Source organism: Caballeronia sp. GAWG1-1 (assembly GCF_023631465.1).
GTDB lineage: Bacteria > Pseudomonadota > Gammaproteobacteria > Burkholderiales > Burkholderiaceae > Caballeronia.
Genome location: NZ_JALQDB010000020.1, coordinates 1 through 102,473 on the forward strand (window position 1 = coordinate 1; position 102,473 = coordinate 102,473).

The 102,473-nt window shown below is 60.7% G+C and carries 112 protein-coding genes, 2 tRNA genes, 1 pseudogene and 1 riboswitch; of the genes and pseudogenes, 10 read left to right on the top strand and 105 right to left on the bottom strand.

The features are described 5' to 3' along the window. Window positions 1-216 (top strand): hypothetical protein (locus NCT03_RS12430; protein ID WP_250465796.1); only part of this gene is annotated, 216 nt, incomplete at its 5' end. Here the strand turns inward: NCT03_RS12430 and NCT03_RS12435 are convergent. The 7 genes from NCT03_RS12435 to NCT03_RS12465 form a co-directional block, all read right to left on the bottom strand. Further along, window positions 182-257: transfer RNA gene (locus NCT03_RS12435), tRNA-Thr, on the bottom strand. The two genes, NCT03_RS12430 and NCT03_RS12435, sit on opposite strands and share 35 nt — an antisense overlap. Window positions 258-275: 18 nt before the next feature. Next, entirely contained in the window at window positions 276-785 is a 510-nt protein-coding gene (locus tag NCT03_RS12440) for a ClpXP protease specificity-enhancing factor (RefSeq protein WP_250465797.1), read from the bottom strand. A 63-nt stretch (window positions 786-848) separates the two neighbouring features. After that, a complete protein-coding gene (locus NCT03_RS12445) occupies window positions 849-1,460 on the bottom strand; it encodes a glutathione S-transferase N-terminal domain-containing protein (RefSeq protein ID WP_008344155.1) in 612 nt (203 codons plus the stop codon). Between the two features lie 91 nt (window positions 1,461-1,551). Continuing rightward, entirely contained in the window at window positions 1,552-2,310 is a 759-nt protein-coding gene (locus tag NCT03_RS12450) for a cytochrome c1 (protein WP_250465800.1), read from the bottom strand. 23 nt (window positions 2,311-2,333) lie between these two features. Next, on the bottom strand, window positions 2,334-3,716 hold the full coding sequence (locus tag NCT03_RS12455) for a cytochrome b (RefSeq protein ID WP_250465802.1): 1,383 nt from the start codon (window positions 3,714-3,716) through the stop codon (window positions 2,334-2,336). Further along, window positions 3,716-4,345, bottom strand: a complete 630-nt coding sequence (petA, locus tag NCT03_RS12460; RefSeq protein WP_244828130.1) for a ubiquinol-cytochrome c reductase iron-sulfur subunit — start codon at window positions 4,343-4,345, stop codon at window positions 3,716-3,718. The genes NCT03_RS12455 and petA overlap by 1 nt, the downstream gene beginning before the upstream one ends. 215 nt (window positions 4,346-4,560) lie before the next feature. Then, entirely contained in the window at window positions 4,561-5,307 is a 747-nt protein-coding gene (locus tag NCT03_RS12465) for a Nif3-like dinuclear metal center hexameric protein (RefSeq protein ID WP_250465803.1), read from the bottom strand. Window positions 5,308-5,327: 20 nt separating this feature from the next. Here NCT03_RS12465 and NCT03_RS12470 point away from each other — a divergent pair, with 20 nt between their 5' ends. After that, window positions 5,328-6,551 carry a S1C family serine protease gene (locus NCT03_RS12470; protein WP_244826361.1) on the top strand — a complete coding sequence of 408 codons (1,224 nt, stop codon included), beginning with the start codon at window positions 5,328-5,330 and terminating at the stop codon, window positions 6,549-6,551. A gap of 96 nt (window positions 6,552-6,647) precedes the next feature. Here NCT03_RS12470 and tatC read toward each other — a convergent pair whose 3' ends face one another. The 29 genes from tatC to NCT03_RS12615 all read right to left on the bottom strand — a co-directional run bounded on the left by tatC (window position 6,648) and on the right by NCT03_RS12615 (window position 28,041). Next, window positions 6,648-7,424: a twin-arginine translocase subunit TatC gene (tatC, locus tag NCT03_RS12475; RefSeq protein ID WP_244826362.1), complete on the bottom strand. Its 777-nt coding sequence runs from the start codon at window positions 7,422-7,424 to the stop codon at window positions 6,648-6,650. 44 nt (window positions 7,425-7,468) lie between these two features. Further along, window positions 7,469-8,002 (bottom strand): Sec-independent protein translocase protein TatB, encoded by a 534-nt coding sequence (tatB, locus tag NCT03_RS12480; protein WP_244826363.1) that lies wholly within the window; start codon window positions 8,000-8,002, stop codon window positions 7,469-7,471. Window positions 8,003-8,038: 36 nt separating this feature from the next. Then, the gene (gene tatA / locus NCT03_RS12485; protein WP_250465805.1) at window positions 8,039-8,275 is read right to left on the bottom strand and encodes a Sec-independent protein translocase subunit TatA; all 237 of its coding nucleotides are present in this window, start codon (window positions 8,273-8,275) and stop codon (window positions 8,039-8,041) included. Between the two features lie 155 nt (window positions 8,276-8,430). Continuing rightward, complete coding sequence (locus tag NCT03_RS12490) at window positions 8,431-8,793, bottom strand: histidine triad nucleotide-binding protein (protein WP_250465807.1); 363 nt, start codon at window positions 8,791-8,793, stop codon at window positions 8,431-8,433. Between the two features lie 36 nt (window positions 8,794-8,829). Then, window positions 8,830-9,222 carry a DUF4870 family protein gene (locus tag NCT03_RS12495; protein WP_244826366.1) on the bottom strand — a complete coding sequence of 131 codons (393 nt, stop codon included), beginning with the start codon at window positions 9,220-9,222 and terminating at the stop codon, window positions 8,830-8,832. A gap of 28 nt (window positions 9,223-9,250) precedes the next feature. Next, window positions 9,251-9,619, bottom strand: a complete 369-nt coding sequence (locus NCT03_RS12500) for a phosphoribosyl-ATP diphosphatase (protein ID WP_250465809.1) — start codon at window positions 9,617-9,619, stop codon at window positions 9,251-9,253. Beyond that, window positions 9,616-10,020 carry a phosphoribosyl-AMP cyclohydrolase gene (hisI, locus tag NCT03_RS12505; RefSeq protein WP_244826368.1) on the bottom strand — a complete coding sequence of 135 codons (405 nt, stop codon included), beginning with the start codon at window positions 10,018-10,020 and terminating at the stop codon, window positions 9,616-9,618. The genes NCT03_RS12500 and hisI overlap by 4 nt, the downstream gene beginning before the upstream one ends. Before the next feature lie 2 nt (window positions 10,021-10,022). Further along, window positions 10,023-10,796 carry an imidazole glycerol phosphate synthase subunit HisF gene (hisF, locus tag NCT03_RS12510; RefSeq protein WP_244826369.1) on the bottom strand — a complete coding sequence of 258 codons (774 nt, stop codon included), beginning with the start codon at window positions 10,794-10,796 and terminating at the stop codon, window positions 10,023-10,025. An 86-nt stretch (window positions 10,797-10,882) separates the two neighbouring features. Continuing rightward, complete coding sequence (hisA, locus tag NCT03_RS12515) at window positions 10,883-11,635, bottom strand: 1-(5-phosphoribosyl)-5-[(5-phosphoribosylamino)methylideneamino]imidazole-4-carboxamide isomerase (RefSeq protein ID WP_244826370.1); 753 nt, start codon at window positions 11,633-11,635, stop codon at window positions 10,883-10,885. Between the two features lie 118 nt (window positions 11,636-11,753). Further along, window positions 11,754-12,395, bottom strand: a complete 642-nt coding sequence (gene hisH, locus NCT03_RS12520) for an imidazole glycerol phosphate synthase subunit HisH (protein WP_250492752.1) — start codon at window positions 12,393-12,395, stop codon at window positions 11,754-11,756. Beyond that, entirely contained in the window at window positions 12,392-13,012 is a 621-nt protein-coding gene (locus NCT03_RS12525; RefSeq protein WP_244826372.1) for a MarC family protein, read from the bottom strand. The genes hisH and NCT03_RS12525 overlap by 4 nt, the downstream gene beginning before the upstream one ends. Before the next feature lie 54 nt (window positions 13,013-13,066). Next, the gene (gene hisB / locus NCT03_RS12530) at window positions 13,067-13,654 is read right to left on the bottom strand and encodes an imidazoleglycerol-phosphate dehydratase HisB (RefSeq protein WP_244826373.1); all 588 of its coding nucleotides are present in this window, start codon (window positions 13,652-13,654) and stop codon (window positions 13,067-13,069) included. A gap of 33 nt (window positions 13,655-13,687) precedes the next feature. Next, entirely contained in the window at window positions 13,688-14,761 is a 1,074-nt protein-coding gene (gene hisC, locus NCT03_RS12535; protein WP_250465811.1) for a histidinol-phosphate transaminase, read from the bottom strand. 72 nt (window positions 14,762-14,833) lie between these two features. Next, window positions 14,834-16,156 (bottom strand): histidinol dehydrogenase, encoded by a 1,323-nt coding sequence (hisD, locus tag NCT03_RS12540; RefSeq protein WP_244826375.1) that lies wholly within the window; start codon window positions 16,154-16,156, stop codon window positions 14,834-14,836. A gap of 47 nt (window positions 16,157-16,203) precedes the next feature. Continuing rightward, window positions 16,204-16,896: an ATP phosphoribosyltransferase gene (hisG, locus tag NCT03_RS12545; RefSeq protein WP_244826376.1), complete on the bottom strand. Its 693-nt coding sequence runs from the start codon at window positions 16,894-16,896 to the stop codon at window positions 16,204-16,206. Beyond that, entirely contained in the window at window positions 16,893-18,164 is a 1,272-nt protein-coding gene (gene murA, locus NCT03_RS12550) for a UDP-N-acetylglucosamine 1-carboxyvinyltransferase (RefSeq protein WP_250465813.1), read from the bottom strand. The genes hisG and murA overlap by 4 nt, the downstream gene beginning before the upstream one ends. Before the next feature lie 144 nt (window positions 18,165-18,308). Beyond that, the gene (locus NCT03_RS12555; protein ID WP_244826378.1) at window positions 18,309-18,548 is read right to left on the bottom strand and encodes a BolA family protein; all 240 of its coding nucleotides are present in this window, start codon (window positions 18,546-18,548) and stop codon (window positions 18,309-18,311) included. 17 nt (window positions 18,549-18,565) lie between these two features. Further along, window positions 18,566-19,321, bottom strand: coding sequence for an ABC transporter permease (locus NCT03_RS12560; RefSeq protein WP_244826379.1), 756 nt, complete (start codon window positions 19,319-19,321; stop codon window positions 18,566-18,568). Next, the gene (locus tag NCT03_RS12565) at window positions 19,318-20,244 is read right to left on the bottom strand and encodes an ABC transporter ATP-binding protein (RefSeq protein ID WP_250465817.1); all 927 of its coding nucleotides are present in this window, start codon (window positions 20,242-20,244) and stop codon (window positions 19,318-19,320) included. The genes NCT03_RS12560 and NCT03_RS12565 overlap by 4 nt, the downstream gene beginning before the upstream one ends. 202 nt (window positions 20,245-20,446) lie before the next feature. Further along, a complete protein-coding gene (locus NCT03_RS12570; protein WP_250465819.1) occupies window positions 20,447-20,746 on the bottom strand; it encodes an STAS domain-containing protein in 300 nt (99 codons plus the stop codon). Beyond that, entirely contained in the window at window positions 20,743-21,372 is a 630-nt protein-coding gene (locus NCT03_RS12575) for an MlaC/ttg2D family ABC transporter substrate-binding protein (protein WP_244826382.1), read from the bottom strand. The genes NCT03_RS12570 and NCT03_RS12575 overlap by 4 nt, the downstream gene beginning before the upstream one ends. A gap of 124 nt (window positions 21,373-21,496) precedes the next feature. Continuing rightward, entirely contained in the window at window positions 21,497-22,426 is a 930-nt protein-coding gene (locus NCT03_RS12580) for an MlaA family lipoprotein (RefSeq protein ID WP_244826383.1), read from the bottom strand. Window positions 22,427-22,437: 11 nt separating this feature from the next. Beyond that, the gene (gene mlaD, locus NCT03_RS12585) at window positions 22,438-23,004 is read right to left on the bottom strand and encodes an outer membrane lipid asymmetry maintenance protein MlaD (protein WP_244826384.1); all 567 of its coding nucleotides are present in this window, start codon (window positions 23,002-23,004) and stop codon (window positions 22,438-22,440) included. A 104-nt stretch (window positions 23,005-23,108) separates the two neighbouring features. After that, the gene (gene mlaE / locus NCT03_RS12590; protein WP_244826385.1) at window positions 23,109-23,876 is read right to left on the bottom strand and encodes a lipid asymmetry maintenance ABC transporter permease subunit MlaE; all 768 of its coding nucleotides are present in this window, start codon (window positions 23,874-23,876) and stop codon (window positions 23,109-23,111) included. Further along, entirely contained in the window at window positions 23,873-24,688 is an 816-nt protein-coding gene (locus NCT03_RS12595; protein WP_244826386.1) for an ABC transporter ATP-binding protein, read from the bottom strand. The genes mlaE and NCT03_RS12595 overlap by 4 nt, the downstream gene beginning before the upstream one ends. A 97-nt stretch (window positions 24,689-24,785) precedes the next feature. Then, complete coding sequence (gene thiE, locus NCT03_RS12600) at window positions 24,786-25,850, bottom strand: thiamine phosphate synthase (protein ID WP_250465823.1); 1,065 nt, start codon at window positions 25,848-25,850, stop codon at window positions 24,786-24,788. Next, a complete protein-coding gene (locus NCT03_RS12605) occupies window positions 25,847-26,656 on the bottom strand; it encodes a thiazole synthase (RefSeq protein ID WP_250465826.1) in 810 nt (269 codons plus the stop codon). Before NCT03_RS12605 ends, thiE begins: the two co-directional genes overlap by 4 nt. A gap of 26 nt (window positions 26,657-26,682) precedes the next feature. Further along, the gene (gene thiS, locus NCT03_RS12610) at window positions 26,683-26,880 is read right to left on the bottom strand and encodes a sulfur carrier protein ThiS (RefSeq protein ID WP_244826389.1); all 198 of its coding nucleotides are present in this window, start codon (window positions 26,878-26,880) and stop codon (window positions 26,683-26,685) included. Between the two features lie 18 nt (window positions 26,881-26,898). Beyond that, window positions 26,899-28,041 (bottom strand): FAD-dependent oxidoreductase, encoded by a 1,143-nt coding sequence (locus tag NCT03_RS12615; RefSeq protein WP_250465828.1) that lies wholly within the window; start codon window positions 28,039-28,041, stop codon window positions 26,899-26,901. 202 nt (window positions 28,042-28,243) lie between these two features. After that, window positions 28,244-28,371, bottom strand: a riboswitch (TPP riboswitch). Between the two features lie 248 nt (window positions 28,372-28,619). Between NCT03_RS12615 and NCT03_RS12620 the strand changes: the two genes are divergently transcribed. Next, complete coding sequence (locus NCT03_RS12620) at window positions 28,620-30,362, top strand: ABC transporter ATP-binding protein/permease (protein WP_250465831.1); 1,743 nt, start codon at window positions 28,620-28,622, stop codon at window positions 30,360-30,362. 136 nt (window positions 30,363-30,498) lie between these two features. On the opposite strand, the gene NCT03_RS12625 is transcribed toward NCT03_RS12620, so the two are convergent. The 3 genes from NCT03_RS12625 to NCT03_RS12635 form a co-directional block, all read right to left on the bottom strand. Then, window positions 30,499-31,965, bottom strand: a complete 1,467-nt coding sequence (locus NCT03_RS12625) for a glutamate synthase subunit beta (protein WP_250465834.1) — start codon at window positions 31,963-31,965, stop codon at window positions 30,499-30,501. 78 nt (window positions 31,966-32,043) lie between these two features. After that, window positions 32,044-36,747, bottom strand: coding sequence for a glutamate synthase-related protein (locus NCT03_RS12630; RefSeq protein WP_244826395.1), 4,704 nt, complete (start codon window positions 36,745-36,747; stop codon window positions 32,044-32,046). A 322-nt stretch (window positions 36,748-37,069) separates the two neighbouring features. Then, window positions 37,070-37,777: a transposase gene (locus NCT03_RS12635; protein WP_244826396.1), complete on the bottom strand. Its 708-nt coding sequence runs from the start codon at window positions 37,775-37,777 to the stop codon at window positions 37,070-37,072. Between the two features lie 223 nt (window positions 37,778-38,000). Here NCT03_RS12635 and NCT03_RS12640 point away from each other — a divergent pair, with 223 nt between their 5' ends. Next, window positions 38,001-38,708, top strand: coding sequence for an OmpW/AlkL family protein (locus tag NCT03_RS12640; RefSeq protein WP_370652139.1), 708 nt, complete (start codon window positions 38,001-38,003; stop codon window positions 38,706-38,708). Between the two features lie 33 nt (window positions 38,709-38,741). Here NCT03_RS12640 and NCT03_RS12645 read toward each other — a convergent pair whose 3' ends face one another. After that, window positions 38,742-38,972 carry a hypothetical protein gene (locus NCT03_RS12645; protein WP_250465837.1) on the bottom strand — a complete coding sequence of 77 codons (231 nt, stop codon included), beginning with the start codon at window positions 38,970-38,972 and terminating at the stop codon, window positions 38,742-38,744. Between the two features lie 29 nt (window positions 38,973-39,001). Here NCT03_RS12645 and NCT03_RS12650 point away from each other — a divergent pair, with 29 nt between their 5' ends. Continuing rightward, the gene (locus NCT03_RS12650; protein WP_244826399.1) at window positions 39,002-39,379 is read left to right on the top strand and encodes an ElaB/YgaM/YqjD family protein; all 378 of its coding nucleotides are present in this window, start codon (window positions 39,002-39,004) and stop codon (window positions 39,377-39,379) included. Window positions 39,380-39,421: 42 nt separating this feature from the next. Here NCT03_RS12650 and ugpQ read toward each other — a convergent pair whose 3' ends face one another. The 13 genes and pseudogenes from ugpQ to pilM all read right to left on the bottom strand — a co-directional run bounded on the left by ugpQ (window position 39,422) and on the right by pilM (window position 51,891). Further along, on the bottom strand, window positions 39,422-40,171 hold the full coding sequence (ugpQ, locus tag NCT03_RS12655) for a glycerophosphodiester phosphodiesterase (RefSeq protein ID WP_250465838.1): 750 nt from the start codon (window positions 40,169-40,171) through the stop codon (window positions 39,422-39,424). Window positions 40,172-40,185: 14 nt separating this feature from the next. Further along, complete coding sequence (locus NCT03_RS12660; RefSeq protein ID WP_250465841.1) at window positions 40,186-41,271, bottom strand: sn-glycerol-3-phosphate import ATP-binding protein UgpC; 1,086 nt, start codon at window positions 41,269-41,271, stop codon at window positions 40,186-40,188. 3 nt (window positions 41,272-41,274) lie between these two features. Continuing rightward, window positions 41,275-41,586: an antibiotic biosynthesis monooxygenase family protein gene (locus NCT03_RS12665; protein ID WP_250492753.1), complete on the bottom strand. Its 312-nt coding sequence runs from the start codon at window positions 41,584-41,586 to the stop codon at window positions 41,275-41,277. A gap of 69 nt (window positions 41,587-41,655) precedes the next feature. Further along, entirely contained in the window at window positions 41,656-42,501 is an 846-nt protein-coding gene (ugpE, locus tag NCT03_RS12670) for a sn-glycerol-3-phosphate ABC transporter permease UgpE (RefSeq protein ID WP_244826403.1), read from the bottom strand. Beyond that, window positions 42,498-43,382 carry a sn-glycerol-3-phosphate ABC transporter permease UgpA gene (gene ugpA / locus NCT03_RS12675; RefSeq protein WP_244826404.1) on the bottom strand — a complete coding sequence of 295 codons (885 nt, stop codon included), beginning with the start codon at window positions 43,380-43,382 and terminating at the stop codon, window positions 42,498-42,500. The genes ugpE and ugpA overlap by 4 nt, the downstream gene beginning before the upstream one ends. Before the next feature lie 58 nt (window positions 43,383-43,440). Next, entirely contained in the window at window positions 43,441-44,766 is a 1,326-nt protein-coding gene (gene ugpB, locus NCT03_RS12680; protein ID WP_250465843.1) for a sn-glycerol-3-phosphate ABC transporter substrate-binding protein UgpB, read from the bottom strand. A gap of 47 nt (window positions 44,767-44,813) precedes the next feature. After that, window positions 44,814-45,980 (bottom strand): annotated as a pseudogene (locus NCT03_RS12685) (deoxyguanosinetriphosphate triphosphohydrolase); the annotation flags it as partial. A 124-nt stretch (window positions 45,981-46,104) separates the two neighbouring features. Then, window positions 46,105-47,193: a 3-dehydroquinate synthase gene (gene aroB / locus NCT03_RS12690; RefSeq protein WP_250465845.1), complete on the bottom strand. Its 1,089-nt coding sequence runs from the start codon at window positions 47,191-47,193 to the stop codon at window positions 46,105-46,107. Window positions 47,194-47,201: 8 nt separating this feature from the next. Beyond that, window positions 47,202-47,708, bottom strand: a complete 507-nt coding sequence (locus NCT03_RS12695; RefSeq protein ID WP_244828131.1) for a shikimate kinase — start codon at window positions 47,706-47,708, stop codon at window positions 47,202-47,204. A gap of 160 nt (window positions 47,709-47,868) precedes the next feature. Next, entirely contained in the window at window positions 47,869-49,404 is a 1,536-nt protein-coding gene (locus tag NCT03_RS12700; RefSeq protein ID WP_250465847.1) for a type IV pilus secretin PilQ, read from the bottom strand. Beyond that, window positions 49,401-50,243 carry a type 4a pilus biogenesis protein PilO gene (gene pilO / locus NCT03_RS12705; protein WP_250492754.1) on the bottom strand — a complete coding sequence of 281 codons (843 nt, stop codon included), beginning with the start codon at window positions 50,241-50,243 and terminating at the stop codon, window positions 49,401-49,403. Before pilO ends, NCT03_RS12700 begins: the two co-directional genes overlap by 4 nt. Next, window positions 50,240-50,911, bottom strand: coding sequence for a PilN domain-containing protein (locus NCT03_RS12710; protein WP_250465850.1), 672 nt, complete (start codon window positions 50,909-50,911; stop codon window positions 50,240-50,242). The genes pilO and NCT03_RS12710 overlap by 4 nt, the downstream gene beginning before the upstream one ends. Next, window positions 50,908-51,891, bottom strand: a complete 984-nt coding sequence (pilM, locus tag NCT03_RS12715; RefSeq protein WP_250465852.1) for a pilus assembly protein PilM — start codon at window positions 51,889-51,891, stop codon at window positions 50,908-50,910. The genes NCT03_RS12710 and pilM overlap by 4 nt, the downstream gene beginning before the upstream one ends. Window positions 51,892-52,168: 277 nt before the next feature. Between pilM and NCT03_RS12720 the strand changes: the two genes are divergently transcribed. Further along, on the top strand, window positions 52,169-54,574 hold the full coding sequence (locus NCT03_RS12720; protein WP_250465854.1) for a penicillin-binding protein 1A: 2,406 nt from the start codon (window positions 52,169-52,171) through the stop codon (window positions 54,572-54,574). Window positions 54,575-54,594: 20 nt separating this feature from the next. Here NCT03_RS12720 and cyaY read toward each other — a convergent pair whose 3' ends face one another. Then, entirely contained in the window at window positions 54,595-54,915 is a 321-nt protein-coding gene (gene cyaY / locus NCT03_RS12725) for an iron donor protein CyaY (protein WP_244826413.1), read from the bottom strand. 36 nt (window positions 54,916-54,951) lie between these two features. On the opposite strand from cyaY, the gene lptM reads away from it, so the two are divergent. Together lptM and lysA are read left to right on the top strand one after the other, a co-directional pair. After that, window positions 54,952-55,239 carry an LPS translocon maturation chaperone LptM gene (gene lptM / locus NCT03_RS12730; protein ID WP_244826414.1) on the top strand — a complete coding sequence of 96 codons (288 nt, stop codon included), beginning with the start codon at window positions 54,952-54,954 and terminating at the stop codon, window positions 55,237-55,239. Window positions 55,240-55,283: 44 nt separating this feature from the next. Then, window positions 55,284-56,546, top strand: a complete 1,263-nt coding sequence (lysA, locus tag NCT03_RS12735) for a diaminopimelate decarboxylase (protein ID WP_250465856.1) — start codon at window positions 55,284-55,286, stop codon at window positions 56,544-56,546. A 47-nt stretch (window positions 56,547-56,593) separates the two neighbouring features. On the opposite strand, the gene msrQ is transcribed toward lysA, so the two are convergent. From msrQ to NCT03_RS12760, 5 genes are all read right to left on the bottom strand, one after another. Beyond that, window positions 56,594-57,262, bottom strand: a complete 669-nt coding sequence (msrQ, locus tag NCT03_RS12740; RefSeq protein WP_250465859.1) for a protein-methionine-sulfoxide reductase heme-binding subunit MsrQ — start codon at window positions 57,260-57,262, stop codon at window positions 56,594-56,596. A 3-nt stretch (window positions 57,263-57,265) separates the two neighbouring features. After that, a complete protein-coding gene (msrP, locus tag NCT03_RS12745) occupies window positions 57,266-58,255 on the bottom strand; it encodes a protein-methionine-sulfoxide reductase catalytic subunit MsrP (protein WP_250465860.1) in 990 nt (329 codons plus the stop codon). Between the two features lie 155 nt (window positions 58,256-58,410). Then, window positions 58,411-59,622 (bottom strand): c-type cytochrome biogenesis protein CcsB, encoded by a 1,212-nt coding sequence (ccsB, locus tag NCT03_RS12750; protein ID WP_244826418.1) that lies wholly within the window; start codon window positions 59,620-59,622, stop codon window positions 58,411-58,413. A 4-nt stretch (window positions 59,623-59,626) separates the two neighbouring features. Beyond that, window positions 59,627-61,864 (bottom strand): cytochrome c biogenesis protein ResB, encoded by a 2,238-nt coding sequence (locus tag NCT03_RS12755; RefSeq protein ID WP_250492755.1) that lies wholly within the window; start codon window positions 61,862-61,864, stop codon window positions 59,627-59,629. A 202-nt stretch (window positions 61,865-62,066) separates the two neighbouring features. Further along, window positions 62,067-62,726, bottom strand: a complete 660-nt coding sequence (locus tag NCT03_RS12760) for a c-type cytochrome (RefSeq protein ID WP_250465866.1) — start codon at window positions 62,724-62,726, stop codon at window positions 62,067-62,069. Window positions 62,727-63,024: 298 nt separating this feature from the next. Here NCT03_RS12760 and yihA point away from each other — a divergent pair, with 298 nt between their 5' ends. Together yihA and hemB are read left to right on the top strand one after the other, a co-directional pair. Further along, complete coding sequence (gene yihA, locus NCT03_RS12765; RefSeq protein WP_250465869.1) at window positions 63,025-63,678, top strand: ribosome biogenesis GTP-binding protein YihA/YsxC; 654 nt, start codon at window positions 63,025-63,027, stop codon at window positions 63,676-63,678. 251 nt (window positions 63,679-63,929) lie between these two features. Then, a complete protein-coding gene (hemB, locus tag NCT03_RS12770; RefSeq protein ID WP_250465872.1) occupies window positions 63,930-64,928 on the top strand; it encodes a porphobilinogen synthase in 999 nt (332 codons plus the stop codon). A 36-nt stretch (window positions 64,929-64,964) separates the two neighbouring features. Here the strand turns inward: hemB and dsbD are convergent, their stop codons facing one another. The 46 genes from dsbD to tuf (NCT03_RS13000) form a co-directional block, all read right to left on the bottom strand. Further along, complete coding sequence (gene dsbD / locus NCT03_RS12775) at window positions 64,965-66,803, bottom strand: protein-disulfide reductase DsbD (protein ID WP_250492756.1); 1,839 nt, start codon at window positions 66,801-66,803, stop codon at window positions 64,965-64,967. After that, window positions 66,796-67,128, bottom strand: coding sequence for a divalent-cation tolerance protein CutA (gene cutA, locus NCT03_RS12780; RefSeq protein ID WP_250465876.1), 333 nt, complete (start codon window positions 67,126-67,128; stop codon window positions 66,796-66,798). Before cutA ends, dsbD begins: the two co-directional genes overlap by 8 nt. A gap of 149 nt (window positions 67,129-67,277) precedes the next feature. Continuing rightward, the gene (gene rplQ / locus NCT03_RS12785) at window positions 67,278-67,673 is read right to left on the bottom strand and encodes a 50S ribosomal protein L17 (RefSeq protein WP_016346459.1); all 396 of its coding nucleotides are present in this window, start codon (window positions 67,671-67,673) and stop codon (window positions 67,278-67,280) included. 138 nt (window positions 67,674-67,811) lie between these two features. Continuing rightward, window positions 67,812-68,789: a DNA-directed RNA polymerase subunit alpha gene (locus NCT03_RS12790; protein ID WP_244826424.1), complete on the bottom strand. Its 978-nt coding sequence runs from the start codon at window positions 68,787-68,789 to the stop codon at window positions 67,812-67,814. A gap of 146 nt (window positions 68,790-68,935) precedes the next feature. Further along, window positions 68,936-69,559 carry a 30S ribosomal protein S4 gene (gene rpsD, locus NCT03_RS12795; protein WP_244826425.1) on the bottom strand — a complete coding sequence of 208 codons (624 nt, stop codon included), beginning with the start codon at window positions 69,557-69,559 and terminating at the stop codon, window positions 68,936-68,938. Between the two features lie 171 nt (window positions 69,560-69,730). Then, window positions 69,731-70,135, bottom strand: coding sequence for a 30S ribosomal protein S11 (gene rpsK, locus NCT03_RS12800; RefSeq protein WP_006052224.1), 405 nt, complete (start codon window positions 70,133-70,135; stop codon window positions 69,731-69,733). A gap of 28 nt (window positions 70,136-70,163) precedes the next feature. Further along, window positions 70,164-70,529 (bottom strand): 30S ribosomal protein S13, encoded by a 366-nt coding sequence (gene rpsM / locus NCT03_RS12805; protein WP_061179113.1) that lies wholly within the window; start codon window positions 70,527-70,529, stop codon window positions 70,164-70,166. A gap of 42 nt (window positions 70,530-70,571) precedes the next feature. Next, a complete protein-coding gene (gene rpmJ, locus NCT03_RS12810) occupies window positions 70,572-70,688 on the bottom strand; it encodes a 50S ribosomal protein L36 (protein WP_004199844.1) in 117 nt (38 codons plus the stop codon). 20 nt (window positions 70,689-70,708) lie between these two features. Then, window positions 70,709-70,927, bottom strand: a complete 219-nt coding sequence (infA, locus tag NCT03_RS12815) for a translation initiation factor IF-1 (protein ID WP_004521905.1) — start codon at window positions 70,925-70,927, stop codon at window positions 70,709-70,711. 8 nt (window positions 70,928-70,935) lie between these two features. Then, the gene (gene secY / locus NCT03_RS12820) at window positions 70,936-72,282 is read right to left on the bottom strand and encodes a preprotein translocase subunit SecY (protein WP_250465878.1); all 1,347 of its coding nucleotides are present in this window, start codon (window positions 72,280-72,282) and stop codon (window positions 70,936-70,938) included. 41 nt (window positions 72,283-72,323) lie between these two features. Beyond that, on the bottom strand, window positions 72,324-72,758 hold the full coding sequence (gene rplO, locus NCT03_RS12825) for a 50S ribosomal protein L15 (RefSeq protein ID WP_244826427.1): 435 nt from the start codon (window positions 72,756-72,758) through the stop codon (window positions 72,324-72,326). A 30-nt stretch (window positions 72,759-72,788) separates the two neighbouring features. Continuing rightward, a complete protein-coding gene (gene rpmD, locus NCT03_RS12830; protein ID WP_016346466.1) occupies window positions 72,789-72,971 on the bottom strand; it encodes a 50S ribosomal protein L30 in 183 nt (60 codons plus the stop codon). 14 nt (window positions 72,972-72,985) lie between these two features. Next, a complete protein-coding gene (rpsE, locus tag NCT03_RS12835; protein ID WP_244793886.1) occupies window positions 72,986-73,504 on the bottom strand; it encodes a 30S ribosomal protein S5 in 519 nt (172 codons plus the stop codon). Window positions 73,505-73,518: 14 nt separating this feature from the next. Continuing rightward, a complete protein-coding gene (rplR, locus tag NCT03_RS12840; RefSeq protein ID WP_035967614.1) occupies window positions 73,519-73,884 on the bottom strand; it encodes a 50S ribosomal protein L18 in 366 nt (121 codons plus the stop codon). A gap of 12 nt (window positions 73,885-73,896) precedes the next feature. Continuing rightward, window positions 73,897-74,430: a 50S ribosomal protein L6 gene (gene rplF / locus NCT03_RS12845; RefSeq protein ID WP_244826428.1), complete on the bottom strand. Its 534-nt coding sequence runs from the start codon at window positions 74,428-74,430 to the stop codon at window positions 73,897-73,899. Between the two features lie 19 nt (window positions 74,431-74,449). Continuing rightward, entirely contained in the window at window positions 74,450-74,845 is a 396-nt protein-coding gene (rpsH, locus tag NCT03_RS12850; protein WP_062638157.1) for a 30S ribosomal protein S8, read from the bottom strand. Between the two features lie 14 nt (window positions 74,846-74,859). Beyond that, on the bottom strand, window positions 74,860-75,165 hold the full coding sequence (gene rpsN, locus NCT03_RS12855) for a 30S ribosomal protein S14 (protein ID WP_244826429.1): 306 nt from the start codon (window positions 75,163-75,165) through the stop codon (window positions 74,860-74,862). A 7-nt stretch (window positions 75,166-75,172) separates the two neighbouring features. Continuing rightward, the gene (gene rplE / locus NCT03_RS12860) at window positions 75,173-75,712 is read right to left on the bottom strand and encodes a 50S ribosomal protein L5 (RefSeq protein ID WP_244826430.1); all 540 of its coding nucleotides are present in this window, start codon (window positions 75,710-75,712) and stop codon (window positions 75,173-75,175) included. A gap of 14 nt (window positions 75,713-75,726) precedes the next feature. After that, window positions 75,727-76,035, bottom strand: a complete 309-nt coding sequence (gene rplX, locus NCT03_RS12865) for a 50S ribosomal protein L24 (RefSeq protein ID WP_244826431.1) — start codon at window positions 76,033-76,035, stop codon at window positions 75,727-75,729. A 9-nt stretch (window positions 76,036-76,044) separates the two neighbouring features. Beyond that, a complete protein-coding gene (gene rplN, locus NCT03_RS12870; protein WP_006998478.1) occupies window positions 76,045-76,413 on the bottom strand; it encodes a 50S ribosomal protein L14 in 369 nt (122 codons plus the stop codon). Between the two features lie 299 nt (window positions 76,414-76,712). Continuing rightward, the gene (gene rpsQ / locus NCT03_RS12875; RefSeq protein ID WP_008343854.1) at window positions 76,713-76,985 is read right to left on the bottom strand and encodes a 30S ribosomal protein S17; all 273 of its coding nucleotides are present in this window, start codon (window positions 76,983-76,985) and stop codon (window positions 76,713-76,715) included. Continuing rightward, a complete protein-coding gene (gene rpmC / locus NCT03_RS12880; RefSeq protein WP_035933103.1) occupies window positions 76,982-77,176 on the bottom strand; it encodes a 50S ribosomal protein L29 in 195 nt (64 codons plus the stop codon). The genes rpsQ and rpmC overlap by 4 nt, the downstream gene beginning before the upstream one ends. 10 nt (window positions 77,177-77,186) lie before the next feature. Beyond that, window positions 77,187-77,603: a 50S ribosomal protein L16 gene (gene rplP, locus NCT03_RS12885; RefSeq protein ID WP_061170924.1), complete on the bottom strand. Its 417-nt coding sequence runs from the start codon at window positions 77,601-77,603 to the stop codon at window positions 77,187-77,189. Between the two features lie 2 nt (window positions 77,604-77,605). After that, complete coding sequence (rpsC, locus tag NCT03_RS12890) at window positions 77,606-78,406, bottom strand: 30S ribosomal protein S3 (RefSeq protein ID WP_244826432.1); 801 nt, start codon at window positions 78,404-78,406, stop codon at window positions 77,606-77,608. Between the two features lie 11 nt (window positions 78,407-78,417). Continuing rightward, window positions 78,418-78,747 (bottom strand): 50S ribosomal protein L22, encoded by a 330-nt coding sequence (gene rplV, locus NCT03_RS12895; RefSeq protein ID WP_011490054.1) that lies wholly within the window; start codon window positions 78,745-78,747, stop codon window positions 78,418-78,420. Window positions 78,748-78,759: 12 nt separating this feature from the next. Then, window positions 78,760-79,035 (bottom strand): 30S ribosomal protein S19, encoded by a 276-nt coding sequence (gene rpsS / locus NCT03_RS12900; protein ID WP_035506764.1) that lies wholly within the window; start codon window positions 79,033-79,035, stop codon window positions 78,760-78,762. A gap of 10 nt (window positions 79,036-79,045) precedes the next feature. Beyond that, window positions 79,046-79,873 (bottom strand): 50S ribosomal protein L2, encoded by an 828-nt coding sequence (rplB, locus tag NCT03_RS12905; RefSeq protein WP_250465880.1) that lies wholly within the window; start codon window positions 79,871-79,873, stop codon window positions 79,046-79,048. A gap of 2 nt (window positions 79,874-79,875) precedes the next feature. Further along, complete coding sequence (rplW, locus tag NCT03_RS12910; protein WP_008343846.1) at window positions 79,876-80,190, bottom strand: 50S ribosomal protein L23; 315 nt, start codon at window positions 80,188-80,190, stop codon at window positions 79,876-79,878. Beyond that, entirely contained in the window at window positions 80,187-80,807 is a 621-nt protein-coding gene (rplD, locus tag NCT03_RS12915) for a 50S ribosomal protein L4 (protein ID WP_244826434.1), read from the bottom strand. Before rplD ends, rplW begins: the two co-directional genes overlap by 4 nt. Beyond that, window positions 80,807-81,466, bottom strand: coding sequence for a 50S ribosomal protein L3 (gene rplC, locus NCT03_RS12920; RefSeq protein WP_244826435.1), 660 nt, complete (start codon window positions 81,464-81,466; stop codon window positions 80,807-80,809). Before rplC ends, rplD begins: the two co-directional genes overlap by 1 nt. A 185-nt stretch (window positions 81,467-81,651) precedes the next feature. Next, entirely contained in the window at window positions 81,652-81,963 is a 312-nt protein-coding gene (rpsJ, locus tag NCT03_RS12925; RefSeq protein ID WP_006998489.1) for a 30S ribosomal protein S10, read from the bottom strand. 137 nt (window positions 81,964-82,100) lie between these two features. Beyond that, entirely contained in the window at window positions 82,101-83,291 is a 1,191-nt protein-coding gene (gene tuf, locus NCT03_RS12930) for an elongation factor Tu (protein ID WP_090541958.1), read from the bottom strand. A gap of 65 nt (window positions 83,292-83,356) precedes the next feature. Further along, a complete protein-coding gene (gene fusA, locus NCT03_RS12935; protein ID WP_244826436.1) occupies window positions 83,357-85,459 on the bottom strand; it encodes an elongation factor G in 2,103 nt (700 codons plus the stop codon). 129 nt (window positions 85,460-85,588) lie between these two features. Next, window positions 85,589-86,059, bottom strand: coding sequence for a 30S ribosomal protein S7 (gene rpsG / locus NCT03_RS12940; protein ID WP_006053291.1), 471 nt, complete (start codon window positions 86,057-86,059; stop codon window positions 85,589-85,591). A gap of 202 nt (window positions 86,060-86,261) precedes the next feature. Next, window positions 86,262-86,642: a 30S ribosomal protein S12 gene (gene rpsL, locus NCT03_RS12945; RefSeq protein ID WP_006053290.1), complete on the bottom strand. Its 381-nt coding sequence runs from the start codon at window positions 86,640-86,642 to the stop codon at window positions 86,262-86,264. A gap of 220 nt (window positions 86,643-86,862) precedes the next feature. Then, window positions 86,863-88,710: a DNA helicase RecQ gene (gene recQ / locus NCT03_RS12950; protein ID WP_250492758.1), complete on the bottom strand. Its 1,848-nt coding sequence runs from the start codon at window positions 88,708-88,710 to the stop codon at window positions 86,863-86,865. 188 nt (window positions 88,711-88,898) lie between these two features. Then, window positions 88,899-93,140, bottom strand: coding sequence for a DNA-directed RNA polymerase subunit beta' (gene rpoC, locus NCT03_RS12955; RefSeq protein ID WP_244826438.1), 4,242 nt, complete (start codon window positions 93,138-93,140; stop codon window positions 88,899-88,901). Window positions 93,141-93,161: 21 nt separating this feature from the next. Further along, window positions 93,162-97,268, bottom strand: coding sequence for a DNA-directed RNA polymerase subunit beta (gene rpoB, locus NCT03_RS12960; RefSeq protein ID WP_244826439.1), 4,107 nt, complete (start codon window positions 97,266-97,268; stop codon window positions 93,162-93,164). 368 nt (window positions 97,269-97,636) lie between these two features. Continuing rightward, window positions 97,637-98,011 carry a 50S ribosomal protein L7/L12 gene (gene rplL, locus NCT03_RS12965; RefSeq protein WP_244826440.1) on the bottom strand — a complete coding sequence of 125 codons (375 nt, stop codon included), beginning with the start codon at window positions 98,009-98,011 and terminating at the stop codon, window positions 97,637-97,639. An 83-nt stretch (window positions 98,012-98,094) separates the two neighbouring features. Then, a complete protein-coding gene (gene rplJ, locus NCT03_RS12970) occupies window positions 98,095-98,592 on the bottom strand; it encodes a 50S ribosomal protein L10 (protein ID WP_250465884.1) in 498 nt (165 codons plus the stop codon). Between the two features lie 301 nt (window positions 98,593-98,893). After that, on the bottom strand, window positions 98,894-99,592 hold the full coding sequence (gene rplA / locus NCT03_RS12975) for a 50S ribosomal protein L1 (RefSeq protein ID WP_244826442.1): 699 nt from the start codon (window positions 99,590-99,592) through the stop codon (window positions 98,894-98,896). Further along, window positions 99,593-100,024 (bottom strand): 50S ribosomal protein L11, encoded by a 432-nt coding sequence (rplK, locus tag NCT03_RS12980; protein ID WP_244826443.1) that lies wholly within the window; start codon window positions 100,022-100,024, stop codon window positions 99,593-99,595. It lies immediately after the preceding gene. A 148-nt stretch (window positions 100,025-100,172) separates the two neighbouring features. Continuing rightward, complete coding sequence (gene nusG, locus NCT03_RS12985) at window positions 100,173-100,730, bottom strand: transcription termination/antitermination protein NusG (RefSeq protein ID WP_244826444.1); 558 nt, start codon at window positions 100,728-100,730, stop codon at window positions 100,173-100,175. Window position 100,731: 1 nt separating this feature from the next. Beyond that, window positions 100,732-101,112: a preprotein translocase subunit SecE gene (gene secE, locus NCT03_RS12990; RefSeq protein ID WP_244826445.1), complete on the bottom strand. Its 381-nt coding sequence runs from the start codon at window positions 101,110-101,112 to the stop codon at window positions 100,732-100,734. 34 nt (window positions 101,113-101,146) lie between these two features. Next, window positions 101,147-101,222, bottom strand: a tRNA-Trp gene (locus NCT03_RS12995). Between the two features lie 66 nt (window positions 101,223-101,288). Next, on the bottom strand, window positions 101,289-102,473 hold a 1,185-nt coding region (gene tuf, locus NCT03_RS13000), incomplete at its 5' end, for an elongation factor Tu (protein WP_250492760.1).

A 102,473-nucleotide genomic window follows, 5' to 3' on the forward strand; every position in this document is an offset into this window, starting at 1 on the left:
TGCGTCGCTGCATCCGCAGCAGAGAAACGAGATTATGTACGTCGTTTCAGTTACTGTCAACAAGAATTTGAAGCTTTTCTTATTGACTTGCCTTTCAGCTTCTTCAGACCACTGCGGAACATACAACCCGCTCAAACCAAACGGGTCGTGCGGACATCGCACGACCCGTCGACGTTAGTCTTGGTGCCGGCTGCAGGACTCGAACCCGCCACCTGATGATTACAAATCAACTGCTCTACCAGATGAGCTAAGCCGGCGAAGGACGGAATTCTACTTCATTTGACGACTTTGAGGTGCGATCGCCCAGATGATTTTGAAGCATCGTCATCCGAGCTTGCCGAAACGTCGTCGCTCGACGAAGTCCCGTCGGCGTCGGACAGTTCCTCTACCGCGTCTTCCACGATACTTTCGTCTCGCTCGACCGAATGCGGCGCGGTGCTCGCGCCCGACGCGTCGATAGCCGTTTGCGATGAAGGCTCGACGGGGAACGCCATTCCCTGCCCGTTCTCTCGTGCATAGATGGCCAGCACGTTCGTAACCTGCACTTCGATCTTGTGCGACTTACCCGAGAAACGCGCGCTGAATTCGATCCATTCGTTGCCCATCTGAAGCTGGCTCGTCGCCTCGAAACTGATGTTCAGCACGATTTCGTCGTTACGCACGAACTGACGCGGCACCCGCGTGGCGCCGTCGACCCGCACCGCGATGTGTGGGGTGAACCCGTTATCCGTGCACCACTCATAGAGCGCGCGCAGCAGATACGGCTTGGTGGAAATCTCTTGCATCAACTTTCCTCTACAGGAGCGCGGCGGGCGAAATGCGCGCCGCCGCGCTCCGATGCCCGCAAACTATCGACGCATCACCTTTTCGGAAGGCGTCAGCGCTTCAATATAGGCCGGACGGCTGAAAATGCGTTCGGCGTACTTCATCAACGGCGCAGCATTCTTCGACAACTCGATGCCGTAATGGTCCAGACGCCACAACAGCGGCGCGATGGCCACGTCGAGCATCGAGAACTCTTCGCCGAGCATGTACTTGTTCTTCAGGAAAATAGGCGCGAGCTGCGTAAGACGATCGCGGATTGCACTGCGCGCCTTCTCGTGGTTCTTCTCGGCGGCTTTGCCCTTCTCGTTTTCGAGCGTGCCGACGTGCACGAACAATTCTTTCTCGAAGTTCAGCAGGAACAGGCGCGCGCGGGCGCGTTGCACCGGATCGGCCGGCATGAGCTGCGGATGCGGGAACCGTTCGTCGATATATTCGTTGATGATGTTCGATTCATACAGGATCAGGTCACGCTCGACGAGGATCGGCACCTGACCGTATGGGTTCATGACCGCGATGTCTTCCGGCTTGTTGAACAGATCGACGTCGCGAATCTCGAAATCCATGCCCTTTTCGAACAACACCAGCCGGCAGCGCTGGGAGAACGGGCAAGTAGTGCCGGAATACAGAACCATCATGTCTTTAAAGTTCCTTCAGTAAACTCGAAAGGCCGGCCGCGACGCTTCCCGGGGAAACGCCGTCGTGCCGACCCACGCCGTCTAGGGCGCGCTATTTAATATCTTTCCAGTATGCCGCGTTCAGGCGCCATGCGAGGAAACTCAACAACGCCAGGAACAGCAGGACCCATACGCCGAGGCGCTTGCGAGTCTGCTGGGCGGGTTCGGACATCCACGAGAGGTACGAAACCAGATCGGCCACAGCATTATCATAATCCACGGAGGACATGGAACCCGGGCTAACCTGAGTGTAACCCACGAATCTCTTTACCTTTTCGCCGGTGTGCTCGTCGGTTTCGGTTTCGAATTTTGCATCGCGGAGACCCTGCATCGTCCACAGCACATGCGGCATGCCGACATTCTCGTACACGCGATTGTTCCAGCCGGTCGGCCGCGCCGGATCGCGATAAAACCCCCGCAAGTACGTGTACAACCAGTCCTTGCCACGCGCCCGCGCTTCGACCGACAAGTCCGGAGGCGACGCGCCGAACCACGCTTTCGCGTCTTCCGGGCGCATTGCAATGGACATCGTGTTGCCGATCTTGTCTGTCGAAAACAGCAGATTTTCCTGAACGTCCTGTGGCGTGATGCCGAGGTCGGTCAGCCGGTTGTACCGCATCAGATTGGCGCTGTGGCAATTCAGGCAGTAGTTTACAAAGATTTGGGCGCCGTGCTGCAACGAAGCAAAATTGTCCGCGTTATCGGGCGCGCGGTCGAGCACCGCTTCTTCCTGCGCGTACGCCGGCGCACTCGCGCCGAACGCGAACATCGCCGCGCCGATGATTGCCAGGGAACCGAGCCATTTTTTCATTGTGTTTGTCTCCGGACGAGTGCTCAGTGAGGTTTGAAAGTCACTCGCTCGGGCGGCGTCTTGAATCTGCCGCGCGGCGTCCAGAACGGCATGCCGAGGAAAAACGCGAAGTAGATCAGCGCGCAAACCTGCGCGATCAGCGTCCCCACCGGTGACGGCGGCCTCGTTCCCAAGAAGCCCAGCACGAGAAACACGACCACGAAGATGCCGTAGAACACTTTATGGAAAAACGGCCGGTAGCGAATGGACCTCACCGGACTGCGATCGAGCCAGGGCAGGAAAAAGAGCGATACGACCGCCGTGCCCATGACCACCACGCCCCAGAATTTCGACTCCGTCAGCGCCATGAAGACGATCACCGCGAGCGAGAGCACCGGCAAGCCGATCCGCCATCTGCCGCGCGCGCGCAACAGCGCAAAGAGGCCAAGCAGCGCGATGATGACCATCAGTACGATCTTGAACGGATCGGTGGTGGCGCGAAGCATCGCGTAGAAAGCCGTGAAGTACCAGACTGGCGCGATTTCAGGCGGCGTCTGCAACGGATTGGCCGGCACGAAGTTATTCGCTTCCAGGAAGTAGCCGCCCATCTCCGGCGCGAAGAAAATGATCGCCGCGAAGATCAGAAGGAAGACCGACACGCCCAGGAAGTCGTGCACCGAATAGTACGGATGGAACGGAATGCCATCGATAGGAATGCCGTTCGCGTCCTTCTTTGCCTTGATCTCGATGCCGTCCGGGTTGTTCGAGCCGACTTCGTGCAGCGCGACCAGATGCGCCACGACGAGGCCAATCAGCACGAGCGGAATCGCGATCACATGGAACGCGAAGAACCGGTTCAGCGTGACGTCCGACACGACGTAATCGCCGCGAATCCAGAGCGACAGATCCGGGCCGATGAAGGGAATCGCCGAGAACAGATTCACGATCACCTGCGCGCCCCAGAACGACATCTGCCCCCACGGCAAAAGATAGCCAAAGAACGCCTCGGCCATGAGGCACAGGAAAATTGCGCAGCCGAAAATCCACACCAGTTCGCGCGGCTTGCGATACGAGCCGTACATCAGCCCGCGAAACATGTGCAGATAGACGACGACGAAGAACATCGAAGCGCCTGTCGAATGCATGTAGCGAATGAGCCAGCCCCACGGCACCTCGCGCATGATGTATTCGACCGATGCAAACGCGAGCGTCGCATCGGGCTTGTAGTTCATGACGAGAAAGATGCCCGTGACGATCTGAAGCACGAGCACGAGCAGCGCGAGCGAGCCGAAGAAGTACCAGAAGTTGAAGTTCTTCGGCGCGTAGTACTCGGAAACGTGCTGCTTCCACGTCGCGGTGAGCGGAAATCGCCGGTCGATCCAGCCGATCAGGCCCGTCGTCTCCACATCCTTGTCTGCGGTCGCCATTAAGCCTCTCCCTTTTCGTCCTTGCCGATCACGAGTTGCGTCGCGGAAGTGAACATGTACGGAGGCACGTCCAGATTTTGCGGCGCGGGCTTGTTCTTGAAGACGCGGCCCGCCATGTCATAGGTCGAGCCGTGGCACGGGCAGAGAAAACCGCCGGGCCAGTTATCGGGAAGATTGGGTTGGGCGCCTTCGGTGAAACGCGGGGTCGGCGTGCAGCCCAGATGCGTGCACACGGCCACCGCCACGAAAATGTTCTTGTGATCGGTGCGGGAACGGAACTCGTTGTTGCAGTACTCCGGCAACGGCATCGAGAATTCCATCTTCGATTTCGGATCGGCCACTTCGGTGTCGGCTTTCTTGACGTCCGAAAGCATTTCGTCGGTGCGGTTGACGATCCACACAGGCTTGCCGCGCCACGCGACGGTCATCATTTCGCCGGGCTTGAGTCCGCTGATATCGACCTCGACCGGCGCGCCTGCCGCCTTCGCCTTTTCCGACGGAGCGAACGACCCTACAAACGGAATTACTGTTGCTACACCTCCGACACCACCTGCTACGGTCGTCGCTATCAGCCAGGTACGGCGGCTACCGTCAACGCGCCCATCGTGCTTATCGTCCTTGTCTCGCATCACACGCCCCACTTCTGAGTTGGATTTATACCGTCACATCAGTGTTCCGTCGCTAGTGTGCGCGAATGGAGTTGGCATTTACAAGGCCCGAATAGGAAAAATCACTCCAAGTGATTGTTCTTTCCGGGTTTTCCCGCACGTTTTCGCGCCATCTTGTGAAGCAATCATTTAAGGCAACTGCAAGGCCGATTAAAACGATAATCGGCGCAAAACATTTATACCGGATTGTCGATATCGATAAACACGTGCTCGATGTCGAATTCTTCCGACAGGTGATTACCCAGCGCCTGGACGCCGTAGCGCTCGGTCGCGTGATGGCCCGCCGCGATGTAGGCCACGCCCGATTCCGCCGCAATGTGCATGGTCTGCTCGGAGACTTCGCCGCTGACGTAGACATCCGCGCCCGCCGCGATGGCTTCTTCGAAGTATCCTTGCGCGCCGCCCGTGCACCACGCGACGCGACGCAGTTCGCGGTCTGAATCGCCGAATACGAGCGGCTTGCGGCCGAGCGCGTTTTCGACCGTTGCGGTGAAGTGTTCGAGCGAGAGCGGCATGGTGAGCGGCGCGATCCACCCGAGATCCTGGCCTGCAAAACGGCCGTCCGCGATCAAGCCGAGGCGCGCGCCGAGCTGCGCGTTGTTGCCGAACTCCGGATGCGAATCGAGCGGCAAATGATAGGCAAACAGGTTGATATCGTTGGCGATAAGCGTGCGGATTCGCTGATACTTGCGTCCCGTCAACTGCGGCGCCTCATTGCGCCAGAAGTAGCCGTGATGCACGAGTACCGTGTCCGCGCCCCACTCGAGCGCGGCTTCGAGAAAGGCGAGCGAGGCCGTCACGCCGGTTGCGATCTTCTGAACCCGGCGCGCGCCTTCCACCTGTAGACCGTTCGGGCAATAGTCCTTGAAGCGGCCGATTTCCAGCAGATTGTTCAGATACAATTCGAGTTCGATCCGATCCATGAATTCCTCTATCCCTTCAAATGCTTAGACGCTTCTGGCTATTTTTTGCCCAAGCGGTCACCGTGATTTTGGCCCTGATGTTCATCATCGCGACCTTGAAACCGCAGTGGCTTCAACGTCAGGGCCAATTCGGCAAGCAACTCGCCGAACCAATAGTCGCGCTGCAGGAAGTGGCGCCGAGCATAGGCTCGCGACCGCTTCAATCTTCCTATGCCGAAGGCGCGCAAAAGGCCATGCCCGCTGTGGTCAACGTCTTTTCCAGCAAGGACGGCAATCTGCCGCCGGACCCGCGCGCCAAAGACCCGCTGTTCCGCTACTTCTTCGGCGATAAAAACAAGCGCAAGAGTGACGAGCCGCCAGCGTCGAATCTCGGCTCGGGTGTCATCGTCAGCTCGGAAGGTTACATTCTAACGAACCAGCATGTCGTCGATGGCGCCGATCAAATCGAAGTCGCGCTTGCCGACGGCCGCACGTCCAGCGCGAAGGTAATCGGCGTCGATCCGGAAACCGATCTCGCCGTGCTCAAGATCAACATGACGAATCTGCCGACCATCACGCTCGGCCGCATGGACCAAACGCGCGTCGGCGATGTCGTGCTGGCTATCGGCAATCCGTTCGGCGTCGGGCAGACGGTAACCATGGGCATTGTGAGCGCGCTCGGGCGCAATCACCTCGGCATCAACACGTTCGAGAACTTCATTCAGACCGACGCGGCAATCAACCCCGGCAACTCGGGCGGCGCGCTCGTCGACGTGAACGGCAATCTGCTCGGCATCAACACGGCGATTTATTCGCGCAGCGGCGGCTCACTGGGAATCGGCTTTGCGATCCCGGTGTCGACGGCGCGCAGCGTGCTCGAGAGCATCATCACGACGGGCACGGTCACGCGCGGCTGGATTGGCGTGGAGCCGCAGGACGTGACGCCGGAGATCGCGGAATCGTTCGGGCTCGACCAAAAATCTGGCGCCATCGTGGCCGGCGTGCTGCAAGGCGGCCCGGCGGACAAGGCAGGCATCAAGCCGGGCGACATTCTCGTCAGCATCAACGACGACACCATCACCGACACCACGCGCCTCCTGAACGTGGTCGCGCAGATCAAACCGGGCACGTCGGTGAAAGTTCATTTAATGCGCAAGAACAAGGAACTCGATATCAACGTGACTATCGGCAAGCGCCCGGCTCAGCCGCGCGCGCCACAGTTACCGGAAGACGAGGATCAAGGAAACGATCAGGGCGACGAATAAACTCGGTTCTCCGTTGAAAACAAAAAGGCAGCTTCGGTAATCGAAGCTGCCTTTTTTGCGCATCCGACATTTCACTGCCGCGGCAATACGCCGCACCTACTCGGCCGTCGCCTCTTCGCTTTTGATTGGCTGCTTTCCAACCACCAGCCGCGCCGCAATAATCCCCGCTTCGTAGAGAATGATGAGCGGAATGGCCAGGATCAGTTGCGAGAAAACGTCTGGCGGGGTAACGACCGCCGAAATGACGAACGCGCCGACAATCACATACGGGCGAATCTGCTTGAGCTTCTGAATGGACACGACACCCATGCGCGCCAGCAACACGACGACGATCGGCACTTCGAACGTTACGCCGAATGCGAGGAACATCGTGAGCACGAAGCTCAGGTAGTTGTCGATATCCGTGGTCATCTCCGCGCCGAGCGGCGCGTTGTAATGCGCCATCACGCGAAAGATGGTCGGAAACACGACGAAATACGCGAAAGCCATGCCGCAAAGAAAGAGCGCGTAGCTGCTGAACACGAGCGGCGCGACGAGCTTCTTCTCGTGCTGGTACAAACCCGGCGCCACGAACGCCCAAAGCTGATACAGCACAAGCGGCAGCGCGATGACGAATGCGACGAGCATGGTCACCTTCATGGGCACGAAGAACGAGCCGGTCACGTCGGTGACGATCATCTTGCCGTCGGCCGGCAGGTTCTGCATCAGCGGCCGGGCCAGTAACTTGAAGATGTCCGGCGCCCAGTACACCAGCGAGACGAACACCACGATAACCGAAGCGCCCGCTTTGATGATGCGGTCACGCAATTCGACCAGATGCGAAATGAACGTCTCTTCGACGGGCTCGTCTTTATTTTGTAGCGGGTCGCTCACGCCGGCCCTCGGTATGGATCATCGATGAAAGGAAGTGGCCCGGATCAGAAAAACCGGGTCGGGCGGCGCAAGGTTTCTGGCGTGTGGCGCGCAACGCGAGCCGCGCCAGATTGAACCCGCGTGCGGCGCAGATTCGTTCGCTTGTACCAGTTGGGGATGGCGCTTTGTTTGACGCGCCAGTTCTTGCGCGCCGCCCGGATGCCCGATGTGCGCATCCACGGTTTGTCCGTGACCGCCGCGCTGCCGCCGATCGCCTCGGCCTCTTCTCTCGCGACGCTCGGCGACACGGACGTGCCCTGGCTCCACGCGTCGTTCAATTCGGCTTCGTGGCGCTTCAGGTTGTCGTGAATCGACGTTTCGACGTTCGACGCAGCGGTTTCGAAGTCGGTGCGCATCTTCTTAAGCTCGTCGAGTTCCATCTCGCGCGCCACTTCGGATTTGACGTCGTTGATATAGCGCTGCGCGCGCCCGAACAGTGCGCCGGCCGTGCGCGCAACCCCGGGCAGGCGCTCAGGCCCAAGCACCACGAGCGCCACGACGCCAATCAGCGCCATCTTGGTCAGACCGAGATCGAGCATTGAAGAGTAAGTGAAAGATTGCGGTCGATGACCGGATTAGCGATAGTCGCCCGAACGGGTCTTGTCCTTCGCTTCCACGTCAACCGCACCGTTGCGCGGCAGCTCGCGCGGATCGGTGGTCGAAGCCGGCTGCTCACCATCGCGCATGCCTTCCTTGAAGCCCTTGACCGCGCCGCCCAAATCGCCACCGATGTTGCGCAGTTTCTTCGTGCCGAAGACGAGCGCCACGATCAAAAGGACGATCAACCAATGCCAAATGCTCAACGAACCCATGAATGAAAATTCTCCGTAATTCCGCCGCAACGGCTTTGTGCGAACGGAAGATCGGCCTTGCGGCCCGCGCCGAAAAAGTCACTTCGGCTATGAATACCGATTCTGCGCGTCCAATATTGCATTGGAAAGGCGTTTGCCGACAAAATTTGCGGTTTTCAGCCCATCCGGCGCCACGGACGCTCTCCTGCCAGCAAATGCGCGTGGATGTGATAAACCTCCTGTCCACCGCCCGGCCCCGTGTTGATCACCGTCCGGAATCCCGTCTCGCCGTCCGTGTAGGAGACGCCGAGATCTTTTGCCAGACGACCAACGAGACTTACCATTCTACCAAGCAGCGGCGCGTCGCTTTCCGTGCAGTGCGACAGCGTTTCAATGTGCTTCCGGGGAATGACGAGCACGTGAACCGGCGCGGCCGGATTGATGTCGTTGAAGGCGACAAACTCGTCGTCCTCATAGAGCTTCGTGCTTGGCAGTTGTCCTGACGCAATCTTGCAGAAAATGCAGTTGTCTTGGCTCATGAAATTCCCGTGTCTCCCGTTGCCAGGCGTTGCCGTTCAAAACCACGCGCGTGGGTCGAACGTTTTTCCTTCATAGAGATACAGCCAACCTTTGATGACGCGATAAAGCGTCCAGATGCCGACCGCGAAAAGAATCACAAAGCCGATCCCGACGAAAATGAGCGCCGCGCCAACCAGATGTCCGAGGACAGCCCACCAGAACGTGCGTATCTGCCAGGTGAAATGGGCTTCGTAAGGCGTTCCGACGGTATCGCCGCGTTTCAGATAATTGATGATGATCGCGACGAGCACGGTCAACCCGCCCGTTAGCCAATAGAGCGCGTAAAGTGCATACAAAACATGCGTGAGCGTCTTGAGGCTGCTCAGCCGCTGCGGGTCGAGCTGATTCTGATACACCGGCGGCGGGTACTGTTCGTGAGGCGTATTCACGGGGCCCTCCTTCGCAATGGGCGTCTCGTCAGCTGCCGTTTTGCTCGCGCTCGCGCGTTTTGCGCAGCGCTTTTTCTTCGATACCCGACAAACCTTCGCGCCGTTCCAACTCGGCGATCACGTCGGCGGGGCTCAGGTCGAAATGCGACAGCATCACGAGACAATGGAACCACAGGTCGGCGACTTCCCCGACGAGCGCTTTCGGCGCGCCGCCCTGGCGCGCATCCTTCGCGGCGAGTACGACTTCCGTCGCTTCCTCGCCAATCTTCTTCAGAATCGCGTCGTCACCTTTATGAAAGAGTCGCGAAACGTAGGATTGTTCCGGATCGCCGCCTTTTCGACCGTCGATAACCGCGGCGAGGCGCAGCAGCGTGTCCTGCGTGGTGGTTTGCGTCATTTGTAAATACTTTCGGGGTCTTTCAGGACCGGCTCGACTGCGACCCACGCGCCGTCTTGCGCCGTTCCTTCGAATTTCTGGAAAAAGCAGGAATGACGGCCGGTGTGGCACGCGATCCCCGATACCTGTTCGACTTTGAGCAGCACGACGTCTTCGTCGCAATCGAGCCGCACTTCGTGCACATGCTGAACGTGCCCCGATTCCTCGCCCTTGAACCACAGGCGCTGACGCGAACGCGAAAAATAGACGGCGCGCTTCAGTTCGATGGTTTTGGCGAGCGCCTCGCGATTCATCCAGGCGAACATGAGCACGTCGTTGCTCGACGCTTCCTGCGCGATCACCGGCACGAGGCCGTTCGCGTCCCAGTTCACCTTGTCGAGCCAATCGGCTTGATCCGTCACCGTCAATTCCTCACCGAAATGCCTTGCTCGGCCATGAAGCGCTTGGCTTCGCCGACCGTGTGTTCGCCATAGTGAAAGATGCTCGCGGCCAGAACGGCGTCGGCGCGGCCTTCCGTGATGCCATCCGCCAGATGCTTGAGCGTACCGACGCCGCCCGAAGCGATCACCGGCACGGGAACGGCGTCCGACACGGCGCGCGTGAGCGCGAGGTCGAAGCCGGACTTGGTGCCGTCGCGATCCATGCTGGTCAGCAGAATTTCGCCCGCGCCGAATTCGGCCATCTTGCGCGCCCATTCGATCGCGTCGATGCCCGTTGCCTTGCGCCCGCCGTGCGTGAACACTTCCCAGCGCGGCGGCTCGCCATCGGCGGAAACGCGCTTGGCGTCGATGGCAACGACGATGCATTGCGAACCGTGCTTGTCGGATGCATCGCGTACGAGTTGCGGATTCGCCACCGCCGACGAATTCATGCTGATCTTGTCCGCGCCGGCGTTGAGCAGACGCCGCACGTCTTCGACGGCGCGCACGCCGCCACCGACGGTCAGCGGAATGAACACCTGTGACGCGACCGATTCGATGATCGGCAAAATGAGGTCGCGCTGGTCGGAAGTCGCGGTGATGTCGAGGAACGTGAGTTCGTCCGCGCCTTGGTCGTCGTAACGTCGCGCGATCTCCACGGGATCGCCCGCGTCGCGCAGTTCGACGAAGTTGACCCCTTTGACGACGCGCCCGGCGGTCACGTCGAGACAGGGGATGATGCGTTTAGCGAGAGCCATGTTCCGCCACTGCAGGTCCAAAACGAATGAAGGGCGGCAAAAGCCGCCGCCCGGCGTGCTGCAACGTGCTCGCGCCCGAAAGAGCCTCAGGCGCCGTCCGCTTCGCGCAACGCATCCGCGCGCGTTTGCGCGGAAGTGAAGTCCAGGTCGCCGGAATAGATGGCGCGACCGCAGATCACGCCTTCGATGCCTTCGCCCTCGACTTCGCAGAGCGACTCGATGTCCGCGATGCTCGACAGTCCGCCGCTCGCGATAACAGGAATCTTCACGGCTTGCGCGAGCCGCACGGTGGCGTCGATATTGATGCCCTGAAGCATGCCGTCGCGCCCGATGTCCGTGTAGATGATCGACTCGCAGCCGTAGTCTTCGAACTTGCGCCCGAGATCCACTACTTCGTGGCCGGTCAGTTTGCTCCAGCCGTCGGTGGCGACTTTGCCGTCCTTGGCGTCGAGCCCGACGATGATATGCCCCCCGAACGCGCTGCACGCATCCTGCAGGAAGCCGGGATTCTTCACCGCCGCCGTGCCGATGATGACGAACGAGAGACCGTCGTCGAGATAGCGCTCGATGGTGTTCAGGTCGCGAATGCCGCCGCCTAGTTGCACGGGAATCTCGCTACCCACTTCGTCGATGATTGCGCGGATAGCGTCGCCGTTCCTCGGCTTGCCCGCGAAGGCGCCGTTCAGATCGACGAGGTGTAGTCTGCGCGCCCCTCGGTCGACCCAGTGCCGGGCCATTGCCGCCGGATCTTCTGAAAAAATGGTCGCCTGGTCCATATCGCCTTGTTTGAGGCGCACGCACTGACCGTCTTTGAGATCGATGGCCGGAATGAGCAGCATAGGTATCGCGTATTTTCTGGATTGAGTTGATCGAAACGGCCACGCGTGAGGTCTCGGTGCCTTACAGCGGGCCGCTTCGCTAGTGTAGTACAAGTATTGCAACGCCCGGTTGCGCGCTTTACGGGTTCCAGTGAACGAAGTTGCGATACAGCCGCAAGCCCGCGTCGGCGCTCTTCTCGGGGTGGAATTGCGTGGCGAAGATGTTGTCGCGCGCCACCGCCGATGTGAACGCGGAACCATAAACGGTTTCGCCCGAAGTGTGCGCCAGGTTGTCCGGCACGACGTAGTAACTATGCACGAAGTAGAAGAACGCGCCATCCGCCACGCCGTCCCACACCGGATGCGCTTGCGTCTGACGCACGCGGTTCCAGCCCATTTGCGGGACCTTGAAGCGCGAGCCGTCGTCCTGCAACTGGCCTTCGAGTTGAAAGCGCACGACCTTGCCGGGGAAAAGCCCGAGGCCCTTCGTGTCGCCTTCTTCGCTCCAGTCGAACAGCATCTGTTCGCCGACGCAAACGCCGAGCATCGGCTTGTTGCGCGACGCTTCGATCACCGCATCCTGCAAGCCCGACGCGCCCAAATGGCCCATGCAATCGCGCATCGCGCCTTGACCCGGCAGCACGATACGATCCGCCGCGCGAATGGCCTCGGGCTGATCGACGATCGCCACGTCGGCGTCGGGCGCGGCCTTCTTAAGCGCCTGATACACCGAGCGCAGGTTGCCCATTCCGTAATCAACAATCGCTATCGAAGTTTTCATTTCAAAGATGGCATCAAGGCCTTCAACCCGTTGACGATGAACTCCACCGCCAGCGCGGACAACATCAAACCCATGAGACGCGTGCCGATATTGATACCCGTGCGCCCGACCCAGCGCGCGATCGGCTCGGCCAGATTCAACGCGCCGAAACACAACGCTGCGATGATCGCGCCCAGCACGACGAGCCCGAAGCGGTCGTACCAATGCTGCGCATTTGCAGCATAGACGATCACGGTGCTGATCGATCCCGGCCCGGTGAGCAGCGGAATCGCGAGCGGCACAACGGCAACGCTATTGCGCTCCTCGGCTTCCATGCGCTCCTCGACGGTCGAGCGCGCGTTGCCGACTTGCGCGTTCAACATGCTGATCGCCATGAGCAGCATGATGATCCCGCCGCCGACTTCGAACGAACCGACCGAAATGCCGAAGAACGCGATGATCTGCTGCCCGAGCAGCGCGGTGATCGCGATTACGCAGAACACCGAGATCGATGCCACGCGGATGGTGTTGCGCTTTTCGAGATCGGATTGTTGCGCGGTCAGGCTAAGAAAAAACGGTATCGCGCCGACCGGATTGATCAGCGCGAGCAAGGATATGAACGACTTGAAGAGATCCATCGCGGGCGAGCCTTTCGTGCGCGACGCATTGCTGCGTCGCTTGGAACGGGCTGATCAGAGACTGCCTTTGGTGGAAGGAATTTGTCCTGCGGCGCGTTCGTCGGCTTCGACGGCCATGCGCAACGCGCGGCCGAACGCCTTGAACACGGTCTCGACTTGATGATGCGCGTTGATGCCGCGCAGATTGTCGATGTGCAGCGTCACGCCCGCGTGATTCACGAAGCCACGGAAAAATTCGATGGTGAGATCGACATCGAACGTACCGATGCGCGCGCGCGTAAACGGCACATGGAATTCGAGGCCCGGACGGCCGGAGAAATCGATCACGACGCGCGACAGCGCTTCATCGAGCGGAACATACGAGTGGCCATAACGGCGAATGCCCTTGCGGTCGCCAATGGCTTTCGCCACCGCCTGACCCAGCGTGATACCGGTGTCTTCGACGGTGTGGTGATCGTCGATATGGAGGTCGCCATGCGCTTCGACTTCGAGATCGAACAGGCCGTGTCGCGCGATCTGATCGAGCATGTGATCCAGAAACGGCACGCCGGTGGCGAGCTTCTGCTTGCCGGTGCCGTCCAGATCGAGCTTCACACGGATCTGCGTTTCGCTGGTGTTGCGAACGACTTCCGCAATGCGCATGGTGTTTCCTTGAGGCTTTCGAAGAGTGGGGATTTAGTTGAGCGCGAGCTTTTTGAGCGCCGCGACCATGTGCGCGTTTTCCTCGGCCGTGCCGACCGTCAAACGCACGCAATTTGCCAGCAAAGCATGCATTTTACTCACGTTTTTGACGAGAACCCGCGAAGTCAGCAGGGTTTCGAACGCGACGGCGGCATCCGGCACGCGCACGAGCAGAAAGTTGCCCGCGCTCGGATACACCGTCATGCCGGGCAGCGCGGCGACTTCGCGCGCGAGGACGGCGCGCTGCGCGCGCAGATCGGCGGCCTGGGCGTCGAGGACATCGAGATGATCCAGCAGGAAATCAGCGGTTGCCTGCGTTAGCACGTTGATGTTGTACGGCGGGCGCACCTTGTCGAATTGCATGGTCCACGCGGGCAGACCGACCAGATAACCGAGCCGGATGCCCGCAAGTCCGAGCTTCGACACCGTGCGCATGACGACCACGTTGTCATACTCGGCCGCGCGCGGCAGCCACGTCTTTTCCGCGAACGGCTGATAAGCCTCGTCGATGACCACGAGACTCTTCTTCGCCGACGCGATCACGCGCTCGATGTCGGCATTGGCGTAAAGCGTGCCGGTCGGATTGTTCGGGTACGCGAGATAAACGAGCGCGGGCTGATGTTCGTCGATAGCCGCGATGAGCGCGTTTGCGTCTAGCGTGAAGTCCGCGTTGAGCGGCACGCCGATGAATTCGAGCTGCGCGAACTTCGCCGACATCTGATACATCACGAAGCCCGGCACCGGCGCCACGACTTTCGCGCCGGGCGTGGCGCACGCCATCGACATCATGCTGATCAGTTCGTCCGAGCCGTTGCCGAGCAGCACGTCGCAGGCTTCCGGCACCTTCATTGCACGCTTGATCTTGGCGAGCAGGTCCGCCGGACGCGGCGATGGATAACGGTTCAGCGCCACGCCCGCGAGATGTTCGCCAAGACGCTTGGCGAGATCGGCGGGCAAGGAGTACGGGTTTTCCATCGCGTCGAGCTTGATCAAGCCCGTGGAATCGGCCACGGGATAGCTCGTCATGGAAAGGACGTCGGGACGCAGGATGTCTTGAGGTGTGGTCATGATGTCGCCGACGTCTTTGCGCCGGACATATGGCGGCTCTCAGGCCGCCTTGGTCGTCTAAGCCGGCCAGATTCAGCCGACGTTTTTCATCCGATACTCCGCGCTCTTCGCATGCGCTTGCAAACCTTCGCCGTAAGCCAGTTCCGCCGCGATCTCGCCGAGCGTCTGCGCGCCTTCCGCGCTCACTTCGATCACACTCGAACGCTTCATGAAATCGTACACGCCGAGCGGCGACGAGAAGCGCGCCGTGCGTGAAGTCGGCAACACGTGGTTCGGGCCCGCGCAGTAATCGCCGAGGCTTTCGCTCGTGTAGCGGCCGAGGAACATGGCGCCCGCGTTGTGGATCTGCGCAGCCCACTGATGCGGATCGAGCGCCGAAATCTCCAGATGCTCGGGCGCGATATCGTTCGCGATCGCGCACGCTTCGGCCATGTCCTTCACCTTGATGAGCGCGCCGCGGTCTTCGAGCGAGCGCTGAATGACTTCGCGGCGCGGCATGGCCGGCAGCAATTCGACGATGGCTTCTTCGACGCGCCGAATGAACGCCGCGTCCGGACACAGCAGAATGGATTGCGCGAGTTCGTCGTGTTCGGCTTGCGAGAACAGGTCCATCGCGACCCAGCGCGGGTCGGTGGTGGCGTCGCAGATGACGAGAATTTCGGACGGCCCGGCGATCATGTCGATACCGACCGTGCCGAACACGCGCCGCTTCGCCGATGCGACATACGCGTTGCCCGGCCCGCAGATCTTGTCGACCGCCGGCACGGATTCGGTCCCGTACGCCAGCGCGCCAACCGCCTGCGCCCCGCCGATGGTGAACACGCGGTCCACGCCGCCGAGCAGCGCCGCCGCGAGCACGAGCGGGTTCTTGACGCCATCGGGCGTCGGCACGACCATCACGATTTCCTTGACGCCCGCGACGCGCGCCGGAATGGCGTTCATCAGCACGGACGACGGATACGCCGCCTTCCCGCCCGGCACGTAGATGCCCGCGCGATCGATCGGCGTCACCTTCTGGCCGAGCACCGTGCCGTCGGCTTCGGTGTAATGCCAGCTATGACTGCCGCATTCGATGCGTTGCTTCTCGTGATATCCGCGCACGCGAGCAGCCGCTGCTTCGAGCGCCGCGCGACGTTTCGGCTCAAGCCCTTCCAGCGCGGCTTCGAGTTCCGCCACGGGCAATTCGAGCGCCGCGACGCTGTGCGCCTTCAGACGATCGAACTGGTTGGTGTAGTCGAGCACGGCGGCGTCGCCGCGCGCTTTGACATCCGCGAGAATTTGCGCGACCGAGCGCTCTATTGCTTCGTCCTCGCTCGCCTCGAATGCGAGAACCGCGCGCAAAGCTTTCTGAAAACCGTCGGTGCTGGAATCGAGTTTGCGAATCTTGATAGACATGCTGGTTTTCCGTTTGCTGTGGCTCGCCGCGCGACTACGCGGCTGCCCTAATTATCCGTTCCTGCCGATGCGCGTTCGAAAGCGTCGAGATACGGCTTGAGCGCCGCGCGCTTCAGCTTGAGCGCGGCCTGATTCACGACGAGGCGCGACGAAATCTGCATGATCTCTTCAACCTCGACCAGATTATTCGCCCGCAGCGTGCCGCCCGAACTGACGAGATCGACGATGGCATCGGCCAGACCGACGAGCGGCGCCAGTTCCATCGAACCGTAAAGCTTGATCAGATCGACGTGCACGCCCTTCGCCGCAAAATGCTCACGCGCGGTTTCCGTATATTTCGTCGCGACACGCAGACGCGCGCCCTGACGCACCGCGTTCGCGTAATCGAAGCCAGCTTTCACGGCCACCGACATCCGGCAGCGCGCAATGTTCAGATCAACCGGCTGATAAAGCCCGCTTCCGCCATGCTCGATCAACACGTCCTTGCCCGCCACGCCGAAATCGGCCGCGCCGTATTCGACGTAGGTAGGAACGTCGGTGGCCCGCACGATGATCACGCGCAAATTCGGATTCGTCGTCGGCAAAATGAGCTTGCGCGAGCTTTCCGGATCTTCCACGACCTCCACGCCGGCAGCGGCGAGCAGCGGCACCGTCTCCTCGAAGATACGCCCTTTCGACAGCGCGAGCGTCAGCGGCGCATTGGCGGCAAGCGAGGACGACGTCTGCGGCAACGAACTCATTGTTCGCTCCCGCTGCCCTTGATACGGCTCACCCGCGCGCCGACCGCCGTCAGCTTCGACTCCATGCGGTCGTAGCCGCGATCCAGGTGATAGATGCGGTCGATGAGCGTTTCGCCATCGGCGCACATTGCCGCGATCACGAGACTTGCCGACGCGCGCAGATCGGTCGCCATGACCTTCGCGCCCGACAGCATGTCCACGCCCGAGACGAGCGCCGTGTTGCCGTCGATGGTAATTCTCGCGCCAAGCCGGTTCAGTTCCTGCACGTGCATGAAGCGGTTTTCGAAGATCGTCTCGACGACTTGCGACGTGCCCTTGGCAATAGTGTTCAGCGCCATGAATTGCGCCTGCATGTCAGTGGGGAACGCCGGATATTCGGACGTGCGGATGTTGACCGCTTCGGGGCGCTTGTTCATGCGCACGCGCATCCAGTCGTCGCCTTCCTCGATGCTCACGCCCGCTTCGCGCAGCTTGGCGGTGACGGCATCGAGCAGCGACGGCGTGACGTTGCGCAGAGTGACATCGCCGCCCGCGGCCGCGACCGCGCACAGGAACGTGCCCGCTTCGATACGGTCCGGCACCACGCTATGCTTCGCGCCGTGCAGCTTCTCGACGCCCTCGATGACGAGCCGATCCGTGCCGATGCCATCGATCTTCGCGCCCATCTTCACGAGCAAATGCGCGAGGTCGGTAACTTCCGGCTCGCGCGCGGCATTTTCGATGACCGTCTCGCCGTCCGCGAGCACTGCCGCCATCAGCAGATTTTCGGTGCCGGTGACGGTAATCATGTCGGTGACGATGCGCGCGCCCTTCAGACGCTTCGCGCGCGCTTCGATGAAGCCATGCTCGATATTGATCTCGGCGCCCATCGCCTGCAGACCCTTGATGTGCTGATCGACCGGACGCGCGCCGATTGCGCAGCCGCCGGGCAACGATACCTTCGCCTCGCCGAAGCGCGCGACGAGCGGACCGAGCACGAGGATCGACGCGCGCATGGTCTTGACCATTTCGTACGGCGCGACGAGGTTGTCCACTTTCGATGCGTTGAGCGTCACGCGGCCATCGCTCGACGCTTCGGAGTGCACGCCCATCTGGCGCAGCAATTTGAGCTTCGTGCGCGTGTCCTGCAAATTCGGCACATTCGACAGATGGACGTCGTCGGCCGTGAGAAGGCTTGCGCACAGAATCGGCAGAGCCGCGTTCTTCGCGCCCGATACGGTGATTTCGCCGGAGAGCTTCGCGCCCCCCGTGATGACCAGTTTATCCATGATGACGTGTCCTTCGACCGAGCGTCCTGCTGCGGAGCCGCTTTCGGCGCCGCGGTTGTCTTGAATGATTCGCACTGTTTCCTGCCGGTGTTGCCGGGTGTTACGGGATGTTGCGTGTTGCGTATTGCTACGAATGTCGCGTATTTACGCGGCTTTGAATTCGTCGGGCGTGAGCGTCTTCATGCTGAGCGCGTGAATTTCTTCGCGCATGCGCTCGCCAAGCGCCGCATAGACCAGTTGATGCCGCGCGATCAGCCGCTTGCCGACGAACGCGTCGCTCACGATGGTCGCGAAGAAGTGCTGGCCATCGCCTTCGACTTCGAGATGCTGGCAGGCGAGGCCGCCAGCGATGTAGTCCTTCACTTGCTCGGGAGTCGGCAACATGAAAGTCTCCTAAAGAATTAGTGACGCAGCTTGAAGCCGCTCGCGAGCAGACGCACGGCAATGAGCGCGAGCACGGCCAAGAATGCAGCGACGATACCCATGCTCACCAGCGGATTCACGTCCGAAAGACCGAAAAAGCCGTAGCGAAAACCGTCGATCATGTAGAAGAACGGATTCAGATGCGACACCGCGCGCCAAACCGGCGGCAACGTATGCGTCGAATAGAACACGCCGGAAAGAAACGTGAGCGGCATGATCAGGAAGTTCTGAAACGCGGCCAACTGGTCGAACTTGTCTGCCCAGATGCCGGCAATCAAACCCAACGTACCGAGGATTGCCGAACCGAGGATCGCGAACGCAATGATGTAGAACGGCGCGGAAAAAGACATCGGGACGAACCATATCGTCACGACGAAAACGCCAAGCCCGACACAAAGTCCACGCGCTACCGATGCCAAGACATACGCAAAGAACATTTCCCAATGCGCAATGGGCGGCAACAGCACGAACACGAGATTGCCTGTGATCTTCGATTGAATCAGCGACGACGAGCTATTCGCAAACGCGTTCTGCAAAACGCTCATCATCACGAGGCCGGGCACGAGAAAGCTTGTATAACCAACGCCAGCATAAACCTGTACGTGCCCGGAAAGCGCGTGACCGAAGATGGTCAGATACAGCAACGCCGTGACGACCGGCGCGAGCACCGTTTGAAACGATACCTTCCAGAAGCGCAAAAGCTCCTTGTAGAACAACGTCTGAAAGCCGCTCATGAAAGTCCCTCGACCACGTCGGGTTCGTTCATGACTTGCACGAACACGTCTTCGAGATCGGCTTTGCGAACCTCGATTTCATCCAGCGCGCAACCGGCCGCGCGGCACTTCGCGAGAATCGGCTCGACATCGTCGTAGCTCGAAAGGCGCAGCAGATGCTGCATGCCGGACACCGCGTGCGGATCGACTTCCAGCGGACGCAGTTCCACGGGCAGCGAGCCGCTCGAAAAGCGCAGATAAAGTTGCAGACCGGAAAAGCGTTGCAGAAGCGTGCTCGTGCGCTCGAGCGCCACGACTTCACCACGGCGAAGCATGGCGAGACGATCACATAGCGCCTCGGCTTCTTCGAGGTAATGCGTGGTCAGCACGATGGTGTGCCCTTCGCGATTCAATCGCGAGATGAACTTCCAGAGCGTCTGACGAAGTTCGACATCGACGCCCGCCGTGGGCTCGTCGAGCACGATCACCGGCGGCCGATGCACCAGCGCCTGCGCCACCAGCACGCGTCGCTTCATGCCGCCCGAGAGCGCGCGCGTGTTGACGTCCGCTTTCTCGGTGAGATCGAGATTGGCCATGATTTCGTCGATCCAGTCGTCGTTCTTGCGCAAACCGAAATAGCCCGACTGAATTCGCAAAGCCTCGCGCACGGTGAAGAACGGATCGAACACCAGTTCTTGCGGCACCACGCCAAGCGCACGGCGCGCCGCGCGGAAGTCGCTCACGACATCGTGGCCGCGCACGGACACCGTGCCGCTATCGGCGCGCGCGAGTCCGGCAAGGATGCTGATCAGCGTGGTCTTGCCGGCGCCGTTGGGGCCGAGCAAGCCGAAGAATTCGCCCTCTTCAACCGTGAGGCTCACGCCTTTGAGCGCCTGAAGCTGCTTGTAGCGCTTTCTGACGTTTCGGATTTCTATGGCTGACATTGACAGTGCGCGTGCCTCGTGTGGCCGCGCCTCGATTGTGCGGATAACGCTTGACGGACCCGGGCTCGATCGAAAAATTGCCGGGTGCGGGCCCGAAAAAGCATTTGATTATAGGGCAAACCGGATGGAGCCGACTTCGGAGCGATCCTGATCGCGGCAACGCAAGCCTGGTTGCCGCACCTGATATGGCGTCAGGACAGGATCAATGTCGGAAGGAGAGCAGCGTGTCGACGCCGTAAGCTTGCGCGAGACTGGCAAGCTTGGAAGGAACATTCACGACGCCAAGCGCCGTGCCGCGCTCGGTGGCGGCGCGCTGCCATGCAAGCAGCACGGCGAGCGCGGATGAATCGAAATGCGTGAGCGGCGCGCAGTCGACTTCGGTTGCACCCGCCGCGATACGCGACAAACCCGCGTCGAGCGCAGCCTTCGCGCTTTTGTGGGTCAGCGTGGCGGCCGTCTGGAAGCGGCCGCCCGCGACTTGCGCATTTGCCTGCGTGCTCACGATGCCTTGCCGTTCGCGAGTTGCTGATTACGCTGCGTGAGGAATTGCAGCAAGCCAGCCACGCCATTCTGCGAAATCTGCTCGTTGAACTGTTGCTGATACGCCTGGATCAGCCATGCGCCGAGCACGTTGATGTCGTACACGCGCCAGCCTTGCGGCGTTTTGTACAGGCGGTAGTCGAGTTCGATCGGCGAGCCGTTGTTCATCACGACCGAGCGGACCACGACATCCGTGTCCTCCGGCGACGCGCGGAATGGCTTGTACTGCACCGTCTGGTTACGAACCTGAGCGAGCGCGCCCGAATACGTGCGAATGAGCAGCATCTTGAACTGCTCGACGATTTGCTTTTGTTGCTCGGGCGTTGCCGTGTTCCAGTTGCGCCCCATCACGAGACGCGTGGTACGTGTGAAGTCCGTGTACGGCAGGATCTTTTGATTGACGAGTTCAGTGATGCGCTGGATGTCGCCCGACTGAATCTTGCTGTCGGACTTGATGTCGTCGAGCACTTGTTGCGTGACGGTCTTGATCATCACGTCGGGCGCGCTCGAGTCGACGGATTGCGCCGACGCCGCGCCGCAGAACGCGATCAGCATGGCGAAGATGGGAAGCAAAAAGATTTTTTTCATCGCAGATCCTGCAAAAAAAGGGGCTTGAGTTTGAGCGCGCTGGCTAGAACGAGTTCAGACCGCGCGCCTGTCAAACTGTAAAAAATGCTGCCAAGTATTTTACCGGCCGTTAGCGCCAGTCCGCTCAACGCAAGCGGAACGAAGGGAATCCAGGCGCGCGCGGCGGAACGTACTGATGTCCCGGAACCGTGTTGTTGCCCGTGTCGCTCGCTGCGCGCGGCGCGCCAGCGGCTCCAGAAGCAGGCGTCGCGCCCGATGCCGCTTCGGACGGAACCGCCGTGGCCGAAGCGCCCGCCGGAGTCGCGGCTTCCGCGCCTTCCGCATCGTAGTTTGGAAGCGGCGCTTCGCTGTAATCGGGCGAGGTGCCTTCGCCACCGGTAATCAGATATTGCCGCCGCTGCAGGTATGCGTTACGAACGAAAGAGTATTTGTCGAGCGCGGCATCCGAAAGAATGTCGGATGCATCCAGCAGGTTCGCGCGTGTGTTCACGAGATTTACGCCGTACAAGGCCCAGCTAACGGAATCCGGCTGCACGTAACTCAGCGGATTACCGAAATAATCGACCGCGAGGCCGCCGGTATCGCGCACGGTGCTTGGTCCAAGGAGCGGCAGCACGACGTACGGGCCAGGCGGCACGCCGTAGTGGCCGAGCGTGAGACCGAAGTCGCCCGAATGCTTCGGCAGCTTGGCGACGGTCGCCACGTCGAACAGACCGCCCACGCCGAACACCGTGTTGATCGCGACGCGCATGATGTCAGACACGCCATCCGCGATTCTCAGTTGCAGAAGATTGTTCGCCGCGATGTAGACATCGCCGATATTCGAGAAGAAGTTCGTGACGCTGTTGCGCACGGGTTCTGGGACGGCCCAGACGTAAGCCTGCGCCACCGGCTTGAACGCGTATTGATCGACCTTGTCGTTGATCGTGAACATCGTCCGGTTGTAGCTCTCGAAGGGATCGCCCTTGGTCGGAGTGGTCACTGTCGCGCACCCGCCGAACATGCCCACCGTTGCCGCTAGAACGATTGCGCGCCGCATCCCTGTCGAGTGCATGTTGTTTCTCCTTATTGAGCCGTACCCGAGGCTGCGCTCGCGCCCATCGCGCTTGCCGCACCCGGAAATGCCGGTGCGGGAGCTGCCGTTGCCGCCGGCGCCGCCGAGGATTTCGACGCGCCGGAATCCGCTGCCTTGTTATAGAGGAACTGTCCGATCAGATTTTCCAGCACCACGGCGGACTGCGTCATCGTGATGGTGTCGCCATTCTTGAGCATCTGATCGTCGCCGCCCGGCTCCAAGCCGATGTACTGCTCGCCGAGCAGACCGGAAGTCAGAATCTTGGCGGACGAATCTTTCGGAAATTGATATTGCTTGTCGATGTCGATGGCGACCACCGCCTGATACGTGTTTCCATCGAAACTGATCGAGCCGACGCGCCCGACCGTCACGCCCGCGCTCTTGACCGGCGCGCGCGCTTTAAGGCCGCCGATGTTGTCGAACTTGAGCTTCACCGCGTAGGTCTGCTGGAACGACAGCGAACTCATGTTGCCCGCCTTCAGCGCAAGGAACAGCAGCGCCACGAAACCGAGCACCACGAAGAGGCCGACCCAAAAGTCGAGAGCAGTCTTTTTCATCGTCTTCCCAAAGAGAATCTTGTCGCAGAGCGCGTGTGAGGTCTGTGCCCTTCACAACGCCCACGCCCTCGCGGGCGTTTTGCATTTGGTTCATTAGCTGGACATCAGCTGAACATCAACGCGGTCAGCAGGAAATCGAGGCCGAGCACCGCGAGCGACGCGTACACGACCGTCTTCGTGGTCGCGCGCGACACGCCTTCCGGCGTAGGCCGTGCTTCGTAGCCCTGGAACAACGCGATGAACGTCACCGCGAAGCCGAACACGATGCTCTTGATGACGCCATTGCCGACATCGCGCCACACGTCCACGCCGCCTTGCATCTGCGACCAGAACGCGCCGGAATCCACGCCGATCAGCAACACGCCGACCACATACCCGCCGATTATGCCGACCGCGCTGAAAATGGCCGCCAGCACGGGCATGGCGATGATGCCCGCCCACATGCGCGGCGCGACCACCACTTTCATGGGATCGACGGCCATCATTTCCATTGCCGTGAGTTGTTCGCCCGCCTTCATCAAACCGATCTCGGCAGTCAGCGACGTACCCGCGCGGCCGGCGAACAACAGCGCCGTGACGACCGGCCCGAGCTCGCGCACGAGCGAGAGCGCGACCAGCAGTCCGAGCGCCTGCTCCGAACCATAGCGGTTCAGTGTGTAATAACCCTGCAGCCCGAGTACGAAGCCGACGAACAGGCCCGACACCGCGATAATGACAAGCGAATAATTGCCGACGAAGTGAATTTGCTTCGTGACGAGACGCGGCCGCCGCAAAAGCGGGAAGAATTCGAGTACGAGGCGCAACAGCATGCGCATTGCATAACCGGCGGTTCCGAAACCGTCGAGCACCCAGCGTCCGAGTGCGCTGATCATGCTTTCCCTCCGATGCCGAAATCCGCCGCGAGCGGTTGGCTCGCGTAATGAAACTTGAAGGGACCGTCCGGCGTGCCGTCGATGAACTGACGCACGGTCGGGTCTTCCGACGCGCGTAATTGCTCCGGCGTGCCTTCCGCGTGAATGCCGCCGTTCGCGACGAAGTACACGTAGTCCGCAATGGCGAACGACTCGGGCACATCGTGCGAAACGAGAATGGACGTGGCGCCGAGAGCGTCGTTGAGCGTGCGGATGAGTTGCGCGGTTATGCCGAGCGAGATGGGATCGAGACCGGCGAACGGCTCGTCGTACATCATCAGTTCGGGATCGAGCGCGATGGCGCGGGCAAGCGCGACGCGGCGCGCCATGCCGCCGGAAATCTCCGACGGCGCGAGATCGCGCGCGCCACGCAGGCCGACCGCGTTGAGCTTCATCAGGACGAGATCGCGGATGAGCTCTTCCGGCAGATCCGTGTGTTCCCGCAGCGGAAACGCGACGTTCTCGAACACGGTCTGGTCGGTGAACAGCGCGCCGAATTGAAACAGCATGCCCATCCGGCGGCGCAGCGCGTAAAGACCGTCGCGCGATTGCGTGCCGACGTCCTTGCCCGCGAACAGCACCTGACCGCGGCTGGCTTTCACCAGCCCGCCGATCAACCGTAAGGTTGTCGTCTTGCCGCAGCCGGAGCCACCCATGACCGCAACCACCTGACCACGCGTGAAACGCATGTTCAGGTTCGAGAGAACGGGCCGATTACCGTAACCGAAATCGACGTCGCGAAGCTCTAGCAGGGGCTCGGGGAAAGCTGGCACGAGTTAAGAAATTCCTTGGACGCAAGAGGCCGAATTATAGGGCCTGCGCGCAATCGGTGCTTTACCTACGCTCTACCCGATATGATTTTCAGAACATTTACCCTTGATTTGCAAAGCTTTGTTGTAGCGACTCGACGGCGGCTTCGGTGTCCGCCGCTTCTGTCACGGCACGCACGACAGCAGCGCTTCCTACGCTGGTCGCCAGCACCTCGGGCAATACCTTGCCGTCGATACCGCCGATCGCGACGAGCGGCACGCGTCCTTTCAGAAGTTTTACGTAGCGTGTAAGCCGCGCCAGGCCTTGCGGCTTGGTAGGCATGACTTTCGTCGTGGTGGGAAACACCGCGCCGAGCGCGAGATAGCTCGGCCGGAAGTGCAGCGCGCGAAGCATCTCGTAATAGCCGTGCGTCGAAAGTCCGAGGCGCAAGCCGGCTTGCGCGATTGCCTGCAGATCGGCGGTTTCGACATCTTCCTGACCGAGATGCACGCCGTAAGCGCGTGCGGCGATCGCTTCGCGCCAGTGATCGTTGATGAAAAGCTGCGCCTGATGCCGCTGCCCCGCCACGACCGAACGCTCGATTTCGCCGTGAAGGTCCGCTGCGTCGGTGGTCTTGCGGCGCAACTGCGCCGTGCGCACGCCGAGGTCCAGCACGCGTTCGACCCAATTCGCGCTCGGCAAGACGGGGTAAAGACCGAGCTTGTCCGGGCAAGCGGGAAAAGCAGGTTCCGGCGCGGGTGGAAGATCGCCGACGCGCGGGAACGTGTCGAAGTCGCTTGGCCACGCGTCTTCTTTCTGTTCGTCGCCGGCGCGCCAAGCCATTGCCAGGACGAGCGCATCGTGCGGTTCGAAATTGCAGTCGAGGAACGCCGCCAGCGCGGCCAGCCAGTCGTCGGAACGCTCGCCTTCGAGAACATGGCGCGCGCCTGCATGCAGCAATATCACGCGACGTTCGTACGCTTCCAGCACCGTCGCATTGTCCGCGGCGTACGGCTCGTTGACGACGAGCAGATCCTGCGCACTTGGCGTATCCGGCACGGTCAGGCAGATGCGCCAGCGCGTTGGCGGCGCGGGCCACTCGCCGAGCCGCGCGCGGATACGTTCGGCGACTTCGATCAACTCATCCGCCGGCGGCCAGAGAACTTCGTGTCCGAGCAAGCTCATGCAGCACCTCCGTCCTGATGCCAGAACGGCATGCCAACGACCGGCGTGCTGGCCTGCGCGCTGTCGCGCTCGGCCATCGGACCGGCGAGAAACGCCGTGCGCCCGGCGTCGACACCCAGCGCGAACGCGCGCGCCATCTGCGACGGAAAGGTCGCCTGCGACACGGCGGTGTTCAAGAGCACGCCGTCGAAACCCCACTCCATCACCTGGCACGCATGCGAGGGCACGCCGAGGCCTGCATCGACGATCAGCGGCACGTCTGGCAGCCGCTCGCGCAACGTGCGCAGACCGTAGGGGTTGGTCACGCCCTTGCCGGTGCCGATGGGCGCGCCCCAGGGCATCAACGCCTCGCAGCCGGCATCGAGGAGACGGCGGCCGATCACGAGATCCTCGGTGCAATAAGGCAGCACCTTGAAGCCGTCGCGCACGAGCTTGCCCGCCGCTTCGACGAGGCCGATCGGGTCGGGCTGCAACGTGTAGTCGTCGCCGATCAGTTCCAGCTTGATCCACGGCGTGTCGAAAACCTCGCGCGCCATGTAGGCGGTGGTCAGCACTTCATCGACGCTCTGGCAGCCCGCCGTGTTCGGCAGCAGCGCGACGCCGTGACGCTTGAGGACATCGAAAAAACCGGCCTCGCCAGTCTCGGACTGACGGCGCAGCGCGACGGTCACCATGCCGGGCCGCGCGGCATCGATGGAATCCGAAAGCGATTGCAGCGACGGATAACGCGATGTGCCGAGCAGCACACGGCTCGGGAACGTCTGGCCGTAGAGCGTGAGGCTATGGGCGGCGGTGTGTGAGGTCATGATTCGATCCTTCGGATTCGGTGGATTCAGCCGCCCGCGACGGGCGACACGACGTCGAGCTTGTCGCCGGCTCGAAGCGTCTTCGTGCCGTGCTCGCCGCGCGCGACAAACTGCCCGTTGAGCGCGACCGCGAACGGCGGTTTGGCGCCGAATGCGGCGAGCGCGTCGGTGACGGTGGCGGCATCGGTCAGACTGAATTCGCGCTGATTGATGTGGATGTTCATGGCTTTGACTTTCGATGACTAGAGCGCGGCCGCGATGGCCGGTTCGCTATGCAGAAGTTCGGACCAGCGCGCGCCGCCGCGATAATCCGCGAACGATGCGGCGTCCGCGACGGTTCCGCCGGCGATGGCTTGGGCGAGTGCGCAGGCGGCATCGGCGACTTCCGGCGCGATCATGAAGCCGTGCCGATACAGGCCGTTCACGCGCACGGTCCGCGCCCCGTCCCAGACGATGGCCGGCCGATGATCCGGCAGCGTCGGCCGACACTGAGAATTGAGTTCGAGGATGCGCGCCTCGCCGAAACCCGGATGCACCGCGAACGCCGCACTCATCAGTTCCAGCGCCGAGCGCACGCTCACGGGCGACATGTCCTCGCCTTCGACTTCGGTCGCGCCGATCACGTAAAGATCGTCCTCTTTCGGCGCGATATACAGCGGATAACGCGGATGCAGCAGCCGCACCGGCCGCGACAACCCGATGCCCGGCGCATGCACGCGCGCCACTTCCCCGCGAATACCACGCAACGCGGGCCACGCAGTTTTGCCGCCCAGCCCACGGCAATCGATGATCCAGCGCGCGTCGGGCATGGCATCGACCGGAGAATTCCAGTGCGTGCGCACGCCGCGCGCCGTAAGTCCGGCCGCGAGCGCTCGAAGCGCCTGACGATTGTCGAGTTGACCTTCGTGCGGCAGCAGCCAGCCTTGCGCGAAACGCGTGCCGAGCGCGGGTTCCGCTTGCGCGACTTCCGCGCCCGCGAGCTTGACGAAGCCGCCATCGAGCAAGCTTGCAGGCGCGTTGGCGCGCAACCTGCGTTCGAATAGCGGCGCTTCCGCGCGATCCGCGCCGTGCCAGACGACGAGCGTGCCGTTGCGCTGAAAGTAAACCGGCTCGGGCAACTCGGCGATGAGACCCGGCCAGCGTTCCAGCGACGCCGCGCCGAGTTCGACGACGAGCGGCTCCGCACTCGTCGCCTCGGCGAGCGGTGCGAGCATCGCGGCGGCCACCCACGCAGCCGACTGCGTGCCCGCCTCGTCGCCGCGCTCGTATAGCGCGACGCCGTGGCCCGCGCCCGCGAGTTGCCACGCCACGAGCCGCCCGACGAGTCCTCCGCCGATGACGGCGAAGTCTGGCCGGCGCGCGGCGGGCTGATCGATCGTGTTCACTTTTCCAATGTCTCCTGTCGATCGAAACGAGGCTGGGCGCCGCTCCGGTCTTATCCACGACTGATAACGCCGTGCAGCAAACGCACGAACGCGAAGACAAAACTTGCAGAGGAGAGACCGGCCCGGCAGCGGCAACGCAAACAACGCGCGCCAGGCGGAAAAGAAAGATGATGGAAGAACCTGGAGGAAAGGCGCGACGGCCGCGCGTTCTCCGGAAACTTCCCTCGCCGGTATTACCCGGATCGGGTGCAAAGGGTCTCTCTCAGCCTCGCCGCGCCAGCACACCGATAATTCGATGACATCGCGCGCGAAGCACCCCTGTTTCGTCGAAGATCATTAGACCATGAAAGCCAAAGCCGCTGCAAACCGGGATTCCCCGCCTTTGGTCGCCTCAGTCGGCACTCTGGCACAATGCCGCGAGCATGGTTCTCCGCATGGTTGTGCGAATGAGCACGGAATTAAGCGGCAGTTAAGGGAACCTCTGAACAATCTGCGGGACAGGAAAGAGGCTGCGCGTGCGAGTATCGCGGCGCGGTGCGTCCATTCGTAACTCGGACCGGCATATCATCAGGAAGGTCATGGCCAATTCTCAACCGGAAAACACGCAGCAACAAGCCGACACGGTCTCTGCGTGGAGCCTCATCAAGCCCTACTGGGTCTCGGAGGAGCGCGGCTTCGCATGGGGTCTGCTCGTTGCCATCATCGCGATCAACATGACGGTCGTATGGATCAACGTGCGGCTCAACAGCTGGAGCGCGGCGTTCTACAACGCGCTGCAGAACAAGAACGTCCACGACTTTCCGCACCTGCTGCTGGTCTTCACCGGCCTCGCCTTCGCGTACATTCTGCTCGCGGTTTATGGGAGGTATCTGCGGCAGATGCTCGGCTTCCGCTGGCGCCAGTGGCTGACCAACAAGTATCTCGAACAGTGGTTCGGCGACCGCGCTTTTTACCGCATAGAACGCGACCGTCTCGCCGATAACCCCGACCAGCGGATCAGCGACGACCTGCAATCCTTCGCGACCACCACGCTGTCTCTGTCGCTCGATCTGCTTTCCACGCTCGTCACGCTCGTCACGTTCATCACCATTTTGTGGACGCTCGCGGGCGCGCTGACCATCACGGCATTCGGCACGCCGCTCGTCATTCCCGGCTACATGGTCTGGGCGGCGGCGCTTTACGCGATCATCGGCTCGGTCATCATTCAGAAGGTCGGGCATCCGCTGGTGTCGATCAACTACCAGCAACAGAAGGTCGAGGCTGATTTCCGCTTCGGGCTGATTCGCGTGCGCGAGAATGCCGAGCAGATCGCGTTTTACGATGGCATCGCCACCGAGACGGCCAACGCGAAGACCATTTTCCAGCGCATTCGCGACAACTGGTGGATGATCATGAAGTACACGAAGCGCATGACCTTCGTGCTTAGTTTCTACGGACAGATCGCCATCATCTTCCCGATCATGGTTGCCGCGCCGCGCTACTTCGCGGGCGCGTTCTCGTTCGGCGTCTTGATGCAGATTTCATCGGCGTTCGGCACGGTCAGCGATTCGTTCTCCTGGTTCATCAACAGTTACTCGACCTTGGTCGAATGGCGCGCCACGGTGAATCGTCTGCGCGAATTCAAGCGTGTGATGCGCTCGACGCATATCCGCGAGGAAACGTCGCCGGCAACGGCGCATGGCGGTATCAACCTGCATTACACGAGCACGAAAGCGCTGACGACCAAGGGGCTTGCGCTCGCGTTGCCGAATGGCACGCCGCTTTCGCGCGTGGGCGACGTGACGATAGAACCGGGATCGCGCTGGCTGATAGTCGGGCCGTCGGGCGCGGGCAAGAGCACGCTGATGCGGGCGCTGGCGGGACTTTGGCCGTTCGGCGACGGTAGTATCGACGCACCCGTCGACGCGAAGATGCTGTTTATCCCGCAAGTGAGCTATCTGCCGATCGGCACGCTGCGCGCGGCGTTGAGCTATCCGTCGCCGGGTGGCACCTTCACCGACGAGGAATCGCGCGAGGCGCTGCGTCTGTGCAATCTGGCCGAGTATGGCGACCGCCTGGAAGAAAGTGCGCACTGGGCGCGCAGCTTGTCGCCGGGCGAGCAACAGCGTCTTGCCGCCGCGCGCGTGCTGCTGCACAAGCCCGACTTCCTGTTCCTCGACGAAGCCACCAGCGCCCTCGATGCGGATAACGAACTGCATATCTACAACACGCTCGTCGAACGTTTGCCGAAGGCGGCGATTTTGAGCGTTGCGCACCGGGAGTCGGTGGCGCTGTTCCATGATTATCGGATCGAGATAGAGAGGACGATGGCGGAGGCTTGATTCCGTCTCTTGCTGAATGAAGAACCGCATCCGCGAGCAATTGTGGGTGCGGTTTTTTTTTGGTGGCATAACCCCCGCCAACAAAAAAGGGCGAACCCAAAACGGCCCACCCTTTTCTCCCATCAACCCCGCTCTCTTATCGCGGCAATTCGCTACTGCCCATCAAATACGCGTCCACCGACCGCGCGCACTGACGCCCTTCGCGAATCGCCCACACCACGAGCGACTGACCGCGCCGCATATCGCCCGCGGTGAACACCTTGTCCACCGACGTGTAATACGCCTTGTCACCTTCGGTCGAGGCGCGCACGTTACCGCGCGCGTCCTTGTCGACGCCAAACGCATCCAGCACCGGCGAAGCCGGCTGCGTGAAGCCCATGGCGAGCAGCACGAGGTCGGCCTTCAGCTCGAACTCGCTGTTCGGCACTTCCTGCATCTTGCCGTTCTTCCACTCGACGCGCACCGCGATCAGCTTCTCGACCTTGCCGTTCTTGCCTTCGAAACGCTTCGTCGCAACCGACCAGTCACGCTCGCAACCCTCTTCATGCGACGACGACGTACGCAGCTTGATCGGCCAGTACGGCCACACGAGCGGCTTGTTCTCTTCCTCGGGCGGCTGCGCGAGCAGTTCGAACTGCACCACGCCCTTAGCGCCATGCCGGTTCGAGGTGCCGACGCAATCCGAACCCGTGTCGCCCCCGCCGATCACGACAACATGCTTGCCCTTCGCGACCAGTTGCTCCGCGAGCTTGTCGCCTGCGTTGACCTTGTTCTGCTGCGGCAGGAATTCCATCGCGTAATAGATGCCTTCCAGCTCGCGCCCCGGCACCGGCAGATCGCGCGGCGTTTCCGAACCGCCCGCCACCACGACCGCATCGAACTGTTCTTTCAGTTCGTCCGGCGTGATGGTTTCCTTGGCCGTATTGCCGATGTGCCCCGGCAGCGCGTCCTTGCCGATGAACACGTTGGTGCGGAACGACACGCCTTCCGCTTCCATCTGGCGCATGCGGCGGTCGATCAGCCACTTCTCCAGCTTGAAGTCGGGAATGCCATAACGCAGCAAACCACCAATGCGATCGTTCTTTTCGAACACGACCACGTCGTGACCGGCGCGTCCCAGTTGCTGCGCGACCGCGAGCCCGGCGGGACCGGAGCCGACCACCGCAACCTTCTTGCCGGTCTTGTGCTTGGGCGGCTGCGGCGCGACCCAGCCTTCGGTCCACGCCTTGTCGATGATCGCGTGCTCGATCGACTTGATGCCCACCGGATCGTCATTGATGCCGAGCGTGCAAGCCGACTCGCACGGCGCCGGACAAATGCGTCCCGTGAACTCGGGAAAGTTGTTGGTCGAATGCAGCACTTCGATCGCGCTCTTCCAGTCCTGACGGAACACGAGATCGTTGAAGTCCGGAATGATGTTGTTCACCGGACAACCGTTGTTGCAAAACGGAATGCCGCAGTCCATGCAGCGTGCGCCCTGAACCTTGGCGTCTTCATCGGTCAGCGCGGCGACGAATTCCTTGTAATGCTTGACGCGGGTCAGCGGTGCTTCGTACGCCTCGTGGCGGCGTTCGAACTCGAGAAAACCGGTTGCCTTGCCCATGTGGTTCTCTTCTTTCTCTGTATTTGGTGAGGAACTCGCTCTCCGGCGTACCGGAGAGCTCTTCTATAGTGAGACCGCTCAGGCCGCGAGTGCGTCCTTTGCCTTCTTCGCGCCGATCTCGCCGAGCGCGCGCTTGTAGTCGGTCGGGAACACCTTCACGAACTGACGGCGCGACGCATCCCAGTTTTCGAGCAGCGCCTTGGCACGCGGCGATCCGGTGAACTGGAAGTGACGCTCGATCAAACCCTTGAGCAGCGCTTCGTCGGTCTTGCCGGCATGCCACAGCGCGCGATCCACCGTGCGCTCCTGTTCGGCCTGTTGCAGCACCGGATCGAGGGCCACCATGGTCTTGTTGCACTTGGCGCCGAACGTGCCGTCCGGATCGAACACGAACGCGACGCCGCCCGACATGCCCGCCGCGAAGTTACGGCCCGTCTCGCCGAGCACGACCACCGTGCCGCCCGTCATGTATTCGCAGCCGTGATCGCCCGTGCCTTCGACGACTGCCGTCGCGCCCGAGTTACGCACGCAGAAGCGCTCGCCCGCGACGCCACGGAAGTACGACTCGCCTTCGATAGCGCCGTACATCACCGTGTTGCCGCAGATGATGTTCTCCTCGGACTTGCCACGGAAGTCGTTGGTCGGGCGAATGATGATGCGCCCGCCCGACATGCCCTTGCCGACATAGTCGTTACCGTCGCCGACGAGGTCGAGTGTCACGCCCTTGGCGAGGAACGCGCCGAAGCTCTGACCCGCCGTGCCCTTCAACTGGATATGGATGGAGTCGTCGGGCAAACCGTCGTGGCCGTACTTCTTCGCGATCAACCCGGACAGCATGGCGCCGACCGTGCGGTTCACGTTGCGCACCGGCTGGATGAACGAAACGTGCTCGCCCTTCTCGATCGCCGCCTTCGACTTCTCGATCAACACGTGATCGAGCGCCTTGTCCAGACCGTGGTCCTGCACATCGACGTGCTTGCGCGCGACTTCCGCGCCCACCGGCACTTGATAGAACACGCGCGAAAAGTCGAGACCCTTCGCCTTCCAGTGCTCGACGCCCTTCTTCGTGTCGAGCAATTCGGCGTGGCCGATCAGATCCTCGAACTTGCGGATACCCAGTTGCGCCATGATCTCGCGCACTTCTTCCGCAATGAAGAAGAAGAAGTTGACGACGTGTTCCGGCTGGCCAGTGAACTTTGCGCGCAGCACCGGATCTTGCGTCGCGACGCCGACCGGGCACGTGTTCAGATGGCACTTGCGCATCATGATGCAGCCTTCGACGACGAGCGGCGCCGTCGCGAAGCCGAATTCATCCGCGCCGAGCAGCGCGCCGATCACGACATCGCGGCCGGTCTTCATCTGGCCGTCGGCCTGCACGCGGATACGGCCGCGCAGACGGTTCAGCACCAACGTCTGCTGCGTTTCGGCGAGACCGAGTTCCCACGGCGTGCCCGCGTGCTTGAGCGACGACAAGGGCGATGCACCCGTGCCGCCATCATGGCCCGCGATCACGACGTGATCCGCCTTTGCCTTCGCCACACCCGCAGCGATGGTGCCGACGCCCACTTCGGACACCAGTTTCACCGAAATGCTCGCCGCGGAATTCACGTTCTTGAGATCGTGAATGAGCTGCGCCAAGTCTTCGATCGAATAGATATCGTGGTGCGGCGGCGGTGAAATGAGACCGACGCCCGGCACCGAGTAACGCAGCTTGCCGATATAGTCGGAAACCTTGTGGCCCGGCAGTTGACCGCCTTCGCCCGGCTTCGCGCCTTGCGCCATCTTGATTTGAATTTGATCCGCCGACGACAGATATTCCGCCGTCACGCCGAAGCGGCCCGATGCAACCTGCTTGATCTTCGAGCGCAGCGAATCGCCGTCTTTCAACGCGACGTCGGTGACGATTTCATCGCCGATCAGGGACTTGAGCGTGTCGCCGGTCTTGATCGGAATGCCGCGCAGTTCGTTCCGGTAGCGCTTCTCGTCCTCGCCGCCTTCGCCCGTGTTCGACTTGCCGCCGATACGGTTCATGGCGACCGCGAGCGTGGCGTGCGCTTCCGTGCTGATGGAGCCGAGCGACATCGCGCCTGTCGCAAAACGCTTCACGATGTCCTTCGCCGGCTCCACTTCGTCTAGCGGAATGGCCTTCGACGGGTCGAGCTTGAACTCGAAGAGACCACGGAACGTCATGTGACGCTTCGTCTGGTCGTTGATCAGATGCGCGTATTCCTTGTACGTCTGATACGAGTTGCTGCGCGCCGAGTGTTGCAGCTTGGCGATGGCATCCGGCGTCCACATATGCTCTTCGCCGCGCACGCGATAAGCGTATTCGCCGCCCGCATCGAGCATGTTCGCGAGAACCGGGTTGTCGCCGAAGGCATCGCGATGCAGGCGAATGGCTTCTTCCGCCACGTCGAAGATGCCGATGCCGCCGACCTTGGACGCCGTGCCACGGAAATACTTCTCCACGAGCTCGGAGGACAAGCCGACCGCTTCGAAAATCTGTGCGCCGGTGTAGGACATGTAAGTGGAAATGCCCATCTTCGACATGACCTTGTACAAGCCCTTGCCGACCGCCTTCGTGAAGTTGTAGATGACTTTCTCGGCCGACAGATCGCCCTTGAAGCCTTCCGCCATGTTGGCGAGCGTTTCCAGCGCGAGGTACGGGTGAACGGCTTCCGCGCCGTACGCCGCGAGCAGCGCGAAGTGATGCGTCTCGCGCGCCGACCCGGTTTCGACGACGAGACCCGTGCTCGTGCGCAGACCATGCTGCACGAGATGCGAGTGGATGGCTGACGTGGCGAGCAGCGCCGGAATCGCGACATTGTCGCGGTCCATTTTGCGGTCGGACACGATCAGCATGTTGTAACCGGACTTCACGGCATCGACGGCTTCGGCGCACAACGACGCAATGCATGCTTCCACGCCTTCCTTGCCCCAAGCCACCGGATAGCAGATGTTCAGTTCGTACGAGCTGAACTTGCCGCCGGTGTATTTGTCGATGGCGCGAATCTTCGCGATGTCTTTGAAGTCGAGCACGGGCTGCGACACTTCGAGACGCATCGTCGGGTTGATGTTGGTCGTGTCGAGCAGATTCGGCTTAGGACCGACGAACGAGACCAGCGACATCACCATGTTCTCGCGGATCGGATCGATCGGCGGGTTGGTCACTTGCGCGAACAACTGCTTGAAGTAGTGATAGAGCGTCTTGTTCTTGCCGGACATGACCGCGAGCGGCGAGTCGTTGCCCATCGAGCCCACGGCCTCTTCACCCGACTGCGCCATGGGCGCCATCAGAAACTTGAGGTCTTCCTGCGTATAGCCGAACGCCTGCTGACGGTCGAGCAGCGCGGCGGCTTCGCGACGCTGCGTTTCGACGTCTTCCGCCTTCGGCTCGATTTCGTCGAGCTTGATACGCACGGCGTCGATCCAGCTCTTGTACGGCTTCGCGTTCGCGAGGTTGTCCTTGAGCTCCTTGTCCTCGATGATGCGGCCTTGTTCCATGTCGATCAGGAACATCTTGCCCGGCTGCAGACGCCACTTCTTGACGATCTTCGATTCCGGGATAGGCAGCACGCCCGATTCCGACGCGAGGATCACGAGGTCGTCGTCGGTGATGAGATAGCGCGCCGGACGCAGGCCGTTACGGTCGAGCGTGGCGCCGATCTGGCGGCCGTCCGTGAACGCGATGGCGGCGGGACCGTCCCACGGCTCCATCATCGCTGCGTGATACTCGTAGAACGCGCGGCGGTTGTCGTCCATGAGCGTGTGCTGTTCCCATGCCTCGGGAATCATCATCATCATGGCGTGGACGAGCGGATAGCCCGCCATCACGAGAAGTTCGAGGCAGTTGTCGAACGAAGCCGTGTCCGACTGGCCGGGATAAATCAGCGGCCAGAGTTTGGGCAGATCGTCGCCGAGCACGTAGGAGGCGATCGCGCCGGTGCGCGCGTTCAGCCAGTTGACGTTGCCCTTCACGGTGTTGATTTCACCGTTGTGCGCAATCATGCGATACGGGTGAGCCAGTTCCCACGCCGGGAACGTGTTGGTCGAGAAGCGCTGGTGCACGAGCGCGAGCGCCGAGACCACGCGCTCGTCCTGCAGGTCGCGGTAATACACGCCGACCTGACCGGCCAGAAGCAGGCCCTTGTAGACGACCGTGCGCGACGACATGGACGGCACGAAGTATTCCTTGCCGTGCTTGAGCTTGAGCGCCTGAATGCGGTGGCTCGCCGTCTTGCGGATGATGTAGAGCTTCCGCTCGAGCGCATCCGTCACGACGATGTCCTTGCCGCGCCCGATGAAGATCATGCGGATGAGCGGCTCACTCGCTTTCACGGTCGGAGAAATAGGCATGTTGCCGTCGACCGGGACGTCGCGCCAGCCGAGCACGACCTGGCCTTCCGCCTTCACCGTGCGTTCCAGTTCCTGTTCGCACGCGAGCCGCGAAGCATGTTCCTTCGGCAGGAAGATCATGCCGACGCCGTATTCGCCGGCAGGCGGCAAAGTCACGCCTTGCTTGGCCATCTCTTCGCGATAGAAGCCGTCCGGAACCTGAATCAGAATGCCCGCGCCGTCGCCCATGAGCGGATCGGCGCCGACGGCGCCACGGTGATCGAGATTCTCGAGGATCTTGAGACCCTGCTGAATGATCTCGTGGCTCTTTTTCCCCTTGATATGGGCGACGAAACCGACGCCGCAGGCGTCATGTTCGTTGGCAGGGTCATACATGCCCTGCGCGGCGGGAGGCGAACCGACTGCCGGTTGCTGATGATCGTTCATGGGGACACCGTCTCTACTGTGAGGGGCCGACTCGGCCGTTGAACCATTTTTTATGTCGCCCGCGGCGTTTATTTCAACTTGGAAGCCGCGAAGCCGGTCGTGCAACGGGCGCGCTGTGCCGCAAAAACCGCCGCAAATCGAAATATACGCGACCAATCAAAGAGATGGCAAATAAAATATGACGATGCGTCACTAATTATCGATATGGTGCACGTATGCCCCAAAATATTGGTTCCATATCGGTATTGGGCAAAAAGAAACGGCGCGCCCGAATCTTCGTGCCGCCGTCCTGTTGAAGCGTCGTTATCCGCGATGCCCGTGGTTATTGAGATTGAGGCGTCTCGCGCACTTTACGCGGCCGTCCGCGCGGCAATGGCGACACGCGCCGGTTCGCCGCACGCGATGCCCAATCGCGGTACGCATCGCTGCCGAGCACCCAGCCTTTCAGTGTGGCTTGCAGGAGACGATTAGCCTCACGCTCGTCGAGCGGCTGATCGCACAACTCCTTGTAGGCATGCTGGCGTTCGAACGGCGTGTTGCCGAGCGACCAGAAAAGCGGATGATCGGTGATCAGTCCGTCGAGCGTCAGCCCGATATGGTGCCGAAAACTCGACCACTTGTAGTCCTGCGGCGCGGCAACCAGACCCGCGCGAACCGGCGCGGTTTCAACCACGCGCGTGGCAAGCAGGAAATAACGTTCACCCTCGATGACCGTTGCGCGATATCGCCCTTCCCACAACGTCCCGCGCCGCGTGTAACGGCGATTGAAATGCGCCACGTAACGACGCCCGACTGCCTGCATCGCCTTGGGGAGGCTCGATTCGTCGCGCGGCGTGACAAGCAGATGCACCGCCTGCGGCATCAACGCATATGCATGAATGGAAAGATGATGATCACGTGATGCAGTTCTCAAGCAGTCGATGAAAAGCTCGTAGTCCTGGTCGTCGACGAAGGCAGGTTGCTGGTCGAGACCGCGCAGGATGACATGCTGCGGCTGATCGGGAACATAAAGTCGTGCAAGCCGTGCCATTCTGGATATTCCATTGGTCGCGTTTGTGTTACCCCAATCGGGGACCTTGTGGAGATGTTGAGGCAGCGTGGACGAAACACATGCAAATGCCATGCAACACGATTCCAACGCCGCACACGTCTTAGGGAAAATGCTCTACGGCGACGCTATGGTTACTTTGAAATCTTATGCTCATAATGAGCGTGCTTTTCTGGAGGAGCACAAATTGAAAATAAAACAAGTCATGGTGGGAGCAGCGGCATTTGCGTGTGTAGCCAGCGCGGCGCACGCACAGTCGGCGGGTTCCTTCTACGCAACCGCTGGCTGGTTTCACTTCGCCCCGCAAGACAGCAGCGGCCCGCTCAAAGAGACAAGTGTAGGCGGATCTCCCGTCAATATCGACGTACAGGGCACGGGCGCTGGCATTTCAAGCGCGGATACGGCAGGCTTCACGCTTGGTTACTTTGCCACCGACCACATTGCGGCGGAATTCGAAATGGGCATTCCGCCCTCCTTCGACCTCGAAGGCACAGGCTCGTTCTCGCAATACGGCAAGCTCGGCAGCGCGAAACAATGGAGCCCAACGCTGCTTTTCAAATACTTCTTTAATGCTCCTCAAGCGAAGTTTCGTCCGTTCGTCGGCATTGGCGTAACGCGCACCTGGTTCACCGACGCCAAGATCACGAACTCATCGTTCGAAGGCAACGTCCTGCATGGTCCGACCTCCGTCGACACGGATAGTTCGTGGGCGCCGGTGTTCAACGTGGGCGCCGTCTATAACTTCACGGAGCATTGGTTCGCGGGTTTTTCCGTGTCGTTCATTCCGTTGAAGGCAACGGCGACTTTGAACTCGCAAGCGCAGACGCCGGTTGGCACGTTGAACGTGCAGTCGAAAGCGAAGATCACGTTGAATCCCATCGTGACTTATTTGCGTGTCGGCTATCGTTTCTAAGAACGCTGGATTAACCACGGCGTTCCCGAAATTTTATTTGCGGGCATGCAAATAAAAGCGCCGCCATGCATGAAGCGTGGCGGCATTTGATTTTACCGGCTCTTGTAAATGTGACCCGCGCATTTGCGGAGCTTGCGCATTTATTACGCTGTCGCAACGCCGTTCACCGACAGTCTTGCTGGTGACACGACCGTGCGCGCCCATGGGCATCGAATTTGCTGCATCATCGATTTCCCGCTCTTCGCGAGCGGTGTGGTCATCCATCCACGATTCATCCATCGACGGAGCGATCTATGAACGCATTGCCTAACACGCGAGACGCCATCGGAGATTCCTGGAGCAGCACCAACCGCCGTGCGCGCCGTATGGCGCGTCATGGCCGTGATGCCGCCGAGGACATCAGCGGCGAGTTGCGCGCGCTGCTTTCCGATCTCGAAGAAACGCTGTCGAACGGCGCATCGGCCGATGCCGCCATCTTGCGCAAGCAAATCAGTTCGCAACTGGACGGCGCACGTTCCCGTCTGAACGACACGCACGCCGCGCTCCGACAACGCGCCGGCGCTGCTCTAGACGACGCCGACGCGTATCTGCACGAAAAGCCCTGGCAGACGATTGCACTCGTCGGCGGCCTGGCGCTTGTCGCGGGCGTTTTGCTGGCCCGCGCTCGCTGACCGAACGAGCGGCGCCAGTATCAATGGCGCCGCGCGCGTCGTTCAACTTCCCGCAAGAAAATCCGCACCAATGATATCGATGCGATCGGTGCAGATCGCATCGACTCCCCATTGGGCGAGCAACTTCACGCGCTCAGGTTCATTCGGTGTATAGGCAAGTACGCGCAAGCCCGCGTCCCTGATTTCGCGAACGAGTGCTTCGCTCAAGTGCCGGTGACTCGCATGCAGCGACACGCATGAGAGTGCCGACGTCTGTTCGCGCCAGTCGACCGGAACTTCCTCGTACAGCATGCCGCGAGGAAGCTCTGGTGCCGCGTCGCGCGCGGCTTCCAGCGCCTCGTAAGAAAACGACGACAACAACGGCGCCGGTTCCGCACTCGCCCACAAGCGCGCCGCCTCACGCGCGACAAGCTCACCCGTCTCGACCTCGCGTCCGGGACACGGCTTGATTTCCACGTTTGCCGCCATGTCGAGTTCCGTGCAACGCGCGTGTACTTCAGCGAGCGTCGGCATATGCGCGCCCGCGAATGGCTTGCCGAACCACGAGCCCGCATCGAGTGCACGGATTTGCGCGTAAGTCATCGAGCGCGCGGGTCCATGACCGTTCGACGTGCGATCGACGTCATCGTCGTGCAGCAGAAAAACCACATTGTCGGCCGAGAGCTTTGCATCGAATTCGATCATGCGCAGACCGCGCCGCGCGCCTTCGTCGATGCCTTCGAGCGTGTTCTCGGGCGCGAGCTTGCCGCCGCCGCGATGCGCGACGATTGCGGGATAAGGCCAGGTTCTCATCGCGGATACTCCCTTCAGTTGACGCGCCGACCGCTCGCCGGATCGAAGAAATGCAGTTGTTGCGGCGGCACGGACACCGCCAGCTTTTCGCCACGCTGCGGCCGGTGCGTATGCGGCAAACGCGCCGCCACGTCGTGCTTGCCCCACTTGCCGTGCGCGAGATTGTCGGCGCCGAGCAGCTCGGTGGAATCGACATCGAGCGTCGCGCTCGCCGCGCCGACGATGCCCGGTGTCATATGCTCGGGACGAAGGCCGATGATCCACTCGCGGCCGTGCATCGTGCCGTTCAAACCGGCAGCGCCCGCAACCGGCAGCTTCGGTCCGCCGTCCGCCACCTCGAACGTCGAGCCGTTTTCCGACAAGCGCCCTTCGAGCAGATTCATCGCGGGCGAGCCGATGAAGCTCGCGACGAACACCGTCGCCGGCCGCTCGTAGACTTCGGTCGGCGCGCCGATCTGCTCGGCGTGTCCCTTGTTCATGACGATGACGCGTTGCGCGAGCGTCATCGCTTCGATCTGGTCGTGCGTAACGTAAAGGCTCGTGGTTGCGAGTCGCGCGTGAAGGCGTTGAATCTCGAGGCGCATTTGCACGCGCAGTTTGGCGTCGAGATTCGAGAGCGGTTCGTCGAAGAGGAACACGGCCGGTTCGCGCACGATCGCGCGGCCCATGGCAACGCGCTGACGCTGCCCACCCGACAGTTCGCGCGGCTTGCGCGCGAGCAGCGGTTCGAGTTCGAGAATGCGCGCCGCATTCGCCACCCGGCTCTCGATAGTCGCGCGATCCGCGCCGCCGATTTTGAGCGCGTAAGCCATGTTCTGCGCGACGCTCATATGCGGATAGAGCGCGTAGTTCTGGAACACCATCGCGATGTCGCGATCCTTTGGCTCCAGCTTGTTGACGACCTTGCCGCCGATCTGGATCTCGCCCTCGGACACGCTTTCGAGCCCCGCGACCATGCGCAGCAACGTCGATTTTCCGCAGCCCGAAGGACCGACCATGACGACGAACTCGCCATCCGCGATTGCCACGTCGATGCCGTGCAGCACGAAGTTCTTGCCGTCGTAGCTTTTCCTGACCGCCTTGAGATTCAACGCAGCCATCGATCAGTCCCGCAGCGCGCCGCACACCGTCGCGAAATGCGCGACCGCGATGCCCGGCTCATAGAAGCGATGCAGCAGCGCGCGCCATTGCTGGTAACCCGCCGATTGCCGAAAGCCCGGATCGTGCGCCGCGACCGAATCCCAACGCACGAGCAACAGGTATTGCGAGCCGTTGCCGGCGTCCGCCCCGCGCACGAGCTCATGCGAACGATAGCCCGGCTGCGCCGCGATGATCTTCTGCGCTTCGTCGAAAGCGGCTTCGAATGCGCTTTCCTCGCCGGCCATGACCGGCAACTGCGCGATTTCGAGAATCATGTTTGAAGTCTCCCGTTTGAGCCCGAGCGGACGCTTTCTGTTCTCGGGCGTCATGCCAAGGTGGTTGGGTTATTTTTCCGAATCGACGAGGCCGCGCACGAACCAGCGCTGCATCGTCAGGACGACCGCGAGCGGCGGCAACATGGCGAGCAAGGTCGCGGTCATGACGAGATGCCACTCGGTCGCGGTATCGCCCGATGCGATCATGCTCTTGATGCCCACCACCGCGGTTTGCAGCGACTGCTCGTTGGTGATGAGAATCGGCCACAAATACTGATTCCAGCCGTAGATGAACGTGATGACGAAGAGCGCCGCGATGTTCGTCTTCGACAGCGGCAGCACGACATCCCAGAAGAAACGCAGCGGCCCCGCGCCGTCGATGCGCGCCGCTTCCATCAGTTCGTCCGGCAGCGTCATGAAGAACTGGCGGAACAGAAAGGTCGCGGTCGCCGATGCAATGAGCGGCAGCGTCAGCCCGGCGTACGTGTTCGACAGATGCATCGACGACACGACCTGCACCGTCGGGAAGATACGCACTTCCACCGGCAGCATGAGCGTGACGAAGATCAGCCAGAACGCTAAGTTCTTGAACGGAAAGCGGAAGAACACGATCGCATACGCCGAGATGATCGACACCGCGATCTTGCCGATGGAGATCACGAGCGCCATCACGAGGCTGTTGATCAGCATGCGTCCGAAAGGCGCCGCCGCGTTGCCGCTGCCGTGCGTCCAGATGTTCGCCACGTTTTCGAAGAGATGCGTGCTCGGCACGAGCGAGAGCGGCACGGTGAAGACTTCCTTCGAATTCATCGTGGCCGCGCAGAACGCGACATACACCGGAAACACGATCAGCGCGACGCCTACGAGCAGCACCGCGTGACAGAAGATATCGAAGCCGCGTCGGTTCTCGATCATGAATATTGCACCCTGCGTTCGACGAAGCGGAACTGCACGATGGTCAACGCAACGACGATCACCATCAGCACGACCGATTGCGCGCCCGAACTACCGATGTCGAGACCCTGAAAGCCTTCCGCGAAAATCTTGTAGATGAGCGTCTTGGTCGACTGCGCCGGGCCGCCGCCGGTGGCGGCGTCGATCACGGGGAAGGTGTCGAAGAATGCATAGACCAGATTCACGACGAGCAGGAAGAAACTCGTCGGCGAAAGCAGCGGCAGCGCAATGCCGAAAAAGCGTCGCACGGGACCGGCTCCGTCGATGGCCGCGGCTTCGATCAGCGACTGCGGAATTGCCTGAAGTCCCGCATAGAAGAACAGGAAGTTGTAGCTGACCTGCTTCCACACCGACGCGAGCACGACGAGAAACATGGCCTGCGTGCCGTTCAGCGCGTGGTTCCACACGATGCCCTGCTTCGCGAGCGCATACGTCACGAGCCCAATGCTCGGGTTGAACAGAAACGACCACAACACCGCCGCAATCGCGGGCGCGACGGCATATGGCCAGATGAGCAGCGTCTGATACGCTTTCGCGCCGCGCGTCACGCGGTCGGCGCACGCGGCAAGCAGCAGCGAGATCACGAGTCCCGACACGGTAACGAGCGCGCAGAAGATCATCGTCGTATTGAACGACGACAGATAAAGCGGGTCCGCGAAAAGCTGCTTGAAGTTCGCGAGGCCGACGAATTCGCTCGACGTGCCGAACGCGTCCTGACTTTGCGTGGATTGCCAGAGCGCTTCGCCCGCCGGCCACAGAAAGAACAGCGCGGTGATCGCGAGCTGAGGCGCAACGAGCAGATACGGCAGGACGCTCGTATCGAAACGAGACCGTTTTTCCATCGATGTTTCCTGAAACGGCGCCCGCGAGAAACACGCGGGCGCGCTGCGTCATGGGCGCTTAACCACCGCTCTTTTCGAAGCGGCGCAGCAGTTCGTCACCGCGCGAAACCGAAGAATCGAGCGCCTGTTGCGGCGTCTTCTTCTCCGCCCAGACCTGCTCCAGTTCTTCATCGACGACGGTGCGAATCTGCGGCATGTTGCCAAGACGCAAACCCTTGGTGAAGGCGAGCGGCGGCTTGTTCAGCATCTGCTTGATGGCGATATCCGCGCCGGGATTCTTGTCGTAGAACCCCTGCTTCTGCGTGAGTTCGTAGGCCGCTTGCGTGACCGGCAGATAGCCCGTGTCTTGATGCCACTTCGCCGCGACCGGCGGCGAGGTCAGATAAGCGAGAAACTTCGCGACGCCCTTGTACACGGCCGGGTCCTTGCCCGACAGCACCCAGAGACTCGCGCCACCGATGATCGCGTTTTGCGGCGCGCCCTTCACGCTCGCGTCGTAAGGCATCATGCCGACGCCGTATTCGAACTTCGCGAACTTGTTGATGGTCGCGCGCGAGCCCGACGAGTTCGTGATGATGCCGCAATCGCCGCTATAGAACTTCGAGACCGGCTCGTCCTTGCGGCCCACGTAGGTGAAGTTGCCTTCTTTCGCCATCTTCTGCAGGAAGGCGATATGCGCGACTTGCAGCGGCTTGTTGAAGTCGAGCTTGGCGTCGAGCCCGTCGAAGCCGTTGTTCTTCGTCGCGAACGGCGCCGCATGCCACGCGCTGTAGTTTTCGAGCTGAATCCAGCTTTGCCAGCCCGACGAATAACCGCACGAGTAACCGGCGGCCTTTATCTTCTTTGCGTCGGTTTCGACATCGGCCCAGGTCTTCGGCGGCTGGTTCGGGTCGAGTCCCGCCTTCTTGAAGGCGTCCTTGTTGTAGTACAGAACCGGCGTGGAGCTGTTGAACGGCATAGAGATGAGATGGCCGGTCTTCGCGTCGCTGTAGTAACCGGAGATGGTCGGCACGAAGGCCTTCTCGTCGAGCGGCACGCCTGCCTGCTTGAAGACGTCGTAGACCGGAACGACGGCTTTCTTGCCCTGCATCATCGTTGCCGTGCCGACTTCGTAGACTTGCAGGATCGCGGGCGCGTTGCCGCTGCGAAACGCCGCGATGCCCGCCGCGAGCGTCTGATCATACGTACCCTTGAACACGGGGACGATCTTGTAATCGCTCTGCGACGCGTTGAAGTCGTTGGCTATGTCGTTGACGCGCTCGCCGAGCGCGGCTTCCATGGCGTGCCAGAACTGGATTTCCGTCGCGGCCTGCGCTGCGGTGCTGCCGGCGAACGCGAGCACGGCAGCTGCTGCAATCGAGCGGAACGAGGGCATGCGTCTCATCGAGAAAGTCTCCTTGAATTGATTCTTGCGCGTTGAAACGCGCGATATTAGTTGTTGTCGATGACAAACAGGCGTTGATACTCCTTCAGTGCATAGCGGTCGGTCATGCCCGCGATGTAATGCGCGACGAGCCGCGCCTGCGAGCTGTCGTGCCCGGTTGAACTCGCGTCGTTGGCCGACTCCTCCACCGCGGCCTGACGCGCCTGATAAGCGGGCGGCAACAGGCGCGGGTCGTCGGTGAACGCGTCGAAGAGACCCGTCACGACGCGCTTCGCCTTGTTTGCCATGCGCATCACGCGATAGTGCCGGTACAGGTTCCTGAACAGAAAACGCTTGAGCGCGGCAGCTTGCGCGGCAATTTCATCGCTATGCGCGACGAGCGGCGGCGCGTTGCGGATATCGTCGATGGACTTCGGCGCCACGCGCGTGAGATTGCGGCTCGTCGCCTCGATCAGATCGACGATCAGCGTGTTGATGATGCTGCGAATGGTCTCGTGAATCAGCCTGCGTCCGCCGATGTCCGGATACGCGGCGCGCGCGACATCGAAATGCGTATGCCAGAGGCTGACTTCGGAAAGCTGTTCGAGCGTGATGAAGCCGGAGCGCAAGCCGTCGTCGACATCGTGATTGTTGTAGGCGATTTCGTCGGCGACATTGGCGATCTGCGCTTCGAGCGACGGCTGCTTGCCCGTGAGAAAGCGTTCGCCGAGATCGCCGAGCTTGCGCGCATTTTCGCGCGAGCAATGCTTGAGAATGCCCTCGCGCGTCTCGAAGCAGAGGTTGAGGCCGTCGAATGCGCCGTAATGCTCTTCAAGCTGATCCACCACCGCGAGGCTTTGCAGATTGTGCTCGAAGCCGCCGTGATCGCGCATGCATTCGTTGAGCGCGTCCTGCCCCGCGTGACCGAACGGCGTGTGGCCGAGATCGTGCGCAAGCGAAATCGCTTCGACCAGATCTTCGTTCAAATTCAGATTGCGAGCGACCGAACGCGCGATCTGCGCGACTTCGAGACTATGCGTGAGACGCGTGCGAAAGAGGTCGCCTTCGTGATTGACGAACACCTGCGTCTTGTATTCGAGCCGCCGGAACGCAGTGGAGTGCACGATGCGGTCGCGGTCGCGCTGGAATTCGGTACGGGCGGCAGGCGGCGCTTCGGCATACCGGCGTCCGCGCGACAACGCCGAATGCGCCGCGTACGGCGCGAGATACGCTTCGAACGAGCCCGATGGCGGCCCGCTCGACGGAAGTAGACTTTCTATTTCGCTCACCGGCTGCTCCGCTCAAGTCGTGGTTCCGGTTGTCTCCGGCATTGCCGCCGGGTCGGCGCCGATCCAATACTCAGACGCTTGCGGCGAGCGTCTCGCGCACGGCGTGGTCGGGCGCCTTTGCTATTTCAACCTCGCCGAAGCGGGTCAGCAGAATGAACTTGATCTCGCCGGCTTCGGCTTTCTTGTCGACCTTCATCAGATCGATATAACGCCCCGCGCCGAGCGTGGGCGCCACGACCGGCAGCTTCGCGGCTTCGATCACGCGCACGAGACGCTTACGCGCGGGTTCATCCAGTTTGCCGAGGCGCACGGAAAGATCCGCCGCCATCACCATGCCGCAGCCCACCGCTTCGCCGTGCAGCCATTCGCCGTAGCCCAGGCCCGCTTCGATGGCATGCCCGAAGGTATGACCGAAGTTGAGAATTGCGCGGCGTCCGCCTTCGCGTTCGTCCGACGCCACCACCGACGCCTTGATCTCGCACGAACGCTTGACCGCGTGAGCAAGCGCTTCTTCGTCGCGGTCGTTCAGCTTCGCGATGTTCGCTTCGATCCACTCGAAGAACTCGGCGTCCGCGATTGCCGCCGTCTTGATGACTTCCGCGAGTCCCGCAGCCAGTTCGCGCTCCGGCAGCGTGCGCAAAGCGCCGATGTCCGCGATCACCGCTTGCGGCTGATAGAACGCGCCGATCATGTTCTTGCCGAGCGGATGATTGATGCCCGTCTTGCCGCCCACCGACGAATCCACTTGCGAGAGCAAAGTGGTCGGCACTTGAATGAACGGCACGCCGCGCATATACGATGCCGCCGCGAAGCCGGTCATGTCGCCCACCACGCCGCCGCCGAGTGCGATCAGCGTGGTCTTGCGGTCCGAGCGTTCGCTGAGGAGCGCGTCGAAGATCGTGTTGAGCGTTTCCCAGTTCTTGTGCGCTTCGCCATCCGGCAGCACGACGGTCGTCACCTTCTTGCCGAGCGTGGCGAGTGCGGCGCGGAGTTCGTCGCCGTAGAGCGGGTCGACGGTGGTGTTGGTGACGATGGCGACCGACGCGCCCTTGATATGCGGCGCGAAAAGCTCCGTGCGACCGATGAGGCCCGCACCGATATGAATGGGATAGGCGCGTTCGCCCAGTTCGACGTCGACGGTAATCGAGGGGGAAATCATGACGGACATTATGACTGAGCCGGTTTGATGACGCCGGCCACCTCCAGTTGCATCAGGACCATGTTGACGAGCGCGTTGACGGTAGGTCGGCCGGTTTCCACGACGAAATGCGCGCACTCGTTATAGAGCGGATCACGCGTCTGAAAGAGCGCTTCCAGCTTGCCGCGCGGATCGTCGGTCTGCAAAAGCGGCCGGTTCTTGTCGCGCCGCGTGCGCTGCCAGAGATCGTGCGGATTTGCACGCAGATAGATGACGACGCCGCGATTCTTCAGATGTTCGCGATTCTCCGGACGCAGCACCGCACCGCCGCCCGTAGCAAGCACGATACCGCTCTTTTGCGACAGCTCGTCGATAACGTTGGCTTCGCGCTGACGAAAACCCGCCTCGCCTTCGAGCTCCCAGATCACCGGGATGCGCGCGCCAGTGCGCGCCTCGATTTCCTGATCCGAATCGATGAATGAGCGCTGCAAGCGGCGCGCAACCGCGCGGCCCACGGTGGTTTTACCCGCCCCCATGAGTCCGACGAAAAAGATGTTCGCGTTCGCGTGCCCTTCCTGCAACTCGGTTTCCTTCAAGTCAATCGAATTTTGTTCGTGCGGCAGCTTAAGGGCAAATAGCCCGCTTTGTCGAGTCGGGCCGCCCGCTCGCGGCCCCGCTTTCCGCTTCTTTCCGCCTTCATCCACTCGAAGCAATGACGTGCGGCGTAATCAGGATCACCAGCTCGTTGCGCGAGCTGCGGCGCGCGTCATGGCGAAACAGCCAGCCGAGCCACGGCAGCTTCGACAGTCCGGGCACGCCCGTGACGTCGTTGCGCTCGTCTTCCGAGTAGATGCCGCCGATCGCCACCGTGCCGCCGTCCTCGACCTCCACGCGCGTCTGGACGTGCTTGGTGTTGATGGCCGGACCCGCGTCGGTCTGCTCGCCGACGCTGTCTTTCGCGACATCGAGATCAAGAATGACGTGCCCGTGCGGGGTAATCTGCGGCTCGACCTCCAGTTTGAGCGCCGCGCGCCGAAACTGCACGCCGGAAACGCCGTTGCCCACTTTCGCCTGATACGGCAGCTCCGTGCCCTGCTCGACCAGCGCCTTCGCGCGGTCAGCCGTCACCACACGCGGCCGGGAGACTATCTGACCGCGTCCCTCGGCTTCGAGCGCGCTCAGTTCGATGTTCAGAAGCCGTGTGGCCTGAGCCGCGAACAGCGTGAGTCCGGCCGTGGCGGCGTCGAAACCGTTGATCGGCCGCGCCGATAAATCGTACACGACGCCGTCCTTGCCGCCCGAGAGACCGCGCGCCGGGTCGTTCACGCCCGCGACGCCCAGCTTGACGCCAAGCGTGCGCGAAATGCCCGCCTCGCCTTCCAGGATCTTCGCTTCTATCACGACCTGCGGCGTGGGTTTGTCGATCTGCGCGACGAGTTCGGCGATTTGCTTCACGCGCGCGTCGAGGTCCGTCACGAAGAGCAGATTGGTGCGCGTGTCGGCCATGGCGGAGCCGCGTTTGGACAGCACGCGCTGGCTCCCGGAGCCTGTCAGCAGCTTGCGGACGTCTTCCGCGCGCGGATAGCGCAGCACGAACGTGCGGCTTGCGAGCGGTTCGAGATCGGCGGCGCGCGCGTGCGTCTCGTAGCGCAGCTTCTCGCGTGCGGCGAGTTCCGCGAGCGGCGCGACCCAGATCACGTTGCCGTGCTGCTCCATGGCGAGGCCGTTCACGTCGAGCAGCGTGTCGAACGCGCGGCGCCACGGCACGGCGACGAGATTGATCGACACCTGGCCGCGCACCTTGTCGCTCGCGATGATATTGAGCCCGCTGAAGCGGGCAAACGCATGCAGCGCGGCACCCAGGTCGGCGTTCTTGAGATCGAGCGTGATCGGCTTGCCGTCGTCGGCGCTGCCGGTCGATTGCGTGCTCAGACGTTCTGGCTGCGGCATCGGCACGGGCGGGCCTTCGAGCGACTCGCTCGTATCCGTCGATGACTTCGCGGCAGCCACGGGCTCCGCACTCTGCGCGACGGGCGGCGACAAGAGCGCGGGCGGCGCGCTCGTATCGATGGCGAACTGGTCGGTCGGCAAGGTCTCGTAGCCCGCGGGCAACGGCGGCAAAGGCGCAATGGGTTCGCTTTGGTCGGCTTCGGCCCAGACCGCGTGCGACGCGAAAAGGAGCGCCAGCGCCAGAACGAGCCTCTTGAGACGAAAAGTTGGCGGCGCGATCACTTGCGGTCCTCCACGAAACTCAGCGTGCGCGAAGCGCCGTCGTCACTCGCGAGCTCGACCGCGCGCGGCCGCACGCGTCCGAGCCATTCGTCTCCGATCTTCTCGCCGGGCCGGAAGTCGCCAACGCCCTCGCTGCTCTGCATCAGCGCCATCGCGCGATGACGTCCGAGAAGCGTCCCGACGAGCAACAAGTCCGCGCTGCGCGAGAAGCCACCGGCGCTTTCCTTGCCGAACGGATCGATGACGAAGGCGTTCGTGCGCGCCGGTTCGGGCAGCGGCACGGCCGGAAGATCGTCGTGGATGCGCAAGGTCGTATCGATGGAAAGTACACCCGACTGCCGCCGGATTTGCACGCCTTCCGGTATGACGAGACGCGGCAAACCCGCGAGCGCCTCGATGAACCGCTTCATCTCGGCAAAGGCGCCTTCCGCGCGAAACCGGAGCGCGCGCGGTGCCTGGGCCTCGGCGAGTTTCGTCTGAAGCGGCTCGATCTCCGTTACGTGCAACCCGCTTTGCGCGGCGAGACTGGCTACGGCGTGCAGCGCATCGGCGGCAGTCCAGTGTTCGGGGTTCAGACCGCCCGCCGCCACGCGTTTGCGCAGATCGGGCAATTGCGCCTCGATACCGCGCAGTTGGCCTGCTTTCTCCTGCGCGGCGGAGAGCGCCGCGTGGCTTGCATCGAGATCGATCAGACCGGCCGCGCGCCAGCCCTGCACGCCGATGACGCAGATGATCGCCGCGAGAAGCATCGCGCCGCAGAGCGTCCATCGAAGCGGCCATTCATGGAAGGCCGCGACTGAGCGCAGACGGCCGGCATCGTTAAAGGACATCGTGTTCATTGACTGCTCCCGTGAGCGGTGTTGGTCGTGCGGCGGACGGCGAGCGCGGGTTGCGCGGTCTTTGCTGCCGCCGCGGTTTTGCGTGCGTAGCGCACCAGCGCCGTGAATTCGTAGCGTTCGACGTTCGATACGGCATCGCGCCTCGCCGGCGCCGGCGTGGTTGGCCGCCGCTTCATCTCGATCACTTCCACCGACTGCACGTCGCGCACGTCCTCCAGACGCTTGAGCCAGTTCGCCGCCGCTTGCGAATCGGGCGCGAGCGCCGCGAGTTCGACTTCGTCGGTCCGTTGCGAGACGCGTTGCAGCTCGACGCCGGGTTGCCGGGGCGCGTCAGCCAGCGCGTCGAGAAGCGCGAGAAAACGGTCGCGCGGCGCGGCAAGCGGTTGCGCGTTTTGGCGCGCGCGCCGCCGATCGGCTTCGGCACGCGTGAGCCGTGCGTGCTCTTCGAGCTGCGCGCCCGATGTCCGTAGCGACGCTTCCAGCGCGAGACGCCGTTCATCCAGACGCGCGCGCTGCAAGGCATCCCAGCCCGCGACCGCGCCGACCGCCGCGCATCCGGCAAGACTCGCCGCCGCGAGAATCGCGAGCCGCTGACGGCGCATCTCGCGGCGCTTGCGCAAGCGGTAAGGAAGCAGGTTGAAGCCTTCGACCACGCTCGCGCCGCTCATTGCAGCACCTCGCGCAACGCCAGACCGAACGCCACCGCGAAGAGCGGCGAATGTTTGAGCGACGCATCGATGCCCGCCACGCCATTGCAATACGGCGCGCACTCGAACGGCAGCGCCGGGCAGCCGAACATCTTCGCCAGCGCGGGAAGTGGCAGCGCGGCCTGCGCCATCAGGTCCGCTTCGCCGCCGACGTACACGCAGTCGAGCGGCGCATCGGTGCCGGCGAGATCGCGGAGCGCGTCGGCGAGACATGAATGCTCGGGCGCCGGATACCGCACTTCGGACTCGACGCCGTGAGCGCCGGCGACCCAGCCGTGCAGCCCCGTCTTTTCGAGCCAGCAAAACATGAAGCGCGCATCCGGACCGAGCTCCACCTTGCCGGAATGACGCATTGCGCGCATGGCGGCCGCCGGTTCGCCGTCGATGGCGGACAGCGCGATTCCCGCCGCAGCCGCCGTTTCGACGCGCGCCTCGACATGCCGGCGCGCAGTGGCGGCAATCGCGACTTGCGCGCGGCCGTCCTCCAGTGTTTCGACTGACCAGTCGACCGCGAGCGCGCCGCGTTCGATGCCCGAGATGCGCTCGGCCTCCGCGAGCACGGCGGGTTCGAGCACGCCGCGCGGATCGCCGTCCGCCACGAGCGCGGGCGCATCGCGCGTCTCCAGCAACGCGGTGAGCGGCACGCGCGTGGTGAGCGTCGCGGACGACGGCAAGCCCATTGCGCAACGCAGCGCGCGCGACACGCCGTTCTGCGGCAAGCGCTCGACGGTATCGCAGAGCGCCGCGATCACGGCGGCGCGATCGACGAACTCGCCGTCGATCACCGCGCCCGGTTCGAGCGCCACCCAATCGATATGCTCGACGCACACCGCCGAGGGCGAACGCACGCGCTTGCTGAGCACCACTATCCGCACCGCGCTTTCGCTCACATCGATACCCGCTGCAAAGCGGCGCGTAACTGTCAATAAGGCCTTGTTCATGACTCACTCCATCGTCTCTTGCGCGCCGAACCTTTCGAGCGCTTGCACGAGAAGAATTGTGGTGAGCCGCGCGTCTTTCGAACATTCAGCCAAATGGCTAACGCGTGTGTTTGGCGCGTTTCAGAGGTGCTTATCCGCACGATCCCGCGTATCTTGAAGGGACGAAGTTCCGAAGCAGGAGAAACGGGACCGAAGCACGCCCGCGATTCGTCGCAAGTCTTAAGAAAGGCTCGAAACCCGGACGGCTATAATCCCGAGACTGTTTTTTGGTGGTGCCATGCAATCCTCTTCCCCGACCAACCCGCCATCCAAACCGCCCGAAGGTCAGACGACCAGGCGACCGTGGTATTTGCGGCTGCTTTCCGCGCTTGTCATCAGCTTTTTCGCGCTAATCGTTTGCGCGGCGCTCGTGCTCGGGTATGCGCTCGTCGTCGCGATGCCGAACCTGCCTTCGCTCGATGCGCTCACTGACTACAAGCCGAAGGTGCCGCTGCGCATCTATACGGCGGATCACGTGCTGATCGGCGAATTTGGCGAAGAGCGGCGCAGCGTCGTGCGCATTCGCGACGTGCCGGACCATCTCAAGAAAGCGGTGCTCGCCATCGAGGACTCGCGTTTCTACGACCACGGCGGCGTCGATCTCACCGGCATCCTGCGCGCGGGCACGGTGGCGCTGTCGAACGGTCACGCGTCACAGGGCGCAAGCACGATCACCATGCAGGTCGCGCGCAACTTCTTCCTGTCGAGCGAGAAGACCTACACGCGCAAGATCTACGAGATGCTGCTCGCTTACAAGATCGAGCGCGCCCTGACGAAAGATCAGATTCTCGAGGTCTATATGAATCAGATCTATCTCGGACAGCGCGCGTATGGTTTTGCGAGCGCCGCCCGGGTGTACTTCGGCAAGGATCTGAAGGACATCTCGCTCGCGGAAGCCGCCATGCTCGCCGGTCTGCCGAAGGCGCCGTCGGCCTATAACCCGGTCGTGAATCCGAAGCGCGCGAAGGTGAGGCAGGAGTACATCCTTCAGCGCATGCGCGAACTCAACTTCATCACGCAGGACGAATACGACCAGGCGAAGAATCAGCCGCTCGTCGTGAAGGGACAAGGCCGCGAGTTCAGCGTGCATGCCGAATACGTCGCGGAAATGGTGCGGCAGATGATGTACGCGCAGTACAAGGAAGAGGCGTACACGCGCGGTCTGAATGTCGTGACCACGATCGATTCCGCCGATCAGGACGCCGCCTACCGCGCGGTACGCAAGGGGCTGATGGACTACGAACGCCGGCATGGATATCGCGGGCCCGAGGGTTTCATCGATCTGCCCGCGAATGCGGACGACCGCGAGCAGGCTATCGACGACGCGCTTGCCGAGCATCCGGACAACGGCGAGATCGTCGCGGCGGTGGTCACGTCGGCGAGCACGAAGGAAGTGAAGGCGAGCTTCATCGACGGCAACGTGGCGACCATCAACGGCGCCGATCTGCGCTTCGTCTCCAATGCGCTCTCCACGCGCGCACAGCCCAATGCCCGCATTCGTCCTGGCGCGATCGTGCGGCTCATGAAGAACGACGACGGCGAGTGGATCATCACGCAGTTGCCGCAAGTGGAAGGCGCGCTGATCTCGCTCGTGCCGCAGGACGGCGCCATCCGCGCGCTCGTGGGCGGTTTCGACTTCAACAAGAACAAGTTCAATCACGTGACGCAAGCGTGGCGTCAGCCGGGATCGAGCTTCAAGCCGTTCATCTATTCGGCGTCGCTGGAAAAAGGCTTGTCGCCCGCGACCATCATCAACGATGGTCCGCTCTTCTTCACCGCCGCCGAAACCGGTGGTCAGGCGTGGGAGCCGAAGAACTACGGCGGCGGCTTCGACGGACCCATGACCATGCGCTCCGCGCTGCAGAGATCGAAGAACATGGTGTCCATCCGCATTTTGAACACCATCGGCACGAAGTACGCGCAGCAGTACATCACGCGCTTCGGCTTCGACGCGGACCGGCACCCCGCGTATCTGCCGATGGCGCTCGGCGCGGGTCTCGTCACGCCGCTGCAGATGGCGACGGGCTACGCGGTGTTCGCCAATGGCGGGTATCGCGTGAATCCGTATCTGATCGCCGATATCACCGACCCATACGGCGCGGTCGTGTCGCATCCGCAACCGCTCGTCGCGCAGCAAAGCGCGCCGCTTGCCATCACGCCGCGCAACGCGTTCGTGATGAATAGCCTTTTGCAAAGCGTCGCGCAGCACGGGACGGCGGCCAAGACGAATCAGTTGAAGCGCACCGACCTCGCAGGCAAGACCGGCACGACGAACGATTCGCGCGATGCCTGGTTCGCGGGCTATCAGCGTTCGCTCGTGGCGATTGCGTGGATCGGCTATGACAATCCGCGCACGCTCGGCGACAAGGAAACGGGCGGCGGTCTCGCACTGCCCGTGTGGATGGATTACATGACGCGCGCGCTGAAGGGCTTGCCCGAGTACAAGCCGATGACGCCGCCCGACGTGACCTCGCTCGGTGGCGAACTGTACTTCGACGACATGACGCCGGGCCACGGCTTCATCGCGACAATCGGCGTGAGTCAGGCGTCGTCGGCCGCGGGCGTGTCGGGCGTCACGGCTCCGGCGCCCGAAGTCGGCGAGCAGGAAAAGCAGGACATCATGAATCTGTTCAAGGGACAGTGACGTTCCTTGCCGGGCGCGCCTTACTTCGCTGAAAAGCGAACGGGCTCGCCCGCCTGTTCGGTCGAATACTTCGTGAGCGTGGCGAAAAACTCGCTGTTGTCGCGTGTGTCGCGCCAGGCGCCATCCACGTATTTGTAGTGAAAACCGCCCGCCTTCGCGGCTAGCCAGATCTCGTGTTTCGGCGGCTGAAGATTGACGATCACCTTCGTGCGGTTCTCGAATTCCAGCGTGAGCACATTGCCGCTACGCTCGAATTCGATATCGGCTTCAGCCCGATCCACAGCACGTTCGATGGCCGTCAGCGCGGCCTCTGCCAAGCTCAGGTATTCCTGGTCTGTCATGCTAAACTCCATCGATTCAATGGTACAGGGACGGTCATGCGAGTCGTTTTCAGGATGAGCGCGATTGTAGCGGCTTTGAGCATGAGCGCCGCGGCAACACTCGCACTCGGCGGTTGTGGACAACGTGGTCCGCTCTATCTTCCCACTGTCCCGCCACTGCCGCAGCGTCCTAGCGACCTTCAGGATACGCCGCCTTCCGCTTCCGTCGACAAGGCAAGCGCTGCATCGGCTGCGAGCGAGACTGGCGACATTCCCGATACCTCCGGCGCGCCGCTGTCGCTTTCGCCGGACACCACTCTGAAACCGGCGCCCGCCGGGTACTGACCTAAGCCTCACGCGCACCAAGCCGCGTACATCCGAATCCACGCATGAACGATTCCGCATTCCACTACGTCGACGGCGCGTTGCACGTCGAAGGCGTCCCCGCCGCGTCGCTCGCGGAACAGTTCGGCACGCCGCTTTACGTCTATTCGCGCGATGCACTGACGCGCGCCTATCGCGCTTACGCCGATGCCTGCGCGGGCCGAAAGGCAACGGTGCACGTCGCGGTCAAAGCGAACAGCAATCTCGCGGTGCTCAACGTGTTCGCGCGCCTGGGCGCGGGCTTCGACATCGTGTCGTCGGGCGAACTGGCGCGTGTGCTGGCTGCGGGCGGCAAGGCTTCCAACACGGTTTTCTCGGGTGTCGGCAAGAGCGCGGCCGAGATGCGCGAGGCGCTCGAAGCGGGCGTGAAGTGCTTCAACGTCGAGTCCATTCCCGAGTTGCACGCGCTCAACGAAGTCGCGAAGTCGCTTGGCAAGAAGGCGCCCGTGTCGCTGCGCGTGAATCCCGATGTCGACGCCAAAACGCATCCGTACATCTCCACCGGTTTGAAGTCGAACAAGTTCGGCGTGGCCTTCGGCGACGCGCGCGCGACGTATCGTGAAGCGCGTGACATGGCGAATCTCGATGTCGTGGGTATCGACTGTCATATCGGTTCGCAGATCACCGAAGTGAGCCCGTATCTCGATGCCGTCGACAAGCTGCTCGACCTCGTCGAACAGATCGAGTCCGACGGCATGAGCATTCGTCACGTGGACGTCGGCGGCGGTCTCGGCATTACATACGACGACGAAACGCCGCCGGATATCGGCGACTTCGTGCGCACGTTGCTCGCGCATTTCGCAGAGCGCGGCCACGGTCAGCGCGAAGTGTATTTCGAGCCGGGACGCTCGCTCGTCGGCAATGCGGGCGTGCTGCTAACGCGCGTCGAGTATCTGAAGCCGGGTGAAGAGAAGAACTTCGCTATCGTCGATGCCGCGATGAACGACCTCGCGCGTCCCGCCATGTACGAGGCGTTTCATCGCATCGTGCCGGTCATGGAACGCAAGGCAAGCGCGCGTTTATACGATGTCGTCGGCCCGGTTTGCGAAAGCGGCGACTGGCTCGGACGCGATCGTGAACTGGCCGTCGAGCAAGGCGACTTGCTCGCCATTCTTTCGGCGGGAGCGTATGGCTTCGTCATGAGCTCGAACTACAACACGCGTGCGCGCGCCGCTGAAATCATGGTCGATGGCGAACGCGCGCGCGTGGTGCGCGAACGCGAAGAAGTGAAGCAGTTGTTCGCGGGCGAATCCATTTTGCCGGACTGAATCTTCGTGCCGTGAGCCAAAAAAGCGATGCCGTGGCATCGCTTTTTTTATGCGCTCAACCGGCGTCGCTCGATTCGTCCTTTGAGCCACGCGATCAGCCGCCAGCCCAGCAACACGATCACGATTGCGCCGTAAATCTTCGGCAAGGCGAAATCGTGCTTGCCGGCCTTCATCCACCAGAAATGCAGGATGGCCAGAATAGCGACGAGATAGATGATCCGATGCAGCATCTGCCAGCGGCGGCCGAGCCTGCGGACCATCGCTTTCGGCGATGTCACCGCGAGCGGTATCAGCAACACGAACGCGGCGAAGCCCACGGTGATGAACGGCCGCTTGCCGATGTCCTTCAACATCGCGGCGACATCGAACCACTTATCGAACCAAATGTATGTCGTGAAGTGCAGCACGGCGAAGAAGAACGCGTAAAGGCCGATCATGCGGCGAAAGCGCACGAGCGCCGTCACGCCCGTGAGCCGGCGCACCGGCGTGATGGCGAGCGTGATGCAGAGATAGACGAGTGTCCAAAGGCCGGTCGAACGCGTGATGAACTCGATCGGATTCGCGCCCAGTCCGCCCATGATGCCGAGCAACACAATGCGCGCCAGCGGATAGAGCGCCGCGATGAACACGATCACTTTTGCGGGCGCGATCCAGCGCGGCCCGGACCGCACGTTCGCGCGCGTTTGCGATCCCTTGAGTTCGGATGCAGTGGGCATCGTTCAGAAGTTTTTCTTGAGGTCCATGCCCTGATAGAGCGACGCAACCTGATCGCCATATCCGTTGAACATGAGCGTCTTGCGCTTGGGCGCAAAGAAACCGTCCTCGCCAATACGCCGCTCCGTCGCCTGACTCCAGCGCGGATGATCCACGCCAGGATTCACGTTGGAATAGAAGCCGTATTCCGTCGGCGCGTATAGATTCCAGCTCGTCGGCGGCTGCTTTTCAACGAAGCGAATCTTGACCAGCGACTTCGCGCTCTTGAAGCCGTATTTCCACGGCACGACGATACGCACCGGCGCGCCGTTCTGATTCGGCAGCACTTCGCCATACAAGCCGACGGTGAGCAAGGTGAGCGGATTCATCGCTTCGTCCATGCGCAGGCCTTCGGAATACGGCCATTCGAGGATCGGCGTCGAAAGACCCGGCATCTGCGAAGGATCGGCAAGCGTGATGAACTGCACGTACTTCGCGCTGCCCGTGGGCTCCGCGCGCTTGATGAGCTCGGACAGCGAGACGCCGATCCACGGAATGACCATCGACCAGCCTTCGACGCATCGCAGGCGATACAAACGTTCTTCGAGAGGCGCGAGCTTCAGAAGCTCGTCGATGTCGTAGGTTTTCGGGTTCTTGATCGCGCCTTCGACCGACACTTTCCACGGCCTCGGCCGCAACGTGCCCGCGTGTTCGGCGGGATCGCCCTTGTCGGTGCCGAACTCGTAGAAGTTGTTGTAGCTCGTGATGTCCTTGAGCGACGTCGCCTTGTCGAGCGCGATGAACTTCGGATTCGCCTTCGCCGCGAGTTTCTGGCCCTTCGCATCCGGCGATGTAAACGCTGCATTCGCGATGCCGCTCACGCCAGTCAAGCCGGTCGCCGCCAGCACGCCGATCGAACGCAGCGCACGCCGCCGATTCTCGAACACATCGCGCGGCGTGATTTCGTGCGCGGCGATATCGTCACCATAAAGCGCGCGATTACGTCTGATCCACATGGAGCCATACTCCCTTTGCTTGCGCGGCATTGGATACGCCGCCCATCCATTCATATACGTGCAAACAGCAAACCGGATGCCGCTATTCCATCACAAGACAAAAAAAAACCGCCAGCGCGACGCATGGCGGTTTCTCTTCTTTCGATGCTGCGAGATCAGAGCTTGCCGTAACTGTGCAGTCCCGAAAGGAACATGTTGACGCCCAGAAACGCGAAGGTCGTGACGATCAATCCCGTCAGCGCCCACCACGCCGCCGCCGCGCCGCGCAGGCCCTTCATCAACCGCATGTGCAGCCACGCCGCGTAGTTCAGCCAGACGATCAGTGCCCACGTTTCCTTCGGGTCCCAGCTCCAGTAACCGCCCCACGCTTCGGCGGCCCACAGCGCGCCGAGAATGGTCGCGATGGTGAAGAACGCGAAACCGACCGCAATGGACTTGTACATCACGTCGTCGAGTACTTCCAGCGACGGCAGACGGTCGGCCAAAAAGCCGCGCTGCTTCGCCAGATACGCGACGGAAACCATTGCGGAAAGCGCGAAACTGCCGTAGCCGATGAAGTTCGCAGGTACGTGAATCTTCATCCACCAGCTCTGCAGCGCGGGCACGAGCGGCTGAATCTGCTGCGCGTCGCGGGCAATCGAATACCACATCAGGAAGCCGACCGCCGCGCTGATCACGAGCAGCACGAACGCGCCCATCTGACGCGTCGCGTAATGCTGTTCGTAGTAGAGATAGAACAGTGACGTGATGAGGCAAAACAGTACGAACACTTCGTACAGGTTCGAGATGGGGATGTGTCCGACATCCGCGCCGATCATGTACGACTCGTACCAGCGCACCATCAGGCCCGTGAAGCCCATGAGCACCGCGACCCACGTCATGCGCGAGCCGATTGCTCCGCCCGTCTGCGAGCGCGACACGAGGCCGATCCAGTAAAAGAGCGTCGCCAGGATGAAGAGCGCGCTCATCCACAGAATCGCGGATTGGCTCGACAGGAAGTATTTGAGGAAGAAGTTGGTTTCGGCGCGCGCGAGGTCGTGCTGATAGAGCTGAATCGAGAACAGCGACATGACCGCGATCGTCGCAATGAGCAGCCGCGCCGGTTTCCAGCGCCAGCCGAGCACGACGAAGGTCGGCACCGCGGCGACCAGCACCGCCATGTCGTACACGTCCATGAACGCGTGATAGCGGTTGAGCGCGAAGCCCGCGCCCGCGACCATCGCGATGGCGAACAGCCAGTCGATTGCGCCCAGGCGTTTGAGGAACGGACGATCGTCGAAAACGGCGACATCGGGCAGGCCCGACGACGATGATGCCGGACGTTCCGTCTTGGGCTGCGCGTGGGAGGAGGTCTGAGAAAGGTCCATGATCTTACCGTGTTGATACTTCCGAGCCGGAGGCCGCGGATGGCTCGTGTGTTTGCGTCGCCGATGCTTTCGACGGATGCTGCGCCGCCGGATCGATTGGCGTGGTCCCGAGCGCCGCCGCGACCGTCGCGCGCGTACGCTCGAATTCCTTCTCGAAATCGAGCGTGCGGCGCGCCGTGGACATTGCCATCAAAACGCTCGCACCGCCTTGCCCTGAATCTTTGAGCCAGAACCAGAGCCGGCGTTCACGCACGTAAAACATCGAGAAAATGCCGAGCACGAGCAGGAGGCTGCCAAGATACACCACTTTTTTGCCCGGTGCGCGCGTTAGCTGGAATACCGATGCTTGCACCTGTTTGAAGGTGTCGAGCTGCAAAAATACCGGCGATCCGTACAGAAAGCTGTCGGAAAGCGCGTTGATGGACGACTGAACGAAGGCGCTGTTTTTCTCGTCCACTTTTGCGGCCGGCTCGCCGTTTTGTTCGCGGGAAATCTGCCAGACGTCCCACATTGCGCCTTCCAGCATGCGCATGAGCAAACCGGCGGCCTTTTCTTGCTCGCCCTTCGGCACCGAACGATCGATGAACGCCGCGATACTTTGAAATCCGCCGCTCATTTGCGGATTCGTGGACCCGTTGCCCGATTCATCCGCGCCGGCGAAAAGATTTAGCACGCGGATCGCGCTTTCGTCCAGGTGCTTCTGCAAATCGCCGTTATCCTGCGGCACGGAACGCTGCGCGAACCGATGCGCAGCCTCGATGCGCGTCGCGGGCGTGGCAAGCGCGGCGCGCAGATTCATCCATTCCTTCACCGTGCCTTGCTCGTCGGCAGGAATGCGCAAGTAGCGGAACGGATCGCTTGGGCTCAGGCGCATGCCGGCGAGGAACATCCGCTGACCGCTGACATCGACTGGCAACATGTAGTTGCTGTACTCGCGCGCCTGACCGTCCGTGCCGCGCACCTTGTACTGCACCGATGGGCCGATATTGCGCAGATCCGTCGGCTTCGACGTCTTTGCGCCGGAGCCGAGGCGCTCGTCGAACGCATCGCGCAAGGTTTCCTTCTTGCCGACGCCGCGTGCGTCCGGCGCACCGTTGCCGTCCGTCATGTTTTCGACGTTGATTGCGCGGAAATCGGTGAATTCGACCGTTTGGCCTTGCGCACCGGCAATCTGCTGATTCACGGGCGCAGTGCCGCCGATCGTACCGTTGAAGGGCGTGGTTTTCGCGCTGCCGCCGCTCATGGGCCAGGCGGTCATCTGCATCTTCGAGCCGCCGTCCTGAAAACTCGACTGATAGATCGACACGCCGTCGTACGTGAACGGCTTGTTCACTTCGACGCGTGCCGGAATGCGCTTGCCGGTCTTGTGGTCGATCACCACGATGTCGCTCGCGAACAGCTTCGGCATGCCGGTCGAGTAGTAATCGACGATGAATTTGTCGAGTTGAATCGAGAACGGCAAGTCCTGAATGATCGAGCCGTCCTGCTGATTCAAGATTGCCGTGCCGACGTATTGACCTTCCGGGACCCACGCGTAACCGCGAAACGTCGGATTCGACACGGACAGGCGATGCTCCGCCGGAATGTCGTTGATGACCGCGTTGGTCTGAATGGGCGTCTTGTTGAAGAGCCACATCTGCAGCTTGATGGGCAGATTGCTGTCGAGCAGCCCGCCGACGCAAATGATCACGATAGCCAGATGCGCCGAGATGTAGCCGATCTTCGTGAGCGCCCCGCGCTTGCCCGCGATGAGCGTCGAGCCTGCGTCAATCTGACGCGTGACAAAGCGATAACCCATCTTCGCGGAAAGACGTTCGAGCGTGGCGGCCGTCTGCGCGCGATCCGCGCTGACCACGAATTCACCCTTGTGATGAAACGCGCGCAAGCCGCCTTCGTGAACGCGATCCTTCCAGCTCTTGAGGTCCGCGATCATTTTCGGGCCGTTGCGAATGACGCATAGCGAGACCGAAATCACGAGAAAGATCAGGATCAGCATGAACCACCACGCGCTGTACACGGTGTAGATGCTGATGCCGCGGAAGATGTCCGCCCAGAACGGGCCGAACTGATTGACGTAGTTGGGGTACGGGTCGTCTTGCGTAAGCACCGTGCCGATGATGCTTGCTATGGCCAGTACGACCAGCAAGGCGATGGCGAAGCGCATCGAACTCACGAGTTCGACAAAATGCCTGACCGCGCGACGGCTCGACTTCGACTGCAATCCCGATGTGGTGACGCTCATTCAAACTCCGACTGACAGCAAAAAAGGGTGGCGACGCGAGCGGTCTCGTCGACCGACGTCCCACCCTTTTCTTGTTTTCGCGCCGGCCTCGTTGGACCGGCTGCTTAATGTTTGCTCAGTGGCAACTTACGGGCAACGCTTGGGGCAACTCAGTATCGACGATTACCGGGTTCGATGCCGAAGAACACATGCCCTGCCCGGATCAATGCAAACCGGCGATGTAATCCGCCACCGCTTTCATCTCCGTTTCGCTCAAACGGGAGGAGATGGCATGCATGGGCTCGCTATTGTTACGCGTGCCTTGCGCGAATGCATTCAACTGCGCCACCGTGTAATCGCCCCACTGCCACGACAGCCGCGGATATTGCACCGGGATACCCATGCCTGTAGCGCCGTGGCACGCCGCGCACGCCGGCACACCCTTGTCCGCGATGCCGCCGCGATAAATCTTCTGCCCGAGCACAACGTCGTTCTTGTCGCGCGCAAAGTTGGGCTTGGCCTTCTGCGACGTAAAGTATGCGGCGACGTTGATCATGTCCTGATCCGACAACGCGCCCGCAATGCCCGCCATGATCGGATTGTTACGCGCCGGCGCCTTGGCTCCCGGCTGCGTCTTGTAATCCTTCAACTGCTTGACGATGTATTCGGCGTGCTGGCCCGCGAGCTTGGGAAACGCCGCGCCAGCGCTGTTGCCATCCGCCGCATGACACGCCGCGCACACCTGGGTTGCAATGGCCTGACCTCGGGCCACATCCGGCTTTGCCGGTTGCGCGGGCTCCGCCGCGTTTGCTGATGCTGTTATCAATCCACCGAAAGCCGCCGCTGCCTGAATCAACATCAGAGACCTGTACAGTCGGTTCATTCGCGTACCCTGTTTTTCGTCTTGTGAGAATGTGAGGTTCTGCAAAAAACGACGGCGGCAAACCGGGAACGGCCACAACATGACCCGAACGAAAGGGCTCAAAAGACGCCCTTAAAACTGTCTCGCTCCATTGTGGGTGCGCTTGCAACCCGGGTCTTCCGTGCCCGTGCGGATCTTTAAAAAACCGTCGTATTGTACAATAACCCGCTACACGCAAAGACGCCAGTCGGGGCATGCCCAGTATTTGCCGGGTTCTCAAGGCTTCATGTTTTCGCAGCTCTCTCAGTCGACCCGCCAAATGCCATTTCTGCTCCATCAAGCTCGCTTCTTCACCACTGTCAATCACCTTCGTGATCTGCCGCCGACGCCGCAACCTGAAATCGCTTTCGGCGGCCGTTCTAACGCAGGCAAGTCCACTGCGATCAATGTGCTCTGTAATCAGAAGCGGCTCGCGTTCGCCAGCAAGACGCCCGGACGCACGCAGCACATCAACTACTTCTCCGTCGGGCCTGAAGACGAACCGACCGGCTTTCTGGTCGACCTTCCGGGTTACGGCTATGCCGAAGTACCCGGCGCCGCGAAGGCGCACTGGCAGCAATTGCTTTCGACGTATCTGCAAAGCCGCGCTCAATTGCGCGGCATGATCCTGATGATGGACTCGCGTCGTCCGCTCACCGAGCTCGACCAGATCATGATCGACTGGTTCGCGCCCACCGGTAAGCCCATTCACGCGCTGCTCACCAAATGCGACAAATTGACGCGACAGGAGATGACCAACGCCCTGCGCGCGACGAAAAAAGCATTCGGCGAGTACAAGGATGCGGGCTATCGCGGTGAATTGAGCGTGCAGCTTTTTTCAGCGCTCAAGCGCACGGGACTGGAAGAAGCGCATGAGCTTATTGAAGGCTGGCTCGCGCCTAAGCAAGCGGCTTCGGAAGACTTCGCGGAGTGAAAATTATCGCGTGCGGCATGAAAAAAACCCGCCGCATGACGGCGGGTTAACAGCCTGATCGATAACGACAGGCACCCGCTCAGGGAGGAGAAGCGGGGAGTTCAGCGCGAAGCGCCTTACTCGATCGGTATGATATACCATTGTCTCAAAACGTTTCCGGACCGCTCCGAGCGCTTGCCCGGCAAGGCTTCGAGCATATTCGAAGCGCGTTTTCATCCTCGTCCCCGAAGCACTTCAAACCGAGCCAAGTCATGAGTTTCTATCCCCATCATCGCCCGCGCCGCATGCGCCGCGATGACTTCTCACGCCGTCTGATGCGCGAGAACATCCTCACCACGAACGATCTGATTTATCCCGTGTTCATCGTCGAAGGCACCAACGTGCGGCATGCCGTGCCGTCGATGCCCGGCGTCGAGCGCACGTCCGTCGACTTGTTGATGAGCGTGGCCGAGCAGTGCGTCGAACTGGGCGTGCCCGTGATCTCGCTCTTTCCGGCAATCGAACCGTCGCTGAAAACACCGGATGGACGCGAGGCGATCAATCCCGAAGGTCTGATTCCGCGTGCCGTGCGCGAACTGAAGAAGAACTTCCCGACGCTCGGCGTGCTCACCGATGTCGCGCTCGATCCGTACACGAGTCACGGCCAGGACGGCGTGCTCGATGAAGAAGGCTACGTGAAGAACGACGAAACGAGCGAGATTCTCGTCGATCAGGCGCGCACCCAGGCAGAAGCAGGCGTGGATATCGTGGCGCCGTCGGACATGATGGACGGGCGCATCGGCGCCATCCGCGAGATGCTGGAAAGCGACGACCACATCCACACGCGCATCATGGCTTACGCGGCGAAATTCGCATCGGCGTTCTACGGCCCGTTCCGCGATGCCGTCGGCTCCGCCGCGAATCTCGGCAAGGGCAACAAGATGACGTATCAAATGGACCCGGCGAACTCTGATGAAGCGATGCGCGAAGTGCGCATGGACATCGAGGAAGGCGCGGACATGGTGATGGTCAAGCCCGGCATGCCGTATCTCGACATCGTGCGGCGCGTGAAGGACGAGTTCCGCTTTCCGACGTACGCCTATCAGGTGAGCGGCGAGTACGCGATGATCAAGGCCGCCGCGCAAAACGGCTGGCTCGATCACGACAAGACGATGATGGAAGCGCTGCTCGCGTTCAAACGCGCGGGCGCGGATGGCGTCTTGACCTATTTCGCGCTGGATGCCGCGAAGATTTTGCGGGCGTCGAAGTAAGTCGTTTCAGGGCGGTGCGCAATGCATCGCCCTTCGTCATCCGTTCGCCGGACTGACTTTATCGAGGCTTTTCAAAAACGTATCCGCCGATTCATAGCCAACCACGCGCGCGACCTCGTTGCCTTGCGCATCGAAGAAGATGATGCCGGGCGGGCCGAACAGCTTGAAGCGCTTGAGCAAGGTCTGATCATCGGTGTTGTTCGCGGTCACGTCCGCACGCAACAGATTGAGTTGCGCGAGACGCGCCTGAACGCGGGCGTCGGAGAAAGTCAGGTTCTCCATTTCCTTGCAGGACACGCACCAGTCGGCGTAAAAGTCGAGCATGGCAGGACGTGCCGCCGATTTCACTGCCGAATCCAGTTCCGTCGATGACTTGACCGGCGCGAAGATCGGCCCCGATGCTCGTGCCGTCGCGCCTGCATTGCTGCCGCCGCGCGCGGCTAGTACGGCTAGCGGGCGCAACGCATCCGTCGATCCCGCGGCAAGACCGACCAGCAACGCCGCCGCCCAGATGGCAAACGCGGCGCCCAGGCCGCGCCCCAGCCGCTTCCAGACGTTGACCGGCGCGATCGCGCCCGACGCAAATAGGCCGAGCGATGCCGCCGCGACCAGCAGCCAAAGCGCGGCCAGCAACATTTGCGCGACGCCACCGATGACCGGCCACACGATCCACAAAGCGGCCGCAAGCAACGCGACGCCGAAAAACACCTTCACGCCGTCCATCCAGGCGCCCGCTCGCGGCAGCACCGACCCCGCGCCGAGACCGATGATCAGCAACGGCACGCCAAGCCCGATACCCATGGCGAACAGCGCGGCCCCGCCGAGCACGGCGTCGCCCGTGTGCGCGACAAACGCGAGCACGGCGAAAAGCGGCGCGGTCATGCACGCGCCGACGACGAGCGCCGACAAGGCGCCCATCACGGCGACCGCCGCGAACTTACCGCCGCCGCGTTTCTGAGACGCCTCGTTGACGCCGCTTTGCCAGCGCTCCGGCAACGCGATATCGACTCCCGAGATCAGCGCGATCGCGAAAACCGCGAGCAGGATGCCGAACGCGCCCAGCACCCACGGGTTTTGCAGCCACGCGCCGAGGCTTTGACCGACGAGCGCCGCGGCAATCCCAAGCGCGGTATAGACAAGCGCCATGCCGACGACGTACGACACCGACAGCGCAAAACCACGCGTGCGCGTAACGCGCGCGCCTTCGCCGACGATGATCGCGGAAAGAATCGGGATCATCGGATACGAGCAAGGCAACAAGCTCAACACCATGCCCGCCAGAAAGTACAAGCCGACCACAGCGAAGAAGCCGCCGCCTTCGAGCATCGATTGCGCGTAGTCGGCGCTCGTCGCGCGTTCGAACCAGGATTGGGACGACGCAGTGTTTGTCGCTGGAGACGTCGCAGAACTGGCACTCGCAGCTTGCAACGCGTCGCCCTTGACGCGATAAACGCGCTCCATCGGCGGATAGCAGATGCCCTGATCCGCGCAACCTTGCGACGTAACCGATAGCTCGAACGGCCCCTTTGCCTGAGTCACCGGGATGCGGATGAGTAGTTCGCCGCGATAGGTTTCGACGTCCTTGTTAAATGTCTGGTCGAAATGAACCTTGCCGGCGGGCAGTTGCGCCGCGCCGATAATTGCCTCGCCGCTTTTGACCGCGAAGGCAAAGCGCTCGCGATACATGTAGTAGCCGTCGGCGATCTTATAACGCACGTCCACTTCGCCCGGCTGTTCGGACGCACTGAACTTGAAGGCGACGGCGGGATCGAGGAAGTCGTCTGCGGCGTGCGCGGCGTTTATCGCCAAAGGCAGAAAGGCGAGCGTCGCGGCCATCATCAGCCAACGCAAAACGAGACGAGGAAGATCAAACATGAAGAGGACGCTGCGTTTCTGCATTGACCCATTGTCCATATCCCGGCGATGCATCGGCCTGCCAGACAAGAATTTCGGGCGTTTCATAAGGATGCGCCGCCGCGACGAAGCGCTGCAATTCGGCGCTGCACGCAAGGCTCGTCTTGAAGAGCAACTGCACTTCCCGCGATGTTTCCAGTGCGCCCTTCCAGTGATATTGCGATTGCACTTCGCCGAGCCTCGTCACGCACGCAGCCAGGCGCGCCTCGAGCACCGCTTGCGCCAACTTGTCGGCAGCGTGTGCATCCGGAACGGTGGTCAGCATAAGGACGACAGGGAAATTCACTTCGGGCTCCGGTGCGGCGCGGTGCGTGAGACTTGTGGATCGGGCCTTATCGTAGCACTCCGCTCACTTCGACGACCGCAACGACTCCGAAGCCCACAATGCAAAAAGGCCAAGCTACGCTTGACCTTTTCGTTCACCACCAACCGAATTTATTCAGCTTCCTGAACTTCTTCGGTTTCTTCGACTTCCGGGCGGTCCATCAGTTGAACCAGCGCCATCGGTGCGTTGTCGCCAACACGGAAACCAAACTTCAGGATGCTGAGGTAGCCACCCGGACGGCTTGCGTAACGCGGGCCGAGGACGTCGAACAGCTTTGCGACGGAGTCACGATCGCGCAGGCGATTGAAAGCCAGACGACGATTTGCCAGCGACGGCTTCTTGCCGAGCGTGATGAGGGGCTCGACGACCTTGCGCAGTTCCTTGGCTTTCGGCAGCGTCGTCTTGATGACTTCGTGCTCGATCAGCGAGTTCGACATATTACGGAGCATTGCCAGACGGTGGCTGCTCGTGCGGTTCAGTTTCCGCAAACCATGCTTATGGCGCATTTCAGTTCCTTAAACGAGTTTTGATCCAGCTCTTCTATTGCGCTCTAAAGTGGCGCACGGGCCGGTCGAAGAAAAAGCAAGACGCGGATTTTAAAGCAAAATCCGCGTCTTTGCCAGTAACGCGATTGACTCTTGCGCTTACTTGTCGAGACCAGCCGGCGGCCAGTTTTCGAGCTTCATGCCGAGCGTCAGACCGCGCGAAGCCAAGACTTCCTTGATTTCGTTCAGTGACTTGCGGCCCAGATTCGGCGTCTTCAGCAGTTCGTTTTCCGTACGCTGGATAAGATCGCCGATGTAGTAGATGTTTTCGGCCTTCAGACAGTTCGCCGAGCGAACCGTGAGTTCCAGGTCATCCACCGGGCGCAGCAGGATCGGATCGATCTGCGGCGCACGCGACGGCGCTTCCGCTGCCGCTTCCGTGCCTTCCAGCGCTGCGAAGACCGACAACTGATCGACCAGAATGCGCGCCGATTGACGGATCGCTTCCTCCGGCGAGATCACGCCGTTGGTTTCGATGTTCATCACGAGCTTGTCGAGGTCGGTACGCTGTTCGACACGCGCGCTTTCCACGGCATAGCTCACGCGGCGAACCGGCGAGAACGACGCGTCAAGCACGATACGACCGATGATCTTGGCCGATTCCTCGCCATAACGACGCACGTTGCCCGGCACGTAGCCACGGCCCTTTTCAATCTTGATCTGGACGTCGAGCTTGCCGCCCTTCGAAAGGTGGGCAATCACGTGACCGGGATTGATGACCTCGCAATCATGCGCGAGTTCGATATCGCCAGCCGTGACAAGGCCTTCGCCTTCCTTGCGCAGCGTCACCGTGACTTCGTCGCGGTTATGCAGCTTGAAGACGACGCCCTTCAGGTTCAACAGCAGGTTGACCACATCCTCTTGCACACCGTCGAGCGTCGAGTATTCGTGCACTACGCCTGCGATCGTCACTTCGGTCGGCGCGTAGCCCACCATCGACGACAACAGCACGCGCCGAAGCGCGTTGCCCAAGGTGTGGCCATAGCCGCGTTCGAACGGCTCCATAACCACTTTCGCATGGCTCTCGCCAAGCGATTCAACTGCAATGATCTTGGGCTTCAACAAACTGGTTTGCATAGGTTTTCCTTTTCAATACCCTCGGCTCGTTACACCGATAAGGCTGACCGGTAACAACCTGAAAAAAACAGCCGAGGCCGCCCTCTTGCCACCGGCAATCAGGGTCCCCGGCTGCCAATCCGGTTACCGCGCGATTAACCGCGCGATTAACGCGAATACAATTCGACGATCAGGCTTTCGTTGATGTCGCCAGCGATATCGCTGCGTTCCGGCATCGACTTGAACGTTCCTTCGAACTTCTTGGCGTCGACCGACACCCAGCTCGGCATACCGCCTTGCTCGGCGAGCGACAGCGCTTCGACGATACGAGCCTGCTTGCGCGACTGCTCACGCACGGAGATGACGTCGCCCGACTTCACTTGCAGCGACGGGATGTTCGCAACTTGGCCGTTCACGACGATCGACTTGTGGCTCACGAGCTGACGTGCTTCAGCGCGCGTCGAGCCGAAGCCCATGCGATAAACGACGTTGTCCAGGCGCGATTCGAGTAATTGCAGCAGGTTCTCGCCCGTCGGACCCTTGCGGCGGTCGGCTTCAGCGAAGTAGCGGCGGAACTGACGCTCGAGCACGCCATAGATACGCTTCACTTTTTGCTTTTCGCGCAACTGGGTGCCGTAGTCGGACGTACGTGCGCCCGAAATGCGGCCATGTTGACCAGGCTTGCTGTCGAGCTTGCACTTGTCGGCGAGCGAGCGGCGTGCGCTCTTCAGGAACAGATCGGTGCCTTCACGGCGGGACAGCTTGGCTTTGGGACCGGTATAGCGTGCCACTTTGAATCCTTAAAAATTGATCACGCAAACTTTCGTCTGCGCTAGTTCGAACCCTATAGGCCGAACGGTGGGCTTAGTGAAATGCGCGAAGCAGATGCATAACGCACGAAGCCCGCCGACGCTTTCGCATCGACAGGAAACATGCGGTCGCGAATCAACTGATGCGCGACGTTAGATACGACGACGCTTCGGCGGACGGCAGCCGTTGTGCGGGACCGGCGTCACGTCGGAGATCGCGGTGATCTTGATGCCAAGACCATGCAGCGCGCGCACCGCCGACTCACGGCCAGGGCCGGGGCCCTTGATCCGCACTTCGAGGTTCTTCACGCCGTATTCCATTGCCACGCGGCCAGCCGATTCTGCTGCAACCTGAGCTGCGAAAGGCGTCGACTTACGCGAGCCCTTGAAACCCTGGCCGCCCGAGGTCGCCCATGCCAGCGCGTTACCTTGACGATCGGTGATCGTGATAATGGTGTTGTTGAACGACGCGTGAACGTGAACCACGCCCTCGGCGACGTTCTTCTTGACCTTCTTGCGAACGCGTTGCGCCGCGGAGTTGTTCGAAGCCTTAGCCATTACGTTTTCCTGTAACTGTCAGTTCCGCTTACTTCTTCAGCGATTGCGCTGCACGACGCGGACCCTTGCGAGTACGGGCGTTGGTGCGCGTGCGCTGGCCACGCAGGGGCAGACCCTTGCGATGACGCATGCCGCGGTAGCAACCCAAGTCCATCAGGCGCTTGATGTTCATCGTCACTTCACGGCGCAGATCGCCTTCGACGATGAACTTGCCCACTTCGTCACGCAGCTTTTCGAGGTCTGCGTCGGTGAGGTCCTTGACCTTCTTCGAAAATTCCACACCAGCAGCACTGCAAATGCCGCGGGAACGCGTGCGACCAATGCCGAAGATTGCCGTCAGGCCGATCTCGGTATGCTGGTGATTCGGGATGTTAACCCCTGCGATACGAGCCATTGTTTTTCCTCAAACAAAAAGCGCAAGCAAAAAGCGCGGCGTTCAGCCTTGACGCTGTTTGTGGCGCGGATCAGAGCTGCAAATCACGCGCACAACGCCCTTGCGCTTAATGATCTTGCAATTGCGGCAAATGCGCTTAACCGATGCCATCACTTTCATGATATTACCCTTTTTTCAAATCACTTCGCCCGGAACACGATCCGTGCACGAGACAGATCGTAAGGCGTCAATTCAACCGTAACCTTGTCGCCCGGTAGGATACGGATGTAGTGCATCCGCATCTTTCCGGATATGTGTCCCAGGACGACATGGCCATTTTCCAATTTCACCCGGAAAGTAGCGTTGGGGAGGTTTTCAATGACCTCGCCCTGCATCTGGATTACATCGTCTTTGGCCATAGTCCTAACTAGCGCATCGGGACGTTGCCGCCCTTGAAGTTTGCCTTCTTGAGCAGCGATTCATATTGTTGCGACATAACGTACGACTGCACCTGAGCCATGAAGTCCATCGTGACGACGACAATGATCAGCAGCGACGTTCCACCAAAATAAAACGGCACGTTCCAGCGCAACACCAGAAACTCAGGCAACAAGCACACAAACACGATGTAGATCGCACCGGCCAGCGTCAGACGCGTGAGGATGCGGTCGATGTACCGTGCAGTCTGATCGCCCGGACGAATACCCGGAACGAACGCACCGCTCTTCTTCAAGTTGTCGGCGGTTTCCCTGCTGTTGAACACCAACGCGGTGTAGAAGAAGCAGAAGAACACGATAGCCAACGCATACAACAGCACGTACACAGGTTGACCGGGCTTGAGGGCTTCAGCCACGCTGTGCAACGTGTTCGCGAACCAGCCGGTACGCGTTCCCGAACTGAACCAGTTCAGGATGGTTGCCGGGAAGAGAATGATCGACGACGCGAAGATCGGCGGAATCACACCCGACATGTTCAGCTTCAGCGGCAGATGTGACGACTGTCCGCCGTAAATCTTGTTACCGACCTGGCGCTTCGCATAGTTCACGAGGATCTTGCGCTGACCGCGTTCGATGAACACGACCAGATACGTAACCGCCGCGATCAACGCGACGATGATGATCGCCGAGATGATGCTCATCGAACCGGTGCGAACCAGCTCGAACAGACCGCCGATTGCATTCGGAAAGCCTGCCGCGATACCACCGAAAATGATGATCGAGATGCCGTTGCCAAGACCGCGCTCCGTGATCTGCTCACCAAGCCACATCAGGAACATCGTGCCCGTCACCAGCGTGACCACCGTCGTCAGCCGGAACACCATGCCGGGATCCAGTACCAGGCCGGGCTGATTTTCCAGCGCCACCGCGATACCGAAAGCCTGGAAGGTTGCCAGAACCACCGTGAAGATCCGCGTGTACTGCGTGATCTTTCGTTGACCTGCCTGTCCTTCCTTCTTCAACGCCTCCATTTGCGGCGACACGATCGACAACAACTGCATGATGATCGAGGCCGAAATGTAGGGCATGATGCCCAACGCGAAAATCGTGAATCGTGACAGCGCGCCACCCGAGAACATGTTGAACATGCCAAGGATGCCGCCCGACTGGCTTTGGAACAACTTCGCCAGCTGATCCGGATCGATGCCGGGAACCGGAATATGCGCACCAATGCGGTAGACAACCAACGCCAGCAGCAGGAACACTGCACGCCGACGCAGATCGCCAAATTTCGCCGCGCTTCGACCGGGTTTTGCGAGACTCGGGCTGTTAGCCAAGAACCTTCTCCGATGCTAGTGCTAGTAACGGCGAAATCGCGTTACTCGGCGAACGAGCCGCCAGCGGCTTCGATTGCTGCACGGGCGCCCTTCGTTGCCGTCAGACCCTTCACCGTGACCTTGCGGGTGATCTCGCCGGTCTTGATGATCTTCGCGCTCTTGATGAGCTCGCCGACCAGACCCGCTTGCTTCAAAGCCAACAGATCGATTTCGTCGACCGGCAGCTTCTCGAGATCAGCCAGGCGCACTTGACCGACGAATTCCTTCGTCAGCGAAGTGAAGCCGCGCTTCGGCAGACGACGCTGCAGAGGCATCTGACCGCCTTCGAAGCCGACTTTGTGAAAGCCGCCCGAACGCGATTTCTGACCCTTGTGGCCGCGACCTGCAGTCTTGCCGAGGCCCGAACCGATGCCGCGACCGACGCGACGCTTAGCGTGCTTCGCGCCTTCTGCCGGCTTCAGGTTATTCAATTCCATGTTCAACTCCTTGGATCCTAGTCGGCGGCCTTAGCCGATGACCTTAACGAGGTACGAAACCTTGTTGATCATCCCGCGCACTGCCGGCGTGTCCTGCAGCTCGCTCACCGAGTTGAGGCGACGCAGGCCGAGGCCACGCACCGTAGCGCGGTGCGTTTCGCGGGTCCCGATCAGGCTCTTGACGAGCTGAATCTTGACAGTTTTCTCAGACATGATGACCTCGAGGCTTAGCCCAAAATATCTTCGACGGACTTGCCGCGCTTCGCCGCGATGTCGCCCGGCGTGGACTGCTTACGCAGACCGTCGAGCGTTGCACGAACGAGATTGTACGGGTTCGTCGAACCGTGGCTCTTGGCCACCACGTTCTGCACGCCCATCACGTCGAACACTGCGCGCATCGGGCCGCCTGCGATCACGCCAGTACCGTCCTTCGCCGGAGCGAGGAGGACTGCGGAAGCGCCATGCTTACCGTGCACTTCGTGTTGCAACGTACCGTTCTTGAGCGGCACCTTGAACATGTTGCGGCGGGCTTGCTCCATTGCCTTTTGAACGGCGACCGGAACTTCCTTCGCTTTGCCCTTGCCCATGCCGACGCGGCCATCGCCGTCGCCAACCACGGTCAGTGCGGCGAAACCGAGAATCCGGCCACCCTTCACGACCTTGGTCACGCGGTTGACCGAAATCATCTTTTCGCGCAGGCCGTCGTCGCGTTCGTCAGCCTGAACTTTCGCTTGCATCTTTGCCATGACGAATTCTTCCCTTAGAACTTGAGCCCGGCTTCGCGCGCGGCATCAGCCAGCGCTTTCACGCGGCCGTGGTAGCGGAAACCCGAGCGGTCAAAGGCGACGGATTCGATGCCGGCAGCCTTCGCCTTCTCGGCAATACGCTTGCCGATCAGGGTTGCAGCGTTGATGTTGCCGCCCTTGCCCGACTTGTCAGCCAGTTCAGCGCGCACTTCGGCTTCCAGCGTCGAGGCGCTTGCAAGCACCTTCGTGCCGCATGCCGAGAACACTTGCGCGTAGATATGCGTATTCGTGCGATGCACGGCGAGACGCGCGACCTGCAGCTCAGCGATCTTGATACGCGTCTGACGAGCGCGGCGCAGGCGAGATTGAGTCTTATCCATGATTGCGCACCCTTACTTCTTCTTCGTTTCTTTGAGGATCACGACCTCGTCGGCATAACGCACGCCCTTGCCCTTATAGGGCTCCGGCGGACGATAGCCACGAACTTCCGCCGCGACTTGGCCGACTTTCTGCTTGTCGATCCCCTTGATCACGATTTCGGTCTGCGTCGGGGTTTCAGCCTTGACGCCTTCCGGCATCTGGTGCACCACGGGGTGCGAGAAACCCAGCGACAGATTCAGCTTGTCGCCTTGCGCTTGTGCACGATAACCGACGCCAACCAGCGTCAGCTTGCGTTCGAAACCCTTGGTGACGCCATGCACCATGTTCGCCACCAGGGCGCGCATCGTGCCGGACATCGCGTTCGCTTCGCGGCTTTCGTCAGCCGGCGCGAAATTCAACGTACCGTTGTCGTTCGCCACGCTCACCAGCGGATTACCCGCTTGCGAGATCGTGCCGAGCGGACCCTTGACGGTGATGACGTCGCCCTTGACGGCCACTTCGGCGCCTTGCGGCAACGCGATCGGGCTCTTACCTACTCGAGACATGTTTCTTCTCCCTTCGGCGTTAAGCGACGTAGCAGATGACTTCGCCACCGACGCCGGTCTGGCGCGCCTTGCGGTCAGTCATCACACCCTTCGGCGTCGAGACGATTGCAACGCCCAGGCCATTCATCACCTGAGGAATGTCGTTGCGACCGCGGTACACGCGCAGACCAGGCTTCGAGACGCGCTCGAGGCGCTCGATAACCGGACGGCCAGCGTAGTACTTCAACGCGATGTTCAATTCCGACTTCGCACCTTCAGCCTTCACTGCGAAATCGTCGATATAACCTTCGTCCTTCAAAACCTGCGCAATCGCAACCTTGACTTTCGACGAGGGCATAGTCACCGAAACCTTCTCGACCATCTGCGCATTGCGGATGCGAGTCAGCATATCGGCGATAGGATCACTCATGCTCATTTATGTTTCTCCTATTACCAGCTCGCCTTGGTGAGGCCAGGGATTTCACCGCGGAATGCGATTTCGCGGATCTTGCTACGCGCGAGTCCGAACTTGCGGAACGTGCCGCGAGGACGACCCGTGATCGCGCAGCGGTTACGCTTGCGAGTGGGGTTCGAGTTACGCGGCAATTGTTGCAGCGCGAGACGGGCGATATAGCGTTCTTCGTCCGACTTGCTTGCGTCGTCGATCACAGCCTTCAGCTCAGCACGCTTCGGAGCGTACTTGGCTGCGAGGCGTGCGCGCTTCTTTTCACGTTCGATCAGTGCCAGTTTAGCCACGGTAACCTCAGTTTCTGAACGGGAACTTGAAGCCGGCGAGCAGCGCCTTTGCTTCGTCGTCACTCTTCGCGGTGGTCGTGATGCTGATGTTCAGCCCACGCAGCGCGTCGATCTTGTCGTAGTCAATTTCGGGGAAAATGATCTGCTCTTTCACACCGATGTTGTAGTTACCACGACCGTCGAATGCACGGCCCGAGACGCCACGGAAGTCGCGCACACGGGGGAGCGCAACCGTCACGAAGCGGTCCAGGAATTCGTACATGGCTTGACCGCGCAGCGTGACCATCGCGCCGATCGGGTAGCCTTGACGAATCTTGAAGCCCGCGATTGCCTTGCGCGCCTTCGTGATAACCGGCTTTTGGCCAGCGATCTTCGTCAGGTCGCCCACGGCGTTTTCGATAATCTTCTTGTCAGCGACCGCTTCGCCAAGACCCATGTTGAGGGTGATCTTGGTGATGCGCGGCACTTCCATGATGGACTTGTAGCCGAACTTTTCAACCAGTTGCGGCACAACCGTTTCTTTGTAAATTTCTTGCAGACGAGCCATTTTTTAACTCCGCGTCAGGCGTTAAGCGTGGCGCCGGTCGACTTCAAGAAGCGAACCTTCTTTCCATCTTCGACCTTGATGCCCACACGCGACGCCTTGCCATTCGCGTCGACCAATGCGACGTTCGAAATATGCAGCGGCATCGTTTTGGCTTCCACACCGCCCGTCGTACCCTTCATCGGGTTCGGCTTCACATGCTTCTTGACGAGGTTGATACCCTCGACCGTGACATGCTCTTCCGCAACGACCAGCACGGTACCGCGCTTGCCTTTGTCCTTGCCGGTAGTGACGATAACTTCGTCACCCTTGCGAATCTTGTTCATCGCGACTCCTTACAGCACTTCCGGCGCGAGCGAAACGATCTTCATGAATCGTTCGCTACGCAGTTCACGCGTCACCGGCCCGAAAATACGCGTGCCGATCGGCTCGAGCTTCGTGTTCAACAGTACGGCGGCATTGCCGTCGAACTTGATGAGCGAGCCATCCTGGCGACGCACGCCTTTGGCCGTGCGAACGACCACGGCGTTATAAATTTCGCCCTTCTTTACGCGTCCGCGCGGCGTCGCTTCCTTGACGGTCACCTTGATGATGTCGCCAATGCTAGCGTAACGACGCTTCGAACCGCCGAGCACCTTGATGCACATGACTTCACGCGCACCCGTGTTGTCGGCCACTTCAAGCCGAGTTTCGGTCTGGATCATGGTTTATCTTTCCCAACTTAATCCGGTCACACCACCATGGCGCATCCGGTCAGTCTTGGTCCCGTCAGCCAATCGGCTGCTTGGGTTAGAACAGGCAGCGAGGGCAGACGAAACCCGCCATCGCAATCCGGTGAATCTGTCGACTCAGGCTGGCGCCTGAACCGGCTTCCCCCACCAGTTTCGCCCGCGACGGGGCTCCCACAAAGAGGGAAGACCGAGATTATAACAAATAATCTCGGTCTTGCAAGCGAAACTTACTGCGACACTAGTTACTGCATCGCGGCACTACAACTACAGACTTAGATCACGCGCGCCGCTTCAACCAACTTCGATACAACCCAAGCCTTGGTTTTCGAAATCGGACGAGTTTCCTGGATTTCGACGAGATCGCCTTCGTTGTACGTATTGGCGTCATCATGCGCGTGGTACTTCTTCGAACGCACGACGTACTTGCCGTAGATCGGATGCTTCACGCGGTGCTCGACCAGAACGGTGACCGTCTTGTCCATCTTGTTGCTGACGACCTTGCCGACCAGCGTCCGCTTGAGCGAGGTTTTTACGCTATCGTTCATTTCTGGTTCGCCTTCTCAGTCAGGACGGTCCGCACACGTGCGATGTCGCGACGAACCTTCTTCAGCTGGCTCGTGTTCGTGAGCTGCTGGGTCGCGAGTTGCATGCGCAGGCCGAATTGCGCCTTCAGCAGGTCCGTCAGCTCTTTGTTGAGCGCGGCCTGGTCTTTCTGGTGAAGTTCAGATGCCTTCATCATTTACTCCTTAGGCGCCGAGCTGACGCACGACGAAGTACGTCTTGAGCGGCAGCTTGGCTGCAGCCAGACGGAACGCTTCGCGCGCCAGTTCTTCGGTGACACCGTCCATTTCGTACAGCATCTTGCCCGGTTGAATTTCAGCGACGTAGTACTCCGGGTTACCCTTACCATTACCCATACGTACTTCTGCCGGCTTCTGCGAAATCGGCTTGTCCGGGAAAATGCGGATCCAGATCCGGCCACCACGCTTGATGTGACGCGTCATTGCACGACGCGCGGCTTCGATTTGACGCGCGGTCAAACGGCCGCGACCGATAGCCTTCAGACCGTATTCACCGAACGACACCGCGTTGCCGCGCGTCGCCTTGCCGGTGTTACGACCTTTCTGCTCTTTGCGATACTTTCTGCGTTTCGGTTGCAGCATCGTTATTCTCCACTCTTCGCGTCACCGCCAGCGCCGCCACGACGGGGACCGCCGCGACGAGCACCTGCCGGAGCGCCTTCGCCATCACGGCGCGGACGGCGATCGCCACCCGGACGTGCGTTGCGGCGCGGACGCTTGTCTTCCGCCACTTCTTCCACCACCGGCGCTTCATTACGGCCCAGCGTGTCGCCCTTGTAGACCCACACCTTCACGCCGATGATGCCGTACGTGGTTTTCGCTTCCGACGTTGCGTAGTCGATATCGGCACGCAGCGTATGGAGGGGCACGCGACCTTCGCGATACCACTCGGTACGAGCGATTTCGATACCGTTAAGACGGCCCGCGCTCATGATCTTGATACCTTGCGCGCCAAGGCGCATGGCATTCTGCATCGCACGCTTCATCGCGCGACGGAACATGATCCGGCGTTCGAGCTGTTGCGTGATCGAGTCAGCGATCAGCTGAGCATCGGTTTCCGGCTTGCGAATTTCTTCGATGTTGACGTGAACCGGAACGCCCATGCGCTTCTGCAGTTCAGCCTTCAACAGTTCGATGTCTTCGCCCTTCTTGCCGATGACCACGCCCGGACGCGAGCTGTAAATCGTGATGCGCGCGTTCTTTGCCGGACGCTCGATGATGACGCGACCAACCGAAGCGTTCTTCAGCTTCTTCTTCAGGTACTCACGAACACCGATGTCTTCCTGGAGCATCGCCGCGAAGTTGCTGTTGTTCGCATACCAGCGCGAAGCCCAGTTGCGGCTGACGGCCAAACGGAAGCCAGTCGGATGAATTTTTTGTCCCATCGTATGGCTCCTTAATTCCCGACCGTCACAGTGATGTGACAGGATTGCTTCTCGATGCGGTTACCACGACCCTTAGCGCGTGCGGTAAAACGCTTCAACGAAGCAGCCTTGTCGATATAGATGCTCGTGATCTTGAGCTCATCGATATCGGCGCCTTCGTTGTGTTCCGCATTCGCGATCGCAGACAGCACGACCTTCTTGACGATACCCGCCGCCTTCTTCGGCGAGAACGTCAGAACGTTCAGCGCCTTGTCGACCGGCAAACCACGAATCTGGTCAGCCACAAGGCGCGTTTTCTGCGCCGAGATGCGGGCACCGCGATGAATTGCTTTCACTTCCATCTTGATAGCCCCTTATTTCTTGGCCTTCTTGTCGGCCGCGTGACCCTTGAACGTACGGGTCAATGCGAACTCGCCAAGCTTGTGGCCGACCATGTTTTCCGTGACATACACCGGAACGTGCTGACGGCCGTTGTGAACAGCGATCGTCAGACCGATGAAGTCCGGGAGAATCGTCGAGCGACGCGACCAGGTCTTGATCGGCTTCTTGTCGCGCGTAGCTGCAGCCGACTCAACTTTCTTCAGCAAATGAGCGTCGCAGAACGGACCTTTTTTAGCAGAACGTGTCATTGCCTACTCCTTAACGCTTGTGACGGCGCTGGACGATCATCGTCGTCGTGCGCTTGTTGCTACGGGTGCGATAACCCTTAGTCGGCGTGCCCCACGGGCTCACCGGATCGCGACCTGCAGCCGTCTTGCCTTCACCACCGCCGTGCGGGTGATCGACCGGGTTCATTGCAACGCCGCGCACCGTCGGACGGATACCACGCCAGCGGTTCGCGCCAGCCTTACCAATTTGACGGAGGCTATGCTCTTCGTTGCCCACTTCACCGATCGTTGCGCGGCACTCGACGTGCACGCGGCGGATTTCGCCCGAACGCAGACGAACCTGCGCGTAGACGCCTTCGCGCGCCAGCAGCATCGCGGACGTACCAGCCGAACGCGCGATTTGCGCACCCTTGCCCGGCAGCATTTCGATGCAGTGGATCGTGGTACCGACCGGAATGTTGCGGATCGGCAGCGTGTTGCCTGCGCGGATCGGCGCTTCCGAACCGGACATGAGCTGCGTACCAACGACCACGCCCTTCGGCGCGATGATGTAGCGACGCTCACCGTCTGCGTAAAGAACCAGCGCGATGTTCGCGCTACGGTTCGGGTCGTACTCGAGACGCTCGACCTTTGCCGGAATGCCGTCCTTGTTGCGACGGAAGTCGACGATACGGTAGTGCTGCTTATGACCACCGCCCTTATGACGCGTGGTGATGCGGCCGTTGTTGTTACGGCCGGCGGTCACGGACTGCGAATCGAGCAGCGCCGCAAACGGCTTGCCCTTATGCAGATCCTTGTTGACCACCTTGACCATCGCGCGGCGACCCGGCGAAGTCGGCTTAACTTTAACGATTGCCATGATTACTTGGCCTCCGCTTCAAAGTTGATTTCCTGGCCGGGCTTCAAGCAGACGTACGCCTTCTTCACGTCCTTGCGCTTGCCGTTGAAGCGGCCAAAGCGCTTGGCTTTACCCTTCGTGACGAGCACGTTGACGGAATTGACTTCGACCTTGAACAGCAGCTCGACAGCAGCCTTTACTTCCTGCTTCGTGGCGTCCGGGGCGACTTCGAACACGACTTGTTCGTTCTTGTCGGCCACCAGCGTCGCCTTTTCGGAGATCACCGGCGCGAGCAGAACTTGCATCAAACGATGATCGTTTTTGCGAATCTCGCTCATGACAGCAACTCCTCGATCTGAGCGACCGCAGCCTTCGTGATCAGAATCTTCTTGAAGTAGATCAGCGAGAGCGGGTCGGCGTAACGCGGCTCGACAACGGCCACGTGGGCCAGATTGCGCGACGCGAGGTACAGGTTCTCGTCGACCGTATCGGTGATGACCAACACGGAATCGAGACCCATCGCCTTGAATTTATCGGCCAACAGCTTGGTCTTCGGCGCTTCAAGCGCGAGGTCTTCGACCACCGAGATACGGCCTTCGCGAGCCAATTGCGAGAAGATCGAGCAGAGACCTGCGCGATGCATCTTCTTGTTGACCTTGTGCGAGAAGTTTTCTTCCGGCGAATTCGGGAAGATACGACCACCGCCACGCCACAACGGGCTCGACGACATACCGGCACGAGCGCGACCCGTACCTTTTTGACGCCACGGCTTTTTGGTGGTGTGCTTGACCTGCTCACGATCCTTCTGAGCGCGGTTGCCGCTACGTGCATTGGCTTGATAAGCCACGACGACCTGGTGAATCAGGGCTTCGTTGTAATCGCGACCGAACACGACGTCCGATGCGTTCACGCCAGCAGCTTCCTGACCATTGGCATTCAGGAGCTTAAGTTCCATTATTTCGCTCCTTTCACAGCACGCGTCTTGACGGCCGGCGTCACGAATACCTTGCCGCCCTTCGCACCCGGAACCGCGCCGCGAACCAGCAGCAGATTGCGGTCGGCGTCGATGCGAGCGATTTCGAGATTCTGAACCGTGACGGTTTCGTCACCGAGGTGACCCGTCATGCGCTTACCCGGGAACACACGACCCGGATCCTGCGCCATACCGATCGAACCCGGAACGTTGTGCGAACGCGAGTTACCGTGCGAGGCACGACCTGAGGCGAAGTTGTAACGCTTGATGGTACCGGCGTAGCCCTTACCAATCGACGTACCTTGCACGTCGACCTTCTGGCCAACTTCGAAAATGTCCGTACCGATCACAGCGCCGTTCGCCAATTCGGCGGCCTTCGCGGATTCGATCTGGAATTCTTTGAGGATTTCACCAGCTTGAACGCCGGCTTTGGCGAGGTGACCCGCCAGCGGCTTCGTCACGCGCGATGCGCGGCGAGCACCGAATGCAACCTGAACGGCGGTATAACCATCCGTTTCAACGGTCTTGATCTGCGTCACGCGGTTGTCCGACACGTCCAGCACGGTGACGGGAATCGAGTCCCCTTCAGGCGTGAAGATACGGGTCATGCCAACCTTGCGACCTACGAGTCCAAGGCTCATCGTTTTCTCCATTCCCGACTGCGATTGGTCGGGGCTGATTACAAAATGTCCACTTCGTTACGAGAAACTGGGCGGACTTTTTTGCGCAAGTGCGCGAAAAGCCTTGGAGTATAACAAGGCTTTTCGTTTTCTGCAAGCAATCAAAGACTTAGCTTCACCCGAAAACCCGGTGAAGCTCTAGAGGCTTACTGCAGCTTGATTTCGACGTCGACGCCAGCCGGCAGGTCGAGCTTCATCAGCGCGTCGACCGTCTTGTCGGTCGGATCGACGATGTCCATCAGGCGCTGATGCGTACGGATTTCGAGCTGATCGCGCGACGTCTTGTTGACGTGCGGCGAACGCAGAATGTCAAAGCGCTGAATGCGCGTCGGCAGCGGCACCGGGCCACGGACGATTGCACCAGTCCGTTTCGCCGTATCGACGATTTCGGCTGCCGATTGATCGATCAGGCGATAGTCGAATGCTTTCAGACGGATACGGATTTTTTGGTTCTGCATGACGATTCCTTAAAAGAGCGAGGCGATGTTGCACCGCCGATTTGGCAAAAGAGCGAGAGACCGGGCATTCGCTTGGTGCGAACACCCGGCCTCGGTCACGTTACTTCAGTACTGCAACGACAGGTGAGCCCGAGATTTTACTCGATAATCTTGGCAACCACACCTGCGCCGACGGTACGGCCGCCTTCGCGGATAGCGAAGCGCAGACCTTCTTCCATGGCGATCGGTGCAATCAGCTTCACCGTGATCGACACGTTGTCGCCCGGCATCACCATTTCCTTGTCCTTCGGCAGCTCGATCGAGCCCGTCACGTCCGTCGTACGGAAGTAGAACTGCGGACGGTAGTTGTTGAAGAACGGCGTGTGGCGGCCGCCTTCGTCCTTGCTCAGCACGTACACTTCGGCCGTGAAGTGCGTGTGCGGCGTGATCGAACCCGGCTTGGCCAGAACCTGGCCACGCTCCACGTCTTCACGCTTCGTGCCGCGCAGCAGGATACCGACGTTGTCGCCCGCTTGACCTTGGTCCAGCAGCTTGCGGAACATTTCCACGCCCGTGCAAGTCGTCTTCACCGTCGGCTTGATACCGACGATTTCGATTTCCTCGCCAACCTTCACCACGCCGCGCTCCACGCGACCCGTCACCACCGTGCCGCGACCCGAGATCGAGAACACATCTTCCACCGGCATCAGGAAGGCGCCGTCCACTGCGCGCTCCGGCGTCGGGATGTACGTGTCCAGCGCGTCGGCCAGATTCATGATCGCCACTTCGCCCAGCTCGCCCGTGTCGCCTTCCAGCGCCAGCTTGGCCGAGCCCTTGATGATCGGCGTGTCGTCGCCCGGAAAGTCGTACTTCGACAGAAGCTCGCGCACTTCCATTTCGACGAGTTCGAGCAGCTCGGCGTCGTCCACCATGTCGCACTTGTTCAGGAACACGATGATGTAAGGCACGCCGACCTGACGCGCCAACAGGATGTGCTCACGCGTTTGCGGCATCGGGCCGTCAGCGGCCGAGCACACCAGGATTGCGCCGTCCATCTGCGCTGCGCCCGTGATCATGTTCTTCACATAGTCAGCGTGGCCCGGGCAATCGACGTGTGCGTAGTGGCGGTTAGCCGTTTCGTACTCGACGTGCGCGGTGTTGATGGTGATACCACGTGCCTTTTCTTCCGGCGCTGCATCGATCTGGTCGTATGCTTTCGCTTCGCCGCCGAACTTCTTGGTCAGCACCGTCGTGATCGCTGCCGTCAGCGTGGTCTTGCCGTGGTCAACGTGACCGATCGTGCCCACGTTCACGTGCGGCTTGGTCCGCTCGAATTTACCTTTTGCCATGATTACCTTCTTTCAGAGATTGTTTATCGGTTAAAGCTTATGGCTCGCCGAATGACTTGCAGGGCTTACTTGCCCTTGGCGTTGATGATCGCTTCGGCAACGTTACGCGGAGCTTCAGCATAGTGCTTGAATTCCATCGTGTACGTAGCACGGCCTTGCGACAGCGAGCGCAGCGAGGTCGAGTAGCCGAACATTTCCGACAGCGGTACTTCGGCGCGAACGATCTTGCCGCCGCCGATCATGTCTTCCATGCCCTGGACGATACCGCGACGGCCCGACAAGTCGCCCATCACGTTGCCCATGTAATCTTCCGGCGTTTCGACTTCCACGGCCATCATCGGTTCGAGGATGACCGGGCTTGCCTTGCGCATTGCTTCCTTGAAGGCCATCGAACCGGCCATGCGGAACGCGTTTTCGTTCGAGTCGACGTCGTGGTACGAACCGAACGTCAGGTGAACCTTCACGTCGACGACCGGGAAGCCAGCGAGCACGCCCGACTTCAGCGTTTCCTGGATACCCTTGTCCACCGCCGGGATGTATTCGCGCGGAATCACACCGCCCTTGATCTCGTCCAGGAACTCGTAGCCCTTGCCCTGCTCGTTCGGCTCGAGCGTGATGACCGCGTGACCATACTGGCCGCGACCACCCGACTGCTTGACGAACTTGCCGTCGACATCGGCAGCCGTCGCGCGGATCGTTTCGCGGTACGCAACCTGCGGCTTGCCGACGGTTGCTTCAACGCCGAATTCACGCTTCATCCGGTCGACCAGAATTTCGAGGTGGAGCTCGCCCATACCCGAGATGATGGTCTGGCCCGACTCTTCGTCCGTTTGAACGCGGAACGACGGATCTTCTTGAGCCAGACGGTTCAGCGCCAGACCCATCTTTTCCTGGTCGGGCTTCGTCTTCGGCTCAACTGCCTGCGAAATCACCGGCTCCGGGAAAATCATGCGTTCGAGCACGATCGGGCTCTGCGGGTCGCACAGCGTGTCGCCCGTGGTCGCTTCCTTCAGGCCCACGGCTGCCGCGATGTCGCCTGCGCGCACTTCCTTGATTTCTTCGCGCTGGTTCGCGTGCATCTGCAGAATACGACCCAGACGTTCCTTCTTGTCCTTGGTCGCGTTCAGCACGGTGTCACCCGAATTGACCACACCCGAATACACACGGAAGAAGATCAGCTGACCGACGAACGGGTCGGTCATGATCTTGAATGCCAGCGACGAGAATTTTTCGTCGTCGGCAGCACGGCGCTCGCCCTTCTCACCGTTTTCGAGTTCACCCGTAACCGGCGGAATGTCGACCGGCGACGGCAGGAAGTCGATCACGGCGTCTAGCATGCGCTGCACGCCCTTGTTCTTGAACGCGGTGCCGCACAGCATCGGCTGAATTTCGCACGCGATGGTCCGGTCGCGGATCGCCTTGACGATTTCCGCTTCGGTCAGCTCTTCGCCGCCGAGGTACTTTTCCATCAGTTCTTCGCTGGCTTCGGCAGCCGACTCGATCATCTTCTCGCGCCACTCGTTGCACGTGTCGACGAGTTCAGCGGGGATGTCGACGTAGTCGAACTTCGTGCCCTGGGACGCTTCGTCCCAAATGATCGCCTTCATCTTGAGAAGGTCGACCACGCCCTTGAAGTTTTCTTCCGAGCCGATCGGCACGACGACGGGAACCGGGTTCGCCTTCAGACGCGTCTTCAACTGGTCATAGACCTTGAAGAAGTTTGCGCCAGTGCGGTCCATCTTGTTGACGAACGCGAGACGCGGAACCTTGTACTTGTTAGCCTGACGCCACACGGTTTCCGACTGCGGCTGCACGCCGCCCACTGCACAGTAGACCATGCACGCGCCGTCGAGGACGCGCATCGAGCGCTCCACTTCGATCGTGAAGTCGACGTGCCCCGGGGTATCGATGATGTTGATGCGGTGCTCGGGATAGTTGCCGCCCATGCCCTTCCAGAAGGCCGTGGTAGCAGCCGACGTGATGGTGATGCCGCGCTCCTGCTCCTGCTCCATCCAGTCCATCGTTGCAGCGCCGTCGTGAACTTCGCCGATCTTGTGGTTCACGCCCGTGTAAAACAGGATGCGCTCGGTCGTCGTCGTTTTGCCGGCGTCGATGTGAGCGCTAATACCGATGTTGCGGTAGCGCTCGATAGGTGTCTTGCGAGCCACTTTGGATCCTTTTTTGGTCGACCCGCCGACTCGATCTATAACGAGCCGGCAGCGTCCTAACACAAACGGGCGAGGCGCCTGGAGTAGCGCACCCGCCCTTATTTTTCCGTTTGCCCTACGAGCGGGAGCTTAGAAACGGAAATGCGAGAATGCCTTGTTGGCCTCTGCCATGCGGTGAACTTCGTCGCGCTTCTTCATCGCGCCGCCACGGCCTTCTGCCGCTTCGGAGAGTTCGCCTGCAAGACGCAGGGCCATCGACTTTTCGCTGCGCTTCTTCGCGGCTTCACGCAACCAACGCATCGCCAATGCCATACGACGCGAGGGACGCACTTCGACCGGAACTTGGTAGTTGGCACCACCAACGCGACGGCTCTTCACTTCGACCACCGGCTTCACGTTGTTGAGCGCAACCGTGAACACTTCCAGCGGGTCCTTGCCACCCTTGGTCTGGATCTGTTCAAAAGCGCCGTACACGATACGCTCGGCAACCGACTTCTTGCCTGAGAGCATCAGCACGTTCATGAACTTGGCTACATCTACGTTGCCGAATTTCGGGTCCGGCAACACTTCCCGCTTGGGGACTTCGCGACGACGCGGCATGATTCTTCCTTTACCTTTTCAGTTGGAGCCGACTCTGAACGAGTCTTTAAGCTCCGCGGCCACCAACAAACCCGATCCATCTTTTCGACAAAACCAGCTTGGCCGGGTGACCACTTACTCGATAGCACTGGCATCCAGTACCACCGCCTAAACCGCCTTACGGCGACCTCAAACAACTTGCAGATGACTGCAGACCGGCGACTTACTTGCCAGCCTTCGCGCGCTTCGCACCGTACTTCGAACGAGCTTGCTTACGATCCTTGACGCCCTGGGTATCCAGCGAGCCGCGAACCATGTGGTAACGCACGCCAGGCAAGTCCTTGACACGACCGCCGCGAATCAGCACGACCGAGTGTTCTTGCAGGTTGTGGCCTTCACCACCGATGTACGAAATAACTTCGAAACCGTTCGTCAGGCGAACCTTCGCAACCTTACGAAGTGCCGAGTTCGGCTTCTTAGGCGTCGTGGTGTACACACGAGTGCACACGCCACGACGCTGGGGGCAGTCCTGCAGGGCCGGCGACTTGCTCTTCGTCGTTTCCGACGTGCGGCCTTTGCGAACCAATTGATTGATGGTTGGCATCGTTTATTCCTGAAAATGATCAAATTCGGCGCGATTCTCGACGGGCAAAGCGTCGGAAAATGCGCGTCTAACGTTCTCGAAGAAGCTCGATCCCTTGTCGTACGCGGCGCTAAGCCGGTTCCGAAAACGGACCAAGAACGAGAACCTAGCATGATATGCTGAAAATCCCAATTGGGTCAACACGTTGCGCGCATTTCGGAGTACCGCGCAAAGCGTTGGCTTATTCAGTCGTCACGACATCCAGCAACTCGTCGCCGAAACGCTCCAGCTTGCGCGCGCCGATGCCCGGGATATGACGCAGATCATCCACCGTATCGGGATCGCTTCGAGCTATTTCGGCAAGCGTGGCGTCATGAAAAATGACGTAGGCCGGCACGCCGTCGCTCTTGGCGGTTTCTGCGCGCCAAATGCGCAGACGCTCCCAGCGAGACTTCTGCCGTTGCGACATGCCCGTGGTCGGATCGGCGCGTTCCCGCGTGCGTCCCGACGATTGCCGGCTACGCACCGGCTTCACGTATTTGCGCAGCGTGACGTGCTCCTCGCCTTTCAGCACGGGCTTGCTCGCATCGGTGAGAACGAGCGCGCCGAAGCCGTCGTGGTCGATCGCCAAATAGCCAAAAGCGACGAGCTGCCGAAACACCGCGCGCCACTCCGGCTCGGAAAGCGCGGCGCCGACGCCGAACGTCGATAAATTCTCGTGTCCGCGCTGTAGGACCTTTTCGCTGCGCGACCCGCGCAGAATGTCGATCAGATGTCCCGCGCCGAAATGGAAGCCGCTCGCTTTGCGCGCGCGGAAGACGCAGGACAGCGCCATTTGCGCTTCGCGCGTGGCATCGAACGACGCGGGCGGTTCCAGGCATGTATCGCAGTTGCCGCACGGTTGGCTCGTCTCGCCGAAATAAGCCAGCAGCCGCACCCGCCGGCAGGCAGCCGTTTCGCACAAGCCAAGAAGCGCATCGAGCTTGCCGGTCTGTACGCGTTTGTGGGCTTCGTCGGCTTCGGATTCGTCGATCATCTTGCGCTGCTGCACGACATCGCCGAGTCCGTAAGCCATCCACGCGTTCGCCGGCATGCCGTCACGACCCGCGCGTCCGGTTTCCTGATAGTAGCCCTCGACGCTCTTTGGCAAGTCCAGATGCGCGACGAAGCGCACATCTGGTTTATCGATACCCATGCCGAACGCAATCGTCGCGCACATCACGACGCCTTCCTCGCGCTGAAACATCTCCTGATGCTTCTGCCGCGTCTCGAATTCCATGCCCGCGTGATACGGCAGCGCGCGCACGCCCTGCCCCTTCAGCCACTCGGCGGTCTCTTCCACCTTGCGACGCGACAGACAATAAACGACGCCTGCGTCCGTCGTGCCGTCCGTATTCGTATGCTCGGCGCGGATGAAATCGAGTAACTGCGAGCGTGCGTTGTCCTTCTCGACAATCCGGTAACGGATATTCGGCCGATCGAAACTCGATACGAAGATACGCGCGTCGTCGAGCGCCAGCCGATGCACGATCTCGTCGCGCGTGATCGCGTCCGCGGTCGCCGTGAGCGCAATGCGCGGCACCGAAGGGAACCGTTCGTGCAGCACGGAAAGCTGGATGTACTCCGAGCGAAAATCGTGTCCCCATTGCGACACGCAATGCGCTTCGTCAATGGCAAAAAGACCCACGCGCGCGCTTTCGAGCAATTCTAGAAAGCGCGGCGTCATGAGACGTTCGGGCGCCACATACAAAAGGTCGATGGTGCCGTTGCGCAGCGCGCGCTCCGTGGCGGCGGCCTCCGCGCCGGAGAGCGTCGAGTTCAAGTACGCCGCGCGCACGCCAAGCTCGGTGAGCGCCGCGACCTGATCCTGCATCAACGCAATCAACGGCGACACGACGATTCCCGCGCCGAAACCCGCCTCCTTGCGCACGAGCGACGGAATTTGATAGCAAAGCGATTTGCCGCCGCCCGTCGGCATGAGCACGAGCGAGTCGCCACCGTTGGCGACGTGTTCGACGATATCCGCCTGCTGTCCGCGAAAAGCCGGATAGCCGAAAACTTCCTTGAGGATCTGCAGCGGACGGGACATGGACGGGAGACGCTCACTACAACATGGAGATACCGAATTCTAACAACGCATGCTCGCCTGCCGAGGCGCTCGTTGCAGCGTTAGCCAATCGGCAGAGTGGAAATCGTCGAAAACGAACCGGCGAAAAAAAACCGCCCGGCTAAAAGCCGAGCGGTTCGATGTTGCAACCGACAATCCAGCGAGAGAACTTACTCGTTGGTATGCGGCGCCTGCTCCGTTGCCGGGGTTTCCGGCGTACCGAAATCGAATGCCTCTTCAGCAGCGATCTGGTCGAAGCGTTCGCGATCCGACATTTCCTTGCTCTTGCGCGCCTTGTGGAACGCGAGACCCGTACCAGCCGGAATCAGACGGCCGACGATCACGTTTTCCTTCAGGCCACGCAGATCATCACGCTTGCCCATGATCGCCGCTTCGGTCAGCACGCGGGTCGTTTCCTGGAACGACGCCGCCGAGATGAACGAATCGGTCGACAGAGAAGCCTTCGTGATACCGAGCAGCACGTTTTCGTACGTGGCCGGACGCTTGTCGTCCGCGGTCATGCGGTCGTTCTCATCGAGCATGTCCGACCGCTCGACTTGTTCGCCCGGGATGAAGCGCGTGTCGCCGTTGTCCGTGATCTGGACCCGACGCAGCATCTGACGCACGATAACTTCAATGTGCTTGTCGTTGATCTTCACGCCTTGCAGACGGTACACGTCCTGCACTTCGTCCACGATGTAACGCGACAGCGCCTCGATACCCTGCAAACGCAGGATATCGTGCGGATCGGCAGGACCGTCGACGATCATTTCGCCCTTGTTGACGACCTGACCATCGTGCACCAGCACCTGCTTTTCCTTCGCGATCAGGAACTCGTGCTGATTGCCTTCGAGGTCCGTGATAACGAGACGCTGCTTGCCCTTCGTGTCCTTACCGAACGACGTCGTGCCCGTGACTTCCGCCAGAATGCCAGCGTCCTTCGGCGAGCGCGCTTCGAACAGTTCGGCCACGCGCGGCAGACCACCGGTAATGTCACGCGTCTTCTGCGCTTCAACCGGAATACGTGCCAGCACTTCACCAACCTGCACTTGCTGACCATCCTTTACGGTGATCAGTGCGCCGACCTGGAAGCCGATCTGCACCGAATGCTCGGTGTTCGGGATCTTCACTTCCTCGCCGTTCGCGTCGAGCAGCTTCACCTGCGGACGCACGCTCTTCGAAGCCTGCGAACCACGGCGCTTCACGTCGATTACGACGAGCGTCGAAAGACCCGTGACGTCGTCGATCTGCTTCGCGACCGTCACGCCTTCCTCGACGTTTTCGAACTTCACCGTACCGCCCCACTCGGTGATGATCGGACGCGTCAGCGGATCCCATTGAGCCAGTTGCGAACCGGCCTTGATCTGCGCGCCGTCGAGTTGCAGCAACGTGGCGCCGTACGGGATCTTGTGACGTTCACGCTCGCGACCGAGGTCGTCCGCGATGATCGCCTCGCCCGAACGCGAGATGACGACTTGCTCGCCCTTCGCGTTGGTGACGTAACGCATCGTGGCCGTGAAGCGCACCGTACCGTTCGACTTCGCTTCGACCGTCGAAGCAACCGCCGCACGCGATGCCGCGCCACCGATGTGGAACGTACGCATCGTAAGCTGCGTGCCCGGTTCACCGATCGACTGCGCCGCGATCACACCAACCGCTTCGCCGACGTTCACGCGCGAACCACGACCCAGGTCGCGGCCATAGCACGAAGCGCACAGGCCATAACGCGTTTCGCAGGTCAACGGCGTGCGCACGCGCACTTCGTCGATACCGAGGCGTTCGATTTCCTCGACCGCGTCTTCATCGAGCAGATCGCCCGATGCGTACAGCGTTTCTTGCGTTTCCGGATTGACGACGTCCGCCACCGCGACGCGACCGAGAATACGGTCACGCAGCGCTTCGACGACTTCACCGCCTTCGACCAACGCCTTCATCGCCACGCCGTTCGACGTGCCGCAATCTTCTTCGACGACGACCAGATCCTGCGTCACGTCGACGAGACGGCGCGTCAGGTAACCCGAGTTCGCCGTCTTCAACGCCGTATCCGCCAGACCCTTACGTGCACCGTGCGTCGAGATGAAGTACTGCAGCACGTTCAGGCCTTCGCGGAAGTTCGCGGTGATCGGCGTCTCGATGATCGAGCCGTCCGGCTTCGCCATCAGGCCGCGCATACCGGCGAGCTGACGAATCTGCACCGCGGAACCGCGCGCGCCCGAGTCGGCCATCATGTAGATCGAGTTGAACGATTCCTGACGCGTTTCCTTGCCGTCACGATCCGTCACCGGCTCTGTTGCAAGCTGTTCCATCATCGCCTTGCCGACCGCTTCCGACGTTGCCGACCAGATGTCGACCACGTTGTTGTAGCGTTCTTGCGCGGTGACGAGACCCGACATGTACTGACGGTCGTATTCCTTCACCTTCTTCGCGGCGTCACCGACGATCGTCTCTTTCTGCGGCGGCACGAGCATGTCGTCCACGCAGATCGAGATGCCGGCGCGCGTTGCAAGACGGAAACCCATTTGCATCAGCTGGTCGGCGAAGATCACCGTTTCGCGCAGACCGCACTTGCGGAACGCCGTGTTGATCAGACGCGAAATTTCCTTCTTCTTCAACGGCTTGTTCAGCACGGTGAAGGGCAGCCCCGGCGGCAGAATTTCCGACAGGATCGAGCGGCCGACCGTCGTTGCGAACAACGAGATCTTCGGCACGAACTTCGGCGCGCCTTCGCTCTGGTCTTCGTTGTGGACCATTTCCGTGATCCGCACGTTGACGCGCGATGCCAGCTCGACTTCCTTGTTCTCGTACGCGCGAATCACTTCCGACACGCCCGTGAACGTCATGCCTTCGCCCTTGCCATTCACCGCTTCACGCGATGCATAGTAAAGACCCAGCACGATATCCTGCGACGGCACGATCGACGGGTCGCCGTTGGCCGGGAACAGAACGTTGTTCGACGCGAGCATCAGCGTACGCGCTTCCATCTGCGCTTCCAGCGACAGCGGCACGTGAACGGCCATCTGGTCACCGTCGAAGTCGGCGTTGAACGCCGCGCAAACGAGCGGGTGCAGCTGAATTGCCTTACCTTCGATCAGCACCGGCTCGAAAGCCTGAATGCCGAGTCGGTGAAGCGTAGGCGCGCGGTTCAGCATGACCGGATGTTCGCGAATGACTTCTTCGAGAATGTCCCACACCACGGGCGTCTGGTTCTCGACTTCCTTCTTCGCGGCCTTGATGGTCGTAGCTACGCCCATCACTTCCAGCTTGTTGAAGATGAAAGGCTTGAACAGTTCGAGCGCCATCAGCTTCGGCAGACCGCACTGATGCAGCTTCAACGTCGGGCCGACCACGATCACCGAACGGCCCGAATAGTCGACACGCTTACCGAGCAAGTTCTGACGGAAACGACCGCCTTTACCCTTGATCATGTCGGCGAGCGACTTCAGCGGACGCTTGTTCGCACCCGTCATTGCCTTACCGCGACGACCGTTGTCGAGCAGCGAATCGACGGCTTCCTGCAGCATCCGCTTTTCGTTGCGGACGATGATTTCAGGCGCCTTCAGTTCGAGCAGACGCTTCAACCGGTTGTTACGGTTGATCACGCGGCGATAAAGGTCGTTCAGGTCCGACGTCGCGAAACGGCCGCCATCCAGCGGCACGAGCGGACGCAGTTCCGGCGGCAGCACCGGCAGCACTTCGAGCACCATCCAGTCAGGCTTGATGCCCGAACGCTGGAAAGCCTCGAGCACTTTAAGGCGCTTTGCGTACTTCTTGATCTTCGCTTCCGAACCCGTGTTCTTGAGTTCGGTGCGCAGCATCTCGACCTGTTCGTCGATGTTGATCGAACGCAGCAGTTCGCGCACGCCTTCCGCGCCCATCTCGGCGCGGAATTCGTCACCGTACTCTTCGACCTTGTTGTAGTAATCCTCTTCGGTCATGATCTGCCGCGCTTTCAGCGGCGTCATGCCCGGATCGATCACCACGTATGCCTCGAAGTACAGCACGCGTTCGATGTCGCGCAGCGTCATGTCGAGCACCATGCCCAGACGCGACGGCAGCGACTTCAAGAACCAGATGTGCGCAACCGGCGAGGCCAGTTCGATATGGCCCATGCGCTCGCGACGCACCTTGGCGAGCGTCACTTCGACGCCGCACTTTTCGCAGATCACGCCGCGGTGCTTCAGACGTTTGTACTTGCCGCAAAGGCATTCGTAGTCCTTGATCGGACCAAAAATCTTCGCGCAGAACAGACCGTCCCGCTCCGGCTTGAAGGTACGGTAGTTGATGGTCTCCGGCTTCTTCACTTCGCCGAATGACCACGAACGGATCTTGTCGGGCGAAGCCAGACCGATCTTGATCGCGTCGAATACTTCTTCTTGCTGGACTTGCTTGAATAGATCGAGCAGAGCTTTCATTGCTTTCTCTCCGTAGTCCGATTAGTTGCGGTCGAGATCGATATCGATACCGAGCGAGCGGATTTCCTTCACCAACACGTTGAAGGATTCCGGCATGCCGGCGTCGATCACGTGATCGCCCTTGACCAGGTTCTCATAAACCTTGGTCCGGCCTGTCACGTCGTCCGACTTGACCGTCAGCATTTCCTGCAGCACGTACGACGCGCCGTACGCTTCGAGCGCCCACACTTCCATTTCACCGAAACGCTGGCCACCGAACTGCGCCTTACCACCCAGCGGCTGCTGCGTGACGAGCGAGTACGGGCCGGTCGAACGCGCGTGCATCTTGTCGTCGACCAAGTGATGCAGTTTCAGGTAGTGCATGTAGCCAACCGTGACCGTACGCTCGAACGGTTCGCCCGTTCGGCCGTCGTGCAGCGTGACCTGATTCTTCGAAGGCGTCATGCCGAGGTTCTTCGCGATGTCATCCGGATAAGCCAGATTCAGCGCGCGCGACATTTCGTCTTCCGTTGCGCCGTCGAACACCGGCGTTGCGAACGGCACACCTTCGCGCAGGTTCTTCGCCAGTTCGACGATTTCGTCGTCGGAGAAGCTTTCCAGCTCTTCCTTGCGGCCCGACTCGTTGTAGATCTGGGTCAGGAACTGACGCAGTTCTTCGATCTTCGCCTGACGCTGCAGCATTTCACCGATACGCCAGCCAAGACCCTTCGCGGCCCAGCCCAGATGCACTTCGAGAATCTGACCCACGTTCATCCGCGACGGCACGCCGAGCGGATTCAGCACGACGTCGGCCGGACGGCCATCGGCCATGTACGGCATGTCTTCGATCGGAACGATCTTCGACACGACACCCTTGTTACCGTGACGACCCGCCATCTTGTCGCCAGGCTGCAGACGACGCTTGACCGCGAGATACACCTTGACCATCTTCAGCACGCCCGGCGGCAATTCGTCGCCCTGCGTGAGCTTCTTGCGCTTTTCCTCGAACGCGAGGTCGAACTGGTGACGCTTCTGTTCGATCGAGTCCTTGATGGCTTCGAGCTGCGCCGCTGCTTCTTCGTCCGCGAGGCGGATATCGAACCAGTGGTAGTGATCGAGGTCTTCGAGGTACGGAAGATCGATCGCCGTGCCCTTCGCCAGCTTCTTCGGACCGCCGTTCGCGACCTTGCCGTTCAGCATACGTGCGAGACGCGAGAAGGCGTCGCCTTCCACGATACGCAACTGGTCGTTCAAGTCGAGGCGATAGCGCTTCAGTTCGTCGTCGATGATCTGTTGCGCGCGCTTGTCACGCGTGATGCCTTCGCGCGTGAACACTTGCACGTCGATCACCGTACCGCTCATGCCCGAAGGCACGCGCAGCGACGTGTCCTTCACGTCCGACGCCTTCTCACCGAAGATCGCGCGCAGCAGCTTTTCTTCCGGCGTCAGCTGGGTTTCGCCCTTCGGCGTGACCTTGCCGACCAGCACGTCGCCCGCTTCGACTTCCGCGCCGATGTACACGATGCCCGACTCATCCAGACGGCCAAGCTGCACTTCCGCAAGGTTTGAGATGTCGCGCGTGATTTCTTCCGGTCCGAGCTTCGTGTCGCGAGCCACGACGTTCAGTTCTTCGATGTGGATCGACGTATACCGATCGTCCGCCACGACTTTTTCCGAGATCAGGATCGAGTCTTCGAAGTTGTAGCCGTTCCACGGCATAAACGCGACCAGCATGTTCTGACCGAGCGCGAGCTCACCCAGATCCGTGGATGCGCCGTCGGCCAGCACGTCGCCGCGCGCAACCTTGTCGCCCACCTTGACGATCGGACGCTGGTTGATGTTCGTGTTCTGGTTCGAACGCGTGTACTTGATGAGGTTGTAGATGTCCACGCCGACATCGCCGGCGACGGCTTCATCGTCGTTCACGCGAATCACGATACGGCCGGCATCGACGTAATCCACGACACCGCCGCGGAATGCCTGCACCGTCGTACCCGAGTCGACCGCGACCGTGCGCTCGATACCCGTACCGACCACGGCCTTTTCAGGACGCAGACACGGCACTGCCTGACGCTGCATGTTCGAACCCATCAATGCGCGGTTCGCGTCATCGTGCTCAAGGAACGGAATCAGCGATGCCGCCACCGACACGATCTGCGACGGCGCCACGTCCATGTACTGGATGCGGTCCGGCGTGACCATCAGCGTTTCGCCTGCTTCACGCGACGAAACCAGTTCGTCGGTCAGCGTGCCGTCTTCGCCCACGGCGGCATTCGCCTGCGCGATCACGTAACGGCCTTCTTCGATCGCTGACAGATAGTCGATCTGATCCGTCACCTTGCTATCCACGACCTTGCGATACGGCGTTTCGAGGAAGCCGTATTCGTTCAGGTGCGCGTAAAGAGCCAGCGAGTTGATCAGGCCGATGTTCGGACCTTCCGGCGTTTCGATTGGGCACACGCGGCCATAGTGGGTCGGGTGCACGTCGCGAACTTCGAAGCCAGCGCGCTCACGCGTCAAACCGCCCGGGCCAAGTGCCGAAACACGGCGCTTGTGAGTGATTTCCGACAGCGGGTTGGTCTGGTCCATAAACTGCGACAACTGCGACGAACCGAAGAACTCGCGAATTGCCGACGAAATCGGCTTCGAGTTGATCAGGTCGTGCGGCATCAGGTTTTCGCTTTCGGCTTGACCGAGGCGCTCCTTCACCGCGCGCTCGACACGCACGAGACCCGCGCGGAACTGGTTCTCCGCCAGTTCGCCGACGCAACGCACGCGACGATTGCCCAAGTGGTCGATGTCGTCCACTTCGCCCTTGCCGTTACGCAGCTCGACGAGAATCTTGATGGTCGCGAGGATGTCGTCGTCTTGCAACGTCATCGGGCCGATGATTTCATCACGGCCGACGCGGCGATTGAACTTCATGCGGCCGACCTTCGAAAGGTCATACGCGTCTTCGCTGTAGAACAGACGGTTGAACAACGCCTCGACTGCTTCTTCGGTCGGCGGTTCGCCCGGACGCATCATGCGGTAGATCGCGATACGCGCGGCCATCTTGTCGGCGGTTTCATCGATACGCAGCGTCGACGAGATATACGGGCCTTGGTCCAGATCGTTCGTGTAGAGCGTCTGGATTTCCTTGACCTTCGCCTCGCGCAGCTTTTCGAGCACCGTCTCCGTGATTTCCTCGTTGGCGTTCGCGATCACTTCGCCCGTTTCCGGATCGATCACGTTCTTCGCCAGCACGCGACCGAGCAAATAGTCCTCGGGCACCGAGATGAACTTCGTCTTGGCGTTTTCGAGGTCGCGAATGTGCTTCGCGTTGATTCGCTTGTCCTTCGTGACAATGACATTGCCATCGCGGTCCTGGATGTCGAAGCGCGCGACTTCACCGCGCAGACGCTCCGGCACGAATTCCATTTGCGCGCCTTCGCCCATCAGCGCGAAGTTGTCGAACACGAAGAAGTTCGCGAGGATTTGCTCCGGCGTCATGCCGATAGCCTTGAGCAGAATCGTGACCGGCATCTTGCGGCGACGGTCGACGCGGAAGTACAGCACGTCCTTCGGGTCGAACTCGAAGTCGAGCCACGAACCGCGGTAAGGGATGATACGAGCCGAGAACAACAGCTTGCCGGAGCTATGCGTCTTGCCCTTGTCGTGCTCGAAGAACACGCCAGGCGAACGGTGAAGCTGCGACACGATCACGCGCTCGGTACCGTTGATGACGAACGAACCCGTCGGCGTCATGAGCGGAATTTCGCCCATGTACACTTCCTGTTCCTTCACTTCCTTGACCACCGGCTTGCTCGGCGATTCCTTGTCGAGCAAAACCAGACGCACCTTCGCGCGCAAGGCGGAGCAGTACGTCAGGCCGCGCTGCTGACATTCCTTGATGTTGAACGCGGGTGGCGACAGCATGTAGCTGACGAACTCGAGACGCGCAAACCCGTTGTGCGAAACGATCGGAAAAACAGAGGTAAATGCAGCTTGCAGGCCTTCCGCCTTACGCTGCGTGGAGGACGTATCCGCTTGCAGAAACGTCTGGAATGATTCAAGCTGGGTCGCCAGCAAAAAGGGAACTTGGTGAACGATGGGGCGTTTCGCGAAACTCTTGCGAATACGCTTCTTCTCGGTGAAGGAATATTGCATACGATCTCCGAATCACGGCGGGCGTTGGCGAGGCGGGATACCTCGACGTCACGGCCCGGTGTTCACCGACTGAGATTCGCGCGAATGTCCGGGGAGGACGCGCGAATCTAGAAGCTTGGTGGTTGGCCGCTACCAACCGCTGGCTGACGGCAGCGGATGCCTGTGTTTCCCGCTACCCGACCAAACTTGCCTTCTGCAGTCGCTTCAGAAGACAAAGAGAACTGCCGGAAATTCATGCTGATCCGACTGTTCTCTTTGGCCTCTGCGAGGACATTTATGCCTGATTACACGCATAAAAACTCTGCCCTCACAAAGCACAAAAAGGCCGGCGGTGGAAAACCGCCAGCCTCAACACAGCGCAATGAAACTTACTTGATTTCAGCTTTCGCGCCTGCGTCTTCCAACTTCTTCTTTGCTTCGTCAGCAGCAGCCTTCGGCACCGCTTCCTTGATGGGCTTCGGTGCACCGTCGACCAGGTCCTTCGCTTCCTTCAGGCCAAGACCCGTCAGTTCACGAACGGCCTTAATCACGGAAACCTTGTTCGCGCCAACTTCGAGCAGGTTTACGGTGAACTCGGTTTGCTCTTCAACAGCAGCAGCAGCGCCGCCGCCTGCGGGGCCAGCGACTGCAACAGCAGCTGCCGACACGCCAAACTTCTCTTCGAACGCCTTGACCAGCTCGTTCAGTTCGAGAACCGACATCGAGCCAACGGCTTCGAGGATGTCTTCTTTTGCGATTGCCATTTGAAATACTCCTAGATTGAATTCGGATCGAGCTAGCGATCTAGCTAATACCTAACTGAGCGACTGGCGCCCAAGCGTGTGCGTTATGCAGCTTCGCCTTGTTTCTTTTCTGCCAGCGCGGCCAAAGCGCGCGCAAAGCCGGAAACAGGTGCTTGCATGACGAACAACAACTTGGAGAGCAGTTCTTCGCGGCTCGGGATGTTGGCCAGCGCTTGCACGCCTGCCTTGTCCATCACCTTGCCTTCGTAGGAACCAGCCTTGATGATCAACTTGTCATTGCTCTTGCCGAAGTCATTGACGACCTTGGCAGCGGCAATGGCATCTTCCGAGATGCCGTAGATCAGAGGACCGGTCATCTGCTCAGCCAGCGAAGCGAACGGGGTACCTTCGACGGCGCGACGCGCCAACGTGTTCTTCAACACGCGCAGATACACCTGTTGCTCACGCGCTTTCGCGCGCAGCTTGGTCAGATCGCCAACCGTGATCCCACGATACTCAGCGAGCACCATCGTCTGAGCCTTCGCGACTTGCGCGGCGACTTCAGCGACGACTGCCTGCTTACTTTCTTTGTTCAGTGGCACGGTTAAACCTCCAGATTCGATGCACTCGGGTTACCAACCCTCATGCACCACGTTCGACAACGGCGTCCGACTGTTAGGAGTATCTCGATCGATTGGTGTTCGCATCACAGCGCACGACAACCGACTTCAACCACTGCAAAACCGTTTCGGGTTCGCCATCTGCGTTGGCTTGAATTAAGGCAGTGCCCGACCGCGACGCCACCACCAACGGTCTTTGACAACCGGTTGCTCGATTCAGACTGCAACCTCGCAACCGCCCAAAGCCCTTTACAGCGCGGTCTCAAGACCGCGCCCAAATTCTTTACTGCTGCGCGAGCGTGGCTTGATCCACGCGTACGCCGACACCCATCGTGCTCGACAGAGCGATCTTGCGCAGGTATACGCCCTTGCTCGTGGCCGGCTTCGCCTTTTGCAGCGCATCGACCAGTGCTGCCAGGTTTTGACGCAGCGAAGCAGGTTCGAACGATGCGCGACCGATCGTTCCATGAATGATACCGGCCTTGTCGACGCGGAACTGGACTTGACCAGCCTTCGCGTTACGCACAGCTTGCGCGACGTCCGGCGTGACCGTACCGACCTTCGGGTTCGGCATCAGGCCGCGGGGGCCGAGGATCTGGCCCAACGTACCGACGACGCGCATCGTGTCCGGCGAAGCGATCACGACGTCGAAATTCAGGTTACCAGCCTTGACTTGCTCGGCCAGGTCTTCCATACCCACGATGTCTGCGCCCGCTGCACGTGCTTGCTCGGCCTTTTCGCCTTGCGCGAACACAGCAACACGAACCGACTTGCCCGTGCCTGCCGGCAGAACGACCGAACCGCGAACCACTTGGTCCGACTTCTTCGCGTCGATGCCGAGTTGGACTGCGACGTCGATCGACTCGTCGAACTTGGCGCTTGCGCATTCCTTCACGAGAGCCAATGCGTCGTCGATCGGGTACAGCTTCTGGCGATCAACCTTGCTTGCGAATGCCTGAAGGCGCTTAGAAAGCTTAGCCATTTACACGCCCTCCACAGTGATGCCCATCGAACGGGCGCTGCCGGCGATCGTGCGCACGGCGGCGTCAAGATCAGCTGCCGTAAGATCCGGCATCTTGGTCTTCGCGATTTCTTCCGCTTGAGCGCGGGTGATGTTGCCAACCTTATCGGTGTGCGGCTTTGCCGAACCCTTATCGACTTTGGCTGCCTTCTTGATCAGAACGGTAGCGGGCGGCGTCTTCATGATGAACGTGAAGCTCTTGTCCGCGAATGCCGTAATCACGACCGGCACCGGCAGACCCGGCTCCATGCCCTGAGTCTGCGCGTTAAACGCCTTGCAGAACTCCATGATGTTCAGGCCACGCTGGCCCAGTGCCGGACCGACCGGCGGCGACGGGTTGGCTTTACCTGCAGGAATCTGCAGTTTGATAAAGCCGATGATTTTCTTTGCCATTTTGAAAACCTCTGCTGAACGCCGAAACGTTCGATGAGTGATAGCGCGCGTTCAACAACGATGCCTACTGACGCTCCTCAACAGCCATTACGCGGGCTGTAAGCGCAAAATCGCGCGAGAACCCAAAGGCCTCACGCGATGAAACTTTTTAAACCTTTTCGACCTGACCGAACTCGAGTTCGACCGGCGTCGAGCGCCCAAAAATCGTGACAGACACACGGACTCGGGACTTTTCGTAGTTCACTTCTTCGACGTTGCCGTTGAAGTCGGTGAAAGGACCTTCCTTCACTCGAACCATCTCGCCAACTTCAAACAACGTCTTGGGCCTAGGCTTTTCGACGCCTTCCTGCATCTGCGACATGATCTTTTCGACTTCACGCGGCGAGATGGGACTCGGACGATTGCGCGCTCCACCAACAAAGCCGGTGACCTTCGCAGTGTTCTTCACCAGGTGCCAAGTTTCGTCCGTCATCTCCATTTCCACCAGGACGTAGCCGGGGAAGAAACGACGCTCAGTAACCGACTTGTGACCGCCCTTGACCTCAACCACCTCTTCGGTCGGGACGAGAATTTGACCGAACTGATCTTGCATGCCTGCTCGGTCGATACGCTCCTGAAGCGCACGTTGCACGCTCTTCTCCATTCCGGAGTAGGCGTGCACCACATACCAACGTTTTCCGCTCGGGGATGCCGGAGTATCGCTCATATCATTTCCAACCCAGAATCGCCGAGAAAATCACCCATTCGATCGACTTATCGCTAAGCCAAAGGAAGATGGCCATGATTAAAACAAACGCGAAGACCACGAGGGTCGTTTGCGTTGCTTCCTTGCGGGTGGGCCAGACAACCTTGCGGACTTCCTTATAGGAGTCTTTCGCGAAGGCGATGAAGCCCTTGCCCGGCGTCGAGAGGAGGCCGACTGCGACACCCGCGATGACACCAACAGCCAGCGCTGCGCCGCGGACGTACCACTCTTGGCCTGACAGCCAGAAGAAACCCACGAACCCGGCCAAGACCAACAATACGCCCGCCACCAACATCAACTTGTCGCCGGAAGTATTTACAGTTTCGACGGAAGGATTCGCCATAACACCTTAAGCAGCGCCACTTGGCGCAATAATTTGGCAGGGGCAGAGGGAATCGAACCCCCAACCTTCGGTTTTGGAGACCGACGCTCTGCCAGTTGAGCTATACCCCTAAACCATTTGGGGTCGACGGTTTCGCCGACCCCGAAAACTACAGACTACCGAGAGATTTCTGGCTCTTACTCGATAATCTTGGCAACCACACCTGCGCCGACGGTACGGCCGCCTTCGCGGATAGCGAAGCGCAGACCTTCTTCCATGGCGATCGGTGCAATCAACTTCACCGTGATCGACACGTTGTCGCCCGGCATCACCATTTCCTTGTCCTTCGGCAGCTCGATCGAGCCCGTCACGTCCGTCGTACGGAAGTAGAACTGCGGACGGTAGTTGTTGAAGAACGGCGTGTGGCGGCCGCCTTCGTCCTTGCTCAGCACGTACACTTCAGCCGTGAAGTGCGTGTGCGGCGTGATCGAACCCGGCTTGGCCAGAACCTGGCCACGCTCCACGTCTTCACGCTTCGTGCCGCGCAGCAGGATACCGACGTTGTCGCCCGCTTGACCTTGGTCCAGCAGCTTGCGGAACATTTCCACGCCCGTGCAAGTCGTCTTCACCGTCGGCTTGATACCGACGATTTCGATTTCCTCGCCAACCTTCACCACGCCGCGCTCCACGCGACCCGTCACCACCGTGCCGCGACCCGAGATCGAGAACACATCTTCCACCGGCATCAGGAAGGCGCCGTCCACTGCGCGCTCCGGCGTCGGGATGTACGTGTCCAGCNCGTCGGCCAGATTCATGATCGCCACTTCGCCCAGCTCGCCCGTGTCGCCTTCCAGCGCCAGCTTGGCCGAGCCCTTGATGATCGGCGTGTCGTCGCCCGGAAAGTCGTACTTCGACAGAAGCTCGCGCACTTCCATTTCGACGAGTTCGAGCAGCTCGGCGTCGTCCACCATGTCGCACTTGTTCAGGAACACGATGATGTAAGGCACGCCGACCTGACGCGCCAACAGGATGTGCTCACGCGTTTGCGGCATCGGGCCGTCAGCGGCCGAGCACACCAGGATTGCGCCGTCCATCTGCGCTGCGCCCGTGATCATGTTCTTCACATAGTCAGCGTGGCCCGGGCAATCGACGTGTGCGTAGTGGCGGTTAGCCGTTTCGTACTCGACGTGCGCGGTGTTGATGGTGATACCACGTGCCTTTTCTTCCGGCGCTGCATCGATCTGGTCGTATGCTTTCGCTTCGCCGCCGAACTTCTTGGTCAGCACCGTCGTGATCGCTGCCGTCAGCGTGGTCTTGCCGTGGTCAACGTGACCGATCGTGCCCACGTTCACGTGCGGCTTGGTCCGCTCGAATTTACCTTT

Bases quoted from the DNA above. Each gene is read 5' to 3' on its own strand.
- lysA (WP_250465856.1), top strand. From the start codon at position 55,284: ATGAACGATTCCGCATTCCACTACGTCGACGGCGCGTTGCACGTCGAA.
- thiE (WP_250465823.1), bottom strand. From the start codon at position 25,850: ATGAGCTTGCTCGGACACGAAGTTCTCTGGCCGCCGGCGGATGAGTTG.
- rplL (WP_244826440.1), bottom strand. From the start codon at position 98,011: ATGGCAATCGCAAAAGAAGACATCCTCGAAGCCGTTGGCTCGATGTCG.
- rpmJ (WP_004199844.1), bottom strand. From the start codon at position 70,688: ATGAAAGTGATGGCATCGGTTAAGCGCATTTGCCGCAATTGCAAGATC.
- rpsJ (WP_006998489.1), bottom strand. From the start codon at position 81,963: ATGCAGAACCAAAAAATCCGTATCCGTCTGAAAGCATTCGACTATCGC.
- pilO (WP_250492754.1), bottom strand. From the start codon at position 50,243: ATGAACACGATGTCCTTTAACGATGCCGGCCGTCTGCGCTCAGTCGCG.
- NCT03_RS12455 (WP_250465802.1), bottom strand. From the start codon at position 3,716: ATGGCGACCGCAGACAAGGATGTGGAGACGACGGGCCTGATCGGCTGG.
- hemB (WP_250465872.1), top strand. From the start codon at position 63,930: ATGAGTTTCTATCCCCATCATCGCCCGCGCCGCATGCGCCGCGATGAC.
- cyaY (WP_244826413.1), bottom strand. From the start codon at position 54,915: ATGACAGACCAGGAATACCTGAGCTTGGCAGAGGCCGCGCTGACGGCC.
- rpsM (WP_061179113.1), bottom strand. From the start codon at position 70,529: ATGGCTCGTATCGCAGGGGTTAACATCCCGAATCACCAGCATACCGAG.
- hisD (WP_244826375.1), bottom strand. From the start codon at position 16,156: ATGTCTATCAAGATTCGCAAACTCGATTCCAGCACCGACGGTTTTCAG.
- thiS (WP_244826389.1), bottom strand. From the start codon at position 26,880: ATGAACATCCACATCAATCAGCGCGAATTCAGTCTGACCGATGCCGCC.
- yihA (WP_250465869.1), top strand. From the start codon at position 63,025: ATGCCATTTCTGCTCCATCAAGCTCGCTTCTTCACCACTGTCAATCAC.
- tatB (WP_244826363.1), bottom strand. From the start codon at position 8,002: ATGCTCGATCTCGGTCTGACCAAGATGGCGCTGATTGGCGTCGTGGCG.
- lptM (WP_244826414.1), top strand. From the start codon at position 54,952: ATGCGAGTCGTTTTCAGGATGAGCGCGATTGTAGCGGCTTTGAGCATG.
- NCT03_RS12555 (WP_244826378.1), bottom strand. From the start codon at position 18,548: ATGTTGCCGACTCCCGAGCAAGTGAAGGACTACATCGCTGGCGGCCTC.
- NCT03_RS12760 (WP_250465866.1), bottom strand. From the start codon at position 62,726: ATGAACCGACTGTACAGGTCTCTGATGTTGATTCAGGCAGCGGCGGCT.
- nusG (WP_244826444.1), bottom strand. From the start codon at position 100,730: ATGAGCGATACTCCGGCATCCCCGAGCGGAAAACGTTGGTATGTGGTG.
- ugpQ (WP_250465838.1), bottom strand. From the start codon at position 40,171: ATGAGAACCTGGCCTTATCCCGCAATCGTCGCGCATCGCGGCGGCGGC.
- ugpE (WP_244826403.1), bottom strand. From the start codon at position 42,501: ATGATCGAGAACCGACGCGGCTTCGATATCTTCTGTCACGCGGTGCTG.
- NCT03_RS12660 (WP_250465841.1), bottom strand. From the start codon at position 41,271: ATGGCTGCGTTGAATCTCAAGGCGGTCAGGAAAAGCTACGACGGCAAG.
- hisC (WP_250465811.1), bottom strand. From the start codon at position 14,761: ATGACCACACCTCAAGACATCCTGCGTCCCGACGTCCTTTCCATGACG.
- tuf (WP_090541958.1), bottom strand. From the start codon at position 83,291: ATGGCAAAAGGTAAATTCGAGCGGACCAAGCCGCACGTGAACGTGGGC.
- NCT03_RS12790 (WP_244826424.1), bottom strand. From the start codon at position 68,789: ATGCAAACCAGTTTGTTGAAGCCCAAGATCATTGCAGTTGAATCGCTT.
- ugpA (WP_244826404.1), bottom strand. From the start codon at position 43,382: ATGGAAAAACGGTCTCGTTTCGATACGAGCGTCCTGCCGTATCTGCTC.
- NCT03_RS12625 (WP_250465834.1), bottom strand. From the start codon at position 31,965: ATGGGCAAGGCAACCGGTTTTCTCGAGTTCGAACGCCGCCACGAGGCG.
- NCT03_RS12560 (WP_244826379.1), bottom strand. From the start codon at position 19,321: ATGAGCGGCTTTCAGACGTTGTTCTACAAGGAGCTTTTGCGCTTCTGG.
- rplK (WP_244826443.1), bottom strand. From the start codon at position 100,024: ATGGCAAAGAAAATCATCGGCTTTATCAAACTGCAGATTCCTGCAGGT.
- NCT03_RS12665 (WP_250492753.1), bottom strand. From the start codon at position 41,586: ATGATTCTCGAAATCGCGCAGTTGCCGGTCATGGCCGGCGAGGAAAGC.
- rpmC (WP_035933103.1), bottom strand. From the start codon at position 77,176: ATGAAGGCATCTGAACTTCACCAGAAAGACCAGGCCGCGCTCAACAAA.
- rpsC (WP_244826432.1), bottom strand. From the start codon at position 78,406: ATGGGACAAAAAATTCATCCGACTGGCTTCCGTTTGGCCGTCAGCCGC.
- dsbD (WP_250492756.1), bottom strand. From the start codon at position 66,803: ATGTTTGATCTTCCTCGTCTCGTTTTGCGTTGGCTGATGATGGCCGCG.
- NCT03_RS12445 (WP_008344155.1), bottom strand. From the start codon at position 1,460: ATGATGGTTCTGTATTCCGGCACTACTTGCCCGTTCTCCCAGCGCTGC.
- NCT03_RS12710 (WP_250465850.1), bottom strand. From the start codon at position 50,911: ATGAGCGGCGCGAGCGTGGTCGAAGGCTTCAACCTGCTTCCTTACCGC.
- msrQ (WP_250465859.1), bottom strand. From the start codon at position 57,262: ATGCCCACTGCATCCGAACTCAAGGGATCGCAAACGCGCGCGAACGTG.
- rplB (WP_250465880.1), bottom strand. From the start codon at position 79,873: ATGGCAATCGTTAAAGTTAAGCCGACTTCGCCGGGTCGCCGCGCGATG.
- hisH (WP_250492752.1), bottom strand. From the start codon at position 12,395: ATGAAAACTTCGATAGCGATTGTTGATTACGGAATGGGCAACCTGCGC.
- NCT03_RS12695 (WP_244828131.1), bottom strand. From the start codon at position 47,708: ATGGGGGCGGGTAAAACCACCGTGGGCCGCGCGGTTGCGCGCCGCTTG.
- rpsG (WP_006053291.1), bottom strand. From the start codon at position 86,059: ATGCCGCGTCGTCGCGAAGTCCCCAAGCGGGAAGTGTTGCCGGACCCG.
- NCT03_RS12605 (WP_250465826.1), bottom strand. From the start codon at position 26,656: ATGACCTCACACACCGCCGCCCATAGCCTCACGCTCTACGGCCAGACG.
- rplV (WP_011490054.1), bottom strand. From the start codon at position 78,747: ATGGAAGTGAAAGCAATTCATCGCGGTGCCCGCATCTCGGCGCAGAAA.
- mlaD (WP_244826384.1), bottom strand. From the start codon at position 23,004: ATGAAAAAGACTGCTCTCGACTTTTGGGTCGGCCTCTTCGTGGTGCTC.
- msrP (WP_250465860.1), bottom strand. From the start codon at position 58,255: ATGTGGATCAGACGTAATCGCGCGCTTTATGGTGACGATATCGCCGCG.
- recQ (WP_250492758.1), bottom strand. From the start codon at position 88,710: ATGTCCCGTCCGCTGCAGATCCTCAAGGAAGTTTTCGGCTATCCGGCT.
- rpsS (WP_035506764.1), bottom strand. From the start codon at position 79,035: ATGACACGTTCTGCTAAAAAAGGTCCGTTCTGCGACGCTCATTTGCTG.
- rpoB (WP_244826439.1), bottom strand. From the start codon at position 97,268: ATGCAATATTCCTTCACCGAGAAGAAGCGTATTCGCAAGAGTTTCGCG.
- rplR (WP_035967614.1), bottom strand. From the start codon at position 73,884: ATGGATAAGACTCAATCTCGCCTGCGCCGCGCTCGTCAGACGCGTATC.
- rplQ (WP_016346459.1), bottom strand. From the start codon at position 67,673: ATGCGCCATAAGCATGGTTTGCGGAAACTGAACCGCACGAGCAGCCAC.
- NCT03_RS12620 (WP_250465831.1), top strand. From the start codon at position 28,620: ATGGCCAATTCTCAACCGGAAAACACGCAGCAACAAGCCGACACGGTC.
- NCT03_RS12720 (WP_250465854.1), top strand. From the start codon at position 52,169: ATGCAATCCTCTTCCCCGACCAACCCGCCATCCAAACCGCCCGAAGGT.
- NCT03_RS12440 (WP_250465797.1), bottom strand. From the start codon at position 785: ATGCAAGAGATTTCCACCAAGCCGTATCTGCTGCGCGCGCTCTATGAG.
- rpsE (WP_244793886.1), bottom strand. From the start codon at position 73,504: ATGGCAAAGATGCAAGCGAAAGTTCAGGCTGACGAACGCGACGACGGC.
- rplO (WP_244826427.1), bottom strand. From the start codon at position 72,758: ATGGAATTGAATAACCTGAAGCCGGCAGAAGGCGCGAAGCACGCTAAG.
- NCT03_RS12470 (WP_244826361.1), top strand. From the start codon at position 5,328: ATGCTTAGACGCTTCTGGCTATTTTTTGCCCAAGCGGTCACCGTGATT.
- rplA (WP_244826442.1), bottom strand. From the start codon at position 99,592: ATGGCTAAGCTTTCTAAGCGCCTTCAGGCATTCGCAAGCAAGGTTGAT.
- murA (WP_250465813.1), bottom strand. From the start codon at position 18,164: ATGGATAAACTGGTCATCACGGGGGGCGCGAAGCTCTCCGGCGAAATC.
- rplF (WP_244826428.1), bottom strand. From the start codon at position 74,430: ATGTCTCGAGTAGGTAAGAGCCCGATCGCGTTGCCGCAAGGCGCCGAA.
- hisA (WP_244826370.1), bottom strand. From the start codon at position 11,635: ATGCTGCTCATTCCGGCCATCGATCTCAAAGACGGTCAGTGCGTGCGC.
- NCT03_RS12575 (WP_244826382.1), bottom strand. From the start codon at position 21,372: ATGAAAAAAATCTTTTTGCTTCCCATCTTCGCCATGCTGATCGCGTTC.
- NCT03_RS12635 (WP_244826396.1), bottom strand. From the start codon at position 37,777: ATGGCACGGCTTGCACGACTTTATGTTCCCGATCAGCCGCAGCATGTC.
- rpmD (WP_016346466.1), bottom strand. From the start codon at position 72,971: ATGTCTGAGAAAACTGTCAAGATTCAGCTCGTCAAGAGCCTGATCGGG.
- NCT03_RS12490 (WP_250465807.1), bottom strand. From the start codon at position 8,793: ATGAGCCAAGACAACTGCATTTTCTGCAAGATTGCGTCAGGACAACTG.
- aroB (WP_250465845.1), bottom strand. From the start codon at position 47,193: ATGATTTCCCCCTCGATTACCGTCGACGTCGAACTGGGCGAACGCGCC.
- rplC (WP_244826435.1), bottom strand. From the start codon at position 81,466: ATGAGCCTTGGACTCGTAGGTCGCAAGGTTGGCATGACCCGTATCTTC.
- NCT03_RS12500 (WP_250465809.1), bottom strand. From the start codon at position 9,619: ATGACGCAAACCACCACGCAGGACACGCTGCTGCGCCTCGCCGCGGTT.
- hisF (WP_244826369.1), bottom strand. From the start codon at position 10,796: ATGGCTCTCGCTAAACGCATCATCCCCTGTCTCGACGTGACCGCCGGG.
- rpsL (WP_006053290.1), bottom strand. From the start codon at position 86,642: ATGCCAACCATCAATCAATTGGTTCGCAAAGGCCGCACGTCGGAAACG.
- ugpB (WP_250465843.1), bottom strand. From the start codon at position 44,766: ATGAGACGCATGCCCTCGTTCCGCTCGATTGCAGCAGCTGCCGTGCTC.
- rpsQ (WP_008343854.1), bottom strand. From the start codon at position 76,985: ATGAACGATAGCGTAAAAACCTCGCTCAAGCGGACGCTGGTCGGCAAG.
- mlaE (WP_244826385.1), bottom strand. From the start codon at position 23,876: ATGATCAGCGCACTCGGACGCTGGGTGCTCGACGGTTTCGGAACCGCC.
- NCT03_RS12580 (WP_244826383.1), bottom strand. From the start codon at position 22,426: ATGCACTCGACAGGGATGCGGCGCGCAATCGTTCTAGCGGCAACGGTG.
- NCT03_RS12450 (WP_250465800.1), bottom strand. From the start codon at position 2,310: ATGAAAAAATGGCTCGGTTCCCTGGCAATCATCGGCGCGGCGATGTTC.
- pilM (WP_250465852.1), bottom strand. From the start codon at position 51,891: ATGAACAAGGCCTTATTGACAGTTACGCGCCGCTTTGCAGCGGGTATC.
- NCT03_RS12565 (WP_250465817.1), bottom strand. From the start codon at position 20,244: ATGTCAGCCATAGAAATCCGAAACGTCAGAAAGCGCTACAAGCAGCTT.
- infA (WP_004521905.1), bottom strand. From the start codon at position 70,927: ATGGCCAAAGACGATGTAATCCAGATGCAGGGCGAGGTCATTGAAAAC.
- hisG (WP_244826376.1), bottom strand. From the start codon at position 16,896: ATGAGTTCGTTGCCGCAGACGTCGTCCTCGCTTGCCGCCAATGCGCCG.
- NCT03_RS12630 (WP_244826395.1), bottom strand. From the start codon at position 36,747: ATGAACGATCATCAGCAACCGGCAGTCGGTTCGCCTCCCGCCGCGCAG.
- rplP (WP_061170924.1), bottom strand. From the start codon at position 77,603: ATGCTGCAACCGAAACGCAGAAAGTATCGCAAAGAGCAGAAAGGTCGT.
- petA (WP_244828130.1), bottom strand. From the start codon at position 4,345: ATGCGAGACAAGGACGATAAGCACGATGGGCGCGTTGACGGTAGCCGC.
- NCT03_RS12755 (WP_250492755.1), bottom strand. From the start codon at position 61,864: ATGAGCGTCACCACATCGGGATTGCAGTCGAAGTCGAGCCGTCGCGCG.
- NCT03_RS12650 (WP_244826399.1), top strand. From the start codon at position 39,002: ATGAACGCATTGCCTAACACGCGAGACGCCATCGGAGATTCCTGGAGC.
- hisB (WP_244826373.1), bottom strand. From the start codon at position 13,654: ATGCGCATTGCGGAAGTCGTTCGCAACACCAGCGAAACGCAGATCCGT.
- rplE (WP_244826430.1), bottom strand. From the start codon at position 75,712: ATGGCTCGTCTGCAAGAAATTTACAAAGAAACGGTTGTGCCGCAACTG.
- rplN (WP_006998478.1), bottom strand. From the start codon at position 76,413: ATGATCCAGACCGAAACTCGGCTTGAAGTGGCCGACAACACGGGTGCG.
- NCT03_RS12645 (WP_250465837.1), bottom strand. From the start codon at position 38,972: ATGGATGACCACACCGCTCGCGAAGAGCGGGAAATCGATGATGCAGCA.
- ccsB (WP_244826418.1), bottom strand. From the start codon at position 59,622: ATGGACCTTTCTCAGACCTCCTCCCACGCGCAGCCCAAGACGGAACGT.
- NCT03_RS12525 (WP_244826372.1), bottom strand. From the start codon at position 13,012: ATGGATCTCTTCAAGTCGTTCATATCCTTGCTCGCGCTGATCAATCCG.
- rpsH (WP_062638157.1), bottom strand. From the start codon at position 74,845: ATGAGCATGAGTGATCCTATCGCCGATATGCTGACTCGCATCCGCAAT.
- rplD (WP_244826434.1), bottom strand. From the start codon at position 80,807: ATGGAACTTAAGCTCCTGAATGCCAATGGTCAGGAAGCTGCTGGCGTG.
- rplX (WP_244826431.1), bottom strand. From the start codon at position 76,035: ATGAACAAGATTCGCAAGGGTGACGAAGTTATCGTCACTACCGGCAAG.
- rpoC (WP_244826438.1), bottom strand. From the start codon at position 93,140: ATGAAAGCTCTGCTCGATCTATTCAAGCAAGTCCAGCAAGAAGAAGTA.
- NCT03_RS12465 (WP_250465803.1), bottom strand. From the start codon at position 5,307: ATGGATCGGATCGAACTCGAATTGTATCTGAACAATCTGCTGGAAATC.
- rpsK (WP_006052224.1), bottom strand. From the start codon at position 70,135: ATGGCTAAGGCTTCGAACAACTCCGCGGCGCAACGCGTTCGCAAGAAG.
- tatA (WP_250465805.1), bottom strand. From the start codon at position 8,275: ATGGGTTCGTTGAGCATTTGGCATTGGTTGATCGTCCTTTTGATCGTG.
- secE (WP_244826445.1), bottom strand. From the start codon at position 101,112: ATGGCGAATCCTTCCGTCGAAACTGTAAATACTTCCGGCGACAAGTTG.
- NCT03_RS12640 (WP_370652139.1), top strand. From the start codon at position 38,001: ATGGTGGGAGCAGCGGCATTTGCGTGTGTAGCCAGCGCGGCGCACGCA.
- rplW (WP_008343846.1), bottom strand. From the start codon at position 80,190: ATGAGCGAGATTCGCAAAAACGATCATCGTTTGATGCAAGTTCTGCTC.